Annotated in this window: 87 protein-coding genes and 1 pseudogene (1 of these 88 running past the window's edge); 28 read left to right on the forward strand and 60 right to left on the reverse strand. The window is 48.6% G+C overall.

The window, feature by feature from the left end:
• The 5 genes from ACYVFD_RS32085 to ACYVFD_RS32105 all read right to left on the reverse strand — a co-directional run.
• A protein-coding gene (locus tag ACYVFD_RS32085) for a multicopper oxidase domain-containing protein (RefSeq protein WP_293691128.1) crosses the window boundary here: on the reverse strand, window positions 1-106 show its start. 2,738 nt of this gene lie to the left of the window's left edge; 106 of the gene's 2,844 nt are visible here — the first part of the coding sequence; its start codon is at window positions 104-106; its stop codon lies beyond the left edge, outside the window.
• 94 nt (window positions 107-200) lie between these two features.
• Window positions 201-713, reverse strand: coding sequence for a DUF305 domain-containing protein (locus tag ACYVFD_RS32090; RefSeq protein WP_461094681.1), 513 nt, complete (start codon window positions 711-713; stop codon window positions 201-203).
• A gap of 99 nt (window positions 714-812) precedes the next feature.
• Window positions 813-1,034 (reverse strand): heavy-metal-associated domain-containing protein, encoded by a 222-nt coding sequence (locus ACYVFD_RS32095; RefSeq protein ID WP_293691124.1) that lies wholly within the window; start codon window positions 1,032-1,034, stop codon window positions 813-815.
• A 51-nt stretch (window positions 1,035-1,085) separates the two neighbouring features.
• The gene (locus tag ACYVFD_RS32100) at window positions 1,086-3,377 is read right to left on the reverse strand and encodes a heavy metal translocating P-type ATPase (RefSeq protein ID WP_461094682.1); all 2,292 of its coding nucleotides are present in this window, start codon (window positions 3,375-3,377) and stop codon (window positions 1,086-1,088) included.
• Between the two features lie 128 nt (window positions 3,378-3,505).
• Window positions 3,506-4,102: a helix-turn-helix domain-containing protein gene (locus ACYVFD_RS32105; RefSeq protein ID WP_293691168.1), complete on the reverse strand. Its 597-nt coding sequence runs from the start codon at window positions 4,100-4,102 to the stop codon at window positions 3,506-3,508.
• A 566-nt stretch (window positions 4,103-4,668) separates the two neighbouring features.
• On the opposite strand from ACYVFD_RS32105, the gene ACYVFD_RS32110 reads away from it, so the two are divergent.
• Entirely contained in the window at window positions 4,669-6,918 is a 2,250-nt protein-coding gene (locus ACYVFD_RS32110) for a heavy metal translocating P-type ATPase (protein ID WP_461094700.1), read from the forward strand.
• Between the two features lie 130 nt (window positions 6,919-7,048).
• Here the strand turns inward: ACYVFD_RS32110 and ACYVFD_RS32115 are convergent, their stop codons facing one another.
• Window positions 7,049-7,495, reverse strand: coding sequence for a 5-fold beta-flower protein (locus ACYVFD_RS32115; protein ID WP_293691118.1), 447 nt, complete (start codon window positions 7,493-7,495; stop codon window positions 7,049-7,051).
• A 443-nt stretch (window positions 7,496-7,938) separates the two neighbouring features.
• Here ACYVFD_RS32115 and ACYVFD_RS32120 point away from each other — a divergent pair, with 443 nt between their 5' ends.
• Window positions 7,939-8,586: a cation transporter gene (locus ACYVFD_RS32120; RefSeq protein WP_293691116.1), complete on the forward strand. Its 648-nt coding sequence runs from the start codon at window positions 7,939-7,941 to the stop codon at window positions 8,584-8,586.
• A gap of 7 nt (window positions 8,587-8,593) precedes the next feature.
• On the opposite strand, the gene ACYVFD_RS32125 is transcribed toward ACYVFD_RS32120, so the two are convergent.
• A complete protein-coding gene (locus ACYVFD_RS32125) occupies window positions 8,594-8,989 on the reverse strand; it encodes a MerR family transcriptional regulator (protein WP_293691114.1) in 396 nt (131 codons plus the stop codon).
• 64 nt (window positions 8,990-9,053) lie between these two features.
• Between ACYVFD_RS32125 and ACYVFD_RS32130 the strand changes: the two genes are divergently transcribed.
• Window positions 9,054-9,488, forward strand: a complete 435-nt coding sequence (locus ACYVFD_RS32130) for a hypothetical protein (protein WP_293691112.1) — start codon at window positions 9,054-9,056, stop codon at window positions 9,486-9,488.
• 10 nt (window positions 9,489-9,498) lie between these two features.
• On the opposite strand, the gene ACYVFD_RS32135 is transcribed toward ACYVFD_RS32130, so the two are convergent.
• The 34 genes from ACYVFD_RS32135 to ACYVFD_RS32300 all read right to left on the reverse strand — a co-directional run bounded on the left by ACYVFD_RS32135 (window position 9,499) and on the right by ACYVFD_RS32300 (window position 37,428).
• Window positions 9,499-9,828: a YnfA family protein gene (locus ACYVFD_RS32135; RefSeq protein WP_293691110.1), complete on the reverse strand. Its 330-nt coding sequence runs from the start codon at window positions 9,826-9,828 to the stop codon at window positions 9,499-9,501.
• A 1-nt stretch (window position 9,829) separates the two neighbouring features.
• A complete protein-coding gene (locus ACYVFD_RS32140; RefSeq protein ID WP_293691108.1) occupies window positions 9,830-10,039 on the reverse strand; it encodes a GDCCVxC domain-containing (seleno)protein in 210 nt (69 codons plus the stop codon).
• A gap of 3 nt (window positions 10,040-10,042) precedes the next feature.
• Window positions 10,043-10,633, reverse strand: coding sequence for a mercuric transport protein MerTP (gene merTP / locus ACYVFD_RS32145; protein ID WP_293691106.1), 591 nt, complete (start codon window positions 10,631-10,633; stop codon window positions 10,043-10,045).
• Window positions 10,634-10,667: 34 nt separating this feature from the next.
• The gene (locus tag ACYVFD_RS32150) at window positions 10,668-11,042 is read right to left on the reverse strand and encodes an ArsR/SmtB family transcription factor (protein ID WP_293691104.1); all 375 of its coding nucleotides are present in this window, start codon (window positions 11,040-11,042) and stop codon (window positions 10,668-10,670) included.
• A 166-nt stretch (window positions 11,043-11,208) separates the two neighbouring features.
• Window positions 11,209-11,430 (reverse strand): hypothetical protein, encoded by a 222-nt coding sequence (locus ACYVFD_RS32155; protein ID WP_293691102.1) that lies wholly within the window; start codon window positions 11,428-11,430, stop codon window positions 11,209-11,211.
• Between the two features lie 30 nt (window positions 11,431-11,460).
• On the reverse strand, window positions 11,461-11,853 hold the full coding sequence (locus tag ACYVFD_RS32160; protein ID WP_461094683.1) for a metal-sensing transcriptional repressor: 393 nt from the start codon (window positions 11,851-11,853) through the stop codon (window positions 11,461-11,463).
• A gap of 88 nt (window positions 11,854-11,941) precedes the next feature.
• Window positions 11,942-12,556, reverse strand: coding sequence for a hypothetical protein (locus tag ACYVFD_RS32165; protein WP_293691098.1), 615 nt, complete (start codon window positions 12,554-12,556; stop codon window positions 11,942-11,944).
• A 35-nt stretch (window positions 12,557-12,591) separates the two neighbouring features.
• Window positions 12,592-13,395 (reverse strand): metallophosphoesterase family protein, encoded by an 804-nt coding sequence (locus ACYVFD_RS32170; RefSeq protein WP_461094684.1) that lies wholly within the window; start codon window positions 13,393-13,395, stop codon window positions 12,592-12,594.
• Entirely contained in the window at window positions 13,392-14,456 is a 1,065-nt protein-coding gene (gene arsB / locus ACYVFD_RS32175) for an ACR3 family arsenite efflux transporter (protein ID WP_461094685.1), read from the reverse strand. Before arsB ends, ACYVFD_RS32170 begins: the two co-directional genes overlap by 4 nt.
• Window positions 14,453-14,896: an arsenic resistance N-acetyltransferase ArsN2 gene (arsN2, locus tag ACYVFD_RS32180; protein WP_297369502.1), complete on the reverse strand. Its 444-nt coding sequence runs from the start codon at window positions 14,894-14,896 to the stop codon at window positions 14,453-14,455. Before arsN2 ends, arsB begins: the two co-directional genes overlap by 4 nt.
• 9 nt (window positions 14,897-14,905) lie before the next feature.
• Window positions 14,906-15,331 carry an arsenate reductase ArsC gene (locus ACYVFD_RS32185; protein WP_293691090.1) on the reverse strand — a complete coding sequence of 142 codons (426 nt, stop codon included), beginning with the start codon at window positions 15,329-15,331 and terminating at the stop codon, window positions 14,906-14,908.
• 15 nt (window positions 15,332-15,346) lie between these two features.
• Entirely contained in the window at window positions 15,347-16,219 is an 873-nt protein-coding gene (locus ACYVFD_RS32190) for an arsenite methyltransferase (protein ID WP_461094686.1), read from the reverse strand.
• A 64-nt stretch (window positions 16,220-16,283) separates the two neighbouring features.
• Window positions 16,284-16,610, reverse strand: a complete 327-nt coding sequence (locus ACYVFD_RS32195; protein ID WP_293691086.1) for an ArsR/SmtB family transcription factor — start codon at window positions 16,608-16,610, stop codon at window positions 16,284-16,286.
• 61 nt (window positions 16,611-16,671) lie between these two features.
• Window positions 16,672-17,379, reverse strand: a complete 708-nt coding sequence (locus tag ACYVFD_RS32200) for a low molecular weight phosphatase family protein (RefSeq protein ID WP_293691084.1) — start codon at window positions 17,377-17,379, stop codon at window positions 16,672-16,674.
• 383 nt (window positions 17,380-17,762) lie between these two features.
• Window positions 17,763-19,292 carry an IS1182 family transposase gene (locus ACYVFD_RS32205; protein ID WP_461094687.1) on the reverse strand — a complete coding sequence of 510 codons (1,530 nt, stop codon included), beginning with the start codon at window positions 19,290-19,292 and terminating at the stop codon, window positions 17,763-17,765.
• 242 nt (window positions 19,293-19,534) lie between these two features.
• Entirely contained in the window at window positions 19,535-19,945 is a 411-nt protein-coding gene (locus ACYVFD_RS32210; RefSeq protein ID WP_297369305.1) for an integrase core domain-containing protein, read from the reverse strand.
• Window positions 19,946-19,950: 5 nt separating this feature from the next.
• Window positions 19,951-20,412: a transposase family protein gene (locus tag ACYVFD_RS32215; RefSeq protein ID WP_461094688.1), complete on the reverse strand. Its 462-nt coding sequence runs from the start codon at window positions 20,410-20,412 to the stop codon at window positions 19,951-19,953.
• Between the two features lie 36 nt (window positions 20,413-20,448).
• Entirely contained in the window at window positions 20,449-20,676 is a 228-nt protein-coding gene (locus ACYVFD_RS32220) for a hypothetical protein (RefSeq protein ID WP_297369300.1), read from the reverse strand.
• A 480-nt stretch (window positions 20,677-21,156) separates the two neighbouring features.
• A complete protein-coding gene (locus ACYVFD_RS32225) occupies window positions 21,157-22,365 on the reverse strand; it encodes a glycosyltransferase family 61 protein (RefSeq protein ID WP_461094689.1) in 1,209 nt (402 codons plus the stop codon).
• Between the two features lie 37 nt (window positions 22,366-22,402).
• Window positions 22,403-24,271 carry an efflux RND transporter periplasmic adaptor subunit gene (locus tag ACYVFD_RS32230; RefSeq protein ID WP_461094690.1) on the reverse strand — a complete coding sequence of 623 codons (1,869 nt, stop codon included), beginning with the start codon at window positions 24,269-24,271 and terminating at the stop codon, window positions 22,403-22,405.
• Window position 24,272: 1 nt separating this feature from the next.
• A complete protein-coding gene (locus tag ACYVFD_RS32235) occupies window positions 24,273-25,730 on the reverse strand; it encodes an efflux RND transporter periplasmic adaptor subunit (RefSeq protein ID WP_461094691.1) in 1,458 nt (485 codons plus the stop codon).
• On the reverse strand, window positions 25,708-27,033 hold the full coding sequence (locus tag ACYVFD_RS32240) for a TolC family protein (protein WP_461094692.1): 1,326 nt from the start codon (window positions 27,031-27,033) through the stop codon (window positions 25,708-25,710). Before ACYVFD_RS32240 ends, ACYVFD_RS32235 begins: the two co-directional genes overlap by 23 nt.
• On the reverse strand, window positions 27,020-28,963 hold the full coding sequence (locus ACYVFD_RS32245; RefSeq protein WP_297369311.1) for an efflux RND transporter permease subunit: 1,944 nt from the start codon (window positions 28,961-28,963) through the stop codon (window positions 27,020-27,022). The genes ACYVFD_RS32240 and ACYVFD_RS32245 overlap by 14 nt, the downstream gene beginning before the upstream one ends.
• Before the next feature lie 4 nt (window positions 28,964-28,967).
• On the reverse strand, window positions 28,968-30,371 hold the full coding sequence (locus ACYVFD_RS32250) for an efflux RND transporter permease subunit (protein ID WP_460963745.1): 1,404 nt from the start codon (window positions 30,369-30,371) through the stop codon (window positions 28,968-28,970).
• 119 nt (window positions 30,372-30,490) lie between these two features.
• Window positions 30,491-30,721 carry a heavy-metal-associated domain-containing protein gene (locus ACYVFD_RS32255; protein WP_012931250.1) on the reverse strand — a complete coding sequence of 77 codons (231 nt, stop codon included), beginning with the start codon at window positions 30,719-30,721 and terminating at the stop codon, window positions 30,491-30,493.
• A gap of 229 nt (window positions 30,722-30,950) precedes the next feature.
• Window positions 30,951-31,517 (reverse strand): helix-turn-helix domain-containing protein, encoded by a 567-nt coding sequence (locus ACYVFD_RS32260; protein WP_297369287.1) that lies wholly within the window; start codon window positions 31,515-31,517, stop codon window positions 30,951-30,953.
• 54 nt (window positions 31,518-31,571) lie between these two features.
• Window positions 31,572-32,048 (reverse strand): DUF3347 domain-containing protein, encoded by a 477-nt coding sequence (locus ACYVFD_RS32265; RefSeq protein ID WP_297369285.1) that lies wholly within the window; start codon window positions 32,046-32,048, stop codon window positions 31,572-31,574.
• 38 nt (window positions 32,049-32,086) lie between these two features.
• Window positions 32,087-32,866: a hypothetical protein gene (locus ACYVFD_RS32270; RefSeq protein WP_297369283.1), complete on the reverse strand. Its 780-nt coding sequence runs from the start codon at window positions 32,864-32,866 to the stop codon at window positions 32,087-32,089.
• A 6-nt stretch (window positions 32,867-32,872) separates the two neighbouring features.
• A complete protein-coding gene (locus tag ACYVFD_RS32275) occupies window positions 32,873-33,589 on the reverse strand; it encodes a DUF2231 domain-containing protein (protein ID WP_297369281.1) in 717 nt (238 codons plus the stop codon).
• Window positions 33,590-33,659: 70 nt separating this feature from the next.
• Window positions 33,660-34,103, reverse strand: a complete 444-nt coding sequence (locus ACYVFD_RS32280; protein ID WP_297369279.1) for a 5-fold beta-flower protein — start codon at window positions 34,101-34,103, stop codon at window positions 33,660-33,662.
• A 20-nt stretch (window positions 34,104-34,123) separates the two neighbouring features.
• Complete coding sequence (locus tag ACYVFD_RS32285; protein WP_297369277.1) at window positions 34,124-34,783, reverse strand: class I SAM-dependent methyltransferase; 660 nt, start codon at window positions 34,781-34,783, stop codon at window positions 34,124-34,126.
• A gap of 3 nt (window positions 34,784-34,786) precedes the next feature.
• Complete coding sequence (locus ACYVFD_RS32290) at window positions 34,787-35,650, reverse strand: DUF2911 domain-containing protein (RefSeq protein WP_297369275.1); 864 nt, start codon at window positions 35,648-35,650, stop codon at window positions 34,787-34,789.
• A 13-nt stretch (window positions 35,651-35,663) separates the two neighbouring features.
• Window positions 35,664-36,755 (reverse strand): YncE family protein, encoded by a 1,092-nt coding sequence (locus ACYVFD_RS32295; RefSeq protein WP_297369273.1) that lies wholly within the window; start codon window positions 36,753-36,755, stop codon window positions 35,664-35,666.
• Between the two features lie 226 nt (window positions 36,756-36,981).
• Window positions 36,982-37,428, reverse strand: coding sequence for a hypothetical protein (locus tag ACYVFD_RS32300; RefSeq protein WP_297369271.1), 447 nt, complete (start codon window positions 37,426-37,428; stop codon window positions 36,982-36,984).
• A gap of 179 nt (window positions 37,429-37,607) precedes the next feature.
• Here ACYVFD_RS32300 and ACYVFD_RS32305 point away from each other — a divergent pair, with 179 nt between their 5' ends.
• Complete coding sequence (locus tag ACYVFD_RS32305) at window positions 37,608-37,976, forward strand: four-helix bundle copper-binding protein (protein ID WP_297369269.1); 369 nt, start codon at window positions 37,608-37,610, stop codon at window positions 37,974-37,976.
• 61 nt (window positions 37,977-38,037) lie between these two features.
• On the opposite strand, the gene ACYVFD_RS32310 is transcribed toward ACYVFD_RS32305, so the two are convergent.
• From ACYVFD_RS32310 to ACYVFD_RS32320, 3 genes are all read right to left on the reverse strand, one after another.
• Window positions 38,038-39,096 (reverse strand): sialidase family protein, encoded by a 1,059-nt coding sequence (locus ACYVFD_RS32310; protein ID WP_461094693.1) that lies wholly within the window; start codon window positions 39,094-39,096, stop codon window positions 38,038-38,040.
• Between the two features lie 991 nt (window positions 39,097-40,087).
• Window positions 40,088-41,134 carry a DUF5712 family protein gene (locus ACYVFD_RS32315; protein ID WP_461094694.1) on the reverse strand — a complete coding sequence of 349 codons (1,047 nt, stop codon included), beginning with the start codon at window positions 41,132-41,134 and terminating at the stop codon, window positions 40,088-40,090.
• The gene (locus tag ACYVFD_RS32320) at window positions 41,131-41,652 is read right to left on the reverse strand and encodes a BfmA/BtgA family mobilization protein (protein WP_461086600.1); all 522 of its coding nucleotides are present in this window, start codon (window positions 41,650-41,652) and stop codon (window positions 41,131-41,133) included. The genes ACYVFD_RS32315 and ACYVFD_RS32320 overlap by 4 nt, the downstream gene beginning before the upstream one ends.
• A gap of 698 nt (window positions 41,653-42,350) precedes the next feature.
• Between ACYVFD_RS32320 and ACYVFD_RS32325 the strand changes: the two genes are divergently transcribed.
• Both ACYVFD_RS32325 and ACYVFD_RS32330 read left to right on the forward strand, forming a co-directional pair.
• Window positions 42,351-43,058, forward strand: a complete 708-nt coding sequence (locus ACYVFD_RS32325; protein WP_293685384.1) for a ParA family protein — start codon at window positions 42,351-42,353, stop codon at window positions 43,056-43,058.
• Between the two features lie 7 nt (window positions 43,059-43,065).
• Window positions 43,066-43,593, forward strand: a complete 528-nt coding sequence (locus ACYVFD_RS32330; RefSeq protein ID WP_293685386.1) for a hypothetical protein — start codon at window positions 43,066-43,068, stop codon at window positions 43,591-43,593.
• A gap of 5 nt (window positions 43,594-43,598) precedes the next feature.
• Here ACYVFD_RS32330 and ACYVFD_RS32335 read toward each other — a convergent pair whose 3' ends face one another.
• Complete coding sequence (locus ACYVFD_RS32335; RefSeq protein WP_020597263.1) at window positions 43,599-43,859, reverse strand: hypothetical protein; 261 nt, start codon at window positions 43,857-43,859, stop codon at window positions 43,599-43,601.
• A 1,066-nt stretch (window positions 43,860-44,925) separates the two neighbouring features.
• On the opposite strand from ACYVFD_RS32335, the gene ACYVFD_RS32340 reads away from it, so the two are divergent.
• From ACYVFD_RS32340 to ACYVFD_RS32410, 15 genes are all read left to right on the forward strand, one after another.
• Window positions 44,926-46,020: a replication initiation protein gene (locus ACYVFD_RS32340; RefSeq protein ID WP_020597262.1), complete on the forward strand. Its 1,095-nt coding sequence runs from the start codon at window positions 44,926-44,928 to the stop codon at window positions 46,018-46,020.
• A gap of 55 nt (window positions 46,021-46,075) precedes the next feature.
• Window positions 46,076-46,714, forward strand: a complete 639-nt coding sequence (locus tag ACYVFD_RS32345) for a hypothetical protein (RefSeq protein WP_020597261.1) — start codon at window positions 46,076-46,078, stop codon at window positions 46,712-46,714.
• Window positions 46,715-47,376: 662 nt separating this feature from the next.
• A complete protein-coding gene (locus ACYVFD_RS32350; RefSeq protein WP_157634692.1) occupies window positions 47,377-47,571 on the forward strand; it encodes a hypothetical protein in 195 nt (64 codons plus the stop codon).
• Window positions 47,572-47,776: 205 nt separating this feature from the next.
• Window positions 47,777-48,007, forward strand: coding sequence for an IS1 family transposase (locus ACYVFD_RS32355; protein WP_445265902.1), 231 nt, complete (start codon window positions 47,777-47,779; stop codon window positions 48,005-48,007).
• Complete coding sequence (locus ACYVFD_RS32360) at window positions 48,007-48,180, forward strand: IS1 family transposase (RefSeq protein ID WP_338877463.1); 174 nt, start codon at window positions 48,007-48,009, stop codon at window positions 48,178-48,180. Before ACYVFD_RS32355 ends, ACYVFD_RS32360 begins: the two co-directional genes overlap by 1 nt.
• A gap of 352 nt (window positions 48,181-48,532) precedes the next feature.
• The gene (locus ACYVFD_RS32365; protein WP_461094695.1) at window positions 48,533-49,546 is read left to right on the forward strand and encodes a FecR family protein; all 1,014 of its coding nucleotides are present in this window, start codon (window positions 48,533-48,535) and stop codon (window positions 49,544-49,546) included.
• A 132-nt stretch (window positions 49,547-49,678) separates the two neighbouring features.
• Entirely contained in the window at window positions 49,679-53,056 is a 3,378-nt protein-coding gene (locus ACYVFD_RS32370) for a SusC/RagA family TonB-linked outer membrane protein (protein ID WP_338877465.1), read from the forward strand.
• An 11-nt stretch (window positions 53,057-53,067) separates the two neighbouring features.
• The gene (locus ACYVFD_RS32375) at window positions 53,068-54,843 is read left to right on the forward strand and encodes a RagB/SusD family nutrient uptake outer membrane protein (protein WP_338877466.1); all 1,776 of its coding nucleotides are present in this window, start codon (window positions 53,068-53,070) and stop codon (window positions 54,841-54,843) included.
• Window positions 54,844-55,273: 430 nt separating this feature from the next.
• On the forward strand, window positions 55,274-58,609 hold the full coding sequence (locus ACYVFD_RS32380; protein ID WP_338877467.1) for a VCBS repeat-containing protein: 3,336 nt from the start codon (window positions 55,274-55,276) through the stop codon (window positions 58,607-58,609).
• The gene (locus ACYVFD_RS32385) at window positions 58,606-59,964 is read left to right on the forward strand and encodes a vanadium-dependent haloperoxidase (RefSeq protein ID WP_338877468.1); all 1,359 of its coding nucleotides are present in this window, start codon (window positions 58,606-58,608) and stop codon (window positions 59,962-59,964) included. The genes ACYVFD_RS32380 and ACYVFD_RS32385 overlap by 4 nt, the downstream gene beginning before the upstream one ends.
• Before the next feature lie 18 nt (window positions 59,965-59,982).
• On the forward strand, window positions 59,983-62,589 hold the full coding sequence (locus tag ACYVFD_RS32390; protein WP_338877469.1) for a glycoside hydrolase family 31 protein: 2,607 nt from the start codon (window positions 59,983-59,985) through the stop codon (window positions 62,587-62,589).
• A 55-nt stretch (window positions 62,590-62,644) separates the two neighbouring features.
• Window positions 62,645-64,648 carry a hypothetical protein gene (locus ACYVFD_RS32395; protein WP_338877470.1) on the forward strand — a complete coding sequence of 668 codons (2,004 nt, stop codon included), beginning with the start codon at window positions 62,645-62,647 and terminating at the stop codon, window positions 64,646-64,648.
• Window positions 64,648-65,715 (forward strand): alpha-L-fucosidase, encoded by a 1,068-nt coding sequence (locus ACYVFD_RS32400; RefSeq protein WP_338877471.1) that lies wholly within the window; start codon window positions 64,648-64,650, stop codon window positions 65,713-65,715. The genes ACYVFD_RS32395 and ACYVFD_RS32400 overlap by 1 nt, the downstream gene beginning before the upstream one ends.
• Window positions 65,716-65,767: 52 nt before the next feature.
• Window positions 65,768-67,657 carry a glycoside hydrolase family 36 protein gene (locus ACYVFD_RS32405; RefSeq protein WP_338877472.1) on the forward strand — a complete coding sequence of 630 codons (1,890 nt, stop codon included), beginning with the start codon at window positions 65,768-65,770 and terminating at the stop codon, window positions 67,655-67,657.
• A gap of 60 nt (window positions 67,658-67,717) precedes the next feature.
• Window positions 67,718-69,505, forward strand: coding sequence for an alpha-L-fucosidase (locus tag ACYVFD_RS32410; protein WP_338877473.1), 1,788 nt, complete (start codon window positions 67,718-67,720; stop codon window positions 69,503-69,505).
• A gap of 136 nt (window positions 69,506-69,641) precedes the next feature.
• On the opposite strand, the gene ACYVFD_RS32415 is transcribed toward ACYVFD_RS32410, so the two are convergent.
• Window positions 69,642-70,217, reverse strand: a complete 576-nt coding sequence (locus ACYVFD_RS32415) for an RNA polymerase sigma factor (protein WP_338877474.1) — start codon at window positions 70,215-70,217, stop codon at window positions 69,642-69,644.
• Here ACYVFD_RS32415 and ACYVFD_RS32420 point away from each other — a divergent pair.
• The gene (locus tag ACYVFD_RS32420) at window positions 70,197-70,409 is read left to right on the forward strand and encodes a hypothetical protein (protein WP_338877475.1); all 213 of its coding nucleotides are present in this window, start codon (window positions 70,197-70,199) and stop codon (window positions 70,407-70,409) included. The genes ACYVFD_RS32415 and ACYVFD_RS32420 overlap by 21 nt on opposite strands.
• A gap of 104 nt (window positions 70,410-70,513) precedes the next feature.
• On the opposite strand, the gene ACYVFD_RS32425 is transcribed toward ACYVFD_RS32420, so the two are convergent.
• From ACYVFD_RS32425 to fucP, 9 genes and pseudogenes are all read right to left on the reverse strand, one after another.
• Window positions 70,514-71,905 carry an alpha-L-fucosidase gene (locus ACYVFD_RS32425; protein WP_461094696.1) on the reverse strand — a complete coding sequence of 464 codons (1,392 nt, stop codon included), beginning with the start codon at window positions 71,903-71,905 and terminating at the stop codon, window positions 70,514-70,516.
• Window positions 71,906-71,948: 43 nt separating this feature from the next.
• Window positions 71,949-72,719, reverse strand: a complete 771-nt coding sequence (locus tag ACYVFD_RS32430) for an L-fucose dehydrogenase (protein WP_338877477.1) — start codon at window positions 72,717-72,719, stop codon at window positions 71,949-71,951.
• A gap of 116 nt (window positions 72,720-72,835) precedes the next feature.
• Window positions 72,836-73,705, reverse strand: coding sequence for a fumarylacetoacetate hydrolase family protein (locus ACYVFD_RS32435; RefSeq protein ID WP_338877478.1), 870 nt, complete (start codon window positions 73,703-73,705; stop codon window positions 72,836-72,838).
• An 8-nt stretch (window positions 73,706-73,713) separates the two neighbouring features.
• Window positions 73,714-74,478 (reverse strand): annotated as a pseudogene (locus tag ACYVFD_RS32440) (SDR family NAD(P)-dependent oxidoreductase).
• A 60-nt stretch (window positions 74,479-74,538) separates the two neighbouring features.
• Window positions 74,539-76,212, reverse strand: a complete 1,674-nt coding sequence (locus ACYVFD_RS32445) for a UxaA family hydrolase (protein WP_338877480.1) — start codon at window positions 76,210-76,212, stop codon at window positions 74,539-74,541.
• Window positions 76,206-76,808 (reverse strand): LutC/YkgG family protein, encoded by a 603-nt coding sequence (locus ACYVFD_RS32450; protein WP_338877481.1) that lies wholly within the window; start codon window positions 76,806-76,808, stop codon window positions 76,206-76,208. The genes ACYVFD_RS32445 and ACYVFD_RS32450 overlap by 7 nt, the downstream gene beginning before the upstream one ends.
• Window positions 76,805-78,193 (reverse strand): lactate utilization protein B, encoded by a 1,389-nt coding sequence (locus ACYVFD_RS32455; RefSeq protein ID WP_338877482.1) that lies wholly within the window; start codon window positions 78,191-78,193, stop codon window positions 76,805-76,807. Before ACYVFD_RS32455 ends, ACYVFD_RS32450 begins: the two co-directional genes overlap by 4 nt.
• Entirely contained in the window at window positions 78,190-78,951 is a 762-nt protein-coding gene (locus ACYVFD_RS32460; RefSeq protein ID WP_338877483.1) for a (Fe-S)-binding protein, read from the reverse strand. Before ACYVFD_RS32460 ends, ACYVFD_RS32455 begins: the two co-directional genes overlap by 4 nt.
• 20 nt (window positions 78,952-78,971) lie before the next feature.
• Window positions 78,972-80,222, reverse strand: coding sequence for an L-fucose:H+ symporter permease (fucP, locus tag ACYVFD_RS32465; protein ID WP_461094697.1), 1,251 nt, complete (start codon window positions 80,220-80,222; stop codon window positions 78,972-78,974).
• A 131-nt stretch (window positions 80,223-80,353) separates the two neighbouring features.
• Between fucP and ACYVFD_RS32470 the strand changes: the two genes are divergently transcribed.
• Entirely contained in the window at window positions 80,354-81,220 is an 867-nt protein-coding gene (locus tag ACYVFD_RS32470; protein WP_338877484.1) for an AraC family transcriptional regulator, read from the forward strand.
• A gap of 422 nt (window positions 81,221-81,642) precedes the next feature.
• Here ACYVFD_RS32470 and ACYVFD_RS32475 read toward each other — a convergent pair whose 3' ends face one another.
• From ACYVFD_RS32475 to ACYVFD_RS32485, 3 genes are read right to left on the reverse strand one after another with little or no spacing between them, the layout of a single operon-like run.
• Window positions 81,643-85,191 carry a VCBS repeat-containing protein gene (locus tag ACYVFD_RS32475; RefSeq protein WP_338877485.1) on the reverse strand — a complete coding sequence of 1,183 codons (3,549 nt, stop codon included), beginning with the start codon at window positions 85,189-85,191 and terminating at the stop codon, window positions 81,643-81,645.
• A 42-nt stretch (window positions 85,192-85,233) separates the two neighbouring features.
• Window positions 85,234-86,757 carry a RagB/SusD family nutrient uptake outer membrane protein gene (locus ACYVFD_RS32480; protein ID WP_338877487.1) on the reverse strand — a complete coding sequence of 508 codons (1,524 nt, stop codon included), beginning with the start codon at window positions 86,755-86,757 and terminating at the stop codon, window positions 85,234-85,236.
• 46 nt (window positions 86,758-86,803) lie between these two features.
• Window positions 86,804-90,226 carry a TonB-dependent receptor gene (locus ACYVFD_RS32485; protein ID WP_338877488.1) on the reverse strand — a complete coding sequence of 1,141 codons (3,423 nt, stop codon included), beginning with the start codon at window positions 90,224-90,226 and terminating at the stop codon, window positions 86,804-86,806.
• Between the two features lie 24 nt (window positions 90,227-90,250).
• Between ACYVFD_RS32485 and ACYVFD_RS32490 the strand changes: the two genes are divergently transcribed.
• Window positions 90,251-90,424, forward strand: coding sequence for a hypothetical protein (locus ACYVFD_RS32490; RefSeq protein ID WP_338877489.1), 174 nt, complete (start codon window positions 90,251-90,253; stop codon window positions 90,422-90,424).
• A gap of 76 nt (window positions 90,425-90,500) precedes the next feature.
• Here the strand turns inward: ACYVFD_RS32490 and ACYVFD_RS32495 are convergent, their stop codons facing one another.
• Window positions 90,501-91,556: a FecR family protein gene (locus tag ACYVFD_RS32495; RefSeq protein WP_338877490.1), complete on the reverse strand. Its 1,056-nt coding sequence runs from the start codon at window positions 91,554-91,556 to the stop codon at window positions 90,501-90,503.
• Window positions 91,557-91,634: 78 nt separating this feature from the next.
• Complete coding sequence (locus tag ACYVFD_RS32500; protein ID WP_338877491.1) at window positions 91,635-92,267, reverse strand: RNA polymerase sigma factor; 633 nt, start codon at window positions 92,265-92,267, stop codon at window positions 91,635-91,637.
• 493 nt (window positions 92,268-92,760) lie between these two features.
• Between ACYVFD_RS32500 and ACYVFD_RS32505 the strand changes: the two genes are divergently transcribed.
• The 4 genes from ACYVFD_RS32505 (at window position 92,761) to ACYVFD_RS32520 (ending at window position 95,889) form a co-directional block, all read left to right on the forward strand.
• Complete coding sequence (locus tag ACYVFD_RS32505) at window positions 92,761-92,940, forward strand: hypothetical protein (protein ID WP_461094698.1); 180 nt, start codon at window positions 92,761-92,763, stop codon at window positions 92,938-92,940.
• A gap of 383 nt (window positions 92,941-93,323) precedes the next feature.
• Window positions 93,324-93,797, forward strand: a complete 474-nt coding sequence (locus tag ACYVFD_RS32510; RefSeq protein WP_338877492.1) for a winged helix-turn-helix domain-containing protein — start codon at window positions 93,324-93,326, stop codon at window positions 93,795-93,797.
• 7 nt (window positions 93,798-93,804) lie between these two features.
• Window positions 93,805-94,332 carry an IS630 family transposase gene (locus ACYVFD_RS32515; RefSeq protein WP_338877493.1) on the forward strand — a complete coding sequence of 176 codons (528 nt, stop codon included), beginning with the start codon at window positions 93,805-93,807 and terminating at the stop codon, window positions 94,330-94,332.
• Between the two features lie 417 nt (window positions 94,333-94,749).
• Window positions 94,750-95,889, forward strand: coding sequence for an MBL fold metallo-hydrolase (locus ACYVFD_RS32520; protein ID WP_461094699.1), 1,140 nt, complete (start codon window positions 94,750-94,752; stop codon window positions 95,887-95,889).
• The last annotated feature ends 475 nt before the right edge of the window (window positions 95,890-96,364 follow it).

The raw sequence follows: 96,364 nt of genomic DNA on the forward strand, positions 1-96,364 counted from the left end.
GTTGCTCAGCCGACCGATTGGCATCGGGCATTGTGTGCTGTTGATGTTGTCCGTAGCTGGCCGTAAACACCAGAACAAGATAGGTGATGAGAAAAAAACGTTTCATAATCAGTGCTTTCGAATTATAACTTAATAAAACAAAAAGCTCTACCTTATAGCAGAGCCGTTTATAATTAACAGGCCTGTTCTCTCAATCCTCTTTACTTATCCAGTTCAGCGATTTTGTTCTTCATTTGCCTGATTTCTTTTTCCTGTGCTGAAATGATATCCTGCTGTAACTTTTGCAGTTCGGGATCGCTGAGTTTGGCCGCCCTAGCCATCAGAATGGCTGCGGCATGGTGCGGAATCATCGACTTGGCAAACTGCTTATCGCCAACCGCCGTTTGAACACGAATGAGAAAAAAAAAGCCGACCAATGCTAGGGTACTAATCGCGACGATTAGAACATTCCGCTGTTTATTTGTATACATGGACGACATCAATAGTACTTCGATAATAAGCATTGGCATTGTCATCAGGCCAGCCATGTACAACTGATTGACGTTCGGAATTACATTTTCAAAACGGTCCACCATCGAGTACATGAGGATGTACATGGAGAAAAAGGACAAGGCTCCCATGATGGCTAATTTGCCGTAGTGGTTTTGCCCAGCCATCGTGTGGCCCTGCTGCATTGACCGAACCTGGTCGGTCTGTTGATTATGTGTTTCCATAAATAGATTTGTTGAGTATCAGTAAAACAAATAAGCTGCCCCACCGGATAGTGGACCAGCTTATAAGATTAAGACCATACCGTTACAAAATTTTAGAAATCAGGGCCGTGGTATTGGGTCTGCTTTATAGCCTGCCCGTTCAACCGCTTTTCGGACCTCCTCACCAATGCGGTTGTCCGTTGTCTGCACGGTTAGAATCTTATCCGGACTGGCGGTGTCTACATTCCAGCCATCGAGTTGTTCGATGTCATTGAGAAAAGGCGTTACGGTTGCCACGCAACCACTACACTTAATGTTTGTCTTGAAATTCAGCGTTTCCATGTTCGTTGTTATTACTTGGTTTATGTCTTGTTAAACTGTTCCCTTCATTCATCACAACTTAGTCGCCCGTAGCCGCAGGCTATTCGTAACCACTGACACGGAGCTAAGCGCCATCGCAGCCCCAGCAATCATCGGGTTCAACAAAAAGCCGTTCACGGGGTATAACAACCCGGCTGCAATGGGAATCCCAATCAGGTTATAGATGAAGGCCCAGAATAAATTTTGCCGGATGGTCTGCACGGTTTTACGGGATAGTTGCAAAGCCTTGGGTACACTATTCAGGTCGGAGGTGATAAGTGTCATTTTTGCTACATCCATCGCGATATCGGAGCCGCGTCCCATCGCGATGCTGACATCAGCCTGCGCCAGTGCCTGTGAATCGTTGATACCATCGCCGATCATGGCGACGACTTTGCCCTGTGCCTGTAGCTGTTTGACGAATTCCGCTTTATCGGCGGGTAGGGCCTCCGCTCGAAAGTCCTTTAGCCCAACCGCTTTGGCAACCGCCGCGGCCGTCTGGGCATTGTCGCCGGTCATCATGTAAACAGCAATGCCTTGCTCTTTGAGGGTATGAATCGCTTCGCAGGCGGTTTGTTTAACCGGATCGGCAATGGCTATCACGGCCAGAATGCGTTTTTGGTCAGCGAAATATACCACCGTCTTGGCCGCTTCCTGCCAGCTTTCGGCTACCTGTTTAATGGCGGGGCTAACCGTAACCGCCCATTCTGCCAGCAATCGGGCGTTGCCAACCAGGTAGGTTATGGCTCCAACCCGGCCTACAACCCCCCTACCAGTCAAACTCTCGAATTCGTCCAGGGTTGTTCCGGTTACCTTTCTGCTACGCAACTGCTCAACGACGGCATCGGCCAGCGGGTGTTCAGATTGGGCTTCCAGGGCATAGAGGACCGGCATTACATGGGCCACCTCATCGTCGCTTACTTGCCAAGCCAGATCCGTTACGGTGGGTTTACCTTCGGTAATGGTGCCGGTTTTGTCCAGCACAACGGCATTGACTTTGTAGCCGAGTTCCAGGCTTTCCGCGTCTTTGATGAGGATGTTGTTATCGGCTCCTTTACCGACGCCGACCATGATGGCTGTAGGAGTAGCCAGCCCCAGCGCACAGGGACACGCAATGACCAGCACGGTCACAGAGGTTAACAGCGCGTGGGTGAACGGTCCGCCGTCGCGGGCGTTTTCACCACCGAAGAACATCCAGGCTCCGAACGTTAGTAGAGCGATGCCGATCACTACGGGTACGAAGATACCGGCAATCTTATCGACTAATTTCTGCACTGGGGCTTTGCTGCCCTGTGCTTCCTGCACCATGCGGATAATTTGCGCCAGCACAGTTTCACCACCCACCTTTTGGGCCCTGAAGCGGAACGACCCTTTTTGATTGATAGTCCCAGCAAAGACGGTTTCTCCGGTTCGTTTGACTACTGGAACCGCTTCGCCCGAAATCATACTTTCATCTACATACGATTCCCCGAATTCAACAACCCCATCAACTGGAATCCGCTCACCCGGTCGTACGACGATGAGCTGACCGACGCGCACTTGTGCGATGGGGATGTCGCGTTCGACCGAATGTGGCCCGGCTCCGTCCTCGACAATTCGTACGGTCTTTGGTTGCAAACCCATCAGCTTCTTGATAGCCGACGAGGTATTTGATTTGGCCCGTTCTTCGAGCAGCTTGCCCAGCGAGATGAATGCGATCACTACCGCAGCGGCTTCAAAATAAACGTGCGGGTGCAAACCCCGGCTATGCCAGAACTGAGGATTTAGTGTGTTGAAGGCACTAAACAGAAAGGCGATGCCTGTTGACAGCGCCACCAGCGTATCCATGTTTGTTTTGCCATACCGGGCCTGCTTCCAGGCATTCACAAAGTAGGACCGACCCAGCCAGAACACGACCGGAGCCGACAGAGCCATCATAATCCAGTTGACGTACGGGAGGTCCATAAAGAACATACCCAGCACAACCACCGGAACGGATAGAATTCCGGCCCACAAGGTTCGTTTTCTTAATGATTCGTACTGTCGCTGTTGCGCTTCCTGTTGTACCTGCTGAGGATCGTCAACGTCGACCACTAAGTCGTAGCCAATGGATTGCAGTACCTGCTGCATCCCGGACGGGGTAATCAGTTTAGCATCATACTCGACCGAAGCCGACTGGTTGGCGTAGTTGACGGCCGCTTTCGCAATGCCGGGTGTATGGCTAAGCATGGACTCGACACTGACGGCACAAGCTGCGCAGGTCATCTCCAGTACTGGAAACGTTTGGCGGGTTAGCTCACCCGTAGTTGCGGATTTTGCAGGAGCAGTAATGGGTTGGGTCATCATGGTTTCGTCAATTTATAGGGCAAAGGTCGCCCCGCCTACCACCCATTTCGTTATACAATTACCCCGGCCGCTTGTGAGATTTTAGGGGATGCCCAAAGATGAACCACCACCGGCCTATTGGTTGCTGCTTACAGAGTCCCCTGCTGCAATACTTGCTTCTGTTGACGTACCTGACGGAAATAGGAAGGAGTCAAGCCGGTCTGCTGCCGAAACCGGTTGGAAAGGTGTTGCACACTGCTGTAACCCGTGCGGTGAGCAATCTCAGTGAGGGTCTCATCTGAGTACACCAGCCATTCTTTCACCTTGTCGATTCGCCGGAGGATAATATACCGTTCCAGCGTGATGCCCTCTGTTTTTGTAAACTGACTGCTGATGGTGTCATAATCTAGACCTAGCGCGTCCTGAATCTGGGTTGATAGTCGGCGGTTCTGCCGGTCGGAAGGCCGCACCCCCGCCGGTGCGGATCCGATGTTGCTTTCGCTAAGGTCAGTCGCCTGGGCGAAATAAGAATCAACAAAGGTTTTGGCTCGCTGGTGAACGGTCATTTTCTGTTGATCCTCCAGAAGACTAAATCCCTGCTTCGATAAAACAGTCTGGATGCGCTCAATGTCATTCGACGTTAAAGCGTCTCGAAGTGTGACCTTTCCTAACTGAACTGTAAGGACATCGAAACCAGCCTGAGTTAGTTCACGTTGAACGACGTCGATGCACCGGGCGCACACCATGCCCCGAATTCGTAGCAAACCTGCCTGGTGTTCCGCGTTACCGGCGTTCTGATCGTCCGGCTGAATCGCTTTCATTATTGTTGGCTCCATTTCTATCGGGCAATATCTCACGGGGTCGCCGGCCGGTTGAATGCCGACCTGACTACTTACCCCGTCACGCACTGGTGGAAGTAATTGCAGTGTACTCAATACGATAACAAACAAAGCTATGGGTATGAGTGATGCAGAGGCTTGCAAAATTCGGGCCTTGCCTTGCAGAATTTTTGTAGTATGGCCTTTTTTAACGTCCAGCGAGTTAAGTTGATGAGCTAGCGTGTTTTGCGCTTTCAGAATACACAACGAATGCTAACGGATCCAGGAATATGACGCATCAGCACCGGTATATGATACACGGCTTAACGACCACCGAGCAGGCCGAAGCCATCCAAAAGCGTTTGATTGGTCAGCCGGGCATCATCGACGCCCGGCTAACCGTTGACCCACCCGAAGCGTTGCTTACGGTTGAGCATCATCCTTCCGCTGCCGACATACAGCAACTGGTTTCGACGGTCGGATCGTTTCATGTGATGGAAGCCCGTGATGAGCCAGCCCCTATACATACCGACCATCAGGCAAGCGGGTTGCCTGCCAATCCCACCCATGACCACGAACCAAATGCAAACCGCGTAGGGTCTGCTGCCGAATCACCCGCTGAACAGAAAGCACTGCAACATATTGGGCACGATGGCCACAGTGGACCCGACAGTCCCCAGCAACATCAGGGCGGCATAGGGATGGAACATGAGTCGATGGATCACGCCCAGATGGATCATTCTAAGATGGGACATGGTAAGCAAGGCGGTCATGGGGGACACGGGGGGCATGATCATGGAGCCATGATCGCCGATTTTTTACGCCGGTTCTGGATTTGTCTCGCCCTGTCGGTGCCGGTTGTCCTCCTGTCAATGATGTTTCGCGACCTGACGGGCTACACCCTTGACTTCCCCTTTCGGAATGGGGTGGTGCTGGTGCTTGCGTCCATCATTTATGGCTACGGCGGCTGGCCATTCCTAACGGGTATGATCGGCGAACTGAGGAATCGGCAGTTGGGCATGATGACGCTCGTTGCCGTAGCCATCACCACCGCCTATGTCTATAGCGTCGTCGTATCGGTGGGGTGGTTGAGTGGTATGGATTTCTTCTTTGAGCTGGCCACGCTGATTGATATCATGCTGCTGGGCCATTATTTCGAGATGAAATCAGTAGCGGGAGCCTCACACTCATTGGAGTTGATCGTACAGATGTTGCCTTCTGATGCCCACAAGGTGAATGGAGATACCATCAGCGACGTAAACGTCACGTCACTGGCTATTGGCGACGTAGTGTTGGTTCGACCCGGAGAACGTATTCCGACTGATGGTGAGGTAGTTGAGGGGGATAGTGCGGTCAATGAGAGTATGTTAACGGGTGAAAGTGTGCCCGTACAGAAAGCGCTGCGCGATACGGTTATCGCCGGGGCGGTTAACGGAGAAGGGTCGCTCAAAATTAAGGTCACCCATCGGGGGGAAGACAGCTACCTCAACAAAGTGGTTAAACTGGTTGAGGAGGCTCAGAATGCCAAATCACAAACCCAGACACTGGCTGATCGCGCAGCGGGCTGGCTAACCATTGTATCCCTGTCGGTGGGGCTAATTACCCTTGTAACCTGGCTCTGGCTGGGTAAAGACGTCGCTTTTGCTGTCGAGCGGATGGTTACGGTAATGGTGACAGCCTGCCCCCACGCCTTGGGCGTTGCTATTCCGCTGGTAGTAGCCATCTCCACAGCCATTTCAGCCCAAAAGGGACTACTTATTCGCAACCGGACTGCCTTTGAGGAAGCCCGCAAAATTACCGCCATGGTTTTCGACAAAACCGGTACGCTGACCGAAGGCGAGTTTGGCGTTACACGCGTCAAGGTGTTGTCGGCAGACATGGACGAGACAACCTTGTTAGGTATGACAGCCGCTCTGGAACAACAGTCACAACACCCGATTGCCCAGGGCATTGTTCGTGAGGCTCAGAAAAGGAAACTGGATTTGCCATCCATCAGCAACTTTCAATCCATTACGGGTAAAGGCGTTACGGCTACCGTGAACGGAAAATCGGTTGTGGTTGTCAGCCCTGGCTATCTGAAAGAGAAAGAGATCAAACTGCCCCCGGATGCAACCGGCAGCGATGCCGAAACGGTAATCTTCGTTCTGATAAACGATCAACTTATGGGTTACGTAGCCTTAGCTGACCGTATACGCGATGATTCTAAAGAAGCCGTTCGACGCTTACAGGAGTCGGGTATAAAGGTGTATATGGCCACTGGTGATAACCAGAAAGTAGCCGATACCGTTGCTAAAGAACTGGGTTTGGACGGGGTATTCGCCGAGGTGCTGCCCGACGAGAAAGTAACGATCGTAAAGGATTTACAGGCAAAAGGCCAATTCGTAGCCATGACCGGCGACGGGGTTAATGATGCTCCCGCCTTAGCGCAGGCCAACGTAGGCATCGCCGTAGGTTCCGGCACCGATGTTGCCGCTGAGACTGCCGACATTATCTTAGTCAACAGCAAACCCACCGATATTACCAACCTGGTTGATTTTGGAAAGGCTACCTACCGCAAGATGATTCAGAACTTATTCTGGGCGACGGGTTACAATGTGATTGCCGTTCCGCTGGCGGCTGGGGTGCTGTATCCCAACTTTGTGCTTAGTCCGGCCTTGGGTGCCGTATTAATGAGTGCAAGTACAGTGATTGTAGCACTGAACGCGCAACTCCTAAAGCGGAGTCTTAACCCCAAACAGGAATAGCTATTACGCCTTTACGGTCAATTTTATCCCGTTCAATGAACTATTTTTCTTAAAGTTAGGCCCGGTCACCAAAGCAATAAAGGGCTTTAGCGACTGGGCCTTAACCTTGTAAAGTATAGAGTTCATACCGTTACTGCTTATTCATATGGGTATGCTGATTCTCAAAGCAGTGCAGTGCGCAGGCTGTTCCTTTGTAGCTTTCATGCACATTCCCGATTTTTTTGCCCTTAGCATCAAAAATGTCACAGGTTTTATCCGGATTATTTTTGATGGTGAACATCAGATCGCCACTGGCATCCATATAGGTTTTCCCATCTTTTCCCATATGCCCCATCTTTTTGTTCGTTTTGGCATCGACTAAGTTGCCCTGCCCGTCCACAAAGGCCATTTTGTGACCTTTCGCATCCTGTATCATCTTGTCTTTGGTGACGAGTCCAATCGTTGCTCCCGTAGCGTCTTTCACCTGCCCAGTGGCATTGATCGTCATCGGTTGTTTATAATTGGCACCTTGCGCATACGTATAAAAGGGGCTGGTAACCAGGCAGACAAAAAGAAAAACGAGTGCTAGTAATTTCATGATGGTATTGTTAAAAGTTGGTTATAGTTGCCCAAAGCGACTCGCTCGTTGTATCCGTGGGCTTCACCCATTTAGCGTACCAAGCAAGATCACTGGATTAGACAATGATCTGTATCAAAGGTCAGACGTGCGAGGATTCAATAAGATGACCTTAGTTATAGGATTTCCTGATCTTTCTCATATTCCTAAAACTGAAGCAGTTAGCTCTTCATTTGACAGTCTTAAATGAAAAAGGGGTGGGTAGTTCTGCGGAAAAGTAAATAATTCGTCGTTTAAGCCAGCAGTGTACAAAGTTGTCTCAAGAAAAGTAGCCTTTCTTGAGACAAGGTCAATGTCCTTTAAAAAGAAGTGTTCCTGTATAAACGCTCGTTTATATAGGAACAACGATCAAAGAAGGCGGATAAATTATTTCCCTGCCTTCCGGGTTACAAATACAAGAATCTATGGAAACGACACTTAATCCTCCCGTTGATAAACGGTGGAACATTGCCACGGGATTGGCCCTCTTTACCGTCGTGTACAATATCGGCGAAGGCTTGGTTTCATTGTATTTCGGCGCACAAGACGAAGCCTTGACCTTGGCAGGCTTTGGCGCGGATAGTTTTATCGAAGTCATTTCCGGCTTGGGTATCCTAGCCATGATCGCCCGTTTGCGTCGGTTCGGCAACAAAGATCGGGGCCGCTTTGAAAAGCTGGCTCTTCAAATCACGGGCGTCTGCTTGTATGTACTGGTGGCAGGTTTGATGATCGGCGCGGGCGTCAGTATTTGGGAGAATCAAAAGCCGGAAACGACCGTGGCCGGAATCGTGGTATCTCTGCTCTCCATTGCCATTATGCGAGTGCTTGCCAGGTGGAAGATTCGCACAGGCGAACAGCTCAGTTCAGCCTCTATTATTACTGATGGCAAATGCACAATGGTTTGTGTCTATATGTCGGTGGTGTTGTTGGCATCGAGTGTGCTGTATGAGTTGCTGCATCTACCCTACATTGATGCAGCTGGTATGCTGGGGCTAGCCTGGTTCTCCTTCAAAGAAGGGCAGGAGAGTTTCGAGAAATCGAACGATGTTGCGGCCTGCTGCGGTCATTGCTAGCGGCCTTCTATCGAACCATCAGAGTATCATCTAAAATGGCAGCAATTTTGCAATGGTCGGGGCAATCGGCAACCGCTTCCAACAATTGCAGTCTGAGGGTTTGCAATTGAACGATCTGTTCCTCAATCAGTCGCACTTTTTCCAGCACCTGGCCTTTGCCTGCGATGCAATCCATCCCGCCCGTTTCGTAGGAGGCGATGACCTGCTGAATTTCTGCCAGCGTGTAGCCGATTTTCTTTAATTCCTTGATTGCCCGAAGCCGCGATAAAATAGCCGGGGAATATTCCTTGTAGTTGTTTTCCCGCCTGGCTCGTTTGGGCAGTCGCAGCAGACCGATTTTTTCGTAATACCGGATCGTATCGCGGGAAAAGCCTGATTCCTGGGCAATGATGCCGATGAGCATAATTTTATCGGTGAAACGCTTGACAGTGGACTATACTCCACCGTTTAAATTTACCAGAAAAACCATGAAATCACTCATGCTTACCGGGTTGGCCTGGCTGCTCGTATTGTCCTGCCTGGCTCAGACAAAAACAACAAAGACGATGGAAACCCAAGCCGTTTTAAAGAAAAAAATCGCGCTCGCCTGCAAGCTTACAGACAAAGACCAGATCAAGCGCATGAATGAATTGCACCAGACGCTTTTTAAAAAGGTGTCACGCGCCGTTGAGCATCCGAATAGCTACGAGCTGGTGTTTGAAAAGTCCGATAATGCTATCATTGGCGACCTGGCTGAATTTATCAAATTCGAGCGGGTATGCTGCCCCTGGCTGGTGTTTCACCTGACCTTTCAGCCTGAAGAAGGCCCTATTTCCCTGGAAATGGGGGATTCCGCCGAAACAAAGGAAATGGTCTATCTGGTGATGGAACTCGACAAACTTGAACAGCCTGCCGTTCGGTAGGCTGTTTTGATTAATGTCGGGGTGCGTAGTAGATGACGCAAACCCCGATCAGCGCAATCAATGCGCCGATAATATCATATCTGTCTGGTCGGAATCCATCCACCTTCCATGCCCACAGCAGAGCCATGACAATAAAGAAACCGCCGTATGTGGCATACACGCGGCCAAATCCAGTGGGCTGAAACGTCGCCACGATGCCATAGCAGGCCAACATGATGCCGCCGATAACGCCATACCAGAGCGGTTTTCCCTCTTTCATCCAAAGCCAAACGAGGTATCCGCCCCCGATCTCACAGAATCCGGCCAAAATGAACACGAAAAGTGATTTGACAATAGCCATATCAGGCGCAGCAACTCTTTTGCTCTTGGGTCGGCGGGCACTTCGCCGACCCATAGGAACAGAAGACACAACAATCCCCCGCCAACGGCTTTAAAAGGGTCTGGCAGGAGGTGCATTCATAAAAATAGGTGCAAGCATCGGTCGGCATGATCTCCGCTGCTTGGTGGCCACAATTTGGGCATGTAATCACAGATCCGAGTGTGACAGTCATTCCTTAAAGCGTTTTTGTGCTGGTGACTTTGTATCCGGTGGCATCCACCGCTTTTTTGATGTCAGCCAGAGAGGTTTTTTTGCTATCGTATTTCACGGTAGCAGCCCCTTTTTGGTACGACACATCCACCGCCGATACGCCCTTGATCTTGGTGACTTCCTGCTTGATGTGATGTTCGCAGCCTTCACAGGACATGCCCTTGATAGTGACATAGGCCACTTGTTGCGTGCCTCCCTGCGCGGGTTGCAAGGTCGCTTGATTCTTTTCCTGGTACAGCCAGTTTGAGTAAGAAGGGAAAGCCAACAGCAGCAATGCAATTGCTGTTATTACGCCCAAAATTGGCTTCGTTTGCCAAAAGGATGTTTTCTTCGTTTCACAATTACATTCCATCGTTTTTTTGGGTTTTAATTGTTCGTACCAGGCCCAACCCAACGCGCCCACCGTGAGCGCGATACTGTAAGGCCGCAAAGGTTCCAGCCAAGCCCACCCACCAGCCGAGCCAGTGGCACCCACCAGCAATGTGAGCAAAGGGACTGTGCAACAGAGAGAAGAAACAAAGGCGGTCAGTAGCCCGGTCAATCCTGCGAGTTTCATAGCTTTGCGATCGTTATGGCCCCAAATTAAACAGTTAGCAAGGGGCGGTTTGCATCGTTTCAAGATGTTCTAACAGCGAATGTAAGATGCCGGTTGATTCTGTCCGCAATGAATAAAAAACAGTCTGGCCGACTTTCCGGGCTTGGATCAACTGCGCATCTTTGAGCTTACGCAAATGCTGAGAAACAGCGGGAATAGTCATGCCCAAAATGTCGCTCAAATCGCAAACGCACAAATTGCTTTCTTCCCGCAACAAATAAATAATTTTAAGCCGGTTGGCATTGCCTGCCAAATCCAACACCTGAGCCAATCGGTCAAAGACTGGCCCGGCATATTTTATTTTCTCGGTACATTGGCGAATCTGTTCTTGATCGGCAAAGACGCGAACACAGTTTGAGGAATTTTCCATTTCAGAACAAAGGTAAGTAATTTGCTTAAATAAGCAAATTCTTAAATACTTGAATCACATACAGCGGTTTCTTTTTGCAGGAAAAGCCATAAAGTTTATTTGCAAGCGACGTGTGCTTGTGAACAACGCAGAGAAGCAGAAAGCCCCTTTCGGGGCCTTCTACACGTTAGATGCCTTTCTTTGCCCGGCAGCATGGGGGTAATTCCGCATCGGCCACCGTTTTAGCGTGGGTCGATGCTACGGCCTGCGCCGACATTGCCTTCGGGCAAGCGGGCGTACCTTCCAGCGGACACGTTTCGCTCCGGCTGGTGAAGCTGCTTAGGCCATAGGCCATACCTCCAACCGCCAACATGGTGGCGACAGAAGCAAACACTGTGCGTTTAGACATAATGAATTGATTTTAAGTGAGCGCGAAAGTTCAGATGGAGGGATGGGGGGTCTCCAAACTTTTTTCTAATAAAATTTTCTTCATGAACTGTTCGACCGCTTCGGCTTCTTTCAACCGCTGGGGTACGTCCTCCAATGGTATATCGGGAAACATGCGCCGTAATCGTTCAATCAAATTTTCTTGTCCACAATCACCGGGGCAATGATGGTGCGCGAAAGCAATTTTCTCGGCCATTGCTTTTCGGTAAACATCATCCAGCAGCAGCAAAACGCTTTTCGATAAAAGTGCCTGAGCCGCTTTGAGTTGGATTAATTCCCGTTCGGGATCGCTGCTTTCTTTAACCGAATGCAATACCGCTTGAAGTTGGCCAATGGCCGTTGCCAAAGTGGGCTTAAAGTTTTCGAGAAGATCGGTTGAAATCATACCCATTTAACGGCTTGAGTATCACTTAGTTGTGAGACCCCAATTCTTCGTAAAAGTAATCCGCAATTATGTAAAACGCACAATTGCATCATGGTAATGCAACGATCATTCCTTTGTGCAAATATCCCTCGTGGGGGCCGCACCGCACCAGGCAGTAAGTTGGGCCATGCTTTAGAATCGTGACTTTCCCACTGGTAACGATATGCACCAGCTTAGAGCGGTGATCCTGCCGACGAAAGAGCAACGCATAAGGTAGCACGGCGGCTTGCTGACCTTCATCCTGTTTTGCAGCATCGGCGTCTATTGGGCGCGGGTCACGGTGCCTGTTGTCGATCAGGCTTTCTTTAATCGACTCCTCGAACTGCATCAGGCGCAGTAAAACGGAATGATACACCTCGGCGCGGCCATAATCGGGGGAGTCGTTTTCAAGCCGTTGCAAGTACCCGTGCAATTCGCCTTGGAGCTGCGAATAGACCGGGGCATCAACAACTGACAAATGATTGAGCTTCTTACCCAGCGCGGTTAACTGGTGCTGAATCACGCGCCCGTTGCTCTGGTAGGGTGTTTCCCTGACGCTAGTATATCGCCATGCGCCCTCCCGTGTGTACTCCACCAGGAAATTGCCCTGCGTCTGTGCATGGCCGGGAACTGCACTTAAACACAGCATCCCGGCACCGGCAAACCAACATAGAATCTTTCTCATACGCTGGGAAATTTAGGATCAGTCGAACAGGGCAATTATCGAGCGATGCGCAATGCTTGTGCATAGGCATCCGGCAATTCGCTTTGTTCTACGGCCTGGGCCGCTTTCTCCACGTCATAAGCGACGCGCACGAATTCAACGGAAACGCCGTCGCGTGAACCAGGGCGGGCGGTTTCATCAATGCTCAGCAGCACATAACCGGCCCTCGGATCGCCGTCCTTGGGCTTGCCGACCGAACCGATATTGATGGCATGACGGAAATAGCTGGCTTCTTCTTCCGGCTCCGCGCTGACCACTTTATTAAAGGGCTTGTGCGTATGGCCGAAGCATAGCACATCGGCCCCGGCCCCCTCGATCACGCGTCCCAAACTCCGGTCGCCCCGATCCTCGAACAAATATTCATTCACGCGCCGGGGGCTGCCATGCACCAGCAACAGCGTAAACGGCGTTTGTTGCTGCCAAAGATGTTCGGGGTCATTGCCTAGCTCGAATTCGACCCGAATATGGGTTGGCAGCGTGCGCAGATATTGCCGCTCGGTATCGCCCAGGGCTTTGTTGGTATAGGCAATGGAGACTTTGCCATTGGCCTTCTCCTGCTCTTCTTTGTAAGCGCATCCGCAGTCGTCGGAGCTGCGACCGATGCCATAATCATAATTCCCGGCAATCGTCGGAATACCGCGTTTGCGGATCGTGGCAATCACCTCGTTTGGCCAAATATTGTAGCCAACCAGGTCGCCCAAACAATAGACCACGTCAGGCTGGCGGCTGTCGATGTCGGCCAATACTGCTTCCAAAGCAGGCAAATTGGCGTGAATGTCGGAAAACAGGGCAATTTTCATGCGTGCTTTTGAAGCGTTTTTTTGTAGTGAAGGGCAAATTTGTCTTGTTGTTTCAGGGCAAAATTGACCATCAGGATCAGCACCGGCACTTCGATCAGCGGACCGACCACGGCCGCAAAGGCTGCACCCGAATTGATGCCGAAAACGGCAATGGCAACGGCGATGCCCAACTCGAAATTATTGCCCGCTGCGGTGAAGGCGAGCGAAGTGGATTTGGCATAATCGGCACCGGCCCGTTTCGAGAGGTAGAAGGCCGAAAAGAACATGATGGCAAAATAGATCGTCAGCGGAATGGCGATGCCCAGCACATCGAGCGGAATGGACACGATGAGCTGTCCTTTCAGGCTGAACATGACCACGATGGTAAACAGCAACGCGATGAGCGTAATGGGGCTGATGGCAGGCAAAAACGTCTGCTCGTACCATTGGCGGCTTTTCAAACGCGTCAGGATAATCCGCGAAAACATGCCTGCCAGGAAGGGCACGCCCAAATAAATGAATACACTTTTGGCCACTTCGCCGATGGTGATATTCACCTCGTAACCATGCAGGCCAAACAGGGGCGGTAGCACAGTAATGAACAACCAGGCATAGACCGAATAGAACAGCACCTGGAAAATGCTGTTGAAGGCCACCAAACCGGCTGCATACAGTCGATCACCGCCCGCCAAATCATTCCAGACGATCACCATCGCAATGCAGCGGGCAATGCCGATCATAATAAGGCCGGTCATGTATTCGGGTTTGTCAGGCAGAAAAATGACCGCCAGACCGAACATGAGCAAAGGGCCGACGATCCAGTTTTGCACGAGTGAAAGCCCAAGAATTTTAGTATTGGCAAATACCTTGGGCAACTCGTCATACCGCACCTTTGCCAAAGGCGGATACATCATCAGCACCAGGCCAACGGCGAGCGGCACATTGGTCGAGCCGGAATTAAACCCATTGATGAAGTTCTGGGACTGCGGGAAAAAATACCCGATGCCCACGCCGATCAGCATGGCCAGGAAAATCCATAGGGTCAAAAAGCGGTCGAGAAACGAAAGACGGGGGGTACTCATAATTGATCCTGAATTAGCGCGCGTTTCATAACGATGGCCGATGACGGGCATAAATCGCTGAATTGCTGCGTCTGTTGGATGGCCGCAGGCACCTCCTGACGGTTGACGGTTTGGAAGCCATGCCGCTCGAAATATCGGTCGGCTGTATTGGTAATGAGATACACTTCTTGCAGGCTGGATGCCTGGGCGGCTTCCAGCAATCGGCCAACCAGTTGGGCGGCAATTTGCTTGCCCTGGTAGTGCGGATCGACGGCCACCGAACGCAGCAGGCCCACCGGGCCGAAGCGTTCCAAACCAGCCACCCCAACGGGGATTTCCTCGTATTTCGCAATGACAAAACCAGGAAGCCCGGTAGGCAAATCCTCAGTCAATAGGTGCCCTTGCTCTAGCAGGGCAATAACGGCCTCAGTATCGGCCAGTTGTGCGGGTTCGATCTGCATGGCCATCATTTATTGCGGGACAGCTTCACCCAAACGGCTGGCGATAAATTCCTGACTGTAGGTTTTGATCAGATCCCGCACCCGACGGAAGGAAGTCAATGCGTCTTCTCCTGGCGTGTGGCCAGGATCGGGAAAGCTCTGGTGAATGCGTTCGCCCACGGTGGGGAAAAACGGGCATTGCTCGCGGGCGTTGTCGCAGACGGTGATGACGTAATCGAAGGGAATATGCACGTATTCGTCGGCATGATTCGAGGTGTGATGCGAAATGTCGATGCCGTCTTCGGCCATCACTTGAATGGCCAGCGGATTCACCCCTTTGGGGTTCACTCCAGCACTGAGAATTTCCGCCCGATCACCGGCAAAATATTGCAGGTAGCCTTGGGCCAATTGAGAGCGGGCGGAATTGCCCGTGCAAAGCACTAGGATTTTTTTCATGGCTGATTGATTGGATTAGTTGCAGCAACCGGGAGGGCAGCAAGCCGCTTTGGCCGCTTCTTCGGGCTTTTGAGCAAACACCGTGACGCTGTAGATACCTTTGTCCTGTTGGCGGTAATCGGCGATTTCGTCGTCCGACAGATAGTTTTTCAGCACATCATCCGGCAAGGCGATTTCCCGCTCTTTCTGCACGGTGATGTTGGTAAAACCGTTCTCCTGAATGAGCTGCAAATAGTCGCTCTTCTGGATGGCGCCAGAGACGCAACCCACATAGAGTTCGGCGTCCTGTTGCAAGCCTGCGGGCAGCTCCCCTTTCAGCACGATATCGGAGATGCTGAAATGACCACCGGGCTTTAAAATGCGGAAGGTTTCGGCCACGGCTTTTTGTTTGTTGGGGACCAGATTCATCACGCAATTGCTCACCACCACATCGGCCAGATTGCTCGGCAAGGGCATGTCCTCGATGTCGCCATAGACAAACTCGACGTTGGTAAATCCGAGCGTCTTGGTGTTTTTGCGGGCACGGTCGATCATGGCCGGGGTCATGTCCAGGCCGATCACGCGGCCCGTTTCGCCGGTTTCGGCACGGGCCACAAAGCAGTCATTGCCTGCGCCCGATCCCAGATCCACCACCGTATCACCTAGCTTGATTTGCGCGAATTGCGTGGGCAGGCCGCAACCCAATCCCAAATCGGCTTCGGCCACGTAGCCGTTCAGCTCGTCATAACCCACGGCCATATCAATGGGCACGTTAGCGACTGTTTCAGGCCCACAGCAGGAGGTGGGGCCACAGCAGCCATTGGCATCGGCCGGGCCGACGGTCGGTTGTTCAGCAATCGCACCGTATTTCTGGCGCACGACTTCTTTGATTTGCTCGGCGGGTTCCATATGCTTTCCTATTGGTATATTGTAATATTACGATTGATTCAGGCAAAAAAACACCTGCCGTTGACTAGCAGCAGGTCACAGGCACAAACGTGTCAAACAAGGCTCCGAATGCGCGTTGGGCTTCCTCCCAAACGGGGGGGTTGATGCAGTAGCACACGCGGGGTGGGTTGATTTCGCCCTGAATGATGCCGATGCGTTTCAGTTCTTTCAAATGCTGGGATACGGTCGCCTGGGCCAAATCCAGCTCGTCCACCAGGTCACCACAAACGCAGGCTTTCTTGGAAATCAGCAATTGCAGAATGGCCACCCGTGCAGGATGCGCAAATGCTTTCGCCAGATCCGCGATGCGGTTTTGCTCTTCGGTGAATATTTCGGTTTTGGTCAGTCCCATGCCCCAAAGGTAGCAGGTTTTTTATTTATTGCAATATTACGATGAATAAATTTTTTGTCGATCAAATCGCCACCTTCACCTTGGAGAAAACGTAAAAAGTTTCCGTGGCGATTTGCTTGCACCGCTCGTCATATTTCGCGGTTTCCTGAGGAGTACCATCAAAGGCTTTCGGATCGTAATAAGGCGTTGCTACCCGTACCGCTGCGCCTTTCACAATGGGACAAGCCTTGTCTGCTTGTGAACAGGTCATGATCGCTATGAAATTGCTTTGGGGATTGCTGGTATCATCGTATTTTTTGGAGAACGCTTTGATGGGTTCTACGCCAGAAGCGTAATTGACGGCATAGATCGGATTGGGCCCTTCCGACACCTTGGCAATATCGAATCCCGCTCGTTTGCAAGCCGCAATCGCTCGTTCATTGAATGCGCTGATTTCGGTTCCGCCTGAGAAGGTTTTCACCCTGGGCACGCCATAGTAAGCAGCGGCTGTGGCTGCCCACAATTGGCCAAAATGGCTGCGTCGGGAATTGTGCGTACAGATGTAGGTTAATTGGACAGGTTCTTTGGCGTTTACTTTGAGTTGAATAAACTCCGCTATTTTGTCCAATTCGGCTTTGCGGTCTTGCGGGATTTTTGAAAAATCTTGTTTGATGCCATTGATGTAGGTCACTAAAGAACCATTCAGTTCCGTCTTTTTGTCGGGATCATTGCCTAACAAAATGGCGGTTATAAATAGTAAGCTTATTGGAAGTAGGCTGAAAAGCTTCATAGCACAGTCTTATAAATTATCACTTACAAACACAAAATTGGTTTTCATCGTAAAGTTACGATTAATTTAGTATTCGTGTGAAATTCAATAGGAATCGCTCGTTCGACTATATCATACCTGTTTACGGAAAGAAACCCAACCATAACTTTCCATACCCCTAACCTAGTGCACCGACCGTTGCAGTTTGAATCTGAGCGTTGAAACGATGAATATTTTTCGACCAGCTACAACAAAACTAAAAATTTGATAGTCTTATAACAGATCAATTAATCTCTATGTGTCTCTTTAAACGCCCGTGGCTGTTGCACAACTCTGTTTCCCACATCGATATTTCCGCGTCTGAAATGGCAAATTAGATTTTCTACCTCCTTCTTCTGCCCTTATTAGTTGAGGAAAAGCATGCCAAAGCCTAGGTAAGTGTCTTGAGAAGACAATGACCACTCCACTTTTAGGGCTATGGCCTGGCTAACAGTGGACTTGGTAGTAAACTTCATATACTTCTTTAGATTGAAGGCAATAGCCGCCATCAGCATCACCTTGTGAGCCCCAGCCTTACCCCGTACATTGATCTTTCGTAACCCATTGTACTCCACCAGACTACCTAAGACAGGCTCCACCGTCCGTTGACGAAGCTTTTTCATGCGCTTGCCCCGCCGACTTTGCTGGCGCTCCAGAGCTCGACGATAGAACGGATCATAGGCCGTCCGGATAAATTGTCGACATTGGCTTTTAGGTACACAGGTGGGTTTGAGGGGGCACTGTTTGCAGTCCTGGTAATCTGCCCGGTAGACTTTCAACAAACCAGTTTCAGCATGGGTGGCAAAGGTCTTGAAAGGCAGTCGCTTGCCAGCGGAACAAGTAAAGTAATCGCCTTCAGGCTCATAAGGAAAGCCTTCGATGTGTGGCTTGTAGTGGCCGAAGACAGGTATCCAGCCCGTAATGTTCCACCCTTCCAGCAAAGCGTAGTTGCTGCCGTTCGAGTAACCTGTATCAGCCAATATCTCTTCTAAACGTAGCTCATTGGCGGCTAACCGCTGCTGAAGCTTGAGGGTGATATCAGGCAAGTGTTGGCTGTCCCGGCCATCGGCAAAATCGGCCTGCACATGACTAATGACGCCTTCGGCCGTATCCACGGCCAGGCTACAATGGTAGTTGAGTTTGCGGGCTTTACCCGGCTTAATCGAGATGCGCGCATCGGGATCGGTGGGACTGTAGTGGGTTTTGTTGCTGAGTAACTTTGCCTTTTCGTTACCAGCTCCTAAGGTAGTGGGGGCACTCTTCAAGTTTTGCTGATGCTTTTTCAGCCGTCTTAATTGGTGATCAGCTGCGGTAATTACCGACGCAGCTTGACGAGGGCTTAATGTGGCTACAGAAGTCACTGGCTTATCCTGACCCTCAGTCGACCGGACCAGCCTAGGACCAGGTAGATTAGGTTGTTTTTCGAGCAGTCTTTCCATGGACGCATTGGCTTTGACGGGGGCCGAGTCGATGGCTACTCGACGGCCAGCCACCATGTTGTTAGCAACACACAGGTTGAACACTTTATCGAACAGGGCCTCAAAGAGTGCTTCCGGATAAATCTGTCGGGTACGACTCAAAGTTGAGTGCCAAGGTAATGGCTCATCAATGTTGTAGCCCAGGAAATACAGCATATCCATGCGCATGGAGCAATGCTCGACCAGCTTTCTGTCGGAGGTAATATTCTCCAGGCAACCAACGAGCATGAACTTAAAGAATACGACTGGATCAATAGAAGGGTTACCTGTTTGGCCATATAGCTGTTTAGTGGCCTCATAAATGAAGGTCAGGTCGAGCGTCTCTTTTAACCGGCGGTAGAAATTGTGCTTAGGGACTCGGTTGGACAGCTGAAAACAAGTGATTTGCTTTTCGGTATATTCTTTTCGGCCTTGCATAGCTTAAGATACAGAAAAGACTACTCAAATCCCTAGGTAGGGTTGTGCAACAGCCACGCCCATTTAAAGAGATGGTTACAGAGTTGTCCTAGCAAAGTCATTCTCTATAAGCTTCAGTCTCAAATTGTCATCTCACTAATCAAAATCTCTGTAGCGTCCTAAAATAAGTTTACAGTTTCGGGGTGAATTTATTAGTTTATGCTTATAGTCCTACCATTGGTTCACAGTATCTCAACCAAAAATTAGCTATCCACTTCTAGCTCTACTTCCCTTTTCTTATAATAATTTTTCCAGCGTCTTCGTAAATCGCCCCGTTGCTGATGGGCTTGTTGTGGGGTCAGCATGTCACAACTGCTATGGGGGCGCAATGAATTATAGATCAACACAGCTTGGGCGATCCCCTTTTTGGCTACGCTCAGGCTAGGGTACTGATCGGCTAATAGTTCCGCTTTTAGTATTCCATTCACCCGTTCATCGATCGCATTTTCCAAGGGGTCTCCGCTTTGCGTCATACTGATTTGGATGTTATTATTCTGTAAAAGACTGACATACTCCAGGCAACAATACTGCACACCCCGGTCACTATGGTGAATCAATTCAGAAGTGTCTTGGCAGGCTTTTAAGGCCATCTCCAAGGCTTTCAGACTACCCATCGCACTCAACGTTTCCGATACACAGATCTAACAATTTTTCGGCTATAAGTATCGGTCACTAAGCTCAGATAAGCAAAGCCATCACCGACCAATATATACTTTATGTCGCTCACCCATAACAAGTTGGGCGCCTTGGGTACATACTCCCGAATTAGATTCGGATATTTCTTTTGCCAGTGATTTGAAAAAGTAGTCTGTACTCTACGGCGACGTTTTTTTACTAATAACTTATGGGCTCGTAGCAAATTAAACAGCGCATCTCGACCCAGCTTCAACTGGTGCTCTTGGACGAAATCCTGCATCAGCACCAGTAATTTTCGAGTGCCTAAGCGGGGCTGCTGAGCGCGGTGAAGCAACACTTGCTGAATAACCAGCTCGGCTTTAAAGCAATTCTGGTTATTGTTCTTTTCAAATTGATAGAAGGCCTGCCTGCTATAACCAATCGGACCGCCGAAGCGGCAGTGCACACAACGCCCACAGGCTGTGTCGCTTTTCGTTGTGCCTCACTTTATTGACCGCTTAGTGCCAAACTTTTTTCGGATCGGGACTTGCAGTTCGTCCTCGGCAATATTGAGCATGGCGTTCAGCAGCTTATTGCGTAGTTGTTCGCGCTCCAACAGCTTTTGGAGTTGCTCAACGGTAGGCGGTTGATTGGGTTTTGGCTTCATGGGATCGGAAGCTAAGCCCACGCCTTTTAGTTTAGCCTGCTGTTGGGCTTGATACTTGAGCATACACCGATTTATCGTGGCTTTACTGATGCCATATTTTTTCTCTAGTTGCAGGTAGGTATACCCACCCAGCAAATATTCTCGGACAGCCTTTTGTTCATGTTACAGTTCAATTGAGGGCTGTAAACCTATTCTAAGACATGACACTCACATTTTAGCTGAGTTTGTGAGACTGATTTTTCTTCCAAATGACGAATTATCTCCCTTTCCGTAGAACTACCCAGGGGTGGAAAACGGCAGGCAGGAATATGAACTACTTGGCTTTGCCTTAAGACAACTGGTAATCCTCTACTGACCTATAAACTATACGCTCAGTCAAAGAAGACTGTTAAGCCAGGCATTGGTGGTAACTACACGAATTGTGGCAATGAGAACTAAGTGGCGTACTATACAAAATCGAAAAAAGCTGCACTTTCGAGCATTCTGAAAAGTTTAGCCAAGCAATGTGATCCGTACTATCTGCCAAACAATCGCCTGATAAGATCAGTTGTACGCTATGCCATAGTTAAAAATCTTTTCCAGACACCGCTCCAGCTCATCCACCAACACATATATATCGTCTTCTAATCCTTCAGCCCACCCCCCCGTTGCTGCCGAGCCGTGAAAGTAGGCCGAATAGCGTAGGCCCAGTTGCTCAGATATGTTTCGATAGAAATCGGGGAAATAGGTTGGGGCAAACAACTCGAACAAATGTGTACCAGGTTGGCACCAGAGGATGTTGACAAACGAGGCCCCATGTGGGCCAATTATAAACTCGGCGTTTTGGTAGATAGCCACCTGTTCAGTTACTGAACGCGGCTTGTCTTCAATCACCTCAATGTTATAGCGTCGCAGCAAGTCGATCAAATCAGGCTCGTTGAGCACTCGCCGTCGCCCCGCGCGGCTAATGTATACCCGACTGCGTTTTCCAGTTGGTGGAGGAAGTTTAGATAAGATGTGTTTGCGGAGCGCGTCGATGTCTGCCTTGTTTGGATAAAACCAATGGCCGGTATTCGCCAGCACACATTGCTCGAAACGTACCTGCGTCGTGCGGGTGTCCACGATACGACCCGGATCTATATCCAGTAAGGAAAGATACTCACGCTCGTAGGCGGTGTTAAATAAGGGGTAAGCAACGATGGCTTCGTTGAACGTAGTTTCAGGAATGGCTTCTTTAATCCGGCATAACTTTCCCGCTACTAACATCACGAAGTCAAAATAGCCGCCCCAGACAATGCCATCCAGGTAATGACTCCAGGGGGCAATTAAGGTCGTAGTGCTGACTTGTTGGCGCTTTTTTCGGTGAAGGACGTTTCGAAAGAAGTCATCCGTGTTGATATCCGTACAAAAAACATACTTCCGACTGCGGATACCCCCATACGGAAGTTGCCGAAGCGCTCCGTTGAACTGTCCTAAAAGCCATACTGAAACAGGTTCAGTTTCTGACTGATTTGCGGTGAAATACACCTTCACAGGATTGTTCAGGTCGGCGATCTCAGAGAGGGACAGTGCGTTAGCGGGGTAAGTAAGGCGCTGATACGGTTCAAGCTGATAGGCTGTTTGTGGTTTATCTAAAAACTGACACCCCAATCGGCGATAATACCAACGGGACCCTTTGCCTATTACCAGCTTGACCAGTTTGGCGGGAAAGCGTCTGAGTTTTCTATTTATGGACTGAAACCGGGATGCACGGATGGATAGAGGTAGAGCCATAGAAATTGCGTTTAAGCAAGTAGTCTGACGTAACGGATCAATTGATTTCTTCCTTCGTTTCTCCGCAGGTCAGCATCTGATCGCCGAAAAAGGGGTTGCGGATGGGCTTTCTGTCGCTGAGCCAGTAACTGCCCTTATTATTCAGGGCCATAGGGCAGTATTGGCGGTACACCGGTTTATCCGTAATGCCAAACGTCTTCACGCTTCGGTACAAACCGTCCTCAAACTGAGCGTAGGCCGTGCGTTGCTTGCCTAGATCGCCCGTACGACGAATCGCTATCAGAGCCGCGCTCATGGCATTCAGGTATGTCATCCAGTCGGTATGGGCCTGACCGGACAGCTGCTTCATATCCACCCCTGAAAGTGCCTTTTCGACCCCGATTGCCGCAACTTTTGTGCTTCCACTATTAGAGCCTATCAACGCTTCAGTCAATTTTAACGAGGCTTCATATACACCCGTTAACTGCTTTTTGAAGGTGTCCGGTGCACCACTACCCGTTGGTTTGCCAGATGAGAGATCTGCTACCGGCTTCCCGGATTGGCTGACTGGGGTTGCTTCCGCTTGGCGATTGGCAACCGGTGCTGGGTTTGTCTCGGCGTTTGGGGTCGATTTAACGCCATCGTCGTCTGGCTGTTTAGTAAACGGGTTCACCCCTTTTTTAAGAATCAACTCACTGTATAGCAGGTAGGCTCCTGACATGGCTATGGTCTCGTCGCCGTTGAGTCCGTTGTTAATGACCACCCGCTGATCGGTTTCAGTACCGGTTTGCACCCGGCGCGGCTGGAACGTACCCGGCCCTGTTTGCACAAACACGACCGCGCCCTCTCCCCCCCGAACGACTGCATCAACGGGCAGCGTCAGCCCGCGCTGTACCCCACGCCGGAGCAGCACCTGAGCCTGTTGACCGGGTTGATACCGCCCGCCCGGGTTGGCCAGGACAGCTCGCATGATAAGTACCTGACTGCCCGCCTGGTATTCGGGGTTGATGAAGGCAACCCGCGCCGTTAAGTCCCCTTCGTACCCGATTACTCGCACAGATACCCGGTCGCCGACTTTCACGTACTTCGCTTCACCGGCGTATAACTCAGCCTCGACCCACAGCTGGCCGAGATTAACCAGCCGGTAGAGTAACGCCCCTTCACCGACGTACTGCCCTTCACTGGCCGCAATCTCGGTAACCGTACCCCCTGCCGAAGCTACGAACGGAATACGGGGCAGTACCTTCTTCGTTTTGCCTAAAGCGGTAATCTGCCCGGCGGTCATGCCGTAAAGCCGGAGCTTCTGCTCGGCGGCCTGGCGAAACTGACTATACCGCCCGGATGCGTTTGACGCTTCGCCGTTACTCATTTCCTGCTCCTGTTGCAGCGCAATCAAATATTCCTGTTGCTGGGTAAGCAGGAGTTCGCTATAGATTTCGTACAGTACCTGACCCTTACGGATGGTCTGGCCAGTTTCCTTTACATACAGCCGCTCAATTCGGCCAGCCACCCGGCTACTGATGACATCCGTTTGCTGCTGATCGGCCGCTAACCGGGCGTTTAAGACGGTACTGTTACCAATGCTGCCCGACGATACGGGTTGCACCGTTACATTGGCCAACTGCATCTGACTGGCGCTAAGCATGATTTCTGCGGCTTTGGCACCCGTTTTTACAACAGCGACCAGATCCATACTACAAATAGGACACGTACCCGGTGCCGATTGTACAATCTGTGGGTGCATTGGGCAGGTATAGGTTGTACCTCCCTCCGCGTCAGGGCGGTGATTATGTCCTGAGTGGTCATGGTCGCTGGCGGCAATTTGCGTCGAATCATCCGCTGTAGTCGAGGACGTAACTCCCGGTTGGCAGGAAGCAGTAAACAGTATTAACAGACCCGCCGATCCATATAGCCATCGTCGTATCATATTATTGGGTAGCCTGGGCTACGTTAACGAAGCTTTCACTATCAATTAAAAACTGGGCATTCCGGGCCACGGCCTGTTGTTTCGTCACGCCACTCCTGATGACCACGAACCCACCTACCTGAGCCCCTGTCTGGACACGGATGGGTCTAAAAACTCCCGGCCTTTCCTGCTGCACGAACGCAACCTGTTCATTGCCCAGATCCAGCACGGCCGTTGCGGGCAACCAAAGCTCATCGTTGGCATGCTGGCCGGTAGCACCCCGACGAATGTTTGCCCGGGCTAATTGGCCCACCCTCACCGAATTACTACCCGGCAGGTAGGCTCGTACCGTAACAAAAGGATTCCCGTTTTCCACGAACGGAACCACGAAACTTACCTGCGCCGGACGTGCTGGCTGGCCCGTTTGATCAAACGAGATGGTCAACGCATCACCGGGCTTGATACCGGCCGCATCGCGGGCGTACAGACGGAACTCAGCCCACAGGCGGCTGGCATTGACCACCCGGAACAGGGTTTGGCCCGTTTGCACGTACTGTCCTTCCCGAATCAACAACGATCCACCGACAGCGCCACCATCCGGTGCCGGAGTTGGGGCAGAGAACGTGACTTCATCCGTTCCCGCCGTAGCTCCTACGCCGTTCATGCCCCCACCGCTGCCCATGCCTGTACTCGACCCGCCTGTTGCCATGCCGCCTGATGCAGGCGTGGCTGCCGATGGTGAACCAGTTGACTCTTCTACGACGTAGCCGTCGTAAGGGCTAAACACAGCCAGTGAGTAACTGGGCTTGCGCGTGCGGACGAGGTCGGCAATTTGCCCGTCTGTGACACCCAGCAGCCGAAGTTTTTGCTTCGCTGACGCAATCAATGGCGCGTTACCCGCGTCGGCATCGAGCAGGTAGAGCAGTTCGCGCTGGGCCGTCACAATATCGGGACTATAGAGTTCGAGCAGTTTTTGCCCTTTGCGAATCGGCTGGTAATTGAAACGTACGTACAGCTTCTCCACCCGCCCACCAAACCGGGCAGGAATGGTGTAGAGCCGACGCGTGTCATATGTCACAACTCCATTGGCCTGCACCACTACGGCTTCATCACGCCGTTCGGGATGAACCGTGGTAATATTGGCGACAACGACCGAGTTGGTTGATTGCAGCAACGCTTCTAGGTCGGCATTAACCACGAGGCTATCCCCCCCCGCGCTCACTTTTTTGACCAAATCCATGCCGCAAATCGGGCAGGTACCGGGTTTGTTCCGCACAATTTGCGGGTGCATCGGACAGGTGTACGCTACTTCGTCAGCAGCCCGGTCGTGTTCCGCATGAACACCGGTCGCCGGTCCGCCGGATTGATTGGATTCGTTCGTCTCATTGCCGCTTTTGCAGCCTGCAAAGACTATCAAGGCCAGCACCAATAACCGGGCTGTTAACCCTAAATGCCTGTTATTTCTCCAGTTCCCGTTCATAGCTCAGAATCATGCGGTAATAGTCCTGTAGGCGCGTCAGGTAATCCATCTGCGTCATATTTAGTGTTTCCCAGGCATCAATGACGACGGGGAATTCGCCTTTGTTCTGTTCGTAGGCAATCAGCTGGGTGTCGTAATTTTTGCGCAGGGTTGGAATTACCCGTCGTTCGTAGTTGTCTACCTGCGTTCGCATGTTCCGTATGTCAGTCAGCATCTGGGCGACCATGCCTTGCGTTTCGATGAGCATGCCTTCCCGCTCATAGCGCATAGCTTCGATATCCTGTTGCATGCCTTTAATTTCGGCTTTATACATCCGTGAGGCCCAAGGCACAACCGGAATCGAAATCATACCCATGAGCGTAAACTGGGTGGGCATCATGCTCTTGACCCCGGCGAAGGGCTGCATGTGATCGAAGCGGATGCGAAAGTCGGGGCGGGCCTGCGCTTTCTGCGCTTCGATACCTGCCTGCATACTCAGTATCTGCCGGTCCATGCGCCGGATGTCTGAACGTACTTGGCCAATATCTTCCGTGGTAGGCAGAGCCTGTTGCGGTTCGGTCGGCCGTAGGGTAGTATCCGGTCGGAATGCCTCAACTGTGGGCCGGTTCATCAACGTGTTCAACCCAATGCGTTTGCGCTCAATATCGGCCTCGGTCATTGTCACCATGTTATCCAGCTCGTAGAGCCGTCCTTCCGCTTTATAGACGTTACCTAAGCTGCCCTGCTGGTAGGGGTAGCGGATGTCAGCCAGCTTTTTCATCAGTTGCAGAATACGCCGGTTTTCGGCCAGTACCGTCAGCCGTTTTTCCAGCACGAGCCAATCGAAGTAGAGTTGTTTGGCATCCGAGCGCAGCCGGTTGAGCGTTACGCCCCGTGCGGCCTCCTCAACGGCGGCTTTCGACTGCTGAAAGACTTGAGTGGCCCGCTGCTTGGCCCGGTTGGGAATATCCTGCTCGACGGAGACCATGCCAAAGCCTTTGTCACGCTCGTCCATAATCATCTGCGCCGGATAAGGAGCCATGAACGTACCCACGCCCACCATCGGGGCCATCCAGCTACGGGCTCCCTCGGCGTAGGCACGGGCCGCAGCAGCCCGGCTTCCGTACGGTTTCAGCAGCGGGTTACGCTGGTCAATGCGGATCAGCACAGTATCCAGCGGCAGCACCGGCACGGTCCGTCGCACGGCGGGGTCGGTCTCATTCTGGCCCGTTCGGGGAGCCGGTATTGGTTGCCCGACTGTCTGAGCGTAGCCCTGACCCGCCAGCAATAGACAAAGAATCGGTATGGGATTAATGCGATGCATCTAATACGTCGAGTTTACCAAATTTGCGTAATTCATACTCCTTGGTCATCAGGAAGATGAGGGGGGTGACGAGCAGTATATGTGTAGAAGAGGTCAGCACACCTCCAATCATCGGCAGGACAATCGGTAACATTACGTCGCTGCCTACACCACCTGCCCATAGCACCGGCACCAGACCAAACAGCGCTACCGATACGGTCATGATTTTGGGTCTCAGCCGCTTGGCTGCTCCGTTGATCACGTACTCCCGAAGCTCCTCCCGGCTGATGGTTTCGCGGGAGTTTCCCCGCTTGGCCACTAGTTGTTTCATGGCGTCGTTGAGGTAAATAACCATCACTACGCCCGTTTCAACCGCAATGCCAAACAGGGCAATGAAACCCACCGCTACGGCCACCGATAGATTTACGCCGTAGAAGTACACCATGTAGGCCCCGCCGATCAAGGCGAAGGGAATGGTAATGAGACTCAGAAACGCTTCCCGCGCTGAGCCAAAGGCTAAGTACAGGGAAAGGAATATGACTACCAGGACGATGGGCGCAATGAGCAGCAGGGTTTGACGGCCTCGGATGAGGTTTTCATATTGCCCGCTCCACTCCAGAAAATAACCATTGGGTAACTTCAGATCCCGATTCACTTTGGCAATGGCTTCTTCAACGGTACCGCCCAGATCGCGGTCCCGCACGTTGAACATCACCGCACCCCTGAGAAGCGCGTTATCCGACGTTATCATCGGTGGGCCGTTCTCAAACTTGACCGTGGCTATCGCCGAAAGCGGAACCGTACCAAAAGCAGCCGTGGCAATCGGAATGCGCCGGATTCGCTCGACGCTGTTGCGGTAATCCTGCGCCAGCCGTACATTGATGGAAAAACGGCGGCGACCTTCGATCGTCTGCCCGATGGGAGAACCGCCAATGGCCGATTCGACCACGTTGTTGACGTCATCCACATTCAGTCCGTAGCGGCCCAGCGCCTCCCGGTTCACATCGACGGTCAGGTACTTACCGCCTGTCACGGGCTCTACATACAGATCTTTTATGCCGGGCACTCCGTTTAACGCCGCTTTAACCTGTTCCGAAACCGCGTAAATACTGTCGAGTGACTGCCCGTGTACCTTAATGCCTACGTCGGTACGGATACCTGTGGATAGCATATTGATGCGGTTGATGATGGGCTGTGTCCAGCCGTTGACCACACCCGGAATCTGAAGTTTGGCGTCCAGTTCGTTAATGAGGTCTTTCTTGGTAATGCCTTCCCGCCATTGGGCCTTGGGCTTGAGCATGATAATGGTTTCAATCATGCTGATGGGTGAGTTATCGGTCGCTGTCGAGGCCCGCCCCGCCTTGCCCAGCACTTTAGCCACTTCCGGGACCGATTTGATGAGTTTGTCCTGCACCTGCAAAATCCGCTTGGCTTCGGCGTTCGATACGTCGGGCAGGGTCACGGGCATAAATAGAATTGACTGCTCATCCAGGGGCGGCATGAACTCCGAGCCTAGGCTCATCAGCATGGGTACGCTGATGGCCAGTGCCAGCAGGTTAATACCGATGGTCGTCTTGCGCCAGCGCATTACCCACCGGATAATGGGTTCATAAATCCGTTCCAGAAAGCGGTTGATGGGGTTGGCATGGTCGTCTTTAAAACGGCCTTTCATGAACAGCGAAAGCATTACGGGAGCCAGCGTAACGACTAAAAACGCATCTACCAGCAGGATAAATGTCTTCGTCCAGGCCAGCGGGTGAAACAACTTGCCTTCCTGGCCGGTCAGCAGAAATACTGGTAAAAATGAGGTAATGATGATGATGGTCGAATAAAATACGCCCCTTGACACCTGAATACTCGACCGTTCAATAATTGCCAGCCGTTCTTCGTCAGGGATCTCTACATAGTTTTTAGGGCCGTAACCGAACCAACTTTTTATCTTTTTCCACATGATGTTAGCGCGTTTGTGGGGTGGGTTCAGGGACCGGTTGTCCATTGATGTAGTCACCTTTCCCATGGCCATTGGTGGCCGATGGTGTGTCGTTGACCGTGCCGGATGGCGGAACAGCAGGCTCCCCGTTACGTGTTGCCGTTAACTCAGCCTGCCGAACGGCTAAATTCTTGTACGCATTTTCGGCCATGATAATACCGTTATCGACGATCACGCCAATCGCCAGGGCAATGCCTGTTAGGGACATGATGTTTGAGGAAATGTCGAAGGCGTTGAGCAGAATAAAGCTCGTGGCAATGGTAATCGGAATTTGAATGATGATACTGACGGCTGACCGCCAGTGCAGCAGAAATAGAATCACCACCAGCGAGACCACAATCATTTCCTCAATCAATGTATGCTGAATGGAGGCGACCGACTCCTGAATCAGCCCGCTTCGGTCATAGACGATATTGAACTTGACCCCTTCGGGCAGGCCCTTCGCGACTTCTTCCATTTTCTGCTTGACGTTGCCAATGACCTCATCAGCATTCTCGCCGTAGCGCATCACCACGATCCCGCCCACCGCTTCGCCCTGCCCGTTGAGGTCAAAAATGCCTAATCGGGTCTCCCCCGTCATTTGGACCGTTGCCACGTCGGCCACACGCACAGGGACGGTGCTGACGGTCTTCAGTGGAATGTTCTGAATCTGCTCAACGGATTGCAAATAGCCTGTCGTCTTGATGATGTAGCCGATACCGCTCAATTCAAATTTACGGCCCCCAGCTTCGTTATTGTTGGCCCGGATAGCCCCGATGACCTGCGGTACGGACAGGCCATAATAGGTCAGCTTGTTGGGATCCAGTGTAACCTGGTACTGCTTCTGAAAACCGCCGAATGAGGCAATTTCAGCGACACCCGGTACGTTTTGCAGGCCAAACTTGACGTACCAGTCCTGCACGGCCCGCTGTTCGCCCAGGTCCATGCCGGGTGCTTCTAACGTGTACCAGAGAATATGTCCCACGCCGGTGCCATCGGGGCCAAGGGTTGGCGAAACACCTCCGGGCAGCAGCCGGGCGGCATAGTTGAGCCGTTCTAGCACCCGTTCTCTGGCCCAATACACCTCTGTATCATCGTTAAAGATCACGTAGACGAAGCTCATGCCGAACATGGACGTACCCCGCACGTATTTCACCTGCGGCAAACCCTGTAGGTTCGTCACGAGCGGATACGTAATCTGGTCTTCGATGAGCTGCGGAGAGCGGCCCATCCACTCGGTAAAAACAATCACCTGATTCTCCGACAGGTCAGGAATCGCGTCAATCTTTCCCGTCTTTACCGAGTACACGCCCCAACCAAACAGGCCCGATGCCAGCAGCAGTACCATGAAGCGGTTACGGAGCGAAAATTTTATCAATCCTTCAATCATACCGATTGGCCGGTTTGTCGGTCTGTACGACCCGGCGCGTTTTAGTGTTTCATCCGTGGGCAGCTTATAAAAAAAGCCGCCTGTTCGTGGCGGCTTTCAAGGTCGAAGGGTTTCCCAGCTTATTGGGGTAACACTTCGGCTTTGTAGCCTGCCTGCTGTACGGCTGCTTTGACGGTATCGGCCGTAACGCCGAGACGTTGGACCGCTTCCGTCTGCACCGTCAGCACTTTATCGGGATTCTGCGTATCGACCTGCCAGTTGCCTGCGCCAACGGATTCGTTTAAAAAAGGCGTTACCGTGGCCACGCAGCCCCCACACTTAATATTTGTTTTCAGTTTTATCGTTTCCATGACCATTTCCAGGTTTGTCTAAATTACCCGGCAAAGGTCGTCATGAAGCGGTATGGAGCCGTTATACAATTCCCGCACGCGCTTGCAAGATTTTAGTTCGTGTGCCCTTGAAGCAGGTTTTACTGGTTTACCTAGGCCCCCGTCAAAGTCTGCTTTGCTTTCCGATGCGCATCAAAGTGTATTAGCCGACAGTTCAGTGCGTTTAACGTGTGTAGTCGATCCGATCGCTTTATATCCAGTCCAATGGGTTTCGGTCGGTCGTATGCTGATTCCGGTAGGCAGCGGGTGTCAGGCCGGTTACCTGCTTGAACTGATTCGTCAGATAGGCCACACTACTGTACCCTAACTGTTTGGCGATGTCGCTGATGGAAATTTCGTTGTAGCTCAACAGTTCTTTGGCCCGCTCGACCCGCTGAAGTATCCAGAACTTTTCGATAGTTAAATTCTCCGTTGTGGAAAACAGATGGCTCAGGTGCGCGTAGTCCAAACCAACATGGTCGGCTAAATAATCAGACAACGTCGTTCGTAGCCCAGCGATGTGCCCGCTTTGGATCAATTCGATAATCAGGGTTTTGACCTGGTTAACCACGCGGGTCGTTTTATCGGTTAATAAAGCAAACCCATGCCGCTCCAGCATGGCGGTAATTGTCGTCAGATCAGCAGAAGACTCCTCCAGTAGAACCCGCCCCAACTCGACCTGCGTGACCGAATAGCCCAATCGTTCCAATTCGGTGCGCACGACCCAGATACAGCGGTCGCATACCATGTTTTTAATATAGAGTTCCTGTAGAGCCATCAGCAGTAAGTTCCCCGGAGACAATCCGTTAGATCGTCTCCGGGTGGTGTAACACTATATTTCTTCTTTTACTGACCCACACTTCAGCATCTTGTCACCGTAGTATGGATTTCGTACCTCACGGGTAGAACTGAGCCATGAGGCGCCCTTACCCTCAGCGGCCATCGGGCAAAACTGGACGTATGTTTTAGCGGGCTTAATGGCTTTTGCCAGGGCAATCATGCTCATTGAGAGGGCCTCGAACTGCTCCCGTTGTGCGTTTACATCCGTCGACTTGCTAATGGCAGCGGCTTTACTTTTCGCCGTCACCAAGGCTTTCTTATCGGTAACGGATAGCTTGCCAGCATCGACCTTCCCCAGCGCATCGACCAACGTGGTTGCACCCGTTTTGGCTTTCCCGGCATCGGTCGCGACGAGGGCATCTTTTACCGTGTAATAAGCGGTGAGTGCCGGTGTCGTCGTTTGGGCAGAAGCAGCCAGTGAGACTAATGACAGGCCCAGGACGGCCATGGTTAATCGAATCGTTTTCATTGGTTATCTAGAATTTACTTGGTAAAGTATTTGATTGATTACAAGGTGGTTGGTAACGATTTTCGTCCTTGTTTCGGCTTCCGCCTTAACTGGGGAGACGAAACGAAATACAGCGCAAACCCCGACGAGATTGTCAGCAATCCGAGTATAGAGAAGGCCCGAAGCAGACCATTATTAATGTCGTCACGCCCTTCGTAATCCATCGTGTGGAGCATCCAGAGCATATCAAAAATGCGCCAGGGGTCGGTTCGCACGGTTTGCACCGTACCCAGTTGTGCCGCAACATATACCGTCGCGTGAGCCGGTTGCCGGAACGTAATGGCATAGGCGGGCAGCGGCTTTTCACGGTACTCGTGGTGCCCGCTGGTCGTTGTCAGGTACTCAACCCGCTCAACGTCGGAGGGGCCACTAAATCGTTGCCGGGCCAGGGCAGTAGCCTCGGTTTGCGTTAGCTCACCCCGCAATTGACCGGTCTTCGCGTCTGCCAGTTGGGTATGAGTCATGACATGACCGTTTCCATGCTGCATCAGATAGCTTAGCTGGTAGAAAGGCCGGTTGAGTACCTCGATCAGGGTCACCGTCAGAACGGAAGTCATGCCCATCTGCTGTAACGCGTTCATGGGAACGGAAGGCGAAACCAGCGATTGGGGGACGGGAAATCCCGTCGTGGCCCGTTTCAGATGGTCACCGTGAATATCGTCGAGGTTTGACCAACTGAAATACAGTCCGCCCAGTGTCCACAGCAGGAACTGAATGCCGATGAACAGCCCCAGATACCGGTGGGTTTTACGAATGCGCAGATGCCAGGTTCGATTCATACCAGCTTATTCGACTTTCTGTGACTGTTTATGTTCGTGCCGGTTGCCATCGGCGGGTTCCCCCTCATGCTGTTCGAGGTATGCCCCCCGTGGGCCAATACCGTAGAGGTACGTCAACGCGCCCCCCTGATGGCCGGCCAATCCGACAGCAATGCCCGCCCCGACCAAAGCAAGGGCCGCTACGCCTTCCAGCCACTTCAGGGGTCGCCAGAGCGTTATGCCTTTAAGTAACGTTCCCGCCAGCCCCAGCCAGATCGTATAATCTGCGTAGGTTTCGTGGGTTTCTAAAGCTAGTTGTGCCGCATCGCTCAAGCCGTCCGTATGCGGGTGCACATACGTGCCCGCTACATACGCCCCCACCGTTCCAACGGCAGCGACCAGCAGCGTTATCCAATTGAGCGGCCCCGATGGTTTTAGTAAAACTACCAGCTGTAACAACGCGGCCAGCAGTAGCATACTGATAGGCACGTGGACGATCATCGGGTGATACGTCGGATAAGCGTCCAGTGGAGCAGGCATAGGTGCCATCGCCTGAACCTCATCCATGTGCATACTATCGGCAACCATACCTACATGATTCATCGACTGATGATGGCTCATGCTCGAATCGCGACGGGTTGAGTCGGTTGCGGCTTTCTTCTTGTGTTTTCCACCATGTCCAAAACCGGGTTGAATCAGTAACAGAAGAGCGGAAATCAACCATAGTGTCCGAATTTGCTTCATTGTTTCAGGTGATAAATGGGTAGCCTACATCAACGGGTATTGGGATGCCAACCGGAGGAACTTGCCTGGCTTACTTCATGTGCGTATGCCCGGCCTGAAAGCAATGCAGCGCACAGGCCGACCCTTTATAGCTGTCGTGCACATTGCCGATTTTAGTACCTTTGGCGTCGAAAATGTCGCATGTATTGTCGGCATTGTCCTTAATGGTGAACATCAAATCGCCGTTGGCATCCATGTATGTTTTGCCATCTTTGCCCATTCTTCCCATTTTCTTGCCCGTTTTCGCATCCACAAGGTTGCCTTGACCATCTACGAAGGCAATTTTTTTACCGGTAGCATCCATAATCATCCGGTCTTTTGAAATGGTGCCAACGGCTTTGCCCGCCCCATCTTTAATCTGTCCAGTGGCAGAAATAGTCATTGGCTGTTTGTAGTTGGCCGATTGGGCGAACAAGAGTGAAGGCAGGGCCATGAACAAGGCCAGCATCAGCATTACGGTTTGTTTGGTTTTCATACTATTCGTTGTTTAAGCAATTAGGCTGGCTTTACTGCGTAGTGCAAAGCCAATGTTCCAAAAAGCGTGTTGACTTGACTGGTCTGAGTAATCTGACGAAAACCCCCACTGTAGAGCATATTCGGTAGTCGTCCCTCTACGTTAGCTCTGGTTGTATCGAACCCGTCAAAGAACTGAAGACCGTAAAACAACAACCTCATAAATTCATTGGCCGGCTTGCCCCAATCCGCCAGCATTAATACACCTCCCGGTGACAATACCCGATGCATCTCCAAAATCGATTGCCGTTTATCCGCATCAGACAGATGGTGCAGCAGAAGACTACAGGTAACGATGTCCATGCTACCGTCGGGATAGGGCATTGCTGTTGACAGGCCTCGATCCAGCGTGAGAGGCCAGCCTATCACCGCCTGTTTTTGCCGGGCAATAGCCAGAACCGTTTCATCACCATCCAACCCAAACACACTAGCTCTAGGAAACTGCCGATGCAATAACATGGCCTGTGTACCCGTGCCACACCCCACGTCAAGGATGTACCTGGGCTTGCTGTCCTGAATTGGTTCAAGCAGTAGCGTCCGAAAGTGTTCTTCCTGCATGGTTAGCGCCATTAGCCGGTCATAATACCGGGTTAAGCCGTTCCAGCGCAAGGCGGGTTTGTACGAAGCAGTAGCCGGTTTCATGGTTTACAATTTCTTTTCCCACTCAGCAATGAGCTGATTATTGAGTGTAACGTACTCGGTAAACTTCTTCTCGGCGGCCATTGCTGCTGACTTCCGGGCAGCAGCAATGGCCGCTTTGTAATCGCCTGTTTTCGCCAGCAACTTGGCTTGCAGATGCAGGTAATTGAACGCCGGTTTGCCGGTAGCCGCTTTGGTGGCCCACGTCAAGGCCTGTTTGGCATCCTTGTTTGTGTCGAAATAATACAGGGCCGACTGGTAAAATACGCCCGACTCCTCATCGGTAGCGGCTGCCGTGCGTTTTAGGATGTCCGCCGTAATGCGCTCGTCAGCGTTGCTCACGAGCGGAAAATGCACCGACGTATTGGCCCATGTCAGGTACAGATTGGCCTGATTCTTTACCAAATCCTGCACCTCGATGGTGAACGACTCATAAAACCGCACGGATGAATCAGGTTTGACCGTAAACCGCAGCACATCGTTCTTCGCTTCGTACCCCGCCGTGCCATGCCCTTCCGTATACGAGTTCAGGATTACCGTCCATTCGGTGCGGGTTGGGATGGTGAAGAGCGAATATTTGCCAGCAGGTAGGAGTTTACCGGCTACGGTCATCGGATCGGTAATGGTCAGGATGGTGGCATCCGACGCGCCGGTGCGCCACAACTCGCCATAGGGGACCAGCTTGCCAAAAACGGTTCGGCCCTTCACTGCCGGGCGCGAATAGTCGATGGTCAGGTCTGTAAAGCCAACCTTTTGTTTGACCGTTGCTGATGGGGAGGGTTCTGGTAAGCTCAGTTGTGCAAGGGTCGCTTGCGTAAACATACCTGTCAATAGGATAAGCGTAGCAATTGTTTTGGTCAGTGCGATCATGGCGCGAATGGGTTTAGTATTTGAGGACAATGCCGTTGGGCTTTTTACCCACCGAGATGTCTTTAATTTTGCTGCGTTTAGCAACGTCCACCACGGATACCGTAGCCGCCCCCTGATTGGTGACGTAAGCGGTTGCGCCATCTTTGGTGAAGGCAATGGCGTGCGCGTCGAGGCCCGTCTGAACTTCACTCATCTTCATCCAGCTACCATTCATACGCTCGAAAATAGAGACCTTATTACCTGTTCCGGCCTGGCTGACCCAGAGTTCGTTACGGGTGGCATGGTACGCTGCGTAGCCAGGCGTGAAACCCAGCTTAATCGTTTCCACAACGGTTAAGGTCGCTACGTCGATCACGCTGATGCTTTGGCCTTTTTCATTATCTACATACATCCTGCCATCGGCTCCGGGCCACGCGCCAACCGGGTCATCGCCAACCGGAATCGTCTTGGTAACCGACTTGTCGGTGACCTTGATGACCGTGACCGTATTGCTCATGCCATTGGCCACGAATGCGTATTGACCGTTTGCCGACATCGTTACTTCGGCTGGTTCCATGCCTACCGCGATGGTATTCTTCAATGCCATCGTAGCTGCATTATACACCAATACCTTGCCGGCATCATCCATCTGGGAGGTCCATATTTCGGAGCCGTCGGGCGAAAACACGGCGTTATGGTTCATCACCGGTGTTTGCTGGTTGACCGTCGTCGCGCCCGTTTTAGGGTCTACCACCAGCACCCGACCGGTCATGCCTGATGTGCCACCCGCATGACCGGCGCTGAGGTCCATACCCGGTACCCCAACGCCGAGTTTGCTGCCATCGGGGGATAGGTAGATGTGATGTGGCCACATGATCATGTCGGTCATTGACATCGTACTGTGGCCGCCTGAGGCTTCGCCAAAGGAGATCGTTTCTTTCACCTGCTGACCAGCCAGATCAATAACTGACAGGCTGTTCCCCTCAGCATTGACGACGTAGGCAGCGGGGTAATTAATGTTTAGTTCGGGTTGCATGGACGACATGTCGTGCATGTTGCAGGCTGATAAGCCCAGCATCAATAAGGCCGCTATAGCCAGCGCCCGTCCGGGAGTTTGGTTGTTCATTGGAAAAGATAGGTTGTGAAAATGATGTCTGACAGCTGACCGAAGGCTAGGTTCCTTAGCATAGAAACCGCTCAGCTTAGACAGGATCAAAACATAAGGAGCACCTCGGCCGGTATAGCCGCTGGTCGCATGAGCAGGGAACCCCGCTTAACAGAGTCGCACAAAAAAACCGCTGACCGGGACGTTCAAATCCGTCCGCCAGCGAGTAGCGACATGAATCGTTGGCTCAAATAAGCCAGGTACAGAGGGAGGTCAGACGAAACCGACCCGTTCGATGGAGTGGGGTGTCGGCAAACGAAGAAATGGGTTCAGCCGAAGAGAAGGGCAGCAGAGCCGCCAGCAGAAGCTGAAATTGGGGATTGGGTAGAAAATCTGCTGGCTGGGGAGCCTGATGCGGGTGATAGTCGGCCACGAAGCTGCTCACATCGAGGTGTTCATAACTGAGCGTTGTCTTACAGCAGGGTACTCTTTTAACGACCGGTTCGCCCGTTGCCGGAACTGATGGTTCGTCAGCCAGACAGTGTTTGGGACAACTTCTCTGAACTGCCAGCAGGGTCTTCGAGTGGCCGCGCATCTGACACCAGTGTTCCACCATACCAAAGCCCATGCTGCTTACCAAAACCAGAAGGGCCAGCCAGCAGCAAAATAGACGGGTATGTAGGGATTTTGGCATTGAATACACGATTACCGAAACAAAGGTAATTGCTTTTCTAAACAGATGATTTACAGGATTCCGTGTAGCCTTTACAAAATTTATAGAAGTGAACCGTATCCTTAGCGAACGGGATTAATCCACTCAACCTATCGACGTTGAATCAGTTAATCTAACTGATAACCAAAACGTCTGTTTGTATGGAAACTGCCTTAGCCCCCCAACATTTTCAGGAATGTATCGACGCCTGCCAGGACTGCGCCGTAAGCTGTGATGCCTGCGCCGACGCCTGTTTAGGCGAAGTGGATGTAAAAATGATGGTCAACTGCATTCGACTCGATCGCGATTGCGCCAGGATTTGTTATATGGCCGTCACCTTCATGGCCAGTGGTAGTCCCCATGCAGCTGATGTCTGTCAGCTTTGCGCCCACCTTTGTGAAGCCTGTGCTACCGAGTGCGGAAAACATGCTGACCACATGGATCATTGCCGACAGTGCGCCGAAGCTTGTCGGAAATGCGCTGAGGAATGCCGTAAAATGGCTCAGGGTGCCCACGCAATGGCGGCTTAATAAATCGTAAAGCGAACAAGCTCCATCGGGTTAAAACCTAGTGGAGCTTGCCAGTTCATGCTTACGGCTTAGGGCGTAAAGTAGTTGTAGCCATCATCACCTGCCCCTCTGACTCCCAGACGCACATTACGGTTTGACCCGCAACGGCAATACTGGGCATCTGACCTTTACCAACCTGGAGTGTTGGATTAGCCGCTGATTTGACCCAAATGATGCCTCCCTCATCCCAAGCTAATACGGGTTGTGCTGTTCCAGCAGCTAAGGTTATGTTACGACCCGTGGTAATTGATTGCTCTGGCTCACCGGGTAAACATGTATATAGGTTATTTTCACGTCGCCAGGCAGTAATGGGCTGACCTGCTGCTGAAAGAACGACCGCGCCCCCATCCATCGGACAAGCCGTTAATTTCCAGGTGCCCGTACCCAGTTTTTGGGCAGGAGCGTAGGTCTTGCCACCATCCGTCGAGTGAATCAGATGTAAGTCACGTGAACCGCCCAGCCAATTGCGGAACTGTACATATACATCATTATTTTTAGCGGCAAGTGAAACCTTACAGCACTCGCAAACGGTGCCATCAGGCGATCTATAGATAACCTGATTTTTGGACCAGGTGCGCCCCCCATCCCGGGAAGAGGCTCCGACAATTTTATTCTTCTTATCGTCACGCAGGTCAAGCCAGGCGGCATGGAACAAGCCATTGCCACTACCGGCGATGGCTTGAAAGCCTTCTTTGGCGATCTCGGGTACATCATTAACCTGTACGGCTGGAGACCACTGATTTGTAGCTCGGTTGAGTGAGTACGCATAAATATCACCTTGCCGGTTAACGGCGGTTATCACAATAAACTGATCCGTGATAGCCAGTTGTGGGCCACGCTTGGCCCCGGCCACTAAATTGGGAAGGGTCGCTACCTTACTTGGCGCGTTAAAGGATGCCGTTTGGCTTTTGGCCATAGCGTAAAAGATGGTTGAGTCTTGGCCGTACACCAGATGCATTGCCCCTTTTGTATCAGCTATAATAACGGGTAGATGGCCAGACGCGACTTTTTGAGGAGTTGAGGGCTGACAAGTTGCGGAGAGAACCCATAGCTGCAATAGAAAAAATAATAGATTGCGCATAACAGAGAGGAACAAGCAAATGAATTTACGAATATGATAAAGCGATTCTAGCCTGATATATAATGGAATGTTACCACGACACCTCTTCAAGTAGTTGAAATCAAGTGACTATCGAAGCACATTAACGATTTACTTCATGTAGAGATTAAATAGCTCGAAACCCACTCCTATGGCTTCTGAATGGGTTGCCTGATCCTATTTCACGCTACCCATAATGATATTCGGATTGGCTCCCCTCCTACTCAACCGGCCATTTTCTCCCAACAAATGCCGGGCCTGCGGCGGACCGTACCGTTGCGGATAACGGATGCTTTTAATGAACTCGTTAACTTACTATCAATGACTAAGTTGTGTTACTATTATCTAACCCTAGAAATCGTTCGCGAAAACATCGGTATTTTAAATCAGGCGATTACAGCAGTTCATTTCTCAGCGAGTTTGAGTCACTCCATATTCAACGGACAAGGCTTTTCTGTGAGATGATTATTTCGATACACCTTACCTCCATTAAGATACCCAATTAATTTTTCGGACACATACGGTCGCGCTGCATCATATCGTCCGTGGTGACCGTCCCCGGCCGGGCCTCAGCCGCCGAAGTGGTCGGAAATTTACCGACAGAGGCCAGACACCTCTTTGTTTGGTTATGCCAATATTAGGCTCAGAATAACTAGTAAGAAACCATCTCTTCAAACGCCCTATTCTTGAGATGGAGACAGATATAGCCCAAGTAAAGTCTTTCATTATGAAATAAAGTCTCATAAAGTTATCTCATGAATCAAACCAAAAATCTTACATTTTAGCTGAGTTTGTGAGACTTATATTCAAACAAAATTACTTTTTTCGGCATTTTAGGCTCAACAGTAAGCGTTGCTCTATTTGTTGGGCATGTTCTCTATCAAGTTTTATACTTGAGTTATTTTTCTAATTATAAATTTGTAATTAGAAAATAATAAAACTGTGACATTACTTTTAATTGGGTGATTATGAATTAAATATCTAAGCTACCTCTCCTCCTATTCGACAAATCCTTTAAAATTTCTCTGTCGTCATCTTTATTGACATTGGCACCTTTAAGTACTGACTCAACTGCAAAACTTATTGATTTTGTCCTTATTGGTTGATTGACCTGATTTCTGGCAAAAACCCGAGTTTCCTGTCTGTCTGCTTTACGAAGATTTTCAAATTCTGGTAGTTCATCTTTCCTCCCCTCTCCCCTATTAAGACGTTTGGTGTATTCTTTCATCGCTTGATACAACTCTTTCGAATAGCCGGTTTCAAGGGCTTTATTTCGTAGGTTAGTTACCGTCTTTTCGTTTAAATCGTACTTTTCCGCTAATTGATTGATGCGCTTTTCAAAATAGCGAATTTGATCTATATGGGTTCGCTCCTTAAGAGGTTTATCTTTGTGATAGTGGGTTTGTTTTTCGTACTTGAATTGTTTTTGAAACAACTCAGCACTGCTTCTTTGAAACTCAACGATATTGAATCGAGCCCTGCTAGTTCTAGGGTTTAGGGTGACTTTCTGTTCCTTATCCCGCGTTGAAACAACAATATGGACATGGGTTTGTATTCCCGATTTTTGGTCACCCCGCCTAACATCCCCTTCCCTTACCCCTTTATCATTCCATTGGTATTTTCGGGTTTTATGCACGATTCCATACCAAACTAAATCTTTCCCTTCTAGATCATTCCCTTTCTTGAGTTTAAAGTGTCTTGCGTAATTGTCCATTACCTGGCGGGTATATTCTTTTAAATCTTCTGAGTTATCCCTTATGTGAGCCAACTCATCACTTGATGGCGATATAACCATGGACACAAATTTGGTATCCTCCCGCTTTAATCCCTTCACATTTCCGTCTATTTGCCGCACTACTTCTTCCTTAGTCAGACCGTCATCTTCTTGGGAAAAATAGAAGGCTTCCTGATCCAACTCTTTCCCCTCGTGCTCAAAATAATTCACCAATCGCTCACAACTCCCTTTGTTATCGTAGTTGATCTCCCGGTTTTTTGTCGGCGGTAGAACCTTCGTTATCATCCAACACTCTGTTTACGACTTGCTTTCTTCTGAGCAAACAATTGGGCAGCTTTGGCTTTATATTTTTCTTGCTCCTGATCACTTAATCCTAAGCCTGCCAACAGTAAATCAATGAATATTTCCATTAGATTCAGCATGTCTACGCTAGTTTCCTCCAAGCCCTCTGTTCGATTTCTCAACTCATAAACATCCTGAACAAAGGGCATTAGATAGGTTCGTTCTTGTACCTGCATAAATGAAAAGACATTGTTCCGCAACTTCTTCACCTCTGCTACCACATCCTTCTCTTCACCCAACGACCTTGGATCAATATGGTTTTTTCGGAAGTATTCTAGCGCACTTTCTGTGTATGACTTCAACGTTAGTTTTTCAGGTTTTTTTAGCTTTCTACGTCTTGTGGTATCAGCTAATTTGTACTGATCCTGATATTCGCGGTTAGCATTTGCATTTAACTGCTCTACTTCCTCGATCATTACGTCATATACAGTTTCATCTATTGCAACTACTCTATTTGCCATTTTCTCGTACATTTTTAGCCATAGATATAAAAAAATCTATTATAACTAAAAGACTATCAATACTTTATTAATATAAATCATATTTTATAAAAAGCTATGCTTTTGATTTACAATGATTTATCTATGATAATATCATTCCTTCTTGCTGAAAAATACATGTATAGCTGAAAAATACATGTATAGTTTCTTCCTATCTCTTACTACCGCGAAAATAAATGATAAAAATCTCATATTGTTAACAATGTAACATAAATAATTTATTTACTTTTCTACATTATACTTATTTAATTTTAAAACATAAAATATATAATATTTTATTAACAATGTTATGTATTATACATAGTACACAAATTAACATAAATCACATTGCATCACTAAAGTACCTGGTAGTATGATTTTCACACGATTCTTTCCATTTGTTCGTAATGTTACTTTGTCTATTACGCAGTAAAAAAAAATGTAATTAACATACATTGTTAACTCAGTAACTATACAGATTCTATAATTTTATACAATAGGTAACAATGTCAAATAATTACTTAAATAACTAAGTACATAATAAATTTGTATTGTTTGTATTGTTTGTATTGTTTGTATTGTTTGAAATTAAGAAATTATTTGCCTAATTAATTAATTTCTTAGTGTGTTTTGTATATTTGTTAACAAATATACAAAGTAACATTTAAAACCAAATATGTATGAGAGTCATTTGCGCATCGACCATGAAGGGTGGGGCCGGTAAAACAGCAACAACCTGCTGGATCGCGAACGTGTTGGCTAAGCATAGTGGCCAAAAGGTACTGGTTATTGACGCCGATAATCAGAAGTCAATAACTGACCTCCGACAGGAGGATAAGGAAATTGCTGAATCGGGTGGGGGAGGAGTAACCTTTGACTGGGATCTCAAAACGGCCACTCCCGAAGAAGCCCAGGCAATTATTGAGGAAGCTTATGAAAATGAAAGTTACGATCTCATTTTCATCGATATGCCCCGTATGACAGGCCTGGAAGATGATGCGATCATTGCTCTGTTAGCCATGTGTGACAGCTTTATCATCCCCATTAAACCAGCCAGGGCTGACGCCCTGGCGACTGGCCACTTTATGGCCACTATGGCTGAACTAAAAAAAATTAGACAGGACGAAGGCTATCCAACGTACGTCTATGCGTTTCACAACTTTTTCCGAAACATTAAGGAGAATACATATCTGCCTGAATTTGCCGAAGAAATTGGGATCCAGTTATTTCAATCAAAAATCAAGCTTAAAAAAATCTTCGAGAACTATAACACATATACCTCGCTGTTAGAAAGCCAAGAAGGCAGAGATGAGTTTTTGCCCTTTATCAAAGAGTTTTTAGAGAAGTATGAAATAGAAGCGGATCTGAACACTCCAACCACTAAATAAGACACCGATGGCAAAAAGCTTTGGATTAATCTCGAAAAGTGCTAGAAATAAAGCCGCCGAGCAAGGTACCAAAACACTTAATAACACAGACAGTACCGAGTCTTCTTCGGAAATAGAAGCAGTACCTATACAAAATGAATCAGCTCCTGAAGTTAAGGTACCAGCTGCTCACGTTCAAGACTCGAAGGGATCGGGCTCTAATGCGCCAGTCGTTCCACCGGTGCAAGAAGCTGTGGCTGATGTGAAGTCACCAACTAACATGCCTGTCGTGAATTCTGTGGAGACTGAACCGGCCGTAACTGAATCGGCAGACAAGGGGAGCACGGTTAATAAAAGGGGCGCAAAATCAAAAAAGAAAATGGAGACACCAGCGCCATCGCCATTGAATGCAGCACGAGTATCAGCTAGGGCTCACAAGCTACTCAATATGATTAGTTCGCTGGAAAATAAAACCCAGAGTGCCATTATTGATGAACTGATTGTATTACACCCATTATATCCTAAGCTAAAAGCATTAGTCGAAGCGGTAGGGTAGGGGGATTAATCATCCTCCTTATCCACGTCACCTGCTGATTCATTCATTTCGCGAAGAATTATCTTAACAACAGCGGTAGGCGTTTTCTTAAGCATTTTCGCCAGGGTAACAATTTCTAAAATTGTGTATAACTCTGGGTTCTTTTTGCGTACCCTTATAGTGGCACGGTTATAATTCAAGACCTCTGCCAGGTCCTGCATAGTTATATTTGACTCTTTTATAAGGTCTGATAATTTTTTTGAATCAGACTTATCAGAATCTTTCATAGGTCGATTCATCCGGTTTCTCGTAAAATAACAGCTAAGGGGCGATTATTAAAAATTGCAATAACTGATTTGTCTTTATACACTAATCAAGACACGCTATTTTTAACAGTCAGATCTGAGATACCAGAATACAGGAGGGTCTCATAATATATCATTTACTTTTGGTATGACCAAAAAAAGGGTATAATCTAAGATTTACTGTCATTTTGGCACAAACAGTTAGTGTATTCGAATCTTCTACTTTGAAATTGGACAAAATGCTAAAAGCTATAATAACTACAAATATAGTTGCCGGAAGATTTTTTTAGTAATTTAGGCAGTTTATAATAAATGATTTTAGTAAAATATGAACATTTAAACATATTTTGTCTCTCTTTTTTTCCCCTTTGTTCTTTTTTAGCAAGATTGTCAAATTTTTCTAAAAATTTCTAAAATTAGATAGATTTGGAATGACTTAATTAGTTGATTATTAGTATTTTACTAAAAGAAAAGCGACTAATGTACGAAGCTAAAGCGACTAATGTACGAAGCTAAAGCGACTAATGTACGAAGCAATAACGACTAATGTACGAAGCAATAACGACTTGTGTACGAATTAACTAGGCGAAAAACGACTTGTGTACGAAGCATATAGAACCCCCTTAAAAGCGACCAGAGTACGAAGCAATATGTCCTAAGAACCTTTCAGCGAAAAGCGACCAGAGTACGGAGTAGAAGGCAAGTTCAACTTATTAGTTTATTACAATTTCTGTATCAATATAATACAATAACAACTCCTCTACTAGTCCGTAAAACGGACAAAATTAGATCTAAATAAGCGTAATGGATGGCTCGCTAAGTCCTTAGAACCAATGATTTAACAAATGGTAGATTTTTCTACCATTTGTTAAATCAAGAAAACGACTCAGATACGAAGCAAAAGCGACTTGGCAACGAAGATCGATTTTAATAACATTCTGAGAGATAAGTAGTTGTAGTTACATCAATTTTGTACAATTCGATTTGGTAGTGCTTATTTTATTTCTAAATTGCGGATGTTTTTCCTGAAAACTTATTTTTATTCGCTATGTCGGATTCAACGGAAAATTTGATGGTGGTGCCCAGTAAGAAGCAAAAAAACAATTACCAGCCCAACCTGATAACTGAGTCTCGGCAGATGTTCACGGCTTTGGAGAAGAATATAGTCGTTATGATTATTAATCAGTTGACTATACGCTACTTTGAGAAAAGCCAGCCCTTGTTCCCTAATCAAAATGTTGAGTTCCTAATCCCGTTTGCTGAGCTCAGTAAGAGTAGAAACTACAGTGAAATTGAGCGGGCTGCAAAATCGTTGCAGCTAAAGCAACAGGGATTCGCCTTTACCAATGAAAAGGGTGAACGCTATTTTAAGTATATGATCCCTTTTCCACTGGTTGAGAACCTGATGAACAAGGGGAAGATGTGTTTAAAAATTACCATGTTCTCTGGCGCTGTACCTTACTACACTGAGCTAGGAAAAACATGGACAAGTTATGATTATGAAGTAATGCGCTCGTTAGGTTCCCTCTATTCAAAACGGGTATATGAAATTCTAATGAGTCACTACCGAAGCGATACTTTTACCTATGAGGTCGATCACTTGAGGCATATTCTTAACGTACCCGAAACGTTCAAGTATTTTGATTTTACGCGTAAGTGCTTAGATGTAGCGTATAATGAAATCAAGGAGAAGACGGGCATTGAATTTACTTACGAACCGGTTAAGAAAGAGGGTAAACGGGTAACCCGCTTAAAGTTTACTAAAAAAACACCGCTAAGTCAGATTGAAAGCGAAGTAGATGCGAGCAGAGAATATATCCAGAAAATGCCCATTGGAGAAGCCGTTGCATTAGCGTGGCAATGGTTTGCAGGCTACACACTCAACGAGGCTCAGAAAGCAGCCATAACCGACAACTCTGATAAGTTAGAAACATTCCTGCGAATCCATACAGAGGTAGCTTCAGGAAAGCGGAAAAACGTTAAAAATGCTACGGCTTACATGGTAAAATCCCTTGGTATTGAAAACGTTAAAGTAAAAAAGAAAGAAACTACTCCCAAGTCGGCCACTCCACGTCGAACAGGTACACCTAAAGCAATTAGCTCAATCATTGGCACCATGAGTTTATTTCAATCCGAAGAATAAGAACAGCGGGGAAAAAAAGTGTAATTGTATGGCCAATCTAAGAAAATCTTATCCTATGAGCACATATAAAATCATAAGTTACATTGGGGTTTTGCTTATTCTGGTAAGTGGATGCAAAAAAGAGCCTGACCCAATTGCATTAAATAACCAAATCGAGTTAGGTGAAAATCCTGACCCAATTCAACGGGTATCAGGTACATACAATGCAGTATTCGTCGATGCGGGGTTTAAAGTAGGAGATGGCTTTAAAGCATATCAAGAAGGTAGCTACAGTCTTAGTCAGCCTGATGGAAGTATAAAAGGGGGAGGATATCAATTAACGGTGAAACCGGCTGGAGCGCAAACGGTAGCGGTTACGGTTGAAGGATCAAGCACCAATTTCGCCAAAGTGCCAAACCATACAATTGGTACCTACACAGTATATACCGTACAAAATGGTAGTACAACTGAATATCAATTACGAAAGTCAATGGCTGAACCCATTGCCTTATTAATAAAACGGTACGATGCTTTTAGCACCTTAACGAGTTATGAATATGACGTAGCTCTCAACTACTATTACAACAAAGCCACTGGGGATTTTCATTGGGGGAAACAAAATGAAATAGAGCCAGATCCATCATCCTGGTTCTATTTGAATGGAGATTCTTATACTGTGTACTTCAAAATGCTTCGTAAGGTGTCAAAGAGTTAAGGTTGATTGGGTAACTTACTTAGCATCATATTATAGAAGAAATCGCTACTACTTCAAAATAAAATCAGATAAAAAGAGCTTTTTGTAATTAGAAATTTCTAATTACAAAAAGCTTCCCTAATAGTTCTTGAACAAAAAAGTCGTATTGCTTCCGATAAAACCACGATTGCCATATGGGAGTGAAATGACAAATATGCTGTGTTATTGGTACCGCAGCTCAATTAAAGACCAGTCGTCAATTAAGTACCCTTACCTTAAATTACAAAAACTCTACCCATACAAATAAAGTTGAACTTAGAAATACAACCTTAAAATGGAAACCGAAAAAGTCCCTATAAATCAGCCTACTAAGCCATCACCTACTGAAATCACTAAGCCACCTCGGCCCAAACGACTACAGATAAAAAAAGAACGGATTCATTCAAATACCTACGGTGTGAACTTGAAGTTGGGTTATTCTAATAATGTTATTCTCAAACGTTTACAGTCATAACACAAGCCATGTTATATTAAAAATGGATTCTTACTTAATCAAAGATCTTATTCCTATAGGCATTGACATTGGGACAGATGGGACTGTTGATAGTTACTATAGACTACCAACTCCCATGGTGTGGATTTTTCGAATTCCTCACCCAGATGACGTAGAGACTTACACTCAAGTGGAGACGATTGTAACGAAAGTAGCCGTAAGCCTCATACCGGCGTCTGCCGAAAAAAAGGCTACAGCATGGGTGGCTCCCCTGAATGAAGACGACGAACCCGATATTAACGGGGCTTTAGCCTTTGAGGGAGTCAATTCGTATGAGGGGGTATTAGTCAAATTAGGATTTACTCCTGCTTTGCCAGCTAACTAACAAGTTAGCTACCCATATATTAATATTAATCAAAGGGAGGTTTTTGTGAACGGTTTCAAAAGAATATCTTTAGCTGACACAAATCATTCATTGAATGCCGATTAGGTACCAAATAAGTTCAATTAATTTACGCTTTATTTGGACGATTTGTTAGTAATAGAAGGTTACCGTTAGATTAGATCCGTTTTAATAACTGTCAACGTGTATCCGTGGCACACTACTTCGTTGGTTATGGTGGGTGGAGGATGCAGTGACAGGCGAGATTATTGCCTTCGTCTTTGGTCGCCGTATTTTCCAAACATTTCGCCACTTATTACATTTATTGGAGGCCAAATTGAAGTGTTCAAATGGATATCCGACTCTTAGTGTCGGGACGCCGGAGCGGGCTTACTTTGATTTCTTAGATCAATGTCTGCTCTTAGTTCGTAAAGCTTAGTGTCCTTACAAAGTCTAGAGTGTAAGCATTTGACCCTTCGAACGCGATTAAAACGACTAACCCGCCGAACCATTTTCTTTTCCAAATCATTGGTAGTCCTCGAAACTAAAATCGGGTTGTTTATCAATCAGTTTTTCTTCGCTGATCAACGCTATCAAGCTACTACCAACTGATTTAAACCAGTACACTATTCTTAGCCACATAAAACCTATTTGCGAGTGGACTACTAGAAAAAGGGGACTGAACTGCCAAAATCACTTATTTTCAGCTGTTTCGTTTACTGGGGAGTTCGTTGGAGCCCATGAATACCGTTTTCCTCAACACTTTTCCTCCATTTTTGCTGTCCATTGGGATCCGCCTTCATCTTTCAATAAATGAGCGTGGTTTATCGTCATTCCTAAAATAACTCGATTGCTCCTAAATATTTTTTAAATATTTTGATAACCAATTTAGGAGGTTGGTTTCCTAAAACGTCTTTATGATGTAAGCCGCAAAAAGATGAGTCGTGAAATAAGTATAAAGGAAATGCACGAGATCCTCGATCGTTTCAAGAGGGGCGAGTGTAGTGCAGCAGAAAACGCCAAAATTATAAAATGGTACAATTTATTGGGCGAAAATGTAAATGACCACTTCGATGAGGAGACGTCAGCTCTTATAAAACAGAAATTATGGGTTGGCATTACGACTACAATTGATGCCGGTAAAAATGAGCTTTTCGAAAAGAGACCTTTCTACTTGCGGCCATACTTCCAAATTGCGGCATCAATCTCCATAATTTTCTTGCTTTTAGTTAGTCTCCTTCAACTTAGCAATAACCAACTTCAAGTTACAAAATCTGAGAATTCTGTTTTAGCACCGCAGCATTCCCAAATGTTTGCCAACGATAGCAAGCGTGTTAAAATGGTGTTGCTTAATGATGGTACTTCGGTCCAACTGCAACCTCACGCGAGCATTTCATTTACAACTGCCCCGAATACGAACCAACGGATTGCCGTTTTGGAGGGCGAAGCTTTTTTTGATGTTTTTCACGATAAAACCCGACCTTTTTCTGTGTATTCGGGAGGCATCGTTACCAGAGTATTAGGTACTAGTTTTTCGATAAACAAGAATAAGCGCAACGGTGAAATTGTGGTTAGTGTTAGATCAGGAAGGGTATCGGTAACAAAAGAAAACAGTCAGAAATCGAGCGCTAAAAAAGCGGAAGTAATTCTTACACCCAATCAAAAAGCAATTTACAGCGCCAAAATGGACAAAATTACTACTTCTATTGTGGCGCATCCGGTGATGTTGAAAGAAACGGATTCTCAAAAACTAATGGAATTTGATGAAACCCCAGTAAGTGAAATCTTGACAAAACTGGAAAACCTATACGGTATTAATATTGAATTTGATAGGGCCAAGCTAATCGACTGTAGAATAACGGTAGTCTTTTTGGATGAGGATTTATTCGAACGCCTTACCCTTATATCCAAACTCATTGGGGCTTCCTATACGGTAAGCAATACAGAAGTCGTGTTTGCTTCGCAAGGTTGCAAGTAGGCCAAGTGCAACCTCAATAAAATTGAAATTGATAAAATACGGGTAGGGTTCAGCCTATCCACACACCTCCTTGCTGCCTAGGAGGCCAACGTCCTAATTCAAAACTTTTTACATAAATAACTGGTCAAAAGTATGAATAAAACTATATCTCTTCAGAAAAGGGTTCTTGCTTTTACAAAATTCACCGCCATACATGGCCTTCTGGCGGTGATATTTATGAGCATGTCGTATGGACATAAAGTAAAAGGACAAGAAGTATTAGAAACGAAAATCGTTTTCAAGGCTACCAATGAAAGCATTAAGTCGGTTTTACGTAAAATTGAAAAGCAGGCGTCAGTTACGTTTGCTTACAAAGCAGAGTTTATTAAAAACTTCCCAAACGTTACCTTACAAAAAGACAGTGCAAAACTAAAGGAAATCCTGGATGCCATTTTTGAGAATCGCGCTAGCTATGAAGTAATCAAGAATCATATTTTATTGACTGAAAATCCCAAACATCAAGGCAGTATTGTGGTACCTACTTCCTCGTTGGCTCTTGAGGTTAGCGGGATTGTTAGGGGTGAGGAAAATGCTCCCCTTCCTGGTGTAAACGTAACGCTCAAGGGTTCTACCACAGGTACCGCTACCGATGCCGAAGGTAAATTTGTCCTAAGCGTTCCAGACGCAAATGCAATCCTTGTTTTTTCATTTATTGGCTACCTGAGTGAAGAAGTTGCTGTGGGCAACCGCAGTGTGATCAATGTATCGCTAGTGCCGACTTTAAAAAGCCTGTCCGAAGTAGTGGTAGTAGGCTACGGTCAGCAAAAAAAGGCGAGTGTAACCGGATCGGTAGCGACGGTGAAAGGAGAAAGCCTGGTTACTGCGCCGATGTCGAACATAAGCAATACGCTGGCAGGGCGTTTACCCGGCTTAGTATCTAAACAAGAATCGGGTGAGCCCGGAAACGATGCGGCTTCTATCAGTATCCGTGGGTTTGGGCCAGCATTGACCATTGTAGACGGCGTGCAATTGGATATCGCTAACCTGGATCCAAATACCATTGAGTCGGTTACCATTCTGAAAGATGCTTCCGCTGCGATTTATGGCGCAAGAGCTGGTAACGGGGTTATCCTGATAACGACCAAACGGGGAAAAATAGGTAAGCCTACCATTGCGATAACTTCCTCCTACAGTTTGCAAGGCATTACCCGCGGCCCAAGACCCGTAAATGCGGGTCAGTACGCTGAGTTAATGCGCGAAGCACAACTTAATTCGGGGCAAGCACCTGACTTTACGGCAGAAGAAGTAGCCAAGTATTACGCAGGCACCGATCCTAATTATCCGAACACCGATTGGAGAAAAGTCGTTTTGAGAGATCAAGCACCTATGCAACAGTATGGCATCTCGCTTTCCGGTGGTTCTGAAAACATTACCTATAGAGGTTCACTCAATACCATAAATCAGCAAGGATTGTATAAATCAGGCGACAACACGTATAAACGGTATAACCTGGTTACTAACTTAGATGCAAAGGTTAATAAGAATGTTTCCATTTCGCTTGATCTTTTGGCCACATCTGACCTAACTAATGCACCAAGCCGTCCACAAGAAAATTTTTGGGCTGATTTCTACGATGCGCAACCCATCTACCCAGCCTCGCTGCCCGATCCGAATAAGTTGGCTTATGCGGGGGCAGCCATTAGCCCGATCTTGAATACCTACAGAAAATGGGGTGGCTATAACGATCGCCTACGGCAAACCATAAAAACCACCTTTTCTTTAACCTACAAGCTTCCAATCGAAGGCTTATCGCTGAAAGGTGTATTTAACTTCAACCAATATACGGAGGATACCAAGATATGGAGTAAGAGTCAGTCACTCTATGCCTATAATTACAACACCAAAGAGTATACACTAAAAAGCTCCACGCCAGCCACCAATTTAAATCAAAGCTATTATAAAAGCAGAGTATTTACTCCGCAACTGTTCCTGAATTACCAGCGGACGTTCGGTAGCGTACACGACGTTACAGGGCTTTTACTGTATGAATCACAGGATTTCCTTGATGGATCCATTTCCGGCACCCGCCAGAACTACTTAAGTAATGCAATCGATCAAATATTTGCAGGTGGGCAGCAAGACCAAAAAATTAACGGTACCGCGAGCCAGTATGCACGGAAAAGTTACATTGGACGAGTAAACTATGCGTTTAAGAATAAGTATTTGCTTGAGGTAAGCGGCCGGTACGATGCTTCGGTTAATTTTCCTAAGAACAAGCGCTGGAGTTTGTTCCCGAGTGCATCCGTTGGATGGCGACTCAACGAAGAGGCCTTTGCTTCCAAACTAAATTGGTTGACAACGCTGAAACTCCGGGCAAGTTATAGCAAGACAGGATACGATGCTACCGGCAGTTTTCAGTACTTGACAGGCTATACCTTTAGCGATCCCTATCTATTTAATGGATTACCAAGTACGGGTGTGAATTCTACAGGTTTAGCTAACACTGATATAACCTGGGAGACTATGAAAACCGCTAACCTGGGGGTAGACTATGCCTTCCTGAACGGTAAAATTTATGGTGAGTTCGATATCTTCCGCAGAGACCGCACTGGTATGTTGGCAAACAGACTTGCCTCTCTTCCTTCTACCTTCGGAGCAACGCTACCAGCCGAGAATATAAATAGCCAACTCACTCACGGGTTTGAATTTTCTATTGGTACAAGGGGTAAACTCGGCGGCTTTGGCTATGATATTAGTGGCAATGTTTCCAGAAATAGAACCAAATGGACGCACTTCGATGAACCTGACTATACCGATCCAGATCAGATTCGTATAAATCAGCAAACGGGTAAATACGTTGGAACGGATTTCGGTTACGTGTCAAATGGGCTGTTTACCTCACAGGAAGAAATTAACAGCTTAGGGTTCGACCAGGATGGCCAGGGCAATAAGTCTCTGCACCCCGGTGATATCCGGTACGTTGACCTAAACGGCAATGGAAAGCTGGATATTTATGATCAAAAAGTAATAGGCCAGGGAACGGTTCCTCAAATGATATGGGGTCTCAACATGGCCTTTAACTACAAAAACTTCGATTTGTCCTGGCTGATCCAGGGGGCTGCTAAATACAATGTTAGCATCAAATTGGGCATAGACTCCAGACGTACTCCTTATACTGTATTGTATGATGAGCGTTGGACACCGGAAAACAATGACCGCGATGCCATCGTGCCTAGACAAACCTTTGGTACAACAGAAAACAACAATAGGCATTCTGACTATTGGACCAAAGATGCCTCGTATGCCCGTCTAAAAACCATTTCCCTTGGGTATACTTTTCCAACTACTCTCTTGCGTAAAATCCTGATTGACAAAGTACGTATTTACGTATCGGGTACCAACCTGCTGACCATCGATGGGATATCGCGGTATGGCATCGATCCGGAAATAGCAGGCACGCCTAACGCTACCAGAGGTTGGTATTATCCGCAACAAAGAACTGTTTCTGCAGGACTTAATCTATCATTCTAAACCTAACATTCATGAAAAGGCGTATATATATTTTCTTATTCCTACTAGGATCTGTTACGGCGTGTAAAGATGTACTTGATAAGGAGCCATTAAACATCATTCCTGAAAGCACTGTTTGGTCGGATCAAGCCTTGATAAATGCCTATGTTAGCCAAGTATATTCGGAGCTAACGTATTTATTCAACGATGCTACCAATGACCGCAGCCGGTACGAAGGCCCCGGAAACCCGGAAGATTCCTTTGATTTTAATTTACCCTCTGAATTATCGGATGAGTCGCGGTGTACCTATACCTGGCTGTACACCTGGTATTTGTTGAAGCCTGGTTTCATTGACAAACGAGGAGGCTTGATGGAGTGGTGGGGCTATTCTACTATCCGTAAGATGAACGAATTTATCGAGCGAATGGAAACGGTAACGGTGCTGGATGCACCCGTAAAGAAAAGCCTACTTGCCGAAATGCGGGTCTTACGTGCGATGACCTACTTCCAAATGGTGAAGCGCTACGGTGGTGTTCCTTTAATCACCAAAGTGCAAGCAATCGACGCGCCTAAGGAAGAGTTGTTTGTGTCAAGAAATAAGGAAATAGAGATCTATGATTTTGTCAATGCTGAGATTGATGCTGTCCTTGCCGATCTGCCCGTAGGGAATGCTTCCAGCGGACATGTAACCAAAGGTGCTGCCCTGGCTTTGAAGAGCCGCTCGTCCTTATACGCAGCAAGTATTGCTAAATACGGTACTGTACAACTCAATGGCTTGGTAGGCATTCCTGCCTCAGAGGCAACTCGGTTTTACCAGGCATCATACGATGCCTCCAATGCAATCATTACTTCCGGCCAGTATTCGCTCTACAAAAAGGAAGCAGACAAGGTAAAAAATTACCAGAATATTTTCCTTGATGAGAATAATGTAGAGGTCATTTTCTCCAAACAATACAATGGACAGGCAGCCGTTGGGCACAGTTGGGATCTGATGCAGGAACCCAATGGTTTCAATGCCTGGGGCGTTGGTAATAATTCGGCGGTATACCTGGAGATGGTAGACGACTACGAAAATATGGACGGTTCGCCAACAAAACTGGACCCTACGATACTGCAGGATAAAGTTTGGTCAATGAATGAACTTCTTGGTAAAAAAGACCCCAGGTTCCATGCGTCCATCTATTATGAAGGAACGCCCTGGCAAGGCCAGATTTTCCGTCTATATAAAGGATTAAAAAAACCAGATGGAACCATTATTTCAGCGGGTGATTATAACGGAGTAACTGCCAACGGTGCCAATAGTGCATCCTCGAGTACGGGCTTTGGCGTAAAAAAATACCTGGATGAAACCTTGGTACAACCAGGCGGTGGCATGTCTCGTACAGACTGGATTGTATTCAGATACGGAGAAACTCTGCTTAATCGGGCCGAAGCAGCTTTTGAACTCAATAAACAAGAGGAGGCACTAACCGCTGTCAATCAGATCAGAGAGCGGGCGGGTATTCTTCCCCTGCTTACAATAGACCGGGATAAGATCCGACACGAGCGCAAAGTCGAGCTCGCTTTTGAGGGCCATCGCTACTGGGATTTGAGAAGGTGGCGCCTTTCCACGACCGCACTGACCAGAACGTTCACCGGCATCGAGCCAATTCTGGATTTTACCACCAAAAAATACCAAATCAAGTTTTTAAATGGTGTAGATGGTGATAATAAGCCACGCTTCGATGCCAAATTCTATTATTTCCCCATTGGTGTCGCACGGATTGCTAATAATCCCAAACTGGTTGAAAACCCAGGTTGGGAATAGATATAGCTGCTATTCAGGGTATAGTCAGCACCACTTCTGTAGTGCTGACTATACCCTGAATTACGTATAACCGTTGCCTGCAACAGCGTTGAGCAAACGGAAAAAAACATCCCAAACCTATTTGGTCGGCATCAAATTTCTCGGGTAATCCATTCAGGTAAGTAATCTAACGGAAGAGGACGAGAAAAAATGGCAAAAAGTTAAGGAGTAAAAAGCATCAACATTTATAGAATTAATTGACGATTCGTAGATGGGAATGGTGATAGCCATAAAATTCTGATTCCGAATTCTTGTGATAACAATGAATTAGTATGGCGGTGGAGCTTCTAATAGTTACCAGAATCTGTCTGTGCTTACACCCAGTGAAGTGTTCCGCAAAGGTTGTTGTGTTAGAAAGAAGGCTTACTATAGAAAAAGCCATTGCATTCTGATGAGTAAGATCGTATACAGTTTCATCTTCCTGACTCTCCTGACAGCCTGCCAACCACCGTCGGAAAAGGAAGCAATAACGTCTGAAGAAAACACCTTATTTAAATCGCTATCGTCAACTCAAACCCATATTGATTTTATAAACCAGCTCCAGGAAGGCCTGAATGCCAATCCTCTGGTGTACGAATATTTTTACAATGGCGGAGGGGTAGCGCTGGCCGACTTTAATAATGATGGCTTAACGGATATTTATTTCACTGCCAACATGACCGAAAACAAGCTGTATCTCAACAAGGGACAGCTGAGTTTTGAAGACATTACCCAAAAAGCCAACGTATCGGGTCGGCAGGGGCCCTGGAAAACCGGCGTTACCGTGGTCGATATTAATGGCGATGCAAAATTGGACCTGTATGTGTGCTATTCGGGCAATGTTGCAGACGAAAACCGTCGAAATCAACTCTTTATAAATGGGGGCAATAATGCCCAGGGCATTCCGGTCTTTTCCGAGCAAGCTCAGCGATACGGCTTAGACGATCCTTCCTTCAGCACGCAGGCTAGCTTTTTTGATTACGACAAAGACGGCGACCTGGATATGCTCTTGATTAATCATTTAAATAAAAGCCTGAACAATTTAGATGAGTCGAGCATTGGAAAACTTCTCAGCCAGCAATCGCCTAAAAACAGCCCAAAGCTTTACCGGAATGAGCATGGAAAATTTAAGGACGTTTCCCTGGCTGCCGGATTGCCCGGCTCCATACTAAACTACGGTTTAGGACTTGGCATATCGGATATCAATGGCGATGGCTGGCCCGACGTATATATTTCCAATGATTCGCACGCTCCGGATCTGCTGTTGATAAATGGACGCAACGGAAAATTCACCAACCAAAGCAAAGAGAGCCTCGGTCATACCTCTTATTTTTCGATGGGCAATGAAGTGGTAGACATTAACAACGACGCCCTGCCCGATATTTTTACCCTGGACATGCTGCCAGCCGATAACAAGCGGCAAAAATTGCTATTGGCTCCCGACAATTACGAAAGCTTTGACCTAAACCTGCGCGTGGGCTTCCATTATCAATACATGCGCAATATGCTCCACATCAATAATGGCAATGGAAGTTTCAGTGAAGTAGGTCAGCTCGCGGGTATTTCAAATACCGATTGGAGCTGGGCCCCTTTATTTGCCGATTTTGATAATGACGGGTGGAAGGATTTGTACATCACCAACGGGTACGTGCGTGATTACACCAATATGGATTTCCTGAAATACATGGGCGATTTCCTGACATTCAAAGGAGGCCATGTAATGCGAAAAGACCTCTTGTCGCTGGTTGAGAAAATGCCTTCTTCTCATGTAAGCAGCTACGCATTCAAAAACCTGGATGGCATCAACTTTACCGACGTAAGTGCGAATTGGGGATTTACCACCCCTTTTAACAGCAATGGCGCTGCCTACGCCGACCTGGATAATGATGGTGACCTGGATCTTGTTGTCAATACGATCAACAGTCCGGCGGCCCTTTTTGAAAACAGAGCTAACCAACTCTCGAAAGACAATACCTATCTCCAGTTGAAACTGGTAGGTAATCAATTAAATACCCAAGGTATCGGAGCAAAGGTCTGGGTATATACCGGTGGTACGGTGCAATACCGGGAACAAATCCTTACCAGAGGATTTCAATCCAGCGTATCGCCCATTTTGCACTTCGGGATTCGTAAAGGCCAGCCGATTGATTCGGTACTTATCACCTGGCCAAGCGACCAAACCCAGGTTCTCAGGAACGTATCGGGAAATCAGCTCCTGACGCTACGAGAAGAGGAGGCAAAAAAGCGCCTGGAAAAGCCTTTTACAAAGCCTACAGTCCATTTTGCGGAGCTTTCGTCACCCATTGATTTTAGTCACAAAGATGAAAACGTAAATGATTTCAAGCGGCAGCCGCTGTTAGTAAATCCTCTTTCTTTCCCCGGCCCCTGCATGGCAAAACGGGACGTAAATGCCGACGGCCTGGAAGATATTTTTATAGGGGGCGGCAGCGGGCAGCCTGGGGCGTTGTATCTGCAGCAAAAGGGCGGTAAGTTCTCTAAAAAGGTAACTAAAGCTTTTGCTGCCGATGCCAGGTGCGACGACACGGACGCCCTCTTTTTTGATGCAAACGGCGACACCTTTCCTGATTTATATGTTTGCAGCGGTGGCTATGATAACTTCCTGCCCGCCGATCCGAACTTGCAAGACCGACTTTATGTCAACGATGGCAAGGGTAACTTCACGAAGCAAGTACAAGCCCTACCTGCCATGCTTACCAGCACAAGCTGTGTCAGGGCCGCCGACGTAAATAAAGATGGTTACCTGGATTTGTTTGTAGGAGGAAGGGTTGTGCCGGGCCGCTATCCGGAAACGCCCCGAAGCTATTTGCTGATCAACGATACGCGGGGAGCTTTCAAGGATCGAACACACGAACTGGCTCCTCAACTGGAGAAGGCAGGCATGGTAAGCGATGCGATCTGGCACGACATCGACGGCGATCAAACAAAAGAATTGATTTTGGTGGGCGAATGGATGCCGATTACCGTAATGTCGCTCAGGAATGGAAAGTTGATTGCCAACACCGAAGCTTATTTTAGTAAAAGCTATTACGGCTGGTGGAATCGAATTCACCTGGATGATTTGAATGGCGACGGGCGCATGGATTTGATTCTGGGAAACTACGGCCTGAATACCCAATGCAAAGTCAGCGAGAAAGAGCCCGCCCGATTGTATGTCAAAGATTTTGATGACAATGGTTCGGTTGATCCCATTCTTTGCTTCTTTATTCAAGGCAAAAGCTATCCATACGTCACCCGCGATGAATTGCTGGATCAACTCAGCATGATGCGTACGCGCTTCCCGGATTATAAAAGCTATGCCGAAGCTACTATTCAGCAAGTCTTCACGCCAGAAGAGTTAGCGGGCGTTTCTGTTCTTAAAGCGACGCATTTGAAAACCGCCTACTTTCAATCGGATGCGAACGGGAAGTTTGTGGAAAAAGCCCTTCCCGTTGAGGCCCAGCTTTCACCCGTATTTACGATTACGACCCTTGATTATAACCAGGACGGCCATAAAGACATCTTTCTGGGTGGGAATATTCAGCATGCGAGGCTACGATTTGGCAAGTGTGATGCCAACTACGGCGTGTTATTGAGCGGAGATGGTAAGGGCAACTTTACCAATGTGCCATCTTTTAAGTCGGGTTTCAAGGTGCTGGGCGACGTTAGGAGTAGCATCTATATAAACCATACCCTCTTATTAGGGCTCAATCAGCAAAAAGTTAAAGCGTATACCCTCAAGCAGCTATGAAAAGGATTGTCCTCATCTTTCTTATGCTTATGCTGGGTGCTTGTCAGACAACACCAAAGGGACCAGTACCCAAACTGGGTTCCCGCCTTATTAGCGAGCTCGTTTACCAGATGACGGATATAATGGTGCATGATGTAACCAATCCTCCTTTGGCGGCCCGTTTTTTCTCCTACGCATGTTTGGCTGGTTATGAAGTGGTTGCACAAAACGACCGCAGTATGAAGCCGCTGAACCGCTTTTTGAGAAGCTATCCTGAGTTGCCACCTCCTACGGCTATCGGCGAGCATTCCTATGAATTGAGTGCCTTACTGGCTATGGTGGAGACGGGAAAGAAACTTCAGCCATCGGGTTTTTTACTAGAAAAGTACCAGAAAAGCGTGATCGACTCATGCATGCGAAGTGGCTTTAGCAAAGACATTGTGCAAAATTCACTGGCCTATGCAAACTATGTGAGTGCGCATATTCTGAAATATGCCAAGGCTGACAAGTACAATCGAATCAGCAATTATCCCCGCTACTCACCCCTCAATAAGGAAGGCTCCTGGTATCCAACTCCTCCCGGCTATTATGCGCCGGTAGAGCCGTACTTCAATACGGTTAGGCCCTTTACGCTCGATACGTGCAGTCAATTCAAACCGGTGCCTCCGGTTCCGTTTTCCTCGACGCGTGGGTCTGAATTTTATGCCTTGATGGATAGCTGCTACCAAACGGGGTTGGATTTGAACGAAGAACAAAAGCAAGTGGCGGCTTTTTGGGATTGTAACCCGTTCGCTTTAGAAAACAATGGTCACCTTTTGTATGGCGTGAAGAAAATATCGCCCGGTGCACATTGGCTGGGCATTACCGGAATTGCGTGTGAAAAAGCGGAAATGAGTTTTCCAATGGCCATGAAAATCCATACGGTTGTTTCCGTCGGTCTCATGGATAGTTTCATCGCGTGCTGGGACGAGAAGTTTCGGAGCAACCGGATTCGACCCGAAACAGCCATTCGGAAATACATTGATTCGGATTGGAAGCCTTTTTTGCAGACGCCCCCCTTTCCTGAATACCTAAGCGGACACTCCACTATTTCGGCAGCAAGCGCCACGGTATTAACCTTTTATTTCGGGAAAGATTTTGCGTTCACCGATACGGTAGAAAAACGGTACGGGCTAACAGACCGGTCTTTCAATTCTTTTCATGAAGCGGCCAATGAAGCGGCTATATCGAGGTATTACGGGGGAATTCACTTTATGGATGCCATTACCAATGGTCTTTTGCAAGGGGAAAAGATGGGAGAATGGATTTTACAGAAAGTGGAAAAGGACAGTACCGCGCTAACAACCAACAAAACAACATACAACAAACACGCCTAACCGGGTTCAAATCAACGTATGCATAGCAAGAGCCAACCCTGCTTTTTTAGTAAAACTTTTCTTGTTCTATTCATTGGATCGCTTCTTTTTTCCTGTAAAAAAATTACCGATACCCGCTATGAAGTCAGTGGGTCGCAGGTTAAAATCCCGTTGAAAGGTGGCACGCTCTTGCTGAATGTGTACTCTGATAAAATCATTCGGGTGAAATACGTTGTAGGCGATTCTATTCCAGAAGACGACAGCATACTGGTATTCAAAAAGCTTTCAGGGGCGTTCAAAGTAGCGGAGAAAGACAGTCTGATAAGCATCGAAACCGCTTTTGTGAAAGCGCAGGTAAGTCCCGACGGTACAGTTCAGTTCGTTGATACGAACAACCAAACACTGCTGTCGGAAATGAAAGACGGTCGCAAACTAACGCCAGTAAATGACCATGGTAAATCAAGCTTTTCCCTTCGGCAAACCTTCCTCTGTGGCGACGAAGCTTTGTACGGACTGGGCCAGTTTCAAAATGGCCTGTTCAACTGGAAAAACACGCCCCTGGTACTTAAGCAATACAACCAGGAAATTGCAGTTCCCTTCGTGATGTCCAGCAAAGGCTACGGAATTTTATGGAACAACTATTCCATCACCCAATTCAATCCTGCGGAGAGGGAAGTGACCTTAGCCACCACTGTAGATTCGGCGCGCAACATTCGGAAATCCTTTTTTATACCCGCAAAATCGGGCACCTACAACTTTGCTATCGAAGCGCCGAATGCCGAAAACCGCATGCATGGCCCCGTACTCCTAACCATCAATGGCGATACGGTATTTCATTACAACACAGTTTGGGTACCCGACTTCCATGTCGGAAGAATTGACCTGGAAGCGAACAAAAATTACGAAGTCGTACTGCAAAATAGCAACAGCCAGTCGCCGGGCAAGCTGGTATACAATGAGCCTGACTACAACAAAACGGTTTTTCAAAGCCAGCTAGGCAATGCCATTGATTATTTCTTTGTCTACGGCGAAGACCAGGCCCAGCTTATTCACGGCATGCGCGACCTGACTGGAACGGCACCCATGTTCAGTAAAAATATTTATGGTTTTTGGCAATGCCGGGAACGCTACCATTCGCAAAAAGAGCTTTTGGAGAATGCCATGGAATACCGTAAACGCGGTATTCCGGTAGACAATATCGTGCAGGACTGGAACTACTGGCCGGAGAAAACCTGGGGTCCGGAATGGGATCGTACGCGGTACCCGGACCCTAAAAAGATGGCTGCAAGCCTGGATAGTCTGCATATGAAGTTAATGGTTTCCATTTGGCCAAGAATCGATAATCCAGTACTGGAAGAGCGGTATCACCTGAAGGAGCACAAGTTGGATAAGAGCGGCAACCTGGATTTCTACAACCCTGCGGTACGCAACAACTACTACAACATGGTGAAAGACTCGATGTATGCGCTTGGCATCCATTATATATGGTTAGACGGCACCGAACCGGAAGTGTACCCGGCCAATGCGATCACGAACCAGGGTTCATTTGACCGCGTAGCACTTACCTATTCGCTGATGGTTACCAAGAGCATATACGACCGGAAACGGGAAGACTATCCTCAGCAGCGGGTTTTCAACCTGACTCGCTCGGCCTTTCTTGGGCAGCAGAAGTACGGTGCCGCCGTTTGGTCAGGAGATGTGCTGGCGAGTTGGGAGCAATTCAGAGAGCAAATTCTGGCGGGTCTAAACTATTCCATGGCTGGATTGCCATACTGGACGACTGACATCGGAGGCTTTTTCAGGGATAGCAAATCATTCAACCCCCGGTTTAAAAATCAGTACACCAGCAACGAGTTTAAAGAGCTGCTTACCCGTTGGTTTCAGTTTGGTGCGTTTTGCCCCTTATTCCGCATCCACGGCTATGTGTCCGAGACGGAGGTGTGGCGGTACGGCCAGTCTTTTGAGACGATGGCCAGGAAATTTATTGAGCTTCGCTATCGGTTGATGCCCTATTTGTATGCACAAGCCTGGAAAGTAACCAACAGTGCCGGTTCTATCATCGCACCGCCGGTCTACTATTACCCGAATGACAAAAAGACCTGGGAGCTCAAAGATCAGTTCTTCTACGGTCCTTCCATCCTGGTTGCCCCCATTACCCAATACCAGGCTCGACAGAGGCAAGTATACTTGCCAGCAGGTGGGTGGTATAATTTCTGGACTAATGAAAAATTATCTGGAAACCAAACCGTTAGCGTCAAATCACCGCTCGACCAAGTTCCTACCCTTATCAGGCAAGGCTCCATTCTGCCCTTTGGGCCAGCCCTCCAGTATGCCAGCGAACCAAGTAAGGAAGGTCTTACCCTGGTTGTGTACCCCGGTGCTAACGCCGATTTTGAGTGGTACGATGATGAAGGGGAGAACTATACGTACGAAAAAGGCAGGCATGCCGTAGTGCCCATTCATTGGGACGATCAACAGAGAGAACTACGTATCGGGCAACGCAAAGGAACGTTTCCAGGACTACAGGAGGCCATTAAAATCAAGGTGGTCGTCGTCGATTCAACAAGCGAAGGCGGTTTGTCGGTCATTAAAAAGCCCAACACATCGCTTACGTACCGGGGCGCGGCCCAAAAAGTTAACTTCTAATTTGACCTAACACGCTAATTCAGGCATAGGATATACAACTTCTTCATCCAATTGTATGAAACACATTCGTAAAAAAAATCGGCAAAATAGCTTACTCGTGTTTGTCTTTGTTATCAGTTCTCTACGGCTAGTTCAGGCACAGGATATACAAAGGCGCTGGACTTTGGGTAAGGATAATGATATCATCTGGACTATAAGTCAGGACAAAAGTCTTCCCCACCAGGATAATGTGGAAATGAGTGGCTATGGCGTTTCTACGATTGTGACGTATGGAGTTGATAAGCAAAAGCACGCATCCCTGAACGCCCTGGTTATATGGCCATCCTACATCGTGAAATACGACTACCGCAGCTATCTTCAAAAAAGCTATCCCCTAGATAGCCTGTTCATCAAAGTAGATGGCCAGCCAGTTGCTGTTTCGTTGGTTTCACAGGTGAGGTTCAATGGCATTCTGGAGCTTCAGTACCAACACAGCCGCCTACGGATCAAACGCTTTATCTATCCGGCGGTGAATGATCCGGCAGTATACGACCGCGTAGAGATAGACAATACCGGGAAAAAAGATGCGCGCATTGAGGTCGAAAAGGCCAATCGGGAAGAATTGGTTGTTGGTGAAAACACTAAATGGACAATGGCGCTTGCCAGGACGGAAACCAACCAGGTGATTAAGCCGGGCGAATCAACGATTGTCACAACCATCCTCAGCGCTCGTAAAGCAGAGCAAAGCCCTGGCAAATACGACGCGGAGAAAGATTACCAGGGGCGGCTTGCGTTCATCAAAAAGATCAATCAAAATCTACACTTCAACAGCCCCGATCCAGAAATGAACCTGGCTTTTCAATTCGCTAAGTTCAGAACGTCCGAAAGCATTTTTGATTCTGATTTAGGAAGGGTGCATTCGCCAGGAGGAGGCCGGTACTACGGTGGTGTCTGGGCCAACGACCAGGTAGAGTATGCAAATCCTTTTTTTGCCATGCTGGGCTACGACGAAGCGGAGAAAGCGTCGATGAATGCCTACAAAGCATTCATGGCCAAAATGACTCCTGAGTTTTCGGCCATTCCATCTTCTTTCGAGATGGGTGGCAAGATGGTCTTTTCGGGCGCTGGCGACAGAGGAGATGCCGCCATGTATGCCTACGGAGCCTCCTTGTACGCACTTTTGTCCGGTGATCGTCAGGTGGCCGATACGCTCTGGCCAGCTATTGTCTGGTGCCTGGACTATTGCGAACGGAAAACAAATGAGGCCGGGGTTATTGAGTCAAAAACCGATGAAATGGAAGGACGAATCCCCACGGGCACGGCTAACCTTTCTACCTCCACGCTGGCGTATGCGGGCTTTACCTATGCAAGTCGACTAGCCAAAGCACTAAACAAAGAAAGGGCAATCAGTACGCATTATGAACAGAAAGCGAGTGATCTTAAAAAGGCCATTGAAACCTATTTCGGAGCTAAAGTAGAAGGCTATGACACCTATAAATATTATAAGGAGCATAACAAGCTGCGACACTGGATATGCCTTCCCCTGGTAATGGGCATCGAAACGCGGAAAGAGGGTACGATAAAAGCCCTATTTGAAAAGCTGTGGACAAAAAATGGTTTGCTGGTAGAAGATGGGCAGACGATCTTCTGGGATAGAGCCACGCTATACGCACTCCGTGGGGTCATTAAGGTAGGTGCAGTGGAGGTAGGCATGAGCAAACTCAAAGCTTATTCTACGCAGCGTCTCCTTGGCGATCACGTACCCTACCCCGTTGAAGCCTATCCCGAAGGCAACCAGGCGCATCTGGCAGCAGAAAGTGCCTTGTATTGCCGTATCATCACGGAAGGCTTGTTTGGCATAGAGCCGCTTTCGTTGACTGAATTTCAATGCTTGCCACGCCTGCCAAAAGAGTGGAATAAAATGGAGCTTCTCAATGTCCAGGCGCTTGGAAAAGTGGTGGACATAAAAATAAACTCGGTTCCTGGAAATAAAGTACGGCTGGTAGTGGAGGAGGGTGGCAAGCAAATCTTTATCCAGGAAGCGATGGCAAATACGGCATTCACGGTTAAACTGAATTAATGATGGCTACTAAATTTATTTCCCGACGCGAATTTTCGAAGCGTAGTCTGCTGTTGGCCGGAGCCTTACAATCACTGAATGGATTTGGCTTTTCGTCTGGTTCGAAGAAGTTAAGGTCAGATTGGATGGTTGGGAAATGGGGAATGATGGTACACTGGATAGCGCCCGGACCCGCCCCCGAACGAGGGGCCCGCATTGACGACTTGAATGAAGCCGTCAACGCCTTTAACGTTCCCCGATTTCTGAATCAATTTCAACAGAGTGGCGCTGATTTCCTGATGTTCACCATTGGACAGAATACGGGCTTTTATGCAAGTCCGAATAACGTACTGGATCAATTGGTAGGCGAAGGGCACGCTTCAAAAAGAGATTTGATACTGGAGTTGGCGAAAGGCGTTCATGCCCTAAAGAAAAAATTCATTGCCTATCTGCCCGGCGAGATTGCTGCTCCTAAAGCCTTGCACGAAGGGTTTGCCTGGAACCGTGACAATCAAGCTGAATTTCAGAAACATTACACTCAATTCATCAGGCAGTATTCTCTCCAATATGGAAAGCATCTGGACGGCTGGTGGTTTGACGGCTGCTACACCAAATGGCCCGAATACTATATTCCCAGAGATTGGGATTTATGGCTGAATGCCTCGCGAGCAGGAAATTCAGCCGCAGTGGTGGCGTTCAACGACGGGTGCTTCTACGTGGGTTCTACCCAGCCTCCCTGTCCGCAGCAAGATTACCTTTCGGGTGAAGCCTGGAAATTTAAAGATGGAAAAATTGCCATTGGTGACCGTGAGCCAGTCGAATTATTCCTTCCCACAGATCGCTTTGTGCCGGGCACGAGCTGTCAGTTTCACGTTCAGTTGCCCATTGACTGTGATGGGCAATGGATGCACAATACGCCGGGACCGATGCCACCGCCCCACTATACAGACCAAGAATTGTTTCCTGTAGTGAAAACATGCTTACAGGTGGGTGGAACCGTAACACTCAACATGGGCATCTACCAGGAAGGTCATATTGCTGAAACTACGTTGGCACAACTGCAAAGAATGAAGCGTCAGCTTTCCTAAACCGGCAGCCAATTTTAGTCACTAGTAAACCTGTTACTCTTAACCATCAAAAATGATTCGCAACTATCTCCTTCCTTCCCTCCTCCTATTGCTGATCACATTTTGCGGTTTTGTGTGTTTAAAGAACAGTACGAAATCATCGAATCCGGGCACTCGCCTGGACTACATGCCGCCAACTGTTACAGCCTTTCAAAAGCTTCTCAAAAATTCCCCAGCGGTAGCCGAGGATGCGAAGGGGGCCGCAATTTCTGCCAGCCAACTGCTTGTTGATCGAAAGTGGACAGGCAATACCTGCAAAACTACCTGCAAAAACCTAGGAAAAACCCCATTGCAGGTCTCTACGGTTTTTTTGTTTTCTATTCCAGCGCATGGGCTGCCTCCCGAAAGTCCGGTATACGGAGAAGGGTTTCAGATGCTCCATCAAAACGGTGGTACGCTTCAACAGCATGAGAACATTGGCGTATATCCCGACAATAAGCACTATAACATTCCCGATGTGCATGGCCTGCCTACGGTCTATGGCATGATGGTCATTAGTGTCAGGAAAAACGAATATATGCTGCTTGGGTTCACGTCCTGTAAGCGGTTTATTGGTCGGATTAGTTACGATAAACAGCAGATGCAGGTATCCGTAGACACCGAAGGGTTGGAGTTGAAGCCCGGTGAATCCTGGTCACTGGAAGAGTTTACGGTGCTGGGGAGTGCTGAGCGGGGTGCTTTATTTAAAAGGTTTGCTTCCCAAATTGCCGTGTATCATCCGACGCGAAAAACACCAAAAATACCTACGGGCTGGTGCTCCTGGTATTGCTATGGCCCGGCAGTGACCAACAAAATTATGGAAGAAAACCTACAGGGTTTTAAAAAGGTATTGCCCGAAATAAAATACATCCAGCTAGATGATGGCTATCAGCCCTTTATGGGCGACTGGACTGACCCCAATCCTGCGTATGGCGATATACAGGAAACCATTGCGTCGATACGAAAAGCAGGATTTGAACCGGCCATTTGGGTAGCCCCTTTTATTGCTGAAAAAGGGTCCCACGTCTTCAGAGAACATTCCGACTGGTTTGTGAAAGATGTGGATCAAACGCCCCTGGTGTCCTCCAAAATTGGTTTTGGTGGCTGGCGATCCGGGCCCTGGTACGTGCTGGATGGCACGCATCCCGAAGTGCAAAAGCATTTTCAGAACGTCATCAGTACAATGCGCGAAAAGTGGGGCATTAACTATTTCAAGCTGGATGCCAACTACTGGGGTGCGATCCATGGAGGAATACACTACGATCCAAAAGCTACCCGTATCCAGGCTTACCGGCGTGGCATGGAAGCACTGTTTAGCGGTTGTGATGCCAATTCTGTAATGCTTGCTTGCAATGCTCCCATATGGCCATCGCTCGGACTCGCTACGGCTATGCGTACTAGTGGAGACATTAGCCGCGAATGGGGGGTAATTCGTGGGACTGCGTATGAAAATCTTTGCCGGGCCTGGCAAAATGGTACGCTTTGGGATTCCGACCCCGATTGCGTGGTGCTTGCCAATGACACTGTTTTCTCAGGAAAAGAGCCAATCCGTAAGCAGGAATGGATGTTCCATGCCACCTCCATTCACGCGGTTGGTGGCTCGGTGTTGAGCGGAGACAAAGCGGCCAATTTAAAGGAAAACGAGTTGGCGATCCTTAAAAAATTGCTTCGTACCAATGGCAAGGGCGCTACCTTTTCGGATGCGAAGATGGAAACCGGTTTCACCGACATGGGCGATACGCAGTACTATTATTTCTTTAACTGGGATGACCACGAAACCAAAGACTTGACTGTCCGCTTGAAATCAAAAGCGCAACTCACCGATTTCTGGACCCATGAACGGCTCGGCGTTTTCGAAAATACCTATACAGTAACCAGGCTCGCCCCCCATTCTGCCAGGTTGATTATGGCAAGCAAGAAGTAGTACTCAAAAAGACATCCTGAACCAGCAAACGCTAACCTACCTTATAATCCTCCTAAACCAATGACCTACCTTCATCGCTTCGGCCTGGTATTTATTTTATTGCTGTTAAGTCTTCGTAGCCCTGCCCAAATCAAGGAGAAGTGGGATAAAAGCATCTCTGATAAAACCGCTGACGCTAAAACGCAATGGTTTAGCGATGCTAAATTTGGGCTATTTCTGCATTGGGGCTTATATTCTCAGCCTGCCGGGGTATGGAACGGCAAAAAATACTACGGAACTAGCGAATGGGTAATGCACCGTGGTAAAATTCCCGCTAAAGACTACGCTAAACTGATGAACGAATTCAATCCTGTTAAGTTTAACGCGGACGAATGGGTGGTTCTGGCTAAGGAATTTGGCATCAAGTATATGGTTCTTACCTCCAAACACCACGAAGGCTTTGCGATGTTCAACTCAAAAGTATCTGATTTCAAGATCACCAATTCGCCTTTCAAGCGCGATCCACTTAAAGAGTTGTCGGTAGCTTGTCAGAAAGGAAATATGAAACTCGGCTTTTATTATTCCCAGTTTCTCGATTGGCACGAACCCAATGGTGGCGGAAACGACTGGGATTTTGTGGAAAAAGACAAGAATTTCAAGGCCTATTATACAACTAAATCCATTCCTCAACTGAAGGAATTAGTCTCTAATTATGGGCCCCTGGGCTTGATTTGGTGTGATATGCCAGGCGGCCTTTCCAAAGAAGAAACCCAGGGTTTAATTGAGGAAATAAGAAATATACAGCCCAATTGCTTGCTTAGCAGCCGGGTTGGGCAGGGCTTAGGCGATTTTCGCGATTTTGGTGATGGAGAAGTGCCCTCCACGGTGGTGAAAGGTCCCTGGGAAGCTATTGCTACACACAACGATTCCTGGGGCTATTCAACGTTGGATTTCAACTTCAAAACATCCAGTGAAATTATTCGGCTGCTGACCGGCATCGTATCCAAAGGCGGTAACCTGATGTTGAACATTGGCCCAAAGGCAGATGGCACTTTCCCTGAAACATCCGTTGCCTGTTTAAAAGAAGTAGGGAAATGGCTGAATGTAAATGGAGATGCCATTTATGGAACCACCTACGGGCCTATCGCTCCGCAACCCTGGGGCGTTACCACATTAAAGCCTGGTAAGTTATTCCTGCACGTGACCGAGCGACCAGAAAACGGTGTATTGCTGGTGCCTGGTGTAGATGCGAAAGTTAAAAGCGTCGCGTTCCTGGCCGATAAAAAAACGCTTACCTGGGACCTGAGTAATAAACGGCTGACCGTAAAGTTGCCCAATGAATTGCCCGATAAGGTCAACACAGTACTTGTAGTTGAGTACGAAGGTAAAATAAGCGATTCATTCAGCGAGGATAAGGTGATTGTATCACCAGAGTTTAAAGAGTGTAAGCTGGACATAGTGAAAGCCAAACCGGCCGGCGCAACAAAAGTGGAAACCATTACGTACAGTAACTACTTTGGCGATTGGAAGCATACGCTTTGTGCCACCAATATGAAAGCACCGGCGGATAGTGTCGTTTACAATGTCGAATTTACCAGGCCCGGCGATTATAAGGTTTCACTCGAGTATAGTTCGCCCCTCGAAAACAGCAAACAGGAAGGTGTATTACAGGTAGGAAAAGAGGTGTACTACTTTGAAACCCTTGCCACGGGCGAGTACGACGCCTGGCGTCCCTTGATCTTTATAAAGCAATCCGTGGCAATGGTAAGGATTCGGGAGGCAGGCATACAGCAAATTAGAATTGCCCCTATCAAAGAAGGAAAAGAGCTATTTAAGCTAAGCCGGATTAGCATAGAACCCTTTGAGTAAGCCTTCTGGTTAGCTTCTTTCTTCTAACGGGGCAGATTTATCCCAACTTTGTTAACTACCCCAAGAGGGAAGTACTCACTTGAGTAGTAGGGTATAGCTGGTCTGGGTAACTTCCTGGTTCTGGAAAGAGAGGGGGCTAATGTAGTAGCGCGAGCAAAAGGAGGATATAGTCTTTCAAATAGACTCTTAAAAATTTGAGGGCTTTGGTCAGATGGTATTGGACGGCCTTTTCGGATAATTTAATGCGGTTTGCTATATCAGCTAGTTGCAAGCCTTCGAGCCTACTCATAATAAAAACTTCCCTATATTTTTCCGGCATCTTTTCGAGACCTTGCTTAAACTGGTCTGAAAGCTCATTATACAGGACCGTATCCATATTGGACTCATGCATGCACTCACTAAAGGAATGGCAATAGTCGGCATATTTGCTTCGTACGGCAGCCTTCCGAATATGGTCAATAAATTTATTTCTGAGTGTCGTATTTAAGTAGGCTGATAGATTAAGGATTCTCGTTTCGCTTCTTTTTTCCCAAAGTTCAACAAAAACAGCTTGCACCAACTCCTCTGCTTCATCATAAGAGTTTACCTTTCGATACGCAGTCTTGTAGAGCAAATCCCAATAGGTATTAAAAATTTCTTCAAAACATTTCCGATCTCCATTTTGGAGTTGCCTTAAAAGGAAATCTTCACTATGTGGAAACTTATTTTCCATCCTTCTAAAGTTTTAGCAATTAAAAATATATTTATATTTTTAAGTTTCCCAACTATTTTCAAAAAGAATAGAGAAAAACTGTTTTGTGGCGGGCTTTTGCTACGCTGTTTTGGTATCGAGACCGTTTCCAGCGAAATCACCGCCTTGTTTGGCCGTAAAATTCACGCTGTGACAGCTGAGGTTTTCTGCTGAAAGTCTTTTTGTACTTATTCGCCTTTACAATTGATGGTTGTCTGGATTAGCTCTCATCTCGCAGCTTGGATTAACTATAGCAGTACAAGTCAGCCAATTTTACCTTAGTTGCCCCCTCCAGTCACTTTGTATACCCAGGCGTATTGACAAGGCATTGTGGTAGGGCTTAGGCTAGGGGCGGTAATGGTCAGCGTGTTCCCTTTTTTAACCGCACGTATTAGCCCGTTAAATCCCAGCAAACTCACTTTTGAGGATGCACTAACACCTGATAGTATTAATTTCTCCTGCCAGACGGTGGTGATGACATATAAATCAGCCCCCTTCGTGGTAAAAAACGTGGTTGTTTTAGCGTCTACTTTAGGGGCCTTCGACCAGGCACGGGTGCCGTAAATACTTTGGCCATTCACGTTGAGCCACGCGCCCATGTCGTTCAACCGCTGCTGCATAATGACCGGAACCCGCCCGTCTGCGGTGGGGCCAATATTCAGCAGCAGATTGCCACCCCGCCCTACTTTATTGATGAGGATGTGTACCAACTCCTTCGAGGTAGAATAATCGTCCAGGATTTCGGCCCGGTTGTACCCGAACGAGCCAGCCATGCCCCGGCACTCCTCCCAGGGGTGGTTAAATTGTACGCTGTCGGCGTTTCCTTCGTATACCAGGTCGTACTCAGTAGTGTAATAGCCCCCGTGTTTCCCCCGCGTTTCTTTACCCCAGCGGTCGTTGATGGCTACGCTTTCCTTCACGGATGAGTCGTTATAGAGCCAGGCCAGAAACTCCGGGCTGCGCAGTTGTTCGGACGAATAATCCCACTCGCCATCGGTCCAGAGTACGTCGGGTTTGTAGGTGCTGACCAACTCTTTCATCTGCGGAAACATATGCTGGTCGATGTAATCGTTAAGCGTTTCTTTTTTGTAAAGTGGATTGAACCACTCCAGCAGCGAATAATAATAGCCCATTTTCAGGTTTTTTGCCCGAACCGCTTTGGTCAGGCCGCCCAGCAAATCGCGATGCGGGCCAACGTCCATGACGTTCCAGTTCCAGGCATACTTCGATGGCCAGAGCGTATAGCCTTCGTGGTGTTTGGCAGTCAGCACGACGTATTTAGCCCCCGACCGTTCAAAGAGCGTTGCCCACTCGTCGGGCTTGAAGAGTTCTGCTTTGAAGTCGCGGGCCAAATCCTGATAGGTGGTACCCGGAGCGTAATTCTGCTTATGAAACTCCTCAAAAAAGTGCTGCGTTTTGCCCCCGTCGTAGAGCCGTCGCCAGTAATGTTCGGCATAGCGGTCATAGATGCCCACGCTATCGCGAACGGTAGGGCTATAAGCCGGGACCGAATACACGCCCCAGTGGACGAAAATACCAAATTTAGCATCTTCAAACCAACCGGGGACGGGTCTGGCATCGAGTGATGACCAGGTAGGCTGGTATGATTTTTGCCCAAAACTCAGGGAAGAAAGGCTCGTCAGCAGCGTAAACAGAAGGAATTTTTTCATGGTTTAGGACGGATCAAGGACTATTTTTTACTGATAAGTTTGGCTACAACGCCCGGTCCAGATGCACATAGCCACCATCGACGTGTATCAGTTGCCCGGTGGTGTGGCTCGACCGTTCCGACAGCAGAAACAGGACCATACTGGCAATTTCTTCGGCAGTGCTCATGCGCTGTTCGAGGGGGATTTTGGCGATAATCTGCTGCAACTGCTTCTCCGGGTCGGCAAAGGTTTGAATCCAGTTGGCGTAGAGGGGTGTGTAGCACTCGGCCACAATCACTGCATTGACCCGGATGCGGTAAGGAAGCAGTTCAACGGCCCATTCGCGGGTGAGCGCGTTACGCCCTCCGTTGGCTGCGGCATAGCCCGATGTGTTTCCCTGGCCGGTTTCCGCCGTTTTGGAGCCGATGTTCACAATCGACCCTTTAGCGGCTTTCAGATAAGGCAGGGCGTGTTGTGCCATCAGATAGTAATGCACCAGGTTTTTATGCAGCGAAGCCACAAACCCGTCGTAACTCCCGTGTTCCAGCCCAACCCCGTCATTTACTCCCGCATTGTTGACCAGTCCGTCTATACGCCCGAACTGCCTGACCACCTCCTCAACGGCCCGCCTGCAGTCGGCGGAGGCAGACAGTTCGGCCACCACCGCAAACCCGTTGCCGCCGATGCTGGCTAACGTCAGGTTGTTGTCGGCTTCGTTGCGTCCGATGATAACGGGGATTGCCCCTTCGGCGGCCAGCATCTGCACAATGCCCTCGCCAATGCCTTTGGCTCCGCCCGTTACGATAATGACTTTATTCTCTAAATGAAGATGCATCTGTTTTGGGTAAGTATGCCGGTAAATCAGTCGTCAATTGTCGTTATAGAATCAATAAATAAGAAAGCGTTCACGCAACCGGTGAGGCTTTGCTGAAACCAACCTAAATTAAAAAGTTATACTGAAGAGCTGTAGGCCACCACCGATTGCCGGGCATGCCCCAGCCCGTCGATACCGAGTTCAACCTGGTCGCCGGGTTGCAGGTAGCGGGGCGGTTTCAGGCCCAGCCCTACACCGGGCGGAGTACCGGTCGAGATGATGTCGCCCGGCAGCAGGGTCATAAACCGGCTGACGTAGGCAATCAACTGGGGCACCTTGAAAATCATGGTTTGGGTGTTGCCGTCCTGCCTGGTTTGCCCGTTCACGGTCAGCCACAGCCGCAGGTTGTCGACATCGCCAATTTCGTCGGGCGTGACTAACCAGGGGCCAATGGGCGCGAAGGTGTCGCAGCCCTTACCCTTGTCCCAGGTGCCGCCCCGCTCCAGCTGGTATTCCCGTTCCGAAACGTCATTATGGAGACAATAGCCCGCAATGTGTTTGGGTGCATCGGCTTCAGCAACGTAACTGGCCCGTTTCCTGATCACAACAGCCAACTCTACTTCCCAGTCGGTTTTAGTCGAATCGGGCGGGATAACAATCACATCGTTGGGGCCGCAGAGGGCCGACGTTGCTTTCAGGAAAACGACGGGTTCGGTGGGAATAGCCGCGCCGGTTTCGCGGGCATGGTCTTCGTAATTTAGACCGATGCACACGATTTTGGACGGACGGGCCACCGGGCACCCCAGCCGGGTATCGGGCGAAACAACGGGCAGTATGCCGTTGGTGATGCCGGGCCGTTCCAGGTGATGCCGTAGCCGCTCCAAGCCATCACCCGCAAAGAAATCATCGGTATAATCCGGCACAATGGCCGATACATCCAGCCAGGTGTTTTCCAGAATAATGCCCGGCTTTTCGGCTCCCGGTTCGCCAAATCGAATCAGTTTCATGGGTGCTGTCAGGTGTTTAATTTACTGAATCCGCCATCCAGCGGGTAATCGCAGCCGGTGATAAAGCCCGCTTCGTCCGAACACAGGTACAAGGCCAGCATGGCTACTTCGTCGGGGGTACCCATCCGACCGATGGGCTGACTTTGGGCCAGCTTGTCGAACATTTCGGCGCGGGTATCGGGGTAATTTTCCGTCAGAAAGCCATCGACAAAGGGTGTGTGAATCCGGGCCGGCGAAATACTGTTGCATCGAATCCTGTCGGCCATATAGTCCCGCGCTACCGATAGCGTCATGGCCTGTACGGCTCCTTTGCTCATGGAATAGGCAAAGCGGTCGGGAATGCCGACCAGGGCCGCTACCGACGACATATTCAGGATGACCCCGCCCCCCCGGTGCTGCATGAGCGGCACGGCGGCAAACAGGCAGTTTTACACGCCCTTCACGTTCACGCTCAGGATTCGTTCTACATCGGCTTCGGTTGTAGCATCGAGTCGCCCAACGTGGGCAATCCCGGCGTTATTGACCAGAATGTCCACGTTCTTAACTTTTCGGAAAACGTTCAGCACCGGGATTTGCTGGCTTACGTCGCAGGTGTGGGCATACGCCCGGCCACCCGCCTGGGCAATGCTGGCAACGACCGCTTCGGCGGCTGTAGCATTCCGTTCCAAAATATGCACGGCTGCTCCCTGCCGGGCAAATAGCTGTGCAATGGCCTGGCCAATGCCGCTGCCGCCCCCCGTGATAATAGCTGTTTTATTGGCTAAGGATAACATAAATGGTGAGGGTTATTTGGCTATTGGTGTAAGGGATTTATCAGTCAGGCAAACGTCTGTTTACAGATTTACGCCCCGCTGCCAAGGGATAAAATCATTTTGGCCCAGGCACTCAGATTTGGTGTGGATAGAACCGGAAGCTACGTCAATTAGCCAGCGGAGAAGCCTACTGCCAGTTTGCACAATGGTTTCTTCACCCGCTACGATCAGCCCCGCATCGAAGTCGATGATGTCGGGCATCCGGGTGGACAGCCGGGTGTTGGTTGCTATTTTGGCGGTGGGCGTGATGGGGTTGCCGGTGGGGGTTCCCAGGCCCGTTGTGAACACAATCAGGGTAGCTCCCGAAGCGGCCATGCCGGTGGTGGCCAGCACGTCATTGCCTGGGGTACACAGCAGGTGCAACCCCGACCGGCTAGGAAGTTCAGTGTAATCGAGTACTCCGGCAATGGGTGCGTTGCCCCCTTTTCTGGCCGCCCCCGCCGACTTGATGGCATCGGTAATCAGTCCGTCTTTAATGTTGCCCACTGACGGATTCATGTCGAATCCTGCGCCAACGGCTTCGGCCTGCCGGGCGTAATCGGCCATGAGCCGCACGAAGGTTTCGGCATCGGCGAGGTTTTCGCAACGGTCAATCAGTTCCTGCTCCACCCCGCAGAGTTCGGGGAATTCGGCCAGGAGCGTGGTTCCGCCCACCGTCACCAGCACATCGGACAGATAACCCAGGGCGGGATTGGCCGATATACCTGAAAAACCATCCGAACCTCCGCATTTAAGCCCGACGGTCAGCTTGCTCAACGGCGCGGGTTGACGGGTAAACTGATTGATGGTAATGAGTCCGGCAAAGGTTTGCCGGATGGCTTCGGAGAGCATGGCGGCTTCGGTGCCGTAGGTTTGCTGGTCGAAGTACAGCAGGGGCCGGTCGAAGGCGGGGTTACGTTGGTGTATTTCGGCCCGCAGTCCCTCTATCTGTGATTTCTGGCAACCCAGACTTAGTACCGTTACTCCGGCTACGTTGGGATTGACAATGAATCCGGCTAGCAGGGCACATAGCCGGTCGGCATCGGCATTGGTCCCTCCACAACCCATTTCGTGGGTCAGAAACCGGATGCCATCTACGTTGGGAAACAAAGCCGATGTGCGCGGGACTTCGGCATTCGTAGCTTCCTCTGACACCGAAGCAACTTCTTGAGCATACGTACCCGTCCGTCGATAGGTCGTCGCCAGATTCCGTACCTGCTGGCGGTAGGTTTCGGGCTGTCCGTAGCCAAGTTCGCGCTCAAAAGCGTCCTGCATCATCTGGATATTGCGGTTTTCGCAAAACACCAGCGGCACCACAAGCCAGTAATTCCGTGTACCAACGCTACCATCCGACCGAACGTACCCGTTGAACGTCAGCGATTCCCAGGCCGACACATCGGGGGCGGTCCAGACATAGGATTTTCGCTTTTGCAGGGTGTACGGCTCGGCTTCGTGGCGGAGGTTGAAGGTAGTAAGGGTCTCGCCGGGGGCAATGGGGCGGGTGGCTTTCCCCACTAGCACCCCATACATAAACACTGGGTCGCCAGGGGCAAGCTGGGTCAGGGTAAACTTGTGTTTGGCCGACACTGGGCCGGACAGCTGTACGGTTTGATTCTGATGGAAAATGACCTCGCCCGCTGGCAAATCCTGTAGGGCCACCAGCACGTTATCGGCGGGGTGAATGTGGAGAAATAGATGTCGGGTCTGGGTCAGCATGGATTTATAGCGGTATGGGCCAGTAAAAAGACGGTAAGGCTCCGCGCCCCGTGCGCTCCAATGACCAGAGATTGTTCGATGTCTGCGGTTTTGGATGGTCCGGCAATGAACACACCATAGCTAAACGGGTTGCCCGACAGTCGCTGATAGGCTTCGTGCAGGGTGGGTACCAGCGCGGATTCGTCCAGCAGCAACGCCAAATGATCACAAATGAACGGCAGGGCGCGGTGCGGCAACGTTGTGTCATCGAGCCAGATGGCCCCGTTCTCAGCCACCCCAAACTCACCCCGCAGTACGGCCAGGTCAACCGTTTCGAGGTCGTGTCCGGTGGCGGTTCGGACGTGTCTGAATTCGCCGTATTTCAGTTCGGGCAGGGTATGAATGATCCGGTTCGGCCTCGGGAACCAGGTTTCTATATACTGCTGAACGGCCTGAATACCCGCTACCCGGACTACCAGACCGCCAATGGTCTCGACGCAGGTAATGAAGGTTTCCGCAACGTGCGCCCCAGCATAAACTTCCGGCAGGACGGGTAACGACCCACCTGGGGGCTGGCTGTGGGTAACGGCCTGTAAGATATGTTCACGGCTGTTCATAAGCGTCGGCGGGTTTGGTTATACCAGTCACCAAAACTCTGCGCGGGCGGCTGGGGCATCTCTCGACCTTTATACCAGGGATTCAACTGGTTGCTGACGGCTCCCGGCCAGTATCGCATCAACCTGCGACCCGCCCGGCCCGCCACGCGGTACACCAGCGGGTGAGCCAGCACCCAGCCCATTAGCTTCATCGATAGCGTTTTAGGCAGAGGAGCCAGTCCTTCGGCGGTCAGCGTCTGCCGCCAGTGCCAAAGCTGATCGTGGATGTCGATTTTAACGGGACACACGTTGGAGCAACTACCGCACAGCGTACTGGCAAAAGGCAGGTCGGCGTTTTTCCGCATATCAAGGTTGGGGGCCAGAATGGAGCCAATGGGTCCGGCTACGGCGTTATGGTAGCTGTGGCCCCCGCTGCGCCGATAAACCGGGCAGGTGTTGAAACAGGCCCCGCAGCGGATGCACTTAAGCGAATTGCGGAAGTGCGTGCGCCCCAACTGGGTACTCCTTCCATTGTCGACCAGCACCAGGTGCATGACTTTTCCCGGAGCAGGTCGTCGGAAATGGCTGGAATAAGTGGTGATGGGCTGACCCGTTGCCGAGCGGGTCAGCAGCCGCAGAAATACGCCGAGGTGTTCCTGCTGGGGAATCACCTTTTCGATGCCCATGCAGGCAATGTGTACGTCGGCTAAGTGGGCACCGAGGTCGGCGTTGCCTTCGTTGGTGCAGACCACGAATCCGCCTGTTTCGGCAACGGCAAAATTGACCCCAGTGATAGCAATTTGCGCGGCCATGAACCGCTCGCGCAGATGCGTTCGGGCGGCTTCGGTCAGGTACTGCGGGTCATGGTTGCCCGCTTCGGTTCCCAGATGCTGATGGAAAGTATCACTCACGTCGGATTTACGCAGGTGAATAGCGGGCAGCACGATATGACTCGGCGACTCCTGCCGGAGCTGTACAATCCGCTCGCCCAAATCAGTATCGACCAGGTCAACGCCCTGTTCGGTCAGAAACTCATTCAGGTGGCATTCTTCGGTCAGCATCGACTTGCTTTTGACCACCTTTGGCCGGGCTGAAGGGCTGTGCTGCTGAATCAAATCCAGCACAATCCGGTTGTGTTCGGCGGCATCAGTGGCCCAGTGTACGGTAATGCCGTTGGCCGTTGCCTGCCGCTCGAAATTGGTCAATAACGTGCTGAGGTTGGCCAGCGCATAGTCTTTGATGCCCGATGCCAGGTCGCGCAGGCTCTCCCATTCGGGCAGGGTATGGGCGGCTTTGTCGCGTTTTTGCCGCACGAACCAAAGCGTCTGGTCATGCCAGTCGGTGCGGGCTTCGTCAGCAATGAACTGCCGGGCGGCCTGGTCGTGGGGAACAACGGGTTTACTCATGCCGGTATGGTGTTTGGTTGATGGAGCGGGAGCGGGCAGGCTTCGTTAAGCAGTTGGGCCAGATGCAGTACCCGCACCGGTGATACCTGCCGCCGGAGAATTCCTTCGAGGTGCATCAGGCACGACATATCGCCCCCCAGAATGGCATCGACCTTGTTAGCCAGATGTTCGGCAAGGCGGTCTTTGCCCATTTTTACCGACAGGGTTTCCTGCGTCACGCAGAACGTTCCCCCAAAACCGCAGCACTCATCGGGCCGGGTGGGTTGGCAAACCGTTAGCCCGTTTATCAGGTTCAGCAGGATTTCCACTTTGGAAAACGTAGGTTCGTTGCGTTCCGACATCGAAGCCAGCCGCAACCCCCGCTGCCCGTGACAACTCTGGTGCAGACCCACCCGGAGCGGCTTTTCGAGCGTACCAAACCGATTCGGTTGGTGCTGAACCTGGAGCCTATCGGTCAGGAATTCGCTCAGTTCCCACACCCGCCCCTGGATACCCGCGTTATGTTCGCGCAGGTGCAACACGCACGACCCGGACGGGCAAACGATATGGTCGAAGCCGCCGAATTGCCGGGCCATGTTACGGTCGCAGCCCGCCGACTGACTTGCGAAACCCGAATTAGCCATCGGTTGCCCACAGCAGGTCTGGTTGCGGGGAACCACCACTTCGCAACCCAACTTCTCCAGTAGTTCGAGGGTAGCGATAGCCACCGCCGGGTAAAACTGGTCGACATAACAGGGTATAAACAGAGCTACGTGCATGAGGTCAGTGAGTAACGGCTTCAATTTGAGTCAGCCGCTAAACGGGCGGTGGTACGTAGGGCGAAAAATAAAACCGGTATAAAACACAGGGCAGGTACGATGTAGGCCATTTGAATCGAACTGATGTCTGAGATCCGGCCCATCAGCAGGGGAAATAACGCACCCCCCGCAATGGCCATGATGAGCAGCGACGACCCCACTTTGGTTTGCGCTCCCAGCCCGTAAATACCGAGCGAGAAAATGGTGGGGAACATAATGGACATGAAAAATTCAACTCCCACCAGGGCGTACACGGCGGCCATTCCCCGAACCGCTACCGCCACCAGCAACAACCCAACGCAGCCCACGGTGTAGAAACCCAGCAGCCGATGCGGGGCAATCGTTCGCATGAGGGCCGTCCCGATAAAGCGACCCACCATAAAGCCCACCAGCGCAATGGAGAGGTAAAGGGCCCCCGTCTTTTCGGGGATGGCCGCTACGGTACCGGCAAACCGAATGAAGAAACTGGAAATGCAGACCTGAGCACCTACGTAAAAAAACTGAGCCGTAACGCCCATCATCAGGTTTTTCTGGCGAAAGATAGATTCTGTTCCGCCTTGTGTTCTAAGCGGAACGGGTTCGGCAATGTCAGGCAGTTTACTGCGGCTGATGAGCAGCGCTACAGCCAGCACAATTGCGCCAATCAGAAGATAAGGCAGTTTGACGCTGGCGGCTTCGTGGGTCAGGTAGGTATTCAGTTCATCGGGCGACATGGCCTGCTGGCGGGCCACTGTCAGCACGTTGCCCGACAAAATAACCGTTCCGCCGATAAACGGAGCCAGGGTGGCGGCTAGTCCATTGAAGGATTGAGCAAGGTTGAGTCGCTGGGTGGCCGAGGCCGGTTGGCCGAGAGCCGTTACGTAGGGATTGGCGGCTGTTTCCAGAAAGGTCAGCCCACTGGCCAGCACAAACAGCGCTACCAGAAACAGGCCGTACAAACGGAAGTCGGCGGCTGGATAGAATAGAAACGCGCCTATTGCAAACAGGCATAAACCCGTCAGAATGCCTGTTTTATAGCCAAATCGCTTCATAAACAGGCCAGCGGGTAATGCTGTGACAAAATAACCAATGAAAAAAGCTGAATCGACGAAGGCCGACTGGAGGTCGGTAAGCTGGCAGGCTTTTTTGAGGTGCGGAATCAGGATCGGGTTCAGGTTATGGGCAAATCCCCATAAAAAGAACAGACTCGTCATCAGGATAAAGGGAAAACGGTAGCGCGTCGGGTTAGACATAGTTGACTCGTTGAAACAGCATACAAATTAATTGTATAACGTAATCGAGTAATTTTATCAGATTATCCAGTTTTACCATTATGTTAGCTAATTTACGTTCATAGTTCCTTTGTCGTAGCTGATTCATTGGTATGAAACCCCAACTTCTGCGCGTACCTATCATCTCCGAGCAGTCATTTAGTGTGCGCCGGGATGTAGTGCTGCACTTTTACAACCGCTGGCATTACCATCCCGAAATCGAACTGGTACATATCGAACACGGCAGCGGCACACAGTTCGTAGGCGATAGCATCCAGCACTTTCAGCCGGGCGACGTGCTGCTGGTGGGCGCGAACCTACCCCACTATTGGCGATGCGACCAAGAGTACTTTGAAAACCGGGAGGGGTTGCTGGCTCAGGCCACAGTCGTGCATTTTCGAGCCGATTTCTGGGGAGACACCTTCCTGCAACTCCCCGAAAACCGACCTGTCGTTCGCCTGCTGGAGCGGGCCAGACAGGGTATCCGGTTGCTGGGGTCAACGCGGGAGCAGATCAAAAACAGAATGGCCCAACTGCTCACCGAACAGGGTACGGCGCGGTTGGTATCGTTGATTCAGATACTTTCGTTGCTGGCTGAGGCCCCTGACCTGCCTCTGCTTTCGGCTCAAAACTATCCCATCCATTTCGATGAAGCCGATACTGACCGCATCAATCTGATTTATGCCTATTCGCTGGCTCACTTCCAGCGGAAGATTTCCTTGAATGAAATTGCGGCTGTGGCCGCTATGAGTCCGAACTCGTTTTGCCGTTATTTTAAATCGCGGAGCCGCAAATCATTTTCGCAATTTTTGCTTGAACTCCGGGTGCAGCACGCCTGTAAACTGCTGATTGAAGGTCGATTGAGTATTGCTATGGTTTGTAATGAAAGCGGTTTCAACCAGTTTTCGGGCTTCAATAAGTACTTTAAACTCATCACTGGCAAAAGCCCGATGCAGTACCAGAGGACGTTCGCGAAGTAGTGTAAACTCGAAGAACTCCACTATTTCACCAGAGAATCGGCGGTATTCAATATGCCCGCTTCGGTTTCGGTCAGTAAATCACCTTCAAACGTGTCAACCGGCGTGTAACTGCTCTCATGCACGCTGATTAGTCTTCAGACCCACCACAAATACCCTCCTTATTTAGGCGAGGAGAGTGTTACCGGCCCAAATAGCCCAAATTTACTGTCCTTTGGGGGGCGGGTTTGCTAACTGACCATTCCCAGGTTTTTAATTTCTCTGATTGCGTTATAACCACCTGCCTTGGCAAATTCGAGAAATTTGCGGGATGCCTATCGCTGGTAAAGCTGGTAATATCGGTTTAGAAGTGTACGCAATCGTGGGTAGTATGTCGGGTTGACAAAAGTGTTCAAGCTCAGGAGTCTGCCTGAGGTGTAAGGTAATCATAAGGTTCGGCGACGGCCCTGAACATCCGAAATCTGAATTGTTTTAGCCTTTCCCGATGGTATCAGCACTCGAGATGACTGCGAGAGGTAGCCGTTTCCCCAGTAGAACTCCGTTTTTCTCGTTTTACCATTCGGCAGCGTTGTTAGCGCATAGGCATCGGTTGGATTAAGCTTTATAGGAAGTTCAGGCTGTTTATAAGCCGATTTTAACAGGCGAAGGCTATCCCGATTCTGGGTGACAATGTATAGTGGCTGTCCTCCTGCCAGGCTCAATATGGCCAGAGCCTTGGCATCTTTATCAGCCACAAAACCACTCTTGCTTGCCCCAACAGCAGTAAACGTTCCTGTACCATTACCAAGCAGGCAGGTACCTATCCCCGCATCATACCAGCCTGTGAGGGGTTCTGTTCCGTAATCATTGCCAACGCTCAGCAAATCGAGATTGCCGTCCCTATTCAGGTCGGTAACCTGCATACCCAGCATAGGAGACAACTGGGCCTCTAGGGGAAGGGTCGTCATCGTGAATGAACCATTTCCCTTGTTTTCAATGTAGGAGGAAGCCAGGTTGGTCGCTTTGAAAACAAGCGCATCTTTTAGCTGGTCGGGCGAAAACATATCGGTAATTGTCGCGTTTCCGTAATCGCTATAATGGCGGAATTGCCGACGCATGCCCACTATTTGCGTGTTCAGGGTTTCCCGTGGATGGACCGGGTATTCTTTGCCCTGGATAAATCGACAGAGAATGGGATCAATACGTCCGTTGTCGTCGAAATCTTTAGCATACAGACATACCGGCTCTTCAGGCGACGCTTTATAGCGCGAGTTAAGCCCCAGGTTTCCGGCTACGTAGTCAATATCGCCGTCGTTATCAAAATCACCACCGACAACAGCATTCCACCACCCTACCGAGTTGTCCAGCACAGTAGATTGTTTACCCAGCACCTTACCCTGCGTATTTTTATAGAATGTGATTGGCATAAATTCACCCACTACAACTAAATCCACCCAGCCGTCATTATCGTAATCACTCCATAGGGCACTGGTAATCATACCGGCATGCCGGAGGGCGGGAGCCACCCGGTCGGTCACATCCGAAAAATGGCCTTTCCCATCATTTTTGAGCAGGTAACTGGCAGGTGCTGTCGGATACTGGTTTGGAACGATGCGCCCTCCTATGAACAAGTCCAGGTCACCATCTTTATCAAAGTCGTTGGCAACCACGCAGCTACCACTGGCCGAAATAAGCGGTAAGGCTGTTGAATCCAGCTGAAATAGCCCTTTCCCCGCGTTTCGGTACAACCGGTTCTGATAGGCTTTGGTATCTGATCCAAACTCGCTGCTTCCGCTGACGCAGTACAAGTCCAGATCCCCATCGTTATCTGCGTCGAACAGCAGCATACCCATATCCTCCTGCACTTTGGTAGGTAAGCTGCCAGCAGAGAACGTCTGATTGGGGCGCTGATAAAACAACGCAGCCGGATTTCCGGCGGAGCCGCTCAGAACAAAATCGTCCAGCCCATCGCCATTCACATCGCCCACCGCAATACCGGGGCCCGCCTGAGAATATTTCCGGTTCAGCAGACTGGTCCATTTAAAGTCGACGAAGTCAAGTTCAGTCTGTTGGTAAGGAGGTACGGTGCCAGCCGGCACCTCAGTGAATAGGGTGGGTACATGGGTGGCGATTGGTTTAGTATCGAGCCTGGCTTGCCGGTCGTACAGGGTAAGTGTCTGATTTGTACTAACCTTCTTTAGTTTTTGTACTTTCTGTCCCGGCCAGGTTATAGTCAGGGAGTCGATGAGGGTCTGACTCCCAAGTCCGAAATGAATGAATGGCTCAACCGTTGAGTTATAGCCCCGCTGTATGGCTTGTTCGGCGTATTGCTGTTGCCCTTTGGACCAGATAGTTACCTTTGCGCCAATCCCAGCCGGGTTTCCTTTCGGCCCAGCCAGCTTGATTCGGATGTAATTCGTTGCCGGTTTATTCACTGCGTCCTGCACGTGATTCTCATACAGTAATGCTTCACTGTTGAGAGCACTCATGACCAAATCCAGGTCGCCATCATTATCCAGGTCGGCATAGGCGGCTCCATTTGTAACCGAGTGCTGGCTGATACCCCACTCAGCTGCCACGTTGGTAAATACCAGGTTTCCTTTATTTTGAAACAGAAAGTCAGGCTTGTCAATAGGGGCTAACTGATTGGCCGCTTCAATTATACTGCGGAGTCTGGCTTTTTTAGTACCAAACATGGAGGCATCTTTTGTGTAAATGCCAAAATCAAGGTTGGTAATGTCTTTTGGATAACCATTCGTGATTAAAATATCACGTTTACCGTCGTTATCAAAGTCAGCCAATAATGTACTCCAACTCCAGTCAGTTGCCTCAATTCCCGCTAATTGTCCTACGTCGCTGAACGTTGGTACATCGCTGGCCAGGGCACCGTTATTCAACTGTAGGGCGTTGCGAACGTATTGAGGCTGATATTTTTTAGCCAGCGCAATCTGGAACTGATCGTAATTAATGTCTGAAAACATTGATTTCTGACGCAGATTATCGTCTGGTAACATATCTACTGCCACAATATCATTTAAACCATCGTTGTTCAGATCGGCCATATCGACCCCCATTCCATTTTGTTCCTGGTGTTTGAGCGCCTTATTGATTTTATTGGTGAAAGTGCCATCCCGATTGTTGATGTACATCAAATCGTTCGACAGGAAATCATTGGTAACGTAGAGATCGGGGTAGCCATCCTGATTGATATCGTTCGTGACAACTCCCAGTCCCCAGCCTTCAGCGTTAATACCAGCCTGCCGGGACACATCCGTAAACCGGGGCAGGGCATTGCCTTGAAGTCCGTCGTTGCGAAATAACTTATCGACACTCCGTCCAGTACCATCCGTTTTTTGCCCGACTGCCACGCTTCGGATATAATCTTCTATACCATTGGTTACCAGGTACATATCCAGATCGCCGTCCAGATCGTAATCGAGGAAGGCCGCCTGTGTTGAATAACTCGGATCGGCCAGTCCCACTTCGGCCGCTGCCTCGATAAACGTAGGAGTACCGTTTTTATCCGGGCCATTGTTGATGTAGAGCAGGTTAGGTACTGATTTGTTACGGTCGGGATGAATAGTGCATACGTAGATATCAAGCCAGCCATCCTGATTGATGTCAACCATAGACACACCGGTACACCAGGTTTTAGTACTGACTTTGGCGGGAATGGTTATGTCCTCAAAAGTCAGGTTGCCTTTATTAAGGTATAACTTCGACGAAACCATGTTCCCCGTGAAGAAAATATCTTGTAACCCGTCGTTATTGACGTCCCCTATACCAACGCCCCCCCCATTGTAGATGTATTCGAAGTTCAGTACATTCAGTCTGTTTGTTTCAGTAATCTTATTGGTGAACGTCAGATGTGAATCAGCCGAGGTTACCAGAGAAAATACCGGTCTGTCGGCGAAGTGGCAGGCTCCCGCCACCTGGGTAAGTAAGAGAACAAGGCCAGATAAACGCGCTACTTTCATGGAAAAGACAACAAACATGGGTTGTATATCCCCTCCGGATAACCGGAGGGGATAAATCGATTAGTAACCGGGATTTTGGTCCTTCTGGTCAATCTTTGAGTTATTATTGATTTCGCTCTGAGGGATTGGCAATAACTCATGTTTCCCCTTCTGAAAGTAAGAAATTGGCTCTTTGGTGAGTTTATTCTGTTTGCGCCAGCGTAGTATGTCCAGATTGCGAATTTGTTCGCCACTGAGTTCAACCCGTTTTTCGTGCATAATGGCGGCTAACACCTCCGCTTTGTTCGACACCGGAAATTTTGGCGTTGGATAATGGGGCATACCTACGCTTTTACGATCCCGGACCTGATTGATGTACGAAACGGCAGTTGTGGGAGACCCCACTTCATTCTCACATTCAGCCATCATCAATAATACTTCAGCATACCGGATAACCCGAAAATTGATACCCGACTGGCTGTTTTCCGCAGTAGCCTTGTAAATTTTCTGGTATTTCTTCCAGCTGATTTTGGGGTCGGCTCCCTGTACGTCCTTAAGTGTATCTTTACCATTGTTAAACAGATCTCCAACCTGATAAAAGGAATCCTGATAACGCGGATCGTCTTTGGTATCACCGGCTTTTTTCTTTTCAAACTCGGCGAGTAAGCCATTTGATGGAATCACATTCCGCCAGGCATTAGGGCCGTACTCCTGCCCACGTACCGTCACCTCCCCATTGACGCCGTTGCCATCACCACTCCAGTTTAAGCCACCAAATGCTTCGGTGAAGGCAATTTCCCAGACCGACTCCGAGTTGTATTCATTCTCCTCCCTAAAGTTTTCGATATAGCTATCCACGAGTTTATATTGATTGGATGCTATCACGGCGGCCAGTTGCTCTTTGGCCAGGTCGTAATTTCCCCGCTGCATATATACCCGGGCCAGCATGGCCTGAGCGGCACCCTTCGATACCCGGCCAACGTCTGTGTCGGCGTAAGCCGACTTCAGCGGTAAGCCCGCAATAGCTTCTTTCAGATCATTAATCACGAATTCATAAACCTGATCCTCAGTGGCTCTGGGCTGGCTTTCGTCGGGTGATGTTGAGTAGGTTTTATAAAGAGGGACGCCCCCCCAAAGCGATGCCAGTTCATAGTACGACCAGGCCCGGTGAAACTTCGCTTCGCCTAAAACACGATTTCGTAGTTCTTCAGTGATACCTTGTTTGACGCCCGGTGCGAAACTAATTACAACATTGGCGCGGTGGATGACCCGGTAGAGCCCCTGCCATACATCCGTGGCCACCTGATTCGACGCATCCTGGGTACCATTGATGAGCTGCGCCCGCTGAATTTCGAGCTGCGCTCCGCCCGGCTGCATGTCATCGCCCCGTAGATCGTGAATAAAGAAATATTCCCGTGCGTACAGGTTTAACCCCTGCCAGCCTGCATAAACTGCGTTGACACCCGTAACCAGTTCGGCCCCGGTAGTGAAGTATGTTTCGGTCGATAATTGGGTAGGATTTACTTTCTCCAGAATGCTGTCATTACAGGAAAGAGTAAGGGTAACTAAGCTAATTGATAAGAATTTGAGTGCGTATCTGTTCATGTCTTTGCAGGAATTTACGGAAGACGATTAGTCGAGTGGTTGATTATTAAAACCCAATCTGAAGGCCGGCCATGATTGTTCTGGCCTGTGGAAACTGACCATAGTCAATGCCGGTGGTCAGCGAAGAGCCACCAAAGGAGCCTATCTCCGGGTCGTAGCCACTCTTATAGCCTGTAATGGTCAGTAAGTTTGTGGTGGAGATATAGACCCGGGCTTTTGAGATAAAGGGCGTTCCCTTCGAGCTGATCCAGTTTGCTGGCAGAGCGTAACCCAACGTCAGGTTCTTCACCCGCAAATACGAGCCACTTTCAATGAACCGACTCGATGCCCGCGCATTGTGGTTTGGGTCTCCTGCCACGGCCCGTGGCACGTCCGTAACCTGTCCTTCCTTCACCCAGCGATCCAGTACCGCCGTGCCGGCATTGAACAGGCGGGTCATTCCCTCCAGATTATATTTTACAGTGCTGTAAATCTGGTTGCCCTGCACGCCCTGCACAAACAAAGTCAGATCCAGGCCCTTCCATTTGGCCGAGAAATTGGTTCCATAGGTGAACTTGGGCAGAAAATGGCCAATTTTAGTTTTGTCACTCGGGTCAATTTTCCCATCCCCATTGACATCGACAAATCGAATATCACCGGGTTTGGGCGAGTCTTTATCCGCTACGACATCGGTATATTTTGCTTTCCAGGCATCTACCTCGCCCTGGTTCTGAAAAATTCCGGCAGTCTGGTAGCCATAGAAATAAGCAATTGGTTGCCCAACTTCCGTTTTAGTGAGGTTATCTCCGTACCAGTCTCCCCCAAAAATGGTATTGCCTTCATCGCCCAGGGAGATAACTTTATTACGAACGACGCTTATATTACCATTCAGTTGCCAGGTTAAGCTCCCTTTGGTTGACTGGTAGCCAGCCTGTAATTCAATTCCCCGATTCTGAACGGAACCGACGTTGGAGAGCGGTGCTTCATCATAACCCATTGATATTGGAATGGGGCGATTGAGCACCATATCGCGAGTCAGGTTATTAAAATAGTCAACCGAAAAGGAAAGCCGACCATTCAACAGTGAAGCATCGATACCCAGATTAGTCATCGCAACACTTTCCCACTTCAGGTCTTTATTGGCTAGCTTCCGAATGGTATATCCTTGACTTTCAACGGAAGTGGTTTTGTCGAATTCGTAGTAGGGATCGCTTGACAGGGTGGCCTGATACCCGTAATCGCCAATGTTATTATTGCCTACTAATCCATAACTACCGCGCAGTTTGAGTTCCGAGATAGCAGTAAATCCTTTCATGAATTTTTCTTCACTGATTCGCCAACCTGCCGAAGCCGCCGGAAAGTTGCCCCATTTTTTACCGGGGGCATATTTCGATGAGCCATCCCGGCGGAATGAAAGCCCCAGCAGGTATTTATTCGCATACTCGTAGTTAAGGCGACCCACGTAGGAGATGATTGCCGATTCAACTCGGCCCGCTCCAATACGAGGACTACTTAAGTTGGTAGGCTCCACAATCAGATTAGTAATTGAGTTGGTGCCCCCCACATTAATACCTGAGTATACGGCAGTCTGCTTTTCGGCCACTGCAATAGCATTAATAGCGTGTTTACCAAAGCTCTTGATATAGGTTAGCTGGTTGGTCAGAATCGGCGTAATAGACTGTCCTCTGTCCTGGGAAATACTCGCGTAATTGATGGAGGCAAAGCCACCCGGTCCACTGTCATAACTTGGGTTATCACCCCGGCCAATGGAATTGTAAATATTGACTCCGCCCTGAAAACGATATTTCAAACCGGCAAACAGGTCGACATCAATATAAAACGTGCTAAACACCGAATTCGACTCCTGGGTATTGCTGTTAAGCAGTGCGTTGCGTACAGGATTGGCTGGATCGGTCCCGTCAACGTTTTTAGAACCTTCAAAGCCCCCCAGGTTATTAGGATTATACACGGGCAGGTAAGGCAGGGTATTAATGATAGTCCGAATCTGGGTTCCAATGGCTCCTCCGTTCTGTTCTACCCGTCGGTTGTCATAGGCCAGGTAAAGGGTTTGACCCAGGCTCACCCGCTTTCCGAGTTTATGATCTGAGTTAAGCCGAATGTTTCCCCGTTTGTAATTTGTTCCGATCATTATACCATCCTGGCTAAAAAAGCCCCCGGACAGATAAAATTTCGACACGTCATTCCCCCCCGAAATTTCAAGCCGGTGCTGTTGAATAGCCGCGTTACGGAACATCTCCTTCTGCCAATCGGTCTCGGTTTGCCGAAATGTTTGGGTAGATCCGGGATAAATAGGTTGATCTAACCCATTTTGCCAGCGTTGCGGCAGGCTGGACCCGGCGGGTTTACCGTTGTACACATCTCCATTGTTTAACAGATCCGTTCCATAAGCAATGTATTGATCCCGGTTAAGGAGAGAAAGTTTTCGCCAGGGACTCTGAACGCCAACATAAGAATCAACGGTAACGCTTAGTTTCTTAGAGTTCGAGCGTTTTGTGGTTATCAGAATAACTCCGTTGGCGGCCCGTGAGCCGTAAATAGCGGCTGCGCTAGCGTCTTTTAAAACTTCGATTGACTGAACATCTTTAGGATCGACGTTTGACCCGTCGCCCACGGGCACCCCATCTACGACGTATAGGGGATTGGCATTGTTCACGGTCCCAACGCCCCTGATACGAATAATGGGCGCTTCACCAGGTGCTCCATTGTTGGTTACGGTTACCCCGGCTGCCCGGCCCTGGAGCGACTGGGAGATGTTGGAAACCGGTAAAGCACTGATTTCCTTGTCCGAAACTGAAGCAATGGCCCCTGTAATTGACGATTTGCGCTGCGTACCGTAGCCCACTACCACTACTTCATCCAGGGAGTTCGTGTCTGGCGCAAGAGTAATGTCGATTATGGAACGGGTACCTACCAGAACCTCCTGTTTAACGTAGCCAACAAAGCTAAATGTTAGCGTTGCATTTTGATCGGGCACGGCAATTCGATAGTGGCCTTTTGCATCCGTTACTGCCCCGCGCTGCGTTCCTTTTACGAGTATATTAACTCCTGGAATACCTTCGCCGTTCTGATCGGTGATGGTGCCGGTAACAACCTCCTCCAGAAGGATGGATTCAGGGGCCGGGGTAAGTGGCTCTGAAAGCATATTCATACTGTCTGACCGCTGACTCAGCACAATATCATTTCCTACCAGCCGGTAGCTGATTAGTAGTGGTTTCAGCATTGATTCCAGCACATCGCCCAGGGGTTGGTTCTGAACGTTCACAGAAACGAGTCGTTCTGCCTGAATCAATTTGGGGCTATACACAAATCGGATGTCCGCTTTAGTCTCAATTGCCGATAAAACGGCTTTTACCGGTTTATCCCCTAGTCGGAGTGAAATTCTTCGGTTGAGTACCTCCTGGCCAAAACCATCAAATGCATACGTCACACTTAAGGAGAAGGTAACGAGAAGCAGCTGTACGAGAGTCATTCTCATTATTTGGTAGTAAAAACCATGCGTCTGAAAGTTTTTTTTCATACTTTTATTTTGTTTTTGAATGATTTTAAACGGTTAGGCAAAAACACTCCCATTCATCCGATTTTTCGGGTGATCTATCGAGGGAAGCAAGTCAGTCGGATGTGGTGGAGCACGTCCGACTTTTTTACGCTATACGACGCTATTGATTGACGCGTCTTTCACTTTTTTGTCAGCTAATCAGGCCATAGGAAGTGGGTTTAGTTTAGAAATTCGTACACACTGTTTATCAGTTACAGCCACGACCGGAAAGGATAATCTGACCATCGGCAATTTTATACTGAGCATGGATAGCCTCACAAATCAGATCGAGTTTTTGGTATAAATCCTGGTTATTTAATGATGCGGTTAAATTGCAACTCGACAGCACTTCGGCGTTATATTCCATGTTCACCCCATAGGCTTCTTCCAATATTTTGAGTACTTGTGGGACCGGCGTTTCATTGAATTCAAATAGGTTCTTTTGAACGGTAGCTCTAACGATAACTGGTTTTTCGACCAGTGTCTTAATGAATTGTTCCCCGGCCCTCACGAATACAGCCCGCTGGTTCGGATTTAAAATCACCTCATCCGATAAGAACGTCTGGTCGGTTTGTGGGCCCCTCTTCCTAAACACAGTCACTTTACCCGTACTTACGGATACCGATATACTACTATCCTTGTCGTAAGCCTTTATGCGAAAACTGGTTCCCAGCACACGGGTAACTATTTTGCCTGTGTTGACCAGGAAGGGTTTGGCCGGATTTTTTACTACCTCGAAAAATGCCTCCCCAACCAGCGTTACTTCGCGCTTGTCCTGGTCAAATACAGCACTCACCCTTAAATCACTGTTCCGCTCCAGGGTGACCTTACTACCATCTGGCAGAGCAACGACCCGCCTATGGCTGACTGCCTGCGTTTGGGTTGGTAGCATCGTTATGCCACCGGAATGTGTACTGGGTAAAAACCGTTGCCATACACCATAACTGATGCCACAAAGCAGTACAACTGAAGCCACTATACGGAACCATGTACGCTGATAAACAGGTAAATGGCGGATTAGAACCCGGTCATCTAAAATTTGCTGGATAGCTTCCTCCATCTCGCGGGGATCGACTGATACCTCGTCTATTCGTATACTCAACACAATAAGGCGGGCCTGCTCGATGGTATTCTCCTGCTCGGGATGCGTGGTCAGCCAGGTTTGCCAGAAGTGGTCTTGCTCGGGTAGTGTCCCATACACCCACTTCCGGAAGTAAACGTCCTGAACGAAATCGTCTATAGTATATGAATGGTATTTTTTCATTAGTTGGACACGATTTTACGGCATCTCATGGATAAGAGATGCTTGGGTTAGAATAGTCCTGAAAAAAATTGAAAAAAATTATATATAAGGTAAGTACAGCATGAATACTACCATGCGCCAATGCCTGCGCAGCAACTTGAGAGCCTCATAAACCAAATTTACGGCCGAGTGCTGATTGATAGCCATAACCTGCGCAATGTCTTCATACGCAAGATCCTGGTAAAAGCGTAAGTAGATGGCTTCCCGCTGCCGTTTGGAGAGTTGCTGAAGATTGGAACGAAGTTTCAGCAGATTTTCGGCATTCGTTTCACTGTCAATAATATCAGATTCGATGGCGAACTGAACTTGAAAGTCGTACGATTCAGGCAGATCTTCAGACCCACGGGTGAGTCGCGAGCGCTGAACCTCTTTGTAAAGCTGGCGACGCAGGGACGTCAATAAATACGCTTTTATAGAACGGATTTCCTCCAGCCGTTCGCGACGGTTCCAGATATCGATAAAGAGATTATGCAGGCAATCTTTTACCAATTCCCGTTTCACACAGATTCGTAATCCATATTTCAACAAAAGGGGATAATGCGTATTTACCAAATCCGTGAATGCCCGACTGTCGCCCTGCTTAAAAGCCTCCCATACTGCATCTTCCTGAACATTTTCAGATGCCGGGACTGGCTGGTTGAGTTTAGTATCAACAAAGCTGGGCTTTTTCATAACTCAAATATAAGCCGAATCATACTTTATCAACGTACTATTATATTTTCTTCCCTGTTGATACTAGGGTTCTTTCTCCAACTGGATACTGTTAGCGAATTCAGGTTGGCAGTAAAAATCGTATTTTAGTCGTAGTTTAACCTGTATTAGCCATCTGCTTACACTTACAGACAATCAATTCAGTTCCTAACCAAACCGCTCATGCTGCCCTAGCCGCTTTCTCAAATGAGAATTCCTATCTACTGTTGCGGGACAAATCAGGAACCCTCTATAACGATACGCTATTTGCGGATCTTTTTCCACAACGAGGCCAACTCACTTTAGCTTACTGGTAATGAGCGTTAGTGACGCTCATGCAATTCGCCGAAGACCTCTCAGACAGAAAGCTGCCGATGCCGTTCGCAGCTGAATTGCCTGAACGTATATGTTAGAATTGAAACTGACCGACCCTGGCTTATACTTTAGTTTGCAGTCCGAATTTTGACTACGGTTTGTGGCCGGGGATGTTGAGGAACGCTTACTGAACGACCTACTGGTCACTTGTCAGGGACATCAATGGCTCAAAACGACCAGCAAACAACGGACCGATTCCACTTATCTAATGGCCCGCATCCGAGCCATGAACCGCTTAGAATGCGTGGTGGAGATGATGCAATTCACCTCAACCGATTAGCAGAATTGTTACCCAATTAGGTAGCACCCGATTTGCGCGCAGAATGAACCGAACACTTCGGCTCACGAGTCGATGAGTTTCATCTGCCTCACTCTCAGCAAAAATGACTGGGCTATACCTAACAAATCTGCCAGGATGGGCTCGAACTCTTGGATATGATCGAGCTGATTATTGTAAAGCCCCAGTTTACGTTAGCAATACGGGCTAATATAGGTCAGTCAAACCCTGAATGAAAGGCAAGCGCGCTGAAACCAATAATAAGCATGTCCGACATTTGTTCACAAGATGCACAAACTACATACAACAACCAATTCACTACAGCGAGAACCGCAATACTTATTGATGCGTGAGTAGACTTGTAATATTCGTATTTTGCACTTACTATGGCCAGCTACAAACAAACTGAATATGAGGTGCTACGCCGACGCTGTGCCGCTTTGGACCAGCTGGGCTGGAAACAGGTGGCTATCGCCCAAGCGTTGGGATTAACTCAAGGTTGGGTAAGTCGCACCTTGAGCAAATATCGTCAGAAGGGGCAGGACGCTTTAACTTGGCGTAAACCGCCCGGTGCTTCACCACGGCTAGCCAATGAGCAGTTAGTTCAGCTGGTTGTAGAGCTAAATAAAGGTGCTGAGTATCATGGTTTTCCGGGTCACATTTGGACCCGTCCTCGTGTCAATGAAGTGATCAAAAAACTCTTTGGGGTTAGTTATGACCCTTCACAAATAGGCCGTTTATTGAAGAAAGTAGAGTGGAGCCGTCAGAAACCGCAGCCCAAAGCGCGTCAACAGAATCCGCAACGGGTCGAGCAATGGCGAGCCGAACGGTTGCCCGAGCTTAAAAAAAGCCCAGACTGAAGGACGGGTGATTTTGTATGTCGATGAGTCTGCCTGTTATTTGTTGCCCATGCTAGGACTCACCTGGGCACCACGGGGGCAAACACCTGTGCTCCTGGAGCAGGCAGGTCGAGATCATCTAAGCTTAATTGCTGCGATTGCTCCCAATGGCCGCATTTATGTCGCTGGGCAGGACCATTCCTTCAGCGGGGAAGATATAGTATGGTTTCTGGGCAAGCTCTGTAGCCGCTATCGCAAGCGCGATTTGCTCATCATCTGGGATGGCGCTTCGATTCATAGCGGTGAAGCCGTTAAAACATTCCTAAAAGAGCGACCTGGACGGATTAATCTAGAACGTTTGCCCGCTTATAGTCCAGAGCTAAATCCTACGGAGTTAGTGTGGAACCAGATCAAACAGCGGCTGAAAAACCAAGTATTTCTTTCACTAGAAGACCTGAGCGTAACGGTTTTAGAGCAGCTTAGTCTATTAGAGAAGAATCGAAAACTGATTCAGGTCTTCTTCCAGAAGAAGGAAGTCGCCTTCTTTACGGGTTAATTCACGGATCAATAATTGCTTTCTAGTCTGGCATTTTACCCGCTTCGTTTAGTAGGGTTAGAAGAAATAAAAATTTCTTCGCATAGGCAAACGATTTTCCATTTTTACTGGATATAGTTTTGCATTTCATTTTTAAGTCTAAAAAGAAAATGACAAAATGAGAATTAGTAAAGATAGTATTGACAACATTATTCGTCAACAGAGGTTTAGCGGCAGTTGACACGTATTGGGGGCAGACTACATCCAACTCACCCCGCACATAACGGTCATGATGAATTAAAAAATGTAGCAGGTTTGGACGCTAACTTCCAGTACTAGCCTGGGTTGGCCATTGAAGATGGGAGTATGTCATGTTTCAGAAGTCTGCAAAAAAATATTCTGGAAAATTTAACAACTGTTTTAAAAATTTTAATCACAATGATAACAGCACTGACATCTACAAAGTCAAACTTTGCAGGAGATTTAAACATAAAAATTTTTAATTCAGGAGAAAATGCCATTTTTCCAGTCACATCAACCATCATTTATGGCGAAAAAGATGCCATTTTGATTGATGCTCAATTTCAAAAACAATACGTACTAGAACTAATTGAGGAAATAAACGCCTTAGGCAAAAACCTACTTGTGGTTTACATTTCGCACAGCGATCCCGATTATTATTTTGGTTTAGATGAAATAAAAAAAGCATTCCCAAACGCAAACATTGTTTCTTCAGCCCAAACTGCTTATCTTATTTCGGCTTCAAAAGATCAAAAATTTGCTATTTGGGAAGGGCAGCTAAAAAGTGATGCACCAACAGAAGTCATTACCCCCCAAGCTACCTCTTTATTGCCCGATTTGGAGGGAAATAAAATTGAAATTATCACTACAAAGAATGACCCTGCACACAGTTTTTTATGGATTTCATCTTCAAAAACAATTATAGGCGGCATTTCAGTAAATCTCGAAGGTTCCCATATTTGGATGGCTGACACCAATAATGTAGCAGCAATCGATGCCTGGATTGCTCAACTCGACAAGATGAAATCGCTTCATCCAGAAAAAGTAATTCCTTCACATTTTATTTATTATAACGATAGTCCAAAAAGTTTAGATTTTACAAAACAATATTTAGTTGATTACAAAAATGCAGCAGACAGCAGAAGTGGGGCAGAACTGGCTGTGGAGATGGAGAAAAAATACCCAACGTTTGTTGGAAGAGATATGTTAGAAATGGGTGCAAAAGTGTTTAAGGGAGAATTAAACTGGGATTTGAAATCGCCCTATCCGGCAATTGGCAATAAGGTGGAAGTAAATTTTGGTGAAATTTCATTTGTATTAAACTTTGTAGACAATAAGCAGATGTCTTTTGAGGGCCAAGGCGGAGCAACGGATTCGGTAGATTACACCGCAACCGAAATTGCCAAAAATATATTTATGGTGTATTGGCACGAACCGCATGTTGGAGATAATGTTGTTCACGTTCAGGATTATAATCAAAGTATAGTGTACACTAATATTGCCAGTAGGAGTGGAGAATTTTTTCACCTCAAAGGCACATTAAAAATAGTTGATTAAATACCTGACCCGCTGAAAATTTTGCTAAAAACGAGTAGTATCAGAGTATCAAAAACACAAGTTCCTTACGTTAGCAATCAACTTTTGTTGCCGTCTTATTGACAATGAGTAAGTCTGAAATGTCGGCGTCTTATTACCATTAGGGCAACCTACAAATGGATCGTCGAGGCGACAAATTGATGATGAAGCCCTGCACTAACTCCATTAGAGATGTTTATGCATTCGGCCTGACTTAAGGTTGGTTTAGTCGCACCCTAACCGAATATAATGGGGTTAGTGCCTTCCTTCTTTGACAAAAAAGAGGTAGCTTTCATTACGAACTAATATACCGCTCAATAACCGATAACGAAAAATGAGCAGCGCAATAATTCTTTCCGACAGCAGAGTAGTAAACACATCGACCAAAAATGCTTATCAAAAATTAATAGATCCAGCCGAGCAAGTAAAATGGAATTCACTTTATTTAGAAGCAACA

The sequence above is a fragment of the Spirosoma gilvum genome (assembly GCF_054776815.1).

Excerpts from the sequence above, each read along its gene's own strand:
- merTP (WP_293691106.1), bottom strand. The coding sequence starts at position 10,633 with ATGAAACTCGCAGGATTGACCGGGCTACTGACCGCCTTTGTTTCTTCT.
- ACYVFD_RS32370 (WP_338877465.1), top strand. The coding sequence starts at position 49,679 with ATGAATAAAACTATATCTCTTCAGAAAAGGGTTCTTGCTTTTACAAAA.
- ACYVFD_RS32495 (WP_338877490.1), bottom strand. The coding sequence starts at position 91,556 with ATGAAAAAATACCATTCATATACTATAGACGATTTCGTTCAGGACGTT.
- arsN2 (WP_297369502.1), bottom strand. The coding sequence starts at position 14,896 with ATGCAGATCGAACCCGCACAACTGGCCGATACTGAGGCCGTTATTGCC.
- ACYVFD_RS32140 (WP_293691108.1), bottom strand. The coding sequence starts at position 10,039 with ATGACTGTCACACTCGGATCTGTGATTACATGCCCAAATTGTGGCCAC.
- ACYVFD_RS32340 (WP_020597262.1), top strand. The coding sequence starts at position 44,926 with ATGTCGGATTCAACGGAAAATTTGATGGTGGTGCCCAGTAAGAAGCAA.
- ACYVFD_RS32325 (WP_293685384.1), top strand. The coding sequence starts at position 42,351 with ATGAGAGTCATTTGCGCATCGACCATGAAGGGTGGGGCCGGTAAAACA.
- arsB (WP_461094685.1), bottom strand. The coding sequence starts at position 14,456 with ATGAGTACCCCCCGTCTTTCGTTTCTCGACCGCTTTTTGACCCTATGG.
- ACYVFD_RS32300 (WP_297369271.1), bottom strand. The coding sequence starts at position 37,428 with ATGCCAAAATCCCTACATACCCGTCTATTTTGCTGCTGGCTGGCCCTT.
- ACYVFD_RS32160 (WP_461094683.1), bottom strand. The coding sequence starts at position 11,853 with ATGATTTCAACCGATCTTCTCGAAAACTTTAAGCCCACTTTGGCAACG.
- ACYVFD_RS32150 (WP_293691104.1), bottom strand. The coding sequence starts at position 11,042 with ATGGAAAATTCCTCAAACTGTGTTCGCGTCTTTGCCGATCAAGAACAG.
- ACYVFD_RS32410 (WP_338877473.1), top strand. The coding sequence starts at position 67,718 with ATGACCTACCTTCATCGCTTCGGCCTGGTATTTATTTTATTGCTGTTA.
- ACYVFD_RS32390 (WP_338877469.1), top strand. The coding sequence starts at position 59,983 with ATGCATAGCAAGAGCCAACCCTGCTTTTTTAGTAAAACTTTTCTTGTT.
- ACYVFD_RS32415 (WP_338877474.1), bottom strand. The coding sequence starts at position 70,217 with ATGGAAAATAAGTTTCCACATAGTGAAGATTTCCTTTTAAGGCAACTC.
- ACYVFD_RS32250 (WP_460963745.1), bottom strand. The coding sequence starts at position 30,371 with ATGATTGAAGGATTGATAAAATTTTCGCTCCGTAACCGCTTCATGGTA.
- ACYVFD_RS32260 (WP_297369287.1), bottom strand. The coding sequence starts at position 31,517 with ATGGCTCTACAGGAACTCTATATTAAAAACATGGTATGCGACCGCTGT.
- ACYVFD_RS32375 (WP_338877466.1), top strand. The coding sequence starts at position 53,068 with ATGAAAAGGCGTATATATATTTTCTTATTCCTACTAGGATCTGTTACG.
- ACYVFD_RS32510 (WP_338877492.1), top strand. The coding sequence starts at position 93,324 with ATGGCCAGCTACAAACAAACTGAATATGAGGTGCTACGCCGACGCTGT.
- ACYVFD_RS32095 (WP_293691124.1), bottom strand. The coding sequence starts at position 1,034 with ATGGAAACGCTGAATTTCAAGACAAACATTAAGTGTAGTGGTTGCGTG.
- ACYVFD_RS32195 (WP_293691086.1), bottom strand. The coding sequence starts at position 16,610 with ATGGGACTGACCAAAACCGAAATATTCACCGAAGAGCAAAACCGCATC.
- ACYVFD_RS32450 (WP_338877481.1), bottom strand. The coding sequence starts at position 76,808 with ATGAACAGCCGTGAACATATCTTACAGGCCGTTACCCACAGCCAGCCC.
- ACYVFD_RS32205 (WP_461094687.1), bottom strand. The coding sequence starts at position 19,292 with ATGCAAGGCCGAAAAGAATATACCGAAAAGCAAATCACTTGTTTTCAG.
- ACYVFD_RS32305 (WP_297369269.1), top strand. The coding sequence starts at position 37,608 with ATGGAAACTGCCTTAGCCCCCCAACATTTTCAGGAATGTATCGACGCC.
- ACYVFD_RS32185 (WP_293691090.1), bottom strand. The coding sequence starts at position 15,331 with ATGAAAAAAATCCTAGTGCTTTGCACGGGCAATTCCGCCCGCTCTCAA.
- ACYVFD_RS32380 (WP_338877467.1), top strand. The coding sequence starts at position 55,274 with ATGAGTAAGATCGTATACAGTTTCATCTTCCTGACTCTCCTGACAGCC.
- ACYVFD_RS32295 (WP_297369273.1), bottom strand. The coding sequence starts at position 36,755 with ATGAACAACCAAACTCCCGGACGGGCGCTGGCTATAGCGGCCTTATTG.
- ACYVFD_RS32470 (WP_338877484.1), top strand. The coding sequence starts at position 80,354 with ATGAAACCCCAACTTCTGCGCGTACCTATCATCTCCGAGCAGTCATTT.
- ACYVFD_RS32170 (WP_461094684.1), bottom strand. The coding sequence starts at position 13,395 with ATGAAAATTGCCCTGTTTTCCGACATTCACGCCAATTTGCCTGCTTTG.
- ACYVFD_RS32345 (WP_020597261.1), top strand. The coding sequence starts at position 46,076 with ATGAGCACATATAAAATCATAAGTTACATTGGGGTTTTGCTTATTCTG.
- ACYVFD_RS32115 (WP_293691118.1), bottom strand. The coding sequence starts at position 7,495 with ATGAAATTACTAGCACTCGTTTTTCTTTTTGTCTGCCTGGTTACCAGC.
- ACYVFD_RS32430 (WP_338877477.1), bottom strand. The coding sequence starts at position 72,719 with ATGCATCTTCATTTAGAGAATAAAGTCATTATCGTAACGGGCGGAGCC.
- ACYVFD_RS32485 (WP_338877488.1), bottom strand. The coding sequence starts at position 90,226 with ATGACTCTCGTACAGCTGCTTCTCGTTACCTTCTCCTTAAGTGTGACG.
- ACYVFD_RS32420 (WP_338877475.1), top strand. The coding sequence starts at position 70,197 with ATGTGGAAACTTATTTTCCATCCTTCTAAAGTTTTAGCAATTAAAAAT.
- ACYVFD_RS32290 (WP_297369275.1), bottom strand. The coding sequence starts at position 35,650 with ATGATCGCACTGACCAAAACAATTGCTACGCTTATCCTATTGACAGGT.
- ACYVFD_RS32225 (WP_461094689.1), bottom strand. The coding sequence starts at position 22,365 with ATGGCTCTACCTCTATCCATCCGTGCATCCCGGTTTCAGTCCATAAAT.
- ACYVFD_RS32190 (WP_461094686.1), bottom strand. The coding sequence starts at position 16,219 with ATGGAACCCGCCGAGCAAATCAAAGAAGTCGTGCGCCAGAAATACGGT.
- ACYVFD_RS32110 (WP_461094700.1), top strand. The coding sequence starts at position 4,669 with ATGGAAGCCCGTGATGAGCCAGCCCCTATACATACCGACCATCAGGCA.
- ACYVFD_RS32255 (WP_012931250.1), bottom strand. The coding sequence starts at position 30,721 with ATGGAAACGATAAAACTGAAAACAAATATTAAGTGTGGGGGCTGCGTG.
- ACYVFD_RS32165 (WP_293691098.1), bottom strand. The coding sequence starts at position 12,556 with ATGAGAAAGATTCTATGTTGGTTTGCCGGTGCCGGGATGCTGTGTTTA.
- ACYVFD_RS32280 (WP_297369279.1), bottom strand. The coding sequence starts at position 34,103 with ATGAAAACCAAACAAACCGTAATGCTGATGCTGGCCTTGTTCATGGCC.
- ACYVFD_RS32285 (WP_297369277.1), bottom strand. The coding sequence starts at position 34,783 with ATGAAACCGGCTACTGCTTCGTACAAACCCGCCTTGCGCTGGAACGGC.
- ACYVFD_RS32220 (WP_297369300.1), bottom strand. The coding sequence starts at position 20,676 with ATGCTCAAGTATCAAGCCCAACAGCAGGCTAAACTAAAAGGCGTGGGC.
- ACYVFD_RS32100 (WP_461094682.1), bottom strand. The coding sequence starts at position 3,377 with ATGATGACCCAACCCATTACTGCTCCTGCAAAATCCGCAACTACGGGT.
- ACYVFD_RS32330 (WP_293685386.1), top strand. The coding sequence starts at position 43,066 with ATGGCAAAAAGCTTTGGATTAATCTCGAAAAGTGCTAGAAATAAAGCC.
- ACYVFD_RS32125 (WP_293691114.1), bottom strand. The coding sequence starts at position 8,989 with ATGCTCATCGGCATCATTGCCCAGGAATCAGGCTTTTCCCGCGATACG.
- ACYVFD_RS32455 (WP_338877482.1), bottom strand. The coding sequence starts at position 78,193 with ATGAGTAAACCCGTTGTTCCCCACGACCAGGCCGCCCGGCAGTTCATT.
- ACYVFD_RS32230 (WP_461094690.1), bottom strand. The coding sequence starts at position 24,271 with ATGATACGACGATGGCTATATGGATCGGCGGGTCTGTTAATACTGTTT.
- ACYVFD_RS32405 (WP_338877472.1), top strand. The coding sequence starts at position 65,768 with ATGATTCGCAACTATCTCCTTCCTTCCCTCCTCCTATTGCTGATCACA.
- ACYVFD_RS32400 (WP_338877471.1), top strand. The coding sequence starts at position 64,648 with ATGATGGCTACTAAATTTATTTCCCGACGCGAATTTTCGAAGCGTAGT.
- ACYVFD_RS32275 (WP_297369281.1), bottom strand. The coding sequence starts at position 33,589 with ATGAAGCAAATTCGGACACTATGGTTGATTTCCGCTCTTCTGTTACTG.
- ACYVFD_RS32265 (WP_297369285.1), bottom strand. The coding sequence starts at position 32,048 with ATGAAAACGATTCGATTAACCATGGCCGTCCTGGGCCTGTCATTAGTC.
- ACYVFD_RS32445 (WP_338877480.1), bottom strand. The coding sequence starts at position 76,212 with ATGCTGACCCAGACCCGACATCTATTTCTCCACATTCACCCCGCCGAT.
- ACYVFD_RS32315 (WP_461094694.1), bottom strand. The coding sequence starts at position 41,134 with ATGATAACGAAGGTTCTACCGCCGACAAAAAACCGGGAGATCAACTAC.
- ACYVFD_RS32155 (WP_293691102.1), bottom strand. The coding sequence starts at position 11,430 with ATGTCTAAACGCACAGTGTTTGCTTCTGTCGCCACCATGTTGGCGGTT.
- ACYVFD_RS32365 (WP_461094695.1), top strand. The coding sequence starts at position 48,533 with ATGCACGAGATCCTCGATCGTTTCAAGAGGGGCGAGTGTAGTGCAGCA.
- ACYVFD_RS32240 (WP_461094692.1), bottom strand. The coding sequence starts at position 27,033 with ATGCATCGCATTAATCCCATACCGATTCTTTGTCTATTGCTGGCGGGT.
- ACYVFD_RS32500 (WP_338877491.1), bottom strand. The coding sequence starts at position 92,267 with ATGAAAAAGCCCAGCTTTGTTGATACTAAACTCAACCAGCCAGTCCCG.
- ACYVFD_RS32245 (WP_297369311.1), bottom strand. The coding sequence starts at position 28,963 with ATGTGGAAAAAGATAAAAAGTTGGTTCGGTTACGGCCCTAAAAACTAT.
- ACYVFD_RS32425 (WP_461094696.1), bottom strand. The coding sequence starts at position 71,905 with ATGAAAAAATTCCTTCTGTTTACGCTGCTGACGAGCCTTTCTTCCCTG.
- ACYVFD_RS32210 (WP_297369305.1), bottom strand. The coding sequence starts at position 19,945 with ATGGGTAGTCTGAAAGCCTTGGAGATGGCCTTAAAAGCCTGCCAAGAC.
- ACYVFD_RS32320 (WP_461086600.1), bottom strand. The coding sequence starts at position 41,652 with ATGGCAAATAGAGTAGTTGCAATAGATGAAACTGTATATGACGTAATG.
- ACYVFD_RS32235 (WP_461094691.1), bottom strand. The coding sequence starts at position 25,730 with ATGAACGGGAACTGGAGAAATAACAGGCATTTAGGGTTAACAGCCCGG.
- fucP (WP_461094697.1), bottom strand. The coding sequence starts at position 80,222 with ATGTCTAACCCGACGCGCTACCGTTTTCCCTTTATCCTGATGACGAGT.
- ACYVFD_RS32435 (WP_338877478.1), bottom strand. The coding sequence starts at position 73,705 with ATGAAACTGATTCGATTTGGCGAACCGGGAGCCGAAAAGCCGGGCATT.
- ACYVFD_RS32490 (WP_338877489.1), top strand. The coding sequence starts at position 90,251 with ATGCGTCTGAAAGTTTTTTTTCATACTTTTATTTTGTTTTTGAATGAT.
- ACYVFD_RS32480 (WP_338877487.1), bottom strand. The coding sequence starts at position 86,757 with ATGAACAGATACGCACTCAAATTCTTATCAATTAGCTTAGTTACCCTT.
- ACYVFD_RS32520 (WP_461094699.1), top strand. The coding sequence starts at position 94,750 with ATGATAACAGCACTGACATCTACAAAGTCAAACTTTGCAGGAGATTTA.
- ACYVFD_RS32135 (WP_293691110.1), bottom strand. The coding sequence starts at position 9,828 with ATGGCTATTGTCAAATCACTTTTCGTGTTCATTTTGGCCGGATTCTGT.
- ACYVFD_RS32090 (WP_461094681.1), bottom strand. The coding sequence starts at position 713 with ATGGAAACACATAATCAACAGACCGACCAGGTTCGGTCAATGCAGCAG.
- ACYVFD_RS32120 (WP_293691116.1), top strand. The coding sequence starts at position 7,939 with ATGGAAACGACACTTAATCCTCCCGTTGATAAACGGTGGAACATTGCC.
- ACYVFD_RS32270 (WP_297369283.1), bottom strand. The coding sequence starts at position 32,866 with ATGAATCGAACCTGGCATCTGCGCATTCGTAAAACCCACCGGTATCTG.
- ACYVFD_RS32130 (WP_293691112.1), top strand. The coding sequence starts at position 9,054 with ATGAAATCACTCATGCTTACCGGGTTGGCCTGGCTGCTCGTATTGTCC.
- ACYVFD_RS32200 (WP_293691084.1), bottom strand. The coding sequence starts at position 17,379 with ATGAAGCTTTTCAGCCTACTTCCAATAAGCTTACTATTTATAACCGCC.
- ACYVFD_RS32395 (WP_338877470.1), top strand. The coding sequence starts at position 62,645 with ATGAAACACATTCGTAAAAAAAATCGGCAAAATAGCTTACTCGTGTTT.
- ACYVFD_RS32335 (WP_020597263.1), bottom strand. The coding sequence starts at position 43,859 with ATGAAAGATTCTGATAAGTCTGATTCAAAAAAATTATCAGACCTTATA.
- ACYVFD_RS32475 (WP_338877485.1), bottom strand. The coding sequence starts at position 85,191 with ATGTTTGTTGTCTTTTCCATGAAAGTAGCGCGTTTATCTGGCCTTGTT.
- ACYVFD_RS32385 (WP_338877468.1), top strand. The coding sequence starts at position 58,606 with ATGAAAAGGATTGTCCTCATCTTTCTTATGCTTATGCTGGGTGCTTGT.
- ACYVFD_RS32105 (WP_293691168.1), bottom strand. The coding sequence starts at position 4,102 with ATGGTGTGCGCCCGGTGCATCGACGTCGTTCAACGTGAACTAACTCAG.
- ACYVFD_RS32460 (WP_338877483.1), bottom strand. The coding sequence starts at position 78,951 with ATGCACGTAGCTCTGTTTATACCCTGTTATGTCGACCAGTTTTACCCG.
- ACYVFD_RS32310 (WP_461094693.1), bottom strand. The coding sequence starts at position 39,096 with ATGCGCAATCTATTATTTTTTCTATTGCAGCTATGGGTTCTCTCCGCA.